The sequence below is a fragment of the Aeromonas intestinalis genome, from assembly GCF_054052485.1.
On sequence record NZ_JBSTYK010000002.1, the window covers coordinates 57672 to 173014 of the forward strand.

The 115343-nt window shown below is 63.4% G+C and carries 97 protein-coding genes, 1 tRNA gene and 1 pseudogene (2 of these 99 cut by a window edge); 48 read left to right on the forward strand and 51 right to left on the reverse strand.

Annotated features, from left to right (window positions below; genetic code table 11):
* From hybA to ACW5W7_RS02650, 10 genes are all read left to right on the forward strand, one after another.
* On the forward strand, positions 1-1024 hold the 3' portion of the coding sequence (gene hybA / locus ACW5W7_RS02605; RefSeq protein WP_456500668.1) for a hydrogenase 2 operon protein HybA. 5 nt of this gene lie to the left of the window's left edge; 1024 of the gene's 1029 nt are visible here — the last part of the coding sequence; its start codon lies off the left edge, out of view; its stop codon occupies positions 1022-1024.
* A complete protein-coding gene (gene hybB, locus ACW5W7_RS02610; protein ID WP_456500669.1) occupies positions 1017-2204 on the forward strand; it encodes a Ni/Fe-hydrogenase cytochrome b subunit in 1188 nt (395 codons plus the stop codon). The genes hybA and hybB overlap by 8 nt, the downstream gene beginning before the upstream one ends.
* Positions 2201-3904 (forward strand): hydrogenase 2 large subunit, encoded by a 1704-nt coding sequence (gene hybC / locus ACW5W7_RS02615; protein WP_456500670.1) that lies wholly within the window; start codon positions 2201-2203, stop codon positions 3902-3904. Before hybB ends, hybC begins: the two co-directional genes overlap by 4 nt.
* Positions 3904-4419, forward strand: a complete 516-nt coding sequence (locus tag ACW5W7_RS02620) for a HyaD/HybD family hydrogenase maturation endopeptidase (protein ID WP_456500671.1) — start codon at positions 3904-3906, stop codon at positions 4417-4419. The genes hybC and ACW5W7_RS02620 overlap by 1 nt, the downstream gene beginning before the upstream one ends.
* Complete coding sequence (hybE, locus tag ACW5W7_RS02625) at positions 4401-4937, forward strand: hydrogenase-2 assembly chaperone (protein WP_456500672.1); 537 nt, start codon at positions 4401-4403, stop codon at positions 4935-4937. The genes ACW5W7_RS02620 and hybE overlap by 19 nt, the downstream gene beginning before the upstream one ends.
* 119 nt (positions 4938-5056) lie before the next feature.
* Positions 5057-6640, forward strand: coding sequence for an ABC transporter substrate-binding protein (locus tag ACW5W7_RS02630; protein WP_456500673.1), 1584 nt, complete (start codon positions 5057-5059; stop codon positions 6638-6640).
* Positions 6625-7635 (forward strand): ABC transporter permease, encoded by a 1011-nt coding sequence (locus ACW5W7_RS02635; RefSeq protein ID WP_456500674.1) that lies wholly within the window; start codon positions 6625-6627, stop codon positions 7633-7635. The genes ACW5W7_RS02630 and ACW5W7_RS02635 overlap by 16 nt, the downstream gene beginning before the upstream one ends.
* The gene (locus ACW5W7_RS02640; RefSeq protein ID WP_456500675.1) at positions 7625-8455 is read left to right on the forward strand and encodes an ABC transporter permease; all 831 of its coding nucleotides are present in this window, start codon (positions 7625-7627) and stop codon (positions 8453-8455) included. Before ACW5W7_RS02635 ends, ACW5W7_RS02640 begins: the two co-directional genes overlap by 11 nt.
* Entirely contained in the window at positions 8449-9240 is a 792-nt protein-coding gene (locus tag ACW5W7_RS02645; protein ID WP_456500676.1) for an ATP-binding cassette domain-containing protein, read from the forward strand. The genes ACW5W7_RS02640 and ACW5W7_RS02645 overlap by 7 nt, the downstream gene beginning before the upstream one ends.
* Positions 9240-9878, forward strand: coding sequence for an ATP-binding cassette domain-containing protein (locus ACW5W7_RS02650; RefSeq protein ID WP_456500677.1), 639 nt, complete (start codon positions 9240-9242; stop codon positions 9876-9878). The genes ACW5W7_RS02645 and ACW5W7_RS02650 overlap by 1 nt, the downstream gene beginning before the upstream one ends.
* A gap of 109 nt (positions 9879-9987) precedes the next feature.
* Here the strand turns inward: ACW5W7_RS02650 and hypB are convergent, their stop codons facing one another.
* The 17 genes from hypB to ACW5W7_RS02735 form a co-directional block, all read right to left on the reverse strand.
* Positions 9988-11127 (reverse strand): hydrogenase nickel incorporation protein HypB, encoded by a 1140-nt coding sequence (gene hypB / locus ACW5W7_RS02655; protein WP_456500678.1) that lies wholly within the window; start codon positions 11125-11127, stop codon positions 9988-9990.
* A 1-nt stretch (position 11128) separates the two neighbouring features.
* Positions 11129-11470 carry a hydrogenase maturation nickel metallochaperone HypA gene (hypA, locus tag ACW5W7_RS02660; RefSeq protein WP_456500679.1) on the reverse strand — a complete coding sequence of 114 codons (342 nt, stop codon included), beginning with the start codon at positions 11468-11470 and terminating at the stop codon, positions 11129-11131.
* Between the two features lie 32 nt (positions 11471-11502).
* A complete protein-coding gene (hypE, locus tag ACW5W7_RS02665) occupies positions 11503-12507 on the reverse strand; it encodes a hydrogenase expression/formation protein HypE (RefSeq protein ID WP_456500680.1) in 1005 nt (334 codons plus the stop codon).
* Positions 12504-13622: a hydrogenase formation protein HypD gene (gene hypD / locus ACW5W7_RS02670; RefSeq protein ID WP_456500681.1), complete on the reverse strand. Its 1119-nt coding sequence runs from the start codon at positions 13620-13622 to the stop codon at positions 12504-12506. The genes hypE and hypD overlap by 4 nt, the downstream gene beginning before the upstream one ends.
* Positions 13616-13867, reverse strand: a complete 252-nt coding sequence (locus ACW5W7_RS02675; protein ID WP_434667448.1) for a HypC/HybG/HupF family hydrogenase formation chaperone — start codon at positions 13865-13867, stop codon at positions 13616-13618. The genes hypD and ACW5W7_RS02675 overlap by 7 nt, the downstream gene beginning before the upstream one ends.
* Positions 13868-14062: 195 nt before the next feature.
* A complete protein-coding gene (gene hypF, locus ACW5W7_RS02680) occupies positions 14063-16441 on the reverse strand; it encodes a carbamoyltransferase HypF (protein ID WP_456500682.1) in 2379 nt (792 codons plus the stop codon).
* Entirely contained in the window at positions 16438-18354 is a 1917-nt protein-coding gene (locus ACW5W7_RS02685; protein ID WP_456500683.1) for a SelB domain-containing protein, read from the reverse strand. The genes hypF and ACW5W7_RS02685 overlap by 4 nt, the downstream gene beginning before the upstream one ends.
* Before the next feature lie 4 nt (positions 18355-18358).
* A complete protein-coding gene (gene selA / locus ACW5W7_RS02690; RefSeq protein ID WP_456500684.1) occupies positions 18359-19828 on the reverse strand; it encodes an L-seryl-tRNA(Sec) selenium transferase in 1470 nt (489 codons plus the stop codon).
* Positions 19829-20026: 198 nt separating this feature from the next.
* Positions 20027-20118, reverse strand: a tRNA-Sec gene (locus tag ACW5W7_RS02695).
* A gap of 201 nt (positions 20119-20319) precedes the next feature.
* Positions 20320-20811, reverse strand: coding sequence for a hydrogenase maturation peptidase HycI (gene hycI / locus ACW5W7_RS02700; protein WP_456500685.1), 492 nt, complete (start codon positions 20809-20811; stop codon positions 20320-20322).
* Positions 20811-21224, reverse strand: coding sequence for a formate hydrogenlyase maturation HycH family protein (locus tag ACW5W7_RS02705; RefSeq protein WP_456500686.1), 414 nt, complete (start codon positions 21222-21224; stop codon positions 20811-20813). The genes hycI and ACW5W7_RS02705 overlap by 1 nt, the downstream gene beginning before the upstream one ends.
* Positions 21217-22032 carry an NADH-quinone oxidoreductase subunit B family protein gene (locus ACW5W7_RS02710; RefSeq protein ID WP_456500687.1) on the reverse strand — a complete coding sequence of 272 codons (816 nt, stop codon included), beginning with the start codon at positions 22030-22032 and terminating at the stop codon, positions 21217-21219. The genes ACW5W7_RS02705 and ACW5W7_RS02710 overlap by 8 nt, the downstream gene beginning before the upstream one ends.
* Positions 22029-22562: a formate hydrogenlyase complex iron-sulfur subunit gene (locus ACW5W7_RS02715; protein WP_456500688.1), complete on the reverse strand. Its 534-nt coding sequence runs from the start codon at positions 22560-22562 to the stop codon at positions 22029-22031. The genes ACW5W7_RS02710 and ACW5W7_RS02715 overlap by 4 nt, the downstream gene beginning before the upstream one ends.
* 9 nt (positions 22563-22571) lie before the next feature.
* On the reverse strand, positions 22572-24290 hold the full coding sequence (locus ACW5W7_RS02720; protein WP_456500689.1) for a hydrogenase large subunit: 1719 nt from the start codon (positions 24288-24290) through the stop codon (positions 22572-22574).
* Positions 24291-24337: 47 nt separating this feature from the next.
* Positions 24338-25291 carry a respiratory chain complex I subunit 1 family protein gene (locus ACW5W7_RS02725; RefSeq protein ID WP_456500690.1) on the reverse strand — a complete coding sequence of 318 codons (954 nt, stop codon included), beginning with the start codon at positions 25289-25291 and terminating at the stop codon, positions 24338-24340.
* A 2-nt stretch (positions 25292-25293) separates the two neighbouring features.
* Entirely contained in the window at positions 25294-27198 is a 1905-nt protein-coding gene (gene hyfB, locus ACW5W7_RS02730; RefSeq protein ID WP_456500691.1) for a hydrogenase 4 subunit B, read from the reverse strand.
* Positions 27198-27848 carry a 4Fe-4S dicluster domain-containing protein gene (locus ACW5W7_RS02735; RefSeq protein WP_456500692.1) on the reverse strand — a complete coding sequence of 217 codons (651 nt, stop codon included), beginning with the start codon at positions 27846-27848 and terminating at the stop codon, positions 27198-27200. The genes hyfB and ACW5W7_RS02735 overlap by 1 nt, the downstream gene beginning before the upstream one ends.
* Positions 27849-28162: 314 nt before the next feature.
* Here ACW5W7_RS02735 and ACW5W7_RS02740 point away from each other — a divergent pair, with 314 nt between their 5' ends.
* From ACW5W7_RS02740 to ACW5W7_RS02810, 15 genes are all read left to right on the forward strand, one after another.
* A complete protein-coding gene (locus ACW5W7_RS02740; RefSeq protein WP_456500693.1) occupies positions 28163-28591 on the forward strand; it encodes a TOBE domain-containing protein in 429 nt (142 codons plus the stop codon).
* 618 nt (positions 28592-29209) lie between these two features.
* Positions 29210-29806 (forward strand): 4Fe-4S dicluster domain-containing protein, encoded by a 597-nt coding sequence (locus tag ACW5W7_RS02745; protein ID WP_349921942.1) that lies wholly within the window; start codon positions 29210-29212, stop codon positions 29804-29806.
* Between the two features lie 126 nt (positions 29807-29932).
* Entirely contained in the window at positions 29933-32077 is a 2145-nt protein-coding gene (gene fdhF, locus ACW5W7_RS02750; protein ID WP_456500694.1) for a formate dehydrogenase subunit alpha, read from the forward strand.
* 82 nt (positions 32078-32159) lie between these two features.
* A complete protein-coding gene (locus tag ACW5W7_RS02755; protein WP_456500695.1) occupies positions 32160-32558 on the forward strand; it encodes a hypothetical protein in 399 nt (132 codons plus the stop codon).
* A 298-nt stretch (positions 32559-32856) separates the two neighbouring features.
* Positions 32857-34977, forward strand: a complete 2121-nt coding sequence (locus tag ACW5W7_RS02760) for a sigma 54-interacting transcriptional regulator (protein ID WP_456500696.1) — start codon at positions 32857-32859, stop codon at positions 34975-34977.
* Between the two features lie 35 nt (positions 34978-35012).
* Positions 35013-35810 carry a formate dehydrogenase accessory sulfurtransferase FdhD gene (gene fdhD, locus ACW5W7_RS02765; protein ID WP_456500697.1) on the forward strand — a complete coding sequence of 266 codons (798 nt, stop codon included), beginning with the start codon at positions 35013-35015 and terminating at the stop codon, positions 35808-35810.
* A 160-nt stretch (positions 35811-35970) separates the two neighbouring features.
* Positions 35971-36570 carry a recombination mediator RecR gene (gene recR, locus ACW5W7_RS02770; protein WP_349921947.1) on the forward strand — a complete coding sequence of 200 codons (600 nt, stop codon included), beginning with the start codon at positions 35971-35973 and terminating at the stop codon, positions 36568-36570.
* Positions 36571-36712: 142 nt separating this feature from the next.
* Complete coding sequence (gene htpG, locus ACW5W7_RS02775; protein WP_456500698.1) at positions 36713-38626, forward strand: molecular chaperone HtpG; 1914 nt, start codon at positions 36713-36715, stop codon at positions 38624-38626.
* A 253-nt stretch (positions 38627-38879) separates the two neighbouring features.
* A complete protein-coding gene (gene adk / locus ACW5W7_RS02780; protein ID WP_434667499.1) occupies positions 38880-39524 on the forward strand; it encodes an adenylate kinase in 645 nt (214 codons plus the stop codon).
* 95 nt (positions 39525-39619) lie between these two features.
* Positions 39620-40594, forward strand: coding sequence for a ferrochelatase (gene hemH / locus ACW5W7_RS02785; protein ID WP_456500699.1), 975 nt, complete (start codon positions 39620-39622; stop codon positions 40592-40594).
* A gap of 37 nt (positions 40595-40631) precedes the next feature.
* Positions 40632-41024 (forward strand): MAPEG family protein, encoded by a 393-nt coding sequence (locus ACW5W7_RS02790; protein ID WP_434667505.1) that lies wholly within the window; start codon positions 40632-40634, stop codon positions 41022-41024.
* A 187-nt stretch (positions 41025-41211) separates the two neighbouring features.
* A complete protein-coding gene (locus ACW5W7_RS02795) occupies positions 41212-42516 on the forward strand; it encodes an inosine/guanosine kinase (protein ID WP_456500700.1) in 1305 nt (434 codons plus the stop codon).
* Between the two features lie 162 nt (positions 42517-42678).
* Positions 42679-44307 carry a methyl-accepting chemotaxis protein gene (locus ACW5W7_RS02800; RefSeq protein WP_456500701.1) on the forward strand — a complete coding sequence of 543 codons (1629 nt, stop codon included), beginning with the start codon at positions 42679-42681 and terminating at the stop codon, positions 44305-44307.
* A 122-nt stretch (positions 44308-44429) separates the two neighbouring features.
* Positions 44430-44792, forward strand: coding sequence for a DUF2750 domain-containing protein (locus ACW5W7_RS02805; protein ID WP_100861710.1), 363 nt, complete (start codon positions 44430-44432; stop codon positions 44790-44792).
* 165 nt (positions 44793-44957) lie between these two features.
* Complete coding sequence (locus ACW5W7_RS02810; protein WP_349921955.1) at positions 44958-45452, forward strand: hypothetical protein; 495 nt, start codon at positions 44958-44960, stop codon at positions 45450-45452.
* Here the strand turns inward: ACW5W7_RS02810 and ACW5W7_RS02815 are convergent.
* The gene (locus tag ACW5W7_RS02815) at positions 45415-47052 is read right to left on the reverse strand and encodes an EAL domain-containing protein (protein ID WP_456500702.1); all 1638 of its coding nucleotides are present in this window, start codon (positions 47050-47052) and stop codon (positions 45415-45417) included. The two genes, ACW5W7_RS02810 and ACW5W7_RS02815, sit on opposite strands and share 38 nt — an antisense overlap.
* Positions 47053-47237: 185 nt before the next feature.
* Between ACW5W7_RS02815 and glgC the strand changes: the two genes are divergently transcribed.
* Entirely contained in the window at positions 47238-48512 is a 1275-nt protein-coding gene (gene glgC / locus ACW5W7_RS02820; RefSeq protein WP_349921958.1) for a glucose-1-phosphate adenylyltransferase, read from the forward strand.
* A gap of 92 nt (positions 48513-48604) precedes the next feature.
* Here glgC and ACW5W7_RS02825 read toward each other — a convergent pair whose 3' ends face one another.
* Together ACW5W7_RS02825 and ACW5W7_RS02830 are read right to left on the reverse strand one after the other, a co-directional pair.
* Positions 48605-50602, reverse strand: coding sequence for a hypothetical protein (locus tag ACW5W7_RS02825; RefSeq protein WP_456500703.1), 1998 nt, complete (start codon positions 50600-50602; stop codon positions 48605-48607).
* Positions 50603-50748: 146 nt separating this feature from the next.
* Entirely contained in the window at positions 50749-51303 is a 555-nt protein-coding gene (locus ACW5W7_RS02830) for a lipoprotein (RefSeq protein WP_349921960.1), read from the reverse strand.
* Positions 51304-51623: 320 nt separating this feature from the next.
* On the opposite strand from ACW5W7_RS02830, the gene ACW5W7_RS02835 reads away from it, so the two are divergent.
* From ACW5W7_RS02835 to ACW5W7_RS02865, 7 genes are read left to right on the forward strand one after another with little or no spacing between them, the layout of a single operon-like run.
* Entirely contained in the window at positions 51624-52787 is a 1164-nt protein-coding gene (locus ACW5W7_RS02835) for an isochorismate synthase (protein ID WP_456500704.1), read from the forward strand.
* Positions 52784-54448, forward strand: coding sequence for a (2,3-dihydroxybenzoyl)adenylate synthase (locus tag ACW5W7_RS02840; RefSeq protein WP_456500705.1), 1665 nt, complete (start codon positions 52784-52786; stop codon positions 54446-54448). Before ACW5W7_RS02835 ends, ACW5W7_RS02840 begins: the two co-directional genes overlap by 4 nt.
* A gap of 22 nt (positions 54449-54470) precedes the next feature.
* Positions 54471-55400: an isochorismatase family protein gene (locus ACW5W7_RS02845; RefSeq protein ID WP_456500706.1), complete on the forward strand. Its 930-nt coding sequence runs from the start codon at positions 54471-54473 to the stop codon at positions 55398-55400.
* Positions 55397-58486, forward strand: coding sequence for an amonabactin biosynthesis non-ribosomal peptide synthetase AmoF (gene amoF / locus ACW5W7_RS02850; RefSeq protein WP_456500707.1), 3090 nt, complete (start codon positions 55397-55399; stop codon positions 58484-58486). Before ACW5W7_RS02845 ends, amoF begins: the two co-directional genes overlap by 4 nt.
* A gap of 14 nt (positions 58487-58500) precedes the next feature.
* Positions 58501-59250 (forward strand): 2,3-dihydro-2,3-dihydroxybenzoate dehydrogenase, encoded by a 750-nt coding sequence (gene dhbA, locus ACW5W7_RS02855; RefSeq protein WP_456500870.1) that lies wholly within the window; start codon positions 58501-58503, stop codon positions 59248-59250.
* A gap of 14 nt (positions 59251-59264) precedes the next feature.
* Positions 59265-65573 (forward strand): amino acid adenylation domain-containing protein, encoded by a 6309-nt coding sequence (locus tag ACW5W7_RS02860; protein ID WP_456500708.1) that lies wholly within the window; start codon positions 59265-59267, stop codon positions 65571-65573.
* Complete coding sequence (locus ACW5W7_RS02865) at positions 65570-67138, forward strand: amino acid adenylation domain-containing protein (RefSeq protein ID WP_456500709.1); 1569 nt, start codon at positions 65570-65572, stop codon at positions 67136-67138. Before ACW5W7_RS02860 ends, ACW5W7_RS02865 begins: the two co-directional genes overlap by 4 nt.
* Positions 67139-67361: 223 nt before the next feature.
* Here ACW5W7_RS02865 and ACW5W7_RS02870 read toward each other — a convergent pair whose 3' ends face one another.
* Positions 67362-68300 carry an iron-siderophore ABC transporter substrate-binding protein gene (locus tag ACW5W7_RS02870; protein WP_349921966.1) on the reverse strand — a complete coding sequence of 313 codons (939 nt, stop codon included), beginning with the start codon at positions 68298-68300 and terminating at the stop codon, positions 67362-67364.
* Positions 68301-68494: 194 nt separating this feature from the next.
* Between ACW5W7_RS02870 and ACW5W7_RS02875 the strand changes: the two genes are divergently transcribed.
* Positions 68495-69232 (forward strand): 4'-phosphopantetheinyl transferase family protein, encoded by a 738-nt coding sequence (locus tag ACW5W7_RS02875; protein WP_456500710.1) that lies wholly within the window; start codon positions 68495-68497, stop codon positions 69230-69232.
* A gap of 77 nt (positions 69233-69309) precedes the next feature.
* On the opposite strand, the gene ACW5W7_RS02880 is transcribed toward ACW5W7_RS02875, so the two are convergent.
* The 5 genes from ACW5W7_RS02880 to ACW5W7_RS02900 form a co-directional block, all read right to left on the reverse strand.
* Positions 69310-70137 (reverse strand): amonabactin ABC transporter ATP-binding protein, encoded by an 828-nt coding sequence (locus ACW5W7_RS02880; RefSeq protein WP_456500711.1) that lies wholly within the window; start codon positions 70135-70137, stop codon positions 69310-69312.
* 43 nt (positions 70138-70180) lie between these two features.
* Positions 70181-71245, reverse strand: a complete 1065-nt coding sequence (locus tag ACW5W7_RS02885; RefSeq protein ID WP_456500712.1) for an amonabactin ABC transporter permease subunit 1 — start codon at positions 71243-71245, stop codon at positions 70181-70183.
* An 11-nt stretch (positions 71246-71256) separates the two neighbouring features.
* Positions 71257-72273, reverse strand: coding sequence for an amonabactin ABC transporter permease subunit 2 (locus ACW5W7_RS02890; protein ID WP_349921970.1), 1017 nt, complete (start codon positions 72271-72273; stop codon positions 71257-71259).
* A 76-nt stretch (positions 72274-72349) separates the two neighbouring features.
* Entirely contained in the window at positions 72350-74323 is a 1974-nt protein-coding gene (locus ACW5W7_RS02895) for a siderophore amonabactin TonB-dependent receptor (RefSeq protein WP_349921971.1), read from the reverse strand.
* A gap of 58 nt (positions 74324-74381) precedes the next feature.
* A complete protein-coding gene (locus ACW5W7_RS02900) occupies positions 74382-75620 on the reverse strand; it encodes an MFS transporter (protein ID WP_456500713.1) in 1239 nt (412 codons plus the stop codon).
* 291 nt (positions 75621-75911) lie between these two features.
* Here ACW5W7_RS02900 and ACW5W7_RS02905 point away from each other — a divergent pair, with 291 nt between their 5' ends.
* Positions 75912-76631 (forward strand): hypothetical protein, encoded by a 720-nt coding sequence (locus tag ACW5W7_RS02905; protein ID WP_456500714.1) that lies wholly within the window; start codon positions 75912-75914, stop codon positions 76629-76631.
* Between the two features lie 56 nt (positions 76632-76687).
* Here ACW5W7_RS02905 and ACW5W7_RS02910 read toward each other — a convergent pair whose 3' ends face one another.
* The 6 genes and pseudogenes from ACW5W7_RS02910 to ACW5W7_RS02935 form a co-directional block, all read right to left on the reverse strand.
* A complete protein-coding gene (locus tag ACW5W7_RS02910) occupies positions 76688-77158 on the reverse strand; it encodes a DUF2919 domain-containing protein (protein ID WP_349922438.1) in 471 nt (156 codons plus the stop codon).
* Positions 77159-77302: 144 nt separating this feature from the next.
* Entirely contained in the window at positions 77303-78250 is a 948-nt protein-coding gene (corA, locus tag ACW5W7_RS02915; protein WP_349921974.1) for a magnesium/cobalt transporter CorA, read from the reverse strand.
* A gap of 389 nt (positions 78251-78639) precedes the next feature.
* Positions 78640-78741: a 4Fe-4S dicluster domain-containing protein gene (locus ACW5W7_RS02920; protein WP_456500715.1), complete on the reverse strand. Its 102-nt coding sequence runs from the start codon at positions 78739-78741 to the stop codon at positions 78640-78642.
* Positions 78742-78747: 6 nt separating this feature from the next.
* Positions 78748-78837: pseudogene (locus ACW5W7_RS02925) on the reverse strand (4Fe-4S dicluster domain-containing protein); the annotation flags it as partial.
* 18 nt (positions 78838-78855) lie between these two features.
* Positions 78856-78951, reverse strand: coding sequence for a 4Fe-4S dicluster domain-containing protein (locus ACW5W7_RS02930; protein ID WP_434667546.1), 96 nt, complete (start codon positions 78949-78951; stop codon positions 78856-78858).
* Positions 78952-78963: 12 nt separating this feature from the next.
* Complete coding sequence (locus ACW5W7_RS02935; RefSeq protein ID WP_456500716.1) at positions 78964-80622, reverse strand: electron transfer flavoprotein-ubiquinone oxidoreductase; 1659 nt, start codon at positions 80620-80622, stop codon at positions 78964-78966.
* A 125-nt stretch (positions 80623-80747) separates the two neighbouring features.
* Between ACW5W7_RS02935 and ACW5W7_RS02940 the strand changes: the two genes are divergently transcribed.
* The 5 genes from ACW5W7_RS02940 to aroG all read left to right on the forward strand — a co-directional run bounded on the left by ACW5W7_RS02940 (position 80748) and on the right by aroG (position 86461).
* Positions 80748-81500, forward strand: coding sequence for an electron transfer flavoprotein subunit beta/FixA family protein (locus ACW5W7_RS02940; protein WP_456500717.1), 753 nt, complete (start codon positions 80748-80750; stop codon positions 81498-81500).
* On the forward strand, positions 81497-82426 hold the full coding sequence (locus ACW5W7_RS02945) for an electron transfer flavoprotein subunit alpha/FixB family protein (RefSeq protein ID WP_349921978.1): 930 nt from the start codon (positions 81497-81499) through the stop codon (positions 82424-82426). The genes ACW5W7_RS02940 and ACW5W7_RS02945 overlap by 4 nt, the downstream gene beginning before the upstream one ends.
* Before the next feature lie 236 nt (positions 82427-82662).
* A complete protein-coding gene (gene serC, locus ACW5W7_RS02950) occupies positions 82663-83751 on the forward strand; it encodes a 3-phosphoserine/phosphohydroxythreonine transaminase (RefSeq protein WP_456500718.1) in 1089 nt (362 codons plus the stop codon).
* A 170-nt stretch (positions 83752-83921) separates the two neighbouring features.
* Positions 83922-85205, forward strand: a complete 1284-nt coding sequence (gene aroA, locus ACW5W7_RS02955; RefSeq protein WP_456500719.1) for a 3-phosphoshikimate 1-carboxyvinyltransferase — start codon at positions 83922-83924, stop codon at positions 85203-85205.
* Positions 85206-85405: 200 nt separating this feature from the next.
* A complete protein-coding gene (gene aroG, locus ACW5W7_RS02960; protein WP_456500720.1) occupies positions 85406-86461 on the forward strand; it encodes a 3-deoxy-7-phosphoheptulonate synthase AroG in 1056 nt (351 codons plus the stop codon).
* A gap of 117 nt (positions 86462-86578) precedes the next feature.
* On the opposite strand, the gene ACW5W7_RS02965 is transcribed toward aroG, so the two are convergent.
* Positions 86579-87301 carry a TerC family protein gene (locus ACW5W7_RS02965; protein WP_434476185.1) on the reverse strand — a complete coding sequence of 241 codons (723 nt, stop codon included), beginning with the start codon at positions 87299-87301 and terminating at the stop codon, positions 86579-86581.
* Positions 87302-87417: 116 nt separating this feature from the next.
* Between ACW5W7_RS02965 and ACW5W7_RS02970 the strand changes: the two genes are divergently transcribed.
* From ACW5W7_RS02970 to ACW5W7_RS02980, 3 genes are all read left to right on the forward strand, one after another.
* Positions 87418-88530: an ATP-NAD kinase family protein gene (locus tag ACW5W7_RS02970; RefSeq protein ID WP_456500721.1), complete on the forward strand. Its 1113-nt coding sequence runs from the start codon at positions 87418-87420 to the stop codon at positions 88528-88530.
* Between the two features lie 108 nt (positions 88531-88638).
* Positions 88639-88917, forward strand: a complete 279-nt coding sequence (locus tag ACW5W7_RS02975) for a YfcL family protein (protein ID WP_349921984.1) — start codon at positions 88639-88641, stop codon at positions 88915-88917.
* A 99-nt stretch (positions 88918-89016) separates the two neighbouring features.
* Positions 89017-90681, forward strand: a complete 1665-nt coding sequence (locus tag ACW5W7_RS02980) for an AMP-binding protein (RefSeq protein WP_456500722.1) — start codon at positions 89017-89019, stop codon at positions 90679-90681.
* Between the two features lie 127 nt (positions 90682-90808).
* Here ACW5W7_RS02980 and cdd read toward each other — a convergent pair whose 3' ends face one another.
* The 3 genes from cdd to ACW5W7_RS02995 all read right to left on the reverse strand — a co-directional run bounded on the left by cdd (position 90809) and on the right by ACW5W7_RS02995 (position 92974).
* Positions 90809-91690 (reverse strand): cytidine deaminase, encoded by an 882-nt coding sequence (gene cdd, locus ACW5W7_RS02985; RefSeq protein ID WP_456500723.1) that lies wholly within the window; start codon positions 91688-91690, stop codon positions 90809-90811.
* 241 nt (positions 91691-91931) lie between these two features.
* Positions 91932-92618 (reverse strand): LrgB family protein, encoded by a 687-nt coding sequence (locus tag ACW5W7_RS02990; RefSeq protein ID WP_456500724.1) that lies wholly within the window; start codon positions 92616-92618, stop codon positions 91932-91934.
* Positions 92615-92974, reverse strand: a complete 360-nt coding sequence (locus ACW5W7_RS02995) for a CidA/LrgA family protein (protein WP_349921988.1) — start codon at positions 92972-92974, stop codon at positions 92615-92617. The genes ACW5W7_RS02990 and ACW5W7_RS02995 overlap by 4 nt, the downstream gene beginning before the upstream one ends.
* A 153-nt stretch (positions 92975-93127) precedes the next feature.
* Here ACW5W7_RS02995 and ACW5W7_RS03000 point away from each other — a divergent pair, with 153 nt between their 5' ends.
* Positions 93128-94843, forward strand: a complete 1716-nt coding sequence (locus ACW5W7_RS03000) for a glycoside hydrolase family 36 protein (protein WP_456500725.1) — start codon at positions 93128-93130, stop codon at positions 94841-94843.
* Positions 94844-94913: 70 nt separating this feature from the next.
* Here the strand turns inward: ACW5W7_RS03000 and ACW5W7_RS03005 are convergent, their stop codons facing one another.
* Together ACW5W7_RS03005 and sbcB are read right to left on the reverse strand one after the other, a co-directional pair.
* Entirely contained in the window at positions 94914-95420 is a 507-nt protein-coding gene (locus ACW5W7_RS03005) for a hypothetical protein (protein ID WP_349921990.1), read from the reverse strand.
* Positions 95421-95569: 149 nt separating this feature from the next.
* A complete protein-coding gene (gene sbcB / locus ACW5W7_RS03010) occupies positions 95570-96997 on the reverse strand; it encodes an exodeoxyribonuclease I (RefSeq protein WP_456500871.1) in 1428 nt (475 codons plus the stop codon).
* Positions 96998-97503: 506 nt separating this feature from the next.
* Here sbcB and mprF point away from each other — a divergent pair.
* The gene (gene mprF, locus ACW5W7_RS03015) at positions 97504-100071 is read left to right on the forward strand and encodes a bifunctional lysylphosphatidylglycerol flippase/synthetase MprF (RefSeq protein ID WP_456500726.1); all 2568 of its coding nucleotides are present in this window, start codon (positions 97504-97506) and stop codon (positions 100069-100071) included.
* Positions 100072-100080: 9 nt separating this feature from the next.
* Entirely contained in the window at positions 100081-100797 is a 717-nt protein-coding gene (locus ACW5W7_RS03020; protein ID WP_456500727.1) for an AcvB/VirJ family lysyl-phosphatidylglycerol hydrolase, read from the forward strand.
* 127 nt (positions 100798-100924) lie between these two features.
* Here ACW5W7_RS03020 and ACW5W7_RS03025 read toward each other — a convergent pair whose 3' ends face one another.
* Genes ACW5W7_RS03025 through ACW5W7_RS03035 form a run of 3 tightly spaced genes read right to left on the reverse strand, consistent with a single transcriptional unit; the run spans position 100925 to position 103724 of the window.
* Complete coding sequence (locus ACW5W7_RS03025; RefSeq protein WP_456500728.1) at positions 100925-101695, reverse strand: ABC transporter substrate-binding protein; 771 nt, start codon at positions 101693-101695, stop codon at positions 100925-100927.
* A 53-nt stretch (positions 101696-101748) separates the two neighbouring features.
* Positions 101749-102564, reverse strand: a complete 816-nt coding sequence (locus ACW5W7_RS03030; RefSeq protein WP_456500729.1) for a carbon-nitrogen hydrolase family protein — start codon at positions 102562-102564, stop codon at positions 101749-101751.
* An 8-nt stretch (positions 102565-102572) separates the two neighbouring features.
* Positions 102573-103724 carry a methionine aminotransferase gene (locus ACW5W7_RS03035; RefSeq protein WP_456500730.1) on the reverse strand — a complete coding sequence of 384 codons (1152 nt, stop codon included), beginning with the start codon at positions 103722-103724 and terminating at the stop codon, positions 102573-102575.
* A 114-nt stretch (positions 103725-103838) separates the two neighbouring features.
* Here ACW5W7_RS03035 and ACW5W7_RS03040 point away from each other — a divergent pair, with 114 nt between their 5' ends.
* Positions 103839-104729 (forward strand): LysR family transcriptional regulator, encoded by an 891-nt coding sequence (locus ACW5W7_RS03040; protein WP_456500731.1) that lies wholly within the window; start codon positions 103839-103841, stop codon positions 104727-104729.
* Positions 104730-105052: 323 nt separating this feature from the next.
* Here ACW5W7_RS03040 and kdgT read toward each other — a convergent pair whose 3' ends face one another.
* From kdgT to ACW5W7_RS03065, 5 genes are all read right to left on the reverse strand, one after another.
* Positions 105053-106057 carry a 2-keto-3-deoxygluconate transporter gene (gene kdgT / locus ACW5W7_RS03045; protein ID WP_456500732.1) on the reverse strand — a complete coding sequence of 335 codons (1005 nt, stop codon included), beginning with the start codon at positions 106055-106057 and terminating at the stop codon, positions 105053-105055.
* A gap of 54 nt (positions 106058-106111) precedes the next feature.
* Positions 106112-106585, reverse strand: a complete 474-nt coding sequence (locus ACW5W7_RS03050; RefSeq protein ID WP_456500733.1) for a YhcH/YjgK/YiaL family protein — start codon at positions 106583-106585, stop codon at positions 106112-106114.
* Positions 106586-106712: 127 nt separating this feature from the next.
* Positions 106713-107636, reverse strand: a complete 924-nt coding sequence (gene kdgK, locus ACW5W7_RS03055) for a 2-dehydro-3-deoxygluconokinase (RefSeq protein WP_456500734.1) — start codon at positions 107634-107636, stop codon at positions 106713-106715.
* 621 nt (positions 107637-108257) lie between these two features.
* On the reverse strand, positions 108258-108383 hold the full coding sequence (gene ykgO, locus ACW5W7_RS03060) for a type B 50S ribosomal protein L36 (protein ID WP_005300174.1): 126 nt from the start codon (positions 108381-108383) through the stop codon (positions 108258-108260).
* Positions 108380-108649 (reverse strand): type B 50S ribosomal protein L31, encoded by a 270-nt coding sequence (locus ACW5W7_RS03065; RefSeq protein WP_434667610.1) that lies wholly within the window; start codon positions 108647-108649, stop codon positions 108380-108382. The genes ykgO and ACW5W7_RS03065 overlap by 4 nt, the downstream gene beginning before the upstream one ends.
* 245 nt (positions 108650-108894) lie before the next feature.
* On the opposite strand from ACW5W7_RS03065, the gene ACW5W7_RS03070 reads away from it, so the two are divergent.
* Positions 108895-109143 carry a DinI family protein gene (locus ACW5W7_RS03070; protein ID WP_349922000.1) on the forward strand — a complete coding sequence of 83 codons (249 nt, stop codon included), beginning with the start codon at positions 108895-108897 and terminating at the stop codon, positions 109141-109143.
* A 212-nt stretch (positions 109144-109355) separates the two neighbouring features.
* On the opposite strand, the gene ACW5W7_RS03075 is transcribed toward ACW5W7_RS03070, so the two are convergent.
* The 5 genes from ACW5W7_RS03075 to dcuC form a co-directional block, all read right to left on the reverse strand.
* A complete protein-coding gene (locus ACW5W7_RS03075; protein WP_456500872.1) occupies positions 109356-110096 on the reverse strand; it encodes a DUF2927 domain-containing protein in 741 nt (246 codons plus the stop codon).
* A gap of 101 nt (positions 110097-110197) precedes the next feature.
* Positions 110198-110701, reverse strand: a complete 504-nt coding sequence (locus ACW5W7_RS03080; protein WP_349922001.1) for a M48 family metallopeptidase — start codon at positions 110699-110701, stop codon at positions 110198-110200.
* A gap of 123 nt (positions 110702-110824) precedes the next feature.
* The gene (locus ACW5W7_RS03085) at positions 110825-112471 is read right to left on the reverse strand and encodes a hypothetical protein (protein ID WP_456500735.1); all 1647 of its coding nucleotides are present in this window, start codon (positions 112469-112471) and stop codon (positions 110825-110827) included.
* Between the two features lie 378 nt (positions 112472-112849).
* Complete coding sequence (locus ACW5W7_RS03090; RefSeq protein WP_456500736.1) at positions 112850-114499, reverse strand: bifunctional metallophosphatase/5'-nucleotidase; 1650 nt, start codon at positions 114497-114499, stop codon at positions 112850-112852.
* A gap of 100 nt (positions 114500-114599) precedes the next feature.
* Positions 114600-115343: the 3' portion of an anaerobic C4-dicarboxylate transporter DcuC gene (gene dcuC / locus ACW5W7_RS03095; RefSeq protein ID WP_456500737.1), read on the reverse strand. 609 nt of this gene lie beyond the right edge of the window; 744 of the gene's 1353 nt are visible here — the last part of the coding sequence; its start codon lies beyond the right edge, outside the window — the gene reads right to left on this strand; it ends in the stop codon at positions 114600-114602.

Sequence of the window (115343 nt, forward strand, 5' to 3'; positions counted from 1 at the left end):
CGTGAACAGACGCAACTTCCTCAAATTTGCCTCCGTGGGAGCCATGGCGGCAGGGGCGGCCATTCCCGGCACGGCCATGGCGGAAGCCAGAAACAAGCCTCCCATCCCCGGGTCGCTCGGCATGCTCTATGACTCCACCCTCTGCGTCGGCTGCCAGGCCTGCGTGGCGGAGTGCCAGCGCCTCAACGGGAATCCCGGCAACCCGGCAGGGGAGCAGACCTGGTCCAACAACGACAAGCTGACCCCCTATACCAACAACATCATCCAGGTGTGGCGAAGCGGCAGTGGCGAACACAAGGATCAGCTGGTGGATGGCTACGCCTACATCAAGAAGCAGTGCATGCACTGCGTGGATCCCAATTGTGTCTCCGTCTGCCCGGTACAGGCCCTGCGCAAGGATCCCAAAACCGGCATCGTTCACTACAACCCGGACGTCTGCACCGGTTGCCGCTACTGCATGGTGGGCTGCCCGTTTGATGTGCCGAAATACGAGTACGACAACCCCTTGGGCGCCATCCAGAAGTGCGAGCTGTGCAACCAGAAGGGGCTTGAGCGGATCGATCAGGGCAAGTTGCCCGGTTGTGTCGAGGTCTGCCCCACCGGCGCCGTCATCTTCGGTACCCGGGAGGATCTGATGGCCGAGGCCAAGCGGCGTCTGCTGGCGACCCCGGGCAGCGAATACGCCTACCCCCGTCAGACCCTCACTGCCAACGACCCTTATCTGCACGCCGTGCCGAGCTATCAGCCCTATGTGTACGGGGAGAAGGAGGGGGGTGGTACCCAGGTGCTGGTGCTGGCCGGGGTGCCTTACACCAAGCTCGACATGCCGGACTTGCCCGAGCTCTCCTCCGGTGCCCGCTCCGAGCATATCCAGCACACCCTCTACAAGGGAATGGTGTTGCCCATGGTGGTGTTGACCGGTCTCTCCGTACTGATCCGGCGCAATGCCAAACAGCATGACAAGGATCATGATGCGCAGCACCAGGATCAGGGAAAATCATCGGGAGGCAAGGATCATGAGTAACCACAAGGCCCATCCGCTGGGGGGCAAGCTGGTCAGCTGGCCCGTGCTGGTGCTGGCCCCCTTCGCCATTTTGTGCTGCATGCTGATCTTGAAGCGGCTCATCTTCGGGCTGGGCTCGGTCACCGACTTGAACGGCGGCTATCCCTGGGGGCTCTGGATCTCCTTTGACCTCTTGATTGGTACCGGTTTCGCCTGTGGCGGCTGGGCTCTTGCCTGGGCCGTCTACGTGTTCAACCGGGGGGAGTATCACCCCCTAGTGCGACCGGCGCTCTTGGCCAGCCTGTTCGGCTATTCGCTGGGCGGCCTCTCCATCACCATCGATGTGGGGCGCTACTGGAACCTGCCTTACTTCTATTTGCCGGGTCACTTCAACACCTCGTCGGTGCTGTTCGAGACGGCGGTCTGCATGACCATCTACATCGGGGTCATGGCGCTGGAGTTTGCCCCCGTGCTGCTGGAGAAATTCGGCTGGAAGGCCTCGCTTATCCGGCTCAACAAGATCATGTTCTTCGTACTGGCGCTCGGCGCCCTGTTGCCCACCATGCACCAGTCCTCCATGGGCTCCCTGATGATAGTGGCGGGGGAGAAGATCCATCCACTCTGGCAGAGCTACGAGCTGCTGCCGGTCTTCTCCTTGCTGACCGCCTTCATCATGGGCTTCTCCATCGTGGTGTTTGAAGGCTCCCTGGTGCAGGCGGGGCTGGCAGGACGCGGCCCCAACGAGAAACCGCTGTTCTACAAGCTGACCCAGGTGATCGACATCTTCCTGATCCTGTTCGTGGCCCTGCGCTTTGCCGAAATCGTCATCAACGACAAATCGGAATACCTCTCGGACTTCAACCGCTACTCCATCATGTTCTGGAGCGAGATCGCGCTGATGATCTTCCCGCTGCTGGTGTTCCACTGGGACAAGAGCCGCCGGGATTCCCGCATGTTGTTCCTGGGGGCCCTCAGCATGCTGCTGGGCGCCGCCCTCTGGCGACTGGACTACTCCCTGCTCGCCTTCAATCCGGGCAATGGCTATCACTACTTCCCCAGTACCGAAGAGGTGCTCATCTCCCTTGGCTTCGTGGCCATCGAGGTCTGTGCCTATCTGCTGCTGATCCGGCTGCTGCCGGTGTTGCCATCGCTTGAACGTGTTCACCAAGATTATCAGGCCCGAGGGAAAGCCAACGTATGAGCCAACGTATCACCATAGACCCCATCACCCGCATCGAGGGGCACCTGCGTATCGACTGTGAGATCGAAGGCGGCGTCGTCACCAAGGCCTGGTCGTCCGGCACCATGTGGCGCGGAATGGAGGATATCCTCAAGGGCAACGACCCGCGCGACGCCTGGATGATAGTGCAGCGCATCTGCGGGGTCTGCACCTCCATCCACGCCATCGCCTCGGTGCGGGCGGTGGAGAATGCCATCGGCGCCGAGGTGCCGGTCAACGCGCAGTACATCCGCAACCTCATCATCGCGGCCCACAACATCCACGATCACATCGTCCACTTCTACCAGCTCTCCGCGCTGGACTGGGTGGACATCACCTCGGCGCTGCAGGCCAGTCCGCAGAAGGCGGCGGATATCCTCAAGGGGGTATCGACCTGGTCCCTCAACAGCGTCGAGGAGCTGACCAAGGTGCAGGACAAGATCCGCGCCCTGGTGGCGAGCGGCCAGCTCGGCATCTTCGCGAACGGCTACTGGGGTCACAAGGAGATGAAGCTGAGCCCGGAGGTGAACCTCATCGCCGTGGCCCACTACCTGCAGGCGCTGGAATGCCAGCGCGATGCGAACCGCATCGTCGCCATCCTGGGGGGCAAGACGCCGCACATCCAGAATCTGGCGGTGGGCGGGGTAGCGAACCCCATCAACCTGGACGCGCCGAGCGTGCTGAACCTCGAGCGCCTGCTCTATGTGAAGAGCTTCATCGACCGGCTCGGCGAGTTCATCGAGCAGGTCTACAAGGTGGATGCCGCCATCATCGCCGCCCACTATCCCGAGTGGCTGGCGCTGGGGCAGGGGGCCAAGCACTACCTGAGCGTGCCGGAGCTCCCCACCGACGCCAAGGGCGGCAGTTTCCTGATGCCGGGGGGCTACATCGAGAACGGCGATCTCGCGAATTATCGCCCCATCGAGAGCCACCAGGACGCCTGGCTGATGGACGGCATCGCCGAGAGCAACAAGCACGCCTGGTACAAGGACGACGAGCCCCTCAAGCCCTGGGAGGGCAAGACCGAGCCGAACTACACCGGCTGGCAGGATGACGGCAAGTACTCCTGGGTCAAGTCCCCCACCTTCTACGGCAAGGTGGTCGAGGTGGGCCCGCTCGCGGATCTGCTGGTGAAGCTGGCGGCCAAGCACCCGGGCACGGTGGCGCATTTCGATCAGCTGGGTGGCCTCTATCAGGCGCTCACCGGTTCGGCCATCAAGACAGAGCAGCTGCACTCCACCCTGGGGCGCATCATCGGCCGGGCAGTGCGCTGCTGTGTGCTCAAAGACACCCTTTCCCATCAGTGGCAGGCGCTCATCGACAACATCGGCAAGGGGGATACCACCGCCTACATCAAGGCAGACATTCCGGCGGACAAGGAGTTTCGCGGGGTGGGCTTCGAGGAGGCGCCCCGGGGCATGCTCTCCCACTGGGTGGTCATCAAGGGCGGCAAGATCGAAAACTATCAGGCGGTGGTGCCGTCGACCTGGAACTCGGGTCCGCGCAACTTCAACGACGAGCCCGGCCCCTACGAACAGTCCCTGGTGGGGACCCCGGTGGCGGATCCCGCCAAGCCGCTGGAAGTGGTGCGCACCATCCACTCCTTCGATCCCTGCATGTCCTGCGCCGTTCACGTGGTGGATACCCGAAGCGGCGACGTGACCCAGGTGAAGGTGCTGTGATGAACACCCTGATCCTGGGGGTCGGCAACCTGCTGCTGAGCGACGAGGCGGTCGGCGTGCGCATCGTCGAGGCGCTGGGGCGGGAGTACCGCTTCGGCCCGGGCGTCGAGCTGCTGGACGGCGGTACCGCCGGCATGGAGCTGCTCGAAGCCATGGCGTGCCGCGACCACATCATAGTGGCGGATGCGGTACTGAGTGCAAATCCGCCCGGCACCGTCATCACCCTGCGTGACGAGGAGATCCCGGCGCTGTTCGGCCGCAAGATCTCCCCTCATCAGCTGGGATTGGCGGACGTGCTCTCGGCCCTGCAGCTGACCGGGGAGTCCCCCAGGCGACTGACCCTGATCGGCATAGAGCCAGAGTCGCTGGAGCCCCGTATCGGCCTCACCCCGGTGGTGGCCGCGGCGATGAGGGAGGCCAAGGAGCGGATCCTGACCTTGCTGGCCGAGCTTGGCTGCCCGGTCACTCCTCTCACCGACATGGAACGGGAGGCCGCATGGCGCAACCCCATTTGAGCGATAAGCAGCAATATGTGCTGTCAGATGGCAATCAGGCAGAGCAAGGGGTCTGCGGGATTGCAGAAAACCCCGCATCCATGCTGGTGGCGCAGTATAAGCGCATCGCCCGGGAAGAGATGCAGGGCTTGCCCTTCTATCACCAGACGATGCCGGTGTTGGCGCGCTGTGCGCTGCATGAGGAGCAGTGGCTCGGGGTGGTGCTCACCCCCTGGATGCTGAGCGTGGTGGTGCTGCCGGGGCCGGATCAGTGCTGGCCGGTGCGCCCGCTGAGCTCGCGCCTCGCCCTGCAACTGCCCTGCGGCAACCTTACCTTCATGGTGGGGGCGTTGCCCGAGACGGGGCAACTGCTCGCCTGCTCCCTGATGTCGCCGCTGGACTCGCACCTCGGTGCCGACGAAGGGGCGGCCCTGGTGGAGAGCGTGCAGAAGATGCTGCTCTCCCTGCCGGTGCAGCAGGGCAGGGCAGGGGCCGTGGATCTGGGCCGCAGGCGACTGCTGGGCGCCCGGCAAGGCTAGTCCGCCAACATCGTCATAGTCGCAATGGGGCCCCGCATGCCCCTTGTTTGGTTTAATCAGGTGGCGTTTCTTGCCCGGGGCAAGAGGCATAAAGAAATAAAATACATAGCAGGATCAACATGATGACTATTCGCCCCCTGGGCACAGCCCTGTGGCTGGCTCTCTTGCTGGGGAGCGGGGTGCAAAGCGCCGCCGCCCAGACCGTGCCCGCTGAGCTCAAGCTCGCCATCGGGGCCGAGCCCACCGAGGGCTTCGATCCCCTGCTCGGCTGGAGCCACGGCAGTTATCTGCTGCTGCACAGCCCCTTGCTCAAACAGAAGGCGGATCTTGGCTGGGACAATGTGCTGACCCAGTCGGTGGAGCCGAGCAAGGATGGCAAGGGCTGGCGCATCCGCTTGAAGCCGGATCTCAAATTTTCAAACGGCGCGCCACTTGCGGCCGAGGATGTCGCCTTCACCTACAACAGTGCAGCCCAGGGAGGCGGCAAGATAGACATGGGCAACTTCGTGAAGGCCGAGGTCGTCTCTCCCACCGAGGTGAGCATCCGCCTTAGCGCCCCCCAGAGCACCTTCGTCAACGTGCTGGGATCCCTCGGCATCGTCTCGAAGCGGGATTACGATCCCAAGGCGTATGCCCGCCACCCCGTCGGGGCGGGCCCTTACCGGCTGGTGAGCTATTTGCCGGGGCAGCAACTGGTGGTGGAGGCCAACCCCTATTACGCCGGTGGTCACAACGACTTCAAGCGGCTGGTGTTCGTCTTCATCGATGAGGAGAGCGCCTACGCGGCGGCCCAGAGCCGTCAGCTCGATCTGGTGCGCATTCCCCCGGCCCTGGCGCCCACCGTGCCCGCGGCCCTCAAGCTCTGGGTGCGCCCGAGCGTGGAGAACCGGGGCATCGTCTTCCCCGTGCAGGCGGCAGGGGGCAAGGACGCCCGGGGCAATCCCGTCGGCAACGACGTCACCTCGGATGTGGCCCTGCGCCGGGCCATCAACTATGCCATCGACCGCAAGCTGCTGGCGGATCAACTGCTCGAAGGGCACGCCATCCCCTCCTACAGCGCGGTGCAGGGGTTGCCCTGGTACAACCCCGCGGTTGCCTTCAAGGATGGGGACCCGGCCCATGCCAATGCCTTGCTGGATGCGGCGGGCTGGAGGATGGGCAACGACGGGGTGCGCCACAAGGGGGATCTGCGCGCCGCCTTCACCCTCTGGTATCCCGGTGGTGACAGCACCCGGCGGGATCTGGCGGAAGCGGTGCGCGCCATGCTCACCCCCATCGGCATCGACGTGAGCCTCAAATCCGGCAGCTGGGAGCAGGTGGAACGGGCCATGCACGCCAACCCGGTGATGATGGGCTGGGGGAGCCTGGATCCCATGGAGCTCTATCACCACTACCAGAGCGGCGCCGCCGGGGTGGAGTTCTACAACCCGGGTTACTACCGCAATGCCGCCGTTGATGCCCACCTCAAGCAGGCCCTGGATGCCCCCACCTGGCAGGCGGCGGTGCCGTTCTGGCAGCAGGTGGAGTGGGATGGCAAGACTGGAGCCGGGGTACAGGGGGATGCCGCCTGGGCCTGGCTTATCAACGTGCAGCACACCTATCTGGCTAACGGCTGCATCGATCTGGGCAAGAGCGCGCCGGAGATCCACGGTAGCTGGTCCCTGCTCAACAATCTGCAGGATTGGCGATGGACCTGCTCCTAGGCCACCCCCGGCGGATGATGATCCTGAGCCTGGGTAAGACCCTGCTGCGGCTGGCATGCTTGCTCACGCTGGTGTCGCTGGCCTGTTTCGTGCTGCTGAGCCACTCACCCATCGACCCCATCAAGGCCTACATCGGCAACGATCTGCTGCATGTGCCTCCCGAGCAGTACGCCCGCATCGCCGCCCGCTGGGGGCTGGATCAGCCCCTGTGGCTGCGCTACTGGCACTGGTTCGGCCAGGTGATCCGGGGGGATCTGGGCTACTCCATGCTCTACAACGCCCCCGTTACCGAGGTGATCGGTGCCCGTTTCGCCGCCTCCTTCGCCCTGCTGGCGGGGGCCTGGCTGCTCTCCGGCACCCTGGGGGTCCTGCTCGGCCTGTGTGCCGGGCGCTATCTCAACCGCTGGCCGGACAGGCTCATCTGCCGCCTGGCCTACCTGCTCGCCTCCCTGCCGACCTTCTGGGTCGGCCTCTTGCTGCTGGCCCTCTATGCGGTGCACTGGCCCTTGCTGCCGGTCTGCTGCGCCTGGACCCCCGGCCTGCCCGCCGACGAGGCGGATTGGCTGCTGCGGGCACGCCATCTGGTGCTGCCCATGACCACGCTCGCCCTGCTCGGGATGGGCAACATCGCCCTGCATACCCGGGAGCGGGTGGCCGAGGTACTGGAGAGCGATTTCATCCGTTACGCCCGTGCCCAGGGGGACGACGGCTGGCCCATGCTGCGTTTTCACGTGCTGCGCCACGCCCTGACCCCGGCGCTGTGCCTGCAATTTGCCTCCCTCGGGGAGCTGATCGGCGGGTCGCTCCTGGCGGAGAAGGTGTTCGCCTATCCGGGGCTCGGTCAGGCGACCGTGGATGCGGGGCTCAAGGGGGACATCCCCCTGCTGATGGGCATAGTGCTGTTCTGCACCCTGCTGGTGTTCATGGGCAACACCCTGGCCCGCTGGCTGCTGGCCCGGATGAACCGGGGCTGGGAGGGGCGTCATGCTGTTTAATCCGTTCCCTTCCTTGTTGCGTCTGCTGTTTGCGCTGCTGATCCTGGGTCTGCTCGCCGGCTATGGCTGGCACCTGGCGGGGCAGGAGGTGCCCATGAACTTGCTGGCCCGCCAGCAGGCACCCTCTGCCGCGCACTGGTTTGGTACCGATCAGATGGGGCGGGATCTCTGGCTGCGCGCCTTCCAGGGCACCCTCACCAGTCTGGAGCTCGGGATCAGCACGGCCCTGTGCAGCGGCCTGCTGGCCATGCTGGCCGCCAGCCTCTGTCTGCTGCACCCGAGGCTCGATGCGGCCGTGCGACTGGCGATCGATGCCATGCTGGCGCTGCCCCACATGCTGCTGCTGATCCTCATCTGCTTCACCCTGGGCGGCGGGCTGCGAGGGGTGATCCTGGCGGTGGCCCTGACCCATTGGCCCAAGCTCGCCCTGATCCTGCGGGCCGAGGCCAGACGCATCGCCTGCAGTGATTACGTGGTGTTGGCCCGTTGTCAGGGGATGGGGCCGCTTCGGCGCTGGTGCACCCACCTGCTGCCCGGGCTCCTGCCCCAGTGGTTCATCGGGACGCTGTTGATGTTCCCCCACGCGGTGCTGCACAGCGCCGCCTTGAGCTTCCTGGGATTTGGCCTCGCGGCCCACGAGGCGTCTCTCGGCCTCCTGCTGGCGGATGCCCTGCGCTACCTGACCAGCGGTGGCTGGTGGTTGGCGCTCTTCCCAGGGCTGATGCTCTTGGTGCTGGTACTGCTGTTCGATCAGGCCACCCGCGCCCTGCAGGCACTGTGGTTCGGGGGCGAGGGAGTAGGAGTGAGCCGGCGATGCTGAGTTTCGAGCGCGTAACCATAGAGGCGGCCCACTACAACTGGCTGGGCCGCCGTCAGTGGCGGCCTTTGCTGCGGGAGATAGACCTCACCCTGGCCCCCGGCGAAATCCTCGCCCTGGTGGGGGGGAGCGGCGAGGGCAAGAGCCTGCTGTTGCAAAGCGCCCTCGGCCTGCTGCCGGACAACCTGCGAAGGAGCGGGCGCATCGCCCTGGATGGTGAGCCCCTGTGCGAGGCCGGGCTAGCCCGCCTGCGCGGCCACACCCTCTGCCATGTGCCCCAGGGAGTGAGTGCCCTCAACCCCTTGCTGACGGTGGAGCGCCAGCTCGGCCGCGCCGCCCGGCTCGCGGGCCAGAGCGGCGCCCGCGAGCGGCTCGGCCAGCAGCTTTCACGCTACCGGCTGCCCGCCGTCGTGCTGGACAACTACCCCCGCGAGCTCTCGGGTGGCATGGCCAAGCGCATCCTGGCCTGCACCGCGGCCCTCGGCGGCGCTCGCTTCATTCTGGCGGACGAGATCACCGCCTGGCTGGACGAGGGGCTGGCCTGTGCGCTGCTTGGCCAGCTCCGTGAGCTCGCCGAGCAGGGCACCGGTATCCTCTGGATCACCCATGATCTGGCGATGGCGGCGCGCTTTGCCGATCGCATCGTCCTGCTCCATCAAGGGCGGGTGAGCGACACCCTGAGTTGCCAGCAGCTCAGGGCCGGGCAGGGCAGCGCGACCTTGCGGGCTCACTGGCAGGCGCTGCCGGAGTTCCATTCCTTGTTCCCGACCCGGCCGGAGGCGTGCTGATGTTCGAGGTAGAGGATCTGGCCATTGAGCAAGGGGGGCGCACCCTCTGGCAGGGGTTGACGTTGAGGATCAAGGCCGGTGAGCGGCTCGGCCTCTCCGCACCGAGCGGCTTTGGCAAGACAACTCTGGGGCGGGTGCTGGCGGGCTGGCAACCCCTGGCAGACCCTGGCCGGGTTCGGCTGGACGGGGAGCCGCTCCCTGCACGGGGGTACAACCCGGTGCAACTGGTGCCCCAGCACCCGGAGCTCTGCTTCAACCCGCGCCGCAGCACCGGCCAGTCCCTCTGGGATGTGTGGCAACAGGACGAAGCCATGCTGGCGCGTTTTCTGGTGAACCCCGAGTGGCTATCCAGAAAGCCGGGTCAGCTCTCCGGCGGCGAACTGGCGCGCATCGCCCTGTTGCGGGCCCTGGATCCCCGCACCCGGCTGCTTGTCGCCGACGAGGTAACCGCCCAGCTCGATCCCCGCATCCAGCGCCAGCTCTGGCAGGAGCTGATCCGGGAGTGCGAGACTCGCGGGCTCGGCATCCTGGTATTCAGCCACCAGCAGGCACTGCTGCAACAGGTGTGTCATCGCGTGATCTACCCCGGCGAGGGACGAGATGAGGCGTTCAACATGCTGTCAGATGATGCTGCCTGAGCATCTTGTACTGTCACGAATAAAAAGAGGGAGGCATCGGCCTCCCTCCTTTTATCCGGTTATCCGCCGCAAGGGCCATGCCATCATCGCAGGCCCGCCCGGCGGGGACTCAGGCGCTGGCCAGCCAGCCTAGCCAGGCGTCCATCCCTTCCCCTGTGGTGGCGCTCAGCTGGATCACCTGGATATAGGGGTTCACCCGTTTGGCGTTCTCGATGCAGCGCGCGAGATCGAAGCTGACATAGGGCAGCAGGTCGGTCTTGTTGATGATCATCAGCTGGGCGGCGGCGAACATGTCCGGGTATTTCAGGGGCTTCTCTTCCCCCTCGGTAACCGAGAGGATGGCGACCTTGTACTTCTCGCCGAGATCGAAGCTGGCGGGGCAGACCAGGTTGCCCACGTTCTCGATAAAGAGGATGCCCCCTTCGCTCACGGGCAGCTGGTGGCAGGCGTCGTGCACCATCCTGGCGTCCAGGTGGCAGCCCTTGCCGGTGTTGATCTGCACGGCGGGTACCCCGGTGGCACGGATGCGATCCGCATCGCTGCTTGTCTGCTGATCCCCCTCGATGACGGCGCAGTGACGTTTGCCAGAAAGCAGGCTCAGGGTCTCGCACAGCAGGGTGGTCTTGCCCGAGCCCGGGCTCGACACCAGGTTCAGTACCAACTGGTTGGCGGCTTCGAAATGTTCCCGGTTGTGGGCGGCAAGGGCATTGTTCTTGGCCAGCACATCCATCTCGATGGCGATCAGCTGGCGCTGACCCATGCCCGGCACCGACAGCCCCGCTTCCCCGCGGCCGTAGTGCAGATCACCCTGCTCATGCTCATGCTCATGCTCATGCTCATGCTCATGCTCATGCTCATGGGAGTGAGCGTGCTCATCTGCGTGGTGGTGGTCGTGATCATGATGCCCGTGGTGATGGTCATGAGCCGACCCGCTGCCGGATGGCCGGGGGGCGGCGAACTCGGCACGGACGCCGTGGTAGTGGTGGTGCACGTCCCCCTGATGGTGATAGTGGTGATGGATGATCAGGGTGCGGGCTTCCTGCTGACCATGTCCCTCGTCATGCGCGCGCCCCGGGTGGCCGTGGTGGTGTTCATGATGATGGTCGTGCCCATGGTGATGGGGGTGGGCATGATGATGGACGTGGGGGTGAGCATGATGATGTTCGTGATCCTGTTCATGCTCGTGATGATGACTGTCTGGCTCCTGGCCGGCAATGCGCGCCTGGCCGCATCCGCATACGCTGCACATATCAACTTACCTCGATGTCGGTGATGCGCAGGCTGTCTCCCTGCGCGACTCGTAATTTGTAGCCGCCGCAATGGGGGCAGGGTTGGCCACGCTCGGTGAGCACGACCGTCTGACTGCAGTCATAGCACCAGCCCTCGGCGGCCTGGTGTTGAAAATGAAGGCGGGCGCCCTCGACGGGGGTGCCCTTGGCGGCGGCCTCGAAACAGAAGGCGATGGTGTCCGGGTCGACGCAGGAGAAGCTGCCGACCTCGAGCCAGAGGGCGGTGACCTTGCTAAAGCCCCGCTGGGTGGCCTGCTCGGCCGCCAGATCGATGGCCGCCATGGCCAGAGACATCTCGTGCATGTTCAGCACTCCTTATGGTGATGGGCCATGGCTCAGCAGATCCGGGGGAGCAGTTCCCCCTGTGGCAGCTCCAGATAGCGGCGACTGCCCCAGGGGTTGTTCAGGATCACCTTGTGCTGGGCGCTCTCCCTGACCTGGCCTATCTGGCTGGCGGAAGGGTTGAATGTTCGCAGCAGCGCCAGGGCCGCATCGGCCTGCGCCGCGGGCAGGGCCAGCACCATGGTGCCCTCGTTGGCGAGATCATGGGGCTCGAAGCCGTAGAGTTCGCACAGGCCGCGCACCGGGTCGCACACCGGGATGGCGGACTCCTCCAGCTCGATGGCAACGCCGGATGCGCTGCTCCATTCGTTGAGCACGGCGGCCAGGCCCCCTCGGGTGGCATCGCGCAGGGCGTGGGGGCGAATATCTGCCGCAAGCAGGGCCTCCACCTGGGGCCAGAGGGTGGTGCAGTCGCTCTGAAGTGAGGAGCCAAGCTGCAGGGCATCGCGGGCCATCAGGATGCAGGCGCCGTGACTGCCGATATCCCGCGACACCAGGATGGCATCCCCGGCCTGGATATTTCGCACCGAGATACCCCGGCTCTGCTCGGGGCAGGGGAAGCTGCCGACCCCGCTGGTGTTGATGAAGATCTTGTCGGCTGCACCTTTTGGCACCACCTTGGTGTCGCCGCAGACGATGCGGGCGCCGCTCTTGGTGAGCTCCAACGCCATGGACTCGACGATGCGAGCGAGATCGGCGTAGGGGAAGCCCTCCTCGATGATGAAGCTGGCGCTCAGGTATTCAGGTTTGGCCCCCATCATGGCGAGATCGTTCACCGTGCCGGCGATGGCCAGCTTGCCGATGTCGCCACCGGCGAAAAAGAGCGGGGAGACGGTGAAGCTGTCGGTGGTGAAGGCGACGGGGCCGCTGACCGGCAGCAGGGCGGCGTCTTCGCCGCGCAGCAGGATCTCGTTGCCGAAATGGCGGAAGAACAGCTGGTTGATCAGCTGGTTCATCTCCACGCCGCCGCCGCCGTGGCTAAGTTGAATTTCTCTCATGCTGATTGGATCCCCATATAGCGGTAGTAGGCGTTGCAGGCCCCCTCCGAGCTCACCATGCAGCTGCCCATGGGCTGGGTCGGGGTGCAGCCCCGGCCAAAGACCTTGCACTGGTGCGGCTTGGCGAGCCCGCGCAGGATGTCGGCGCACTGGCACGCCTTGTGATCGTCGATGGGAGTCTGGTTGAGGGAGAAATGACGCTCCGCATCCCGCGCGGCGAAGGCGTCCCGCAGGCGCAGGGCGGAGGCGTTGATGTCCCCGAGCCCGCGCCAGCGAAAGTGCTCCCGGGTCTCGAAATAGTGTTCGACCAGGCGCTGGGCGGCGCGGTTGCCGTGGGCGGTGACGGCGCGGCTGTATTGCACCTCGAGGGCGCAGCGCCCCTCCACCTTCTGGCGCACCATCATCAAGATCGCCTCCATCACGTCCACCGGCTCGAAGCCGCTCACCACCACGGGTACCTGGTAGCGCTCGACGATCGGCAGATAGATGTCGGCGCCGGTGATGACGCTGACGTGGGAGGGGCCGATGAAGGCGTTGACCTTGGCGACCCCGTCGGCCATGACGGCGTGAATGGCGGGGGGTACCAGCACATGGTTGATATGAAACAGCAGGTTGGTCACCCCGGCTGTCTCGGCGGCTGCCAGCAGCGCCGCCGTCATGGGGGTGGAGGTCTCGAAGCCGATGGCGAAGAACACCACGGTGTTGTCCGGGTTCTCCTTCGCGATCCTCAGGGCATCGAGGGGGTCATAGACGGGGCGGATATCGCTGCCTTTGGCCCGCTGCTGGGCCAAGGAGCCCTTGGAGCCCGGCACTCTTATCATGTCGCCGAGCGTCACCAGGATGACGCCCGGCTGGGCGGCCAGCTCCATGGCCTGATCGATGCGTTCTTTCGGCATCACGCAGACCGGGCAGCCGGGGCCGTGGACGAATTCGATGCACTCGGGCAGCAGCTGGGGCAGGCCGTACTTCATGATGGTGTGGGTGTGGCCGCCGCAGACCTCCATCACCCTCAGGGGTTCGGGCAAATCCTTTGCAAGCTCGGTGATCTGGGCCGCGAGGGCGCGGATCACCTGGGGCTCACGAAAACCCTGGAACAGATCGTTCAGGCTCAGCATGGCAGTATGTCCTGCTTTGGCATCAGGGCCACCATCTGGCGGAAGCTCTCGAGGCTCGCCTGGGCTTCGTCTTCGTCAATCTTGCTCATCACGAAACCGATGTGGAGCAGCACATAGTCCCCGAGCGCCAGCGGCTCCTCGAGCAGCATGCAGCTGACCCGCCGCTGCACCCCCAGGGTGTCGACGGTGACGCAGTTATCTTCGGGGTGCAGTTGCACCACCTGGGAGGGAATGGAAAGGCACATATCAGGACTCCGACACGGCAGCACCCTTCTGTGCTGCAAGATGAGAGGGGGCAAGCCAAGGCAGGCGTTTGTCGCCGGGGACAGGAAAGGGCATGGATTCAGGACTCCGACACGGCAGCACCTTTCTGTGCTGCAAGATGAGAGGTGGCAAGCCAAGGCTGGCGCTTGTCGCCGTGGGCAGGAAAGGGCATGGATTCAGGACTCCGACACGGCGGGCAGGGCGCAGGGCCCTTGCGCAAGATGATGGATGGCAAACCAGAGCTGGCCCGCGGCGATGCCGCCGTCGTTGAGGGGCAGGGTCTGGCTGGTCAAGACTTCGCGCCCGGCTGCGTCGAGGTGGGGGATTAGCCAGTCCATCAGCACGCGATTCTGGAAGACGCCGCCCCCCAGCGCCACCGGATGGGCGGGGAAGCGTGCGGCCAGGGCGGTCACAAGCTCAGCGATGGCGTGGATAAAGCCGGCGGCGAGGTTCGCCACCGGTACTTCATTGCGCTGCCCGAGCAACTCGGCAATGAGCGGCGTCCAGTCGATCTGCAAGGGGCAGCCGGCCTGTTCGGTGATTGCAAAATGCAGGGGCCAGGGTTCGGCATCCGGGGTGAGGCGCAGGGCCGCCGCCTCCAGCAAGAGCCCGGCTTCCCCTTCGTAATCCGGGGTGTCGATGAGCCCCAAGAGGGCGGCCACGGCATCGAACAGCCGGCCCATGGAGCTGGTATGGGGGGCATTGCGGCCCAGGCGCCAGAGCTGGTGCAGATTGCTGATTTGTTCTGCGGGCAGTTGATTGATCGCCGGAATGCCGAGGGCGACTATCTCATCGGGCGACAGGGATTCGAACAGCAGGCCGAGCAGCTGGCGCACCGGCTTGCGGATGGCAGCCTCGCCGCCGATCAGCCGAAATGGCTTGAGGTGGGCGAGGCGCTCAAATCCTCGCACGTCGGCGAGCAGCAGCTCGCCCCCCCAGAGGGTGCCATCGTCACCCAGGCCGGTGCCGTCGAAGGCAAAGCCCAGCACAGGGCCTGTCATATCGTGCTCCGCCATCACCCCTAGCAAATGGGCGTGGTGGTGTTGCACCTCGAGGTGAGTCGCCCCCTCTGCCGCGCAATAGTCTTTGGCCCACCGATGGCTGAGATAACCGGGGTGGCGGTCCGATACCAGGGTACTGGGTTTGAGGTCGTAGAGGGTGCGGAAGGTCTCCAGGGTCTGCTCGAAGTGCTGCTGCATCGGCAGGCTGTGCAGATCCCCGATATAGGGGCTGTAGATCCGTTGGCGACCGAAGGCGAGCGCCAGCTGATTCTTCTGCTGGGCCCCCACCGCCAGCACGGATTGCTGTACCGCCTCCTTCAGGCTGGGGGTGCTGGGGGCGTAACCGCGGGCCAGCCGCAGGGTCTGCTGCCGTCCCCCCGCCCACTGCACCAGGCTGTCGTCGCAGGGGTGCAGGATGGGGCGATCGTGATCCAGGATACCGTCTATCTGGGGACCCATCTCGGCAACCACCGCCTCGCCCGCGATGAGAATGGGGCTGCCGCGACCATTGGCGCTGGTGGCCACCAGTGGGATGGCGCAGGCCTCCAGCAGCAACTGGTGCAGGGGGGTGTAGGGCAGCATGACGCCAAGATAGGGGATGCCGGGGGCGATGCCCTCGGCCAGTGGCAGCGTCCTGGCGGGCTGCTCACTCGATGGTTTCTTGCAAAGCAAGGTGATGGGTCTGGGCTGGGAGCTGAACAGTGCCCACTCTTCTGCGCCGCCATCCACGTGCAACCTGGCCTCGTCGAGAGAGCCCATCATCACCGCCAGCGGCTTGCGCTCGCGGCGTTTGAGTCGGCGCAGCCGTGCCACGGCCTGCTCGTTTCGGGCATCGCACATCAGGTGATAGCCCCCCATCCCCTTGACCGCGACAAGCTGACCGGCCTGCAGGGCCCGGGCGGCCGCTTGCAGGGCATCCTCTCGCTCGGCCAGGGCATCCCCGCTGCCTGCACGCCAGGTGAGCTGCGGGCCACAGGCGGGGCAGCTCACCGGCTGGGCGTGATAGCGCCTGTCCAGTGGATCCTCATAGGCGCGAGCGCAGTGCGGACACATGGCGAAATTCGCCATGGCGGTGTGGGGCCTGTCGTAGGGGAGACGGCGGATGATGGTGTAGCGCGGGCCGCAGTGGGTGCAATTGGTGAAGGGGTAACGATGGTGGCGATCCGCCGGATTGGCGATGTCCCGGGCGCAGGCCTCGCACATCCCCTGATCCGGCGAGATGGCGACGGTGGCGGCGCTTTGCTGCTCGCTGGCCCGGATATGAAAGGCGCCGTCGTAGTCGGGGTCATCGTCAAGGGAAAGCGCCCGCTCACCGAAGTGGTCGATGCGGCTCAGCGGTGGCGCCAGCTCCCGTAGCTCACGGGCAAAGGCGGCCAGCGCCTGGGGGGCACCCTCGGCCCCGATGGTGACACCGTTGGCGTCGTTGAGCACATAGCCGGTGAGGCCGTGACGCAGGGCCAAACCATAGACGAAGGGGCGAAACCCCACCCCCTGCACGATGCCGTCGAGGTGAAACTCGCGGCGCAGGCGGGACGTGTCTGGCTGCTGACTCATGGCTGCGCCTCGCAAGGTCGCGGCGCGTTCGCGGGCAGGCGCAGTACCCGCCGGTCGTTCTCTTCCCGCCTGAGCCAGCCATCCATCTCCATGCGAAGGCAGAACGGGATGGCGTATTTGCGCGACAGCCCGACTCTCTCTTTCAGTGATCCCATGTCGATCAGATCCCCCACCTGCTGGCCTGCCAGCACGGCCTGAACCATCTGTTGATAGAGCGCGGCATCGTAGTAGATGGGGCCTTCCAGCTGTACCAGGTACTTGAGTCTCGCCAGATTGCGCAACTGCTTCGGCAGTGCGCCCTTTTGTTGCAAACCCTGTGGCAGGCGCAGCTTGAGCACGGGGTCTATGGCCACGCCGCCGGGGCCCAGTTTACCGGGCTCATAGCCCTCCTTGCCTTGATCTCGCACCAGTTTGAGCACCAGCAGCGCCTCTTCCCCGAGATCATCTTCCGACTCGCCATCGCCCCGTTGCCACTTGTCGTGGTGCAGGCGAATACGCTGCGCTCCCTTGAGCCGTTGCAGCAGCAAGCCGATCAGGGCCGGGGCTACCTGCAACCGGTTGGCCAGCTCGGCAGCGCTCATGGGTTCGGTATCGAGGGCGTTTTCCACGGCCGTGAGGGCATCTGCAAGCCAGCCCGGGTTGACGACCCACTCCCCCAGAGGCTCGGCATCCGGGGGCAGGGCATCGAACGCGCTGGCGAGGGCATGCCCGCTGAGCGCCAGTTGCAAGCGGGCGGGGCTGTGGCCCGCGAGATCCCGGGGCAGGGCTCGCAGCAGATGGTGCAGCGCCCTGCGCCTGGCCGGATGAACGTCGCCGCACCAGAGTATGCGGGCGCCGTGCAGCAATTCGCTGCTGCCGTGGCGGATGATGGCAAGGGGCTGGCCGAAGAAGCAGGGAAGGGGGCTGGCAAAGCGAAGGCGCGCCAGCTCGGGCTGGTCATCGGCCTCGGCGGCGCGAAGATAGACCAGCTGGGCACGGCCGTGCCAGCTGCCGAGGGCCACTTCCACCTCCCGGTTGCGCCGCTCTCGCACCGGCCGAGCATCCTCCTCGAGTCGCACGATGAGCTGGGTCGCGGCGGCGGGGCCATCCTCGCCACCCAGGCAGTGCCCGCTGGCGCTGGCGAGGCAGTGGCCGCGAGCCACCTCCTTGTGGGGCACTTTTTTAAGCCCCACCGCCACCCGGCAGACGGCGCCAATCTCGTCGACCTGTCGGTGATAGGCCTGCAGGGAGCGCACCTGCACCTCACGGCCAGCGGGGTAAAGGCGCAGCTTGTCCCCCACCCGCAGGCACCCCTGCTGCAGGGTGCCGGTGAGCACGGTGCCGGTGCCGCTGGCGGTGAAGACCCTGTCCACATAGAGGCGGGGGGGCAGCTGCTCGCGGGCGGCCTGCACTGCTGCCACATCCGCCAGCTGGCGCACGATGGCGGTGTGCAGCATGCCTATGTTATGGCCGCTCTTGGCGCTGACGCAGACGATGTCCGGCACCATGCCGCTCTCGTCCATCACCCGCTCCAGCAACTGTTCTTCCAGTTGGGCCAGCTCAACCGGACTCACCAGATCGCACTTGTTGATGCACACCAGCAGGCGCGGCACCCCCATGGCCTTGAGCAGGCGCAGGTGATCGCCGGTCATGGGCATCCAGCCCTCGTCGGCGGCAATCACCAAGAGCACCAGATCCAGGCTCCAGAGCCCCGCCACCATGTTGCGCACATAACGCTCGTGACCGGGCACGTCGATGACCCCTATGGTATTGCCCAACCCGTCGTCGAAGTGGGCGAAGCCGAGATCCTGGGTCATGCCGATGGCCTGCTCGTGGGCGCGGGCGGTGATGATGCCGGTGAGAGCCTGGATCAGCAGGGTCTTGCCATGATCCACGTGGCCGGCGAGGCCGATGACGGCGCGATAGGAGCTCATGGGATCAGCGTGCCTCGTTCGAGATGCTCAGGGGATGGCTGGCCTGGGACGATTCTGTGGTGTTTTCATTGCATTGAACGGCATTTATCAGCGTTTTCAACTGGGAAATCAGCACCTCCATATCCTCTTCCAGCAAGGAGGCCATGTTGAGCAGCACTTGCTGCTGGCGCACGGTGGCGATCACCGGCACCGGCAATGCCCGCAGGGCGTCGAGCAGCTGCTGGGCGGGGCGAGGGTCGAGGCAGGCCAGCGCCGGGGCGGGGTAGAACTCGTCCGGCAAGGTGCCGCCCCCCACCACCAGCTGGGCCTGTACCTGCACGAAGCAACCGGGCAGGGCGCCCATCAGTCGCTCGGCCCGCTCCTGCATGGCGGCAGGATCCGAGAGGGTGCGCTGGGCGACCCCTTCGCCAGTCGGAGACTTGTTGAGCTTGTGGATGAGCAAGCGCTCGAGCAGGGAGTAGACGATGCGGCTCGGGCGGAAGGTGCGCATCATGGGGTGTTTTTCCAGCCGCTTGATGAGGTCGGCTCGGCCGCCGATGATGCCGCACTGGGGTCCCCCCAGCAGCTTGTCGCCGGAGTAGCAGACCAGATCCGCCCCCGCCTTGAGGTACTGGCGCACCGAGGTCTCGTCCGGTGCGAAGGTCTCGGTGGTGAGGCCGGAGCCCTGATCCACCGCCAGCACGATGTGATCCGGCAGGGCGCGGGCCACCTCGCCGATGTCGGGGGATTCGGTGAAGCCGCGAATGGCGAAGTTCGACCTGTGCACCATCAGCACCAGGGCCGTCTGATCCGTGATGGCATCGAGGTAATCTTTCGCCGTGGTGATATTGGTGGTACCCACCTCGACCAGGGTGGCGCCGGAGAGGGCGAGTATGTCCGGGATGCGAAAGCCGCCGCCGATCTGGATCTGCTCGCCCCGCGACACGATCACCTCGCGCCCCTTGGCCATCTCTTGCAGCAGCAGGAAGAGGGAGGCGGCGTTGTTGTTCACCACCAGGGAATCTTCGGCCTGGGTCAGGCTGGCGAGCAGGGGGGCGATCAGCCCCTTGCGCCCACCGCGCTTGCCGGTGGCAAGATCCAGTTCCAGGTTGTTGTAACCGGTGTTGAGTTCACGCACCTCGTCCCACAGCTGGGCATTGAGCGGCGAGCGCCCCAGATTGGTGTGCACCAGGGTGCCGGTGGCGTTGATGATCCGGGTCTGGCGCTGGCGCACCAGGCGCTGGCAGCGGGCGACGATCTGCGCCTCCAGGCTGGCGGGGTTCATGCCAGTCGTGCGAAAGCCCTCGCGCTGGCGCAGGTCGTTCAAGGTATCGCGCACCGCCTGGGTCACCAGGGGACGACTCAAGGATGCGATATAGGGGGCGAGAAAGGCTTGTTGCAGCAACTGCTCCACCTGGGGCAGGCGACAGTTAGCCTGCGGCTGGGAGGGCGTGCATTGATGGTCGGTGGCTGGCGCCTGAGGCTGGTTCGGCATGGAGTTACCCGGATTGTGCTGACGAAGGCACACCGGTTGACCGATAACTTGACCGAAGGAGTCGGTTATTTCCGCGATGACGCTTCTTACCCAAAATCAATAAACATCCAGTCTGGATAATTGAATCAGGTTAAGAGGAGTATTCGTCGGATTATATTAGCAAGCGGTGTGTCGTCTATTCATCCAATATATAAAAAGTGGCGGAAGAGGCAGGAATCGAACCTGCCAAAGCCTTCTCGGCTCACGTCGGTTTTGAAGACCGGGAGGGCCACCAGACCCCATCAACTTCCACTGAGGCCGCCATTTTGTGGCACTTTTTTGTGACTGGCAACGCTTTTTTGGTCATGAAATCCCGTTATTCGGCCATTTTTCCATGTATCTCCACAAGCGTTGTTTTATATCAAACATGGCGCAGTTAGCCCGAAGTTTTTATTGTCGCAACAGGCTGGGGTGAAATGAAGTGAGAATTATTTTTGATAGTGCGCCGGGCTTTATTTCTCGCTATTTTGAATATTCCATTGGGCAAAGCGTTTTATTAATCGCGCCGTATCCTGGGCCGCGTCCAGATGCTGGTGAAGATAATCCATGGCGCCGCTCACCATCTCGGTCATGGGGAAGGAGAACGCGACGATGGCCGGCTGCACCCCGACGAAGATCACCTCGGGTACGAAGGTCTTCAGCTCGTCGATGAGGAAATTGAGCGGCATGTTGTGGGTCGAGAAGATGAACATGTCGGCAATGGTGTCGGGGGGGATCACCTTAAGGGTGCCCGCCTTCTCGCCTATCTCGGCGGCGTCCACCAGTACGATGCGATCCGGTTGCAGCGCCCGCACCCGATGCACCATGTTCTCCGGCGCGATGCCGCCGTCGATGATCTCCCAACCGGGCAGGGGGCTTGCCTGCAACTTTTCCGCCAGATAAGGGCCGGCACCGTCGTCCCCCATCATGGTATTGCCCACGGTCAACACAAGATTGCAGCCCATCAGCGGCTCCTTACCATCAGGTACATATGGGGATCGTTATAGAGGGCGGTGAGCTGGTCCATGAAGGTGTCGGTCCAGCCCAGCTCCTGCTCGTCGAGCAGCCCTTCGGCCTTGCGCAGCCGGTCGAAGGCGCAGGCCAGCATGTGGCAGTGATCGCGATAGACGGTGATCTCGCCAAAGGTGAGAAAGCCCTCCATCTTGCGCCTTGCCTCGCTGCCCGCCGGCAGTTTCCCTACCCAGTCCCGATAGCCCGCCAGAGGGCAGGTGAGATCGGCGCGCAGGCAGTCGACGACCCCAAGGTGGTGGCCGATGGCGAGGCTGTAGTACATCACCTCTTTCGCCTCCTCGGGCACGTCGAACTGTTCGTCCACGAACTTGCGGGAGAGGCGATAGAAGAAGACCTGATCAGCCATGGGCGACCTCTCTCTTGCCCGCACCCCGGTTGAGGCAGGCGCTCGCCAGGTTGTTGACGATCTCGGAGAGGCGTGGGTCGTCGTGCTGTTGCAGATAGCCCTGGATGCGCAGGTCCACGTCTTGCTGGGTCGCGCCTTCGAGCAGCGCCATGAACTCATCGGCGATGATCTGCCCCTGACGGTAGCCCGCCATGCGGCGCGCCTCCCGCTCTATCATCACCCGGATCTCGCTCGGGATGCCGGTGTGGCGCAGTTCGACCCGCTCGCCCGGTTTGACCTCGTGGCTGGTGGCCTTCAGTTTCTGCTCGAGCAGACCCAGCGCCACCGCGAAGCCGTAGATGGTCGCCGCCGGGGTGGGGGGACAGCCGGGGATATAGACATCCACCGGCACTATCTTGTCGGTGCCGCCCCAGACGCAGTAGAGATCGTGGAAGATGCCGCCGTCGCAGCCGCAGGCGCCGTAGGCGATGCAGATCTTGGGATCCGGGGCGGCTTCATAGGCGCGCAGGGCGGGTACCCGCATGGCCCGGGTCACGGCGCCGGTGAACAACAAAATATCGGCGTGGCGCGGGGAGGCGACCACCTTGATGCCGAAACGCTCGGCATCGAACACTGGGGTGATGGTGGCGAAGATCTCGATTTCGCAGGCGTTGCAGCCGCCGCAATCCACCCGGTAGACGTAGGCCGATCGGCGAATGTCTTTGAGCAGTGTTTTCTTGAGGCGCGCGAGCTCGGGATCCTGCGCGAGCGGCACGGCCCGGCTATGGGCATCGCCGACGACCGGTTCTATGCCTTTGATTTGGCTCATTTCATCCACTCCTGTTGGGCATCCGGCCGGATCGGTTGATGCAGCATGCTCTGTTTGCGTTTGCACTCGGGGCAGTGGTGCAACCGCTGTGGGTAGGCCAGCGGCTTGGCCGCTTGCGCGAGGGTATCTTCCACCAGGGCGACGAGTCTGGCGGGGGCGAAGAAGGTGCCGCACAGCTCGCAGGGGGCCAGGGGGAAGCGGGCCTCCTCATAGAGATCGGCCTTGTTGGTTACCGCCAGCTCGAAATTCGGGGAGAGGGTTATGGCGTGGGTCGGGCACACCTCCTCGCAGCGGCCGCAGAAGATGCAGCGCGCCATGGAGAGCTCCCAGCGTCGCTCGCCACTCTCCATGTCGACTTCCATGATGAGGGCGTTGGCCGGGCAGGCCTTGGTGCAGGCGGCGCAGGCGATGCACTGATCCGCTTGGTGTTCGGGCTTGCCGCGAAAGTCCCGGTTCACCTCGAAGGGGGCGAAGGGGTATTTCGCCACCGGGGTGCCCGCCTTGAGGATGGTCTTGAACAGCTTGATCATGGTGACCCCTTATTTGAGCGGAGAGTGCTTGCGGTCGATGCCGTAGCGTTCGATCTCCTTGTAGGAGACCACGGTGGACTTGCCCTTCTTCGGGTCGACCAGGGTGACCCGGTCGGTGCAGGAGTAGCAGGGATCCAGGCTGCCGATGATGAGGGGCGCATCCGCCACCGTGTTGCCCCGCAGCATGTAGCGCAAGGCCGGCCAGTTGGCGTAGGTGGCGGCGCGGCAGCGCCAGCGGAACAGCTTCTGGTTGTCGCCGGTCATGCTCCAGTGCACGTTCTCCCCCCGGGGGGCCTCGGTGAAGCCCAGGGCAAACTTGCCCGGCTGGTAGGTGAAGCCCTCGGTGAGCAGCGGGCCTTCCGGCAGGTGGTTGAGGCCGAACTCAATCATGTCCAGGGAGTCGTAGAGCTCGTGGATGCGCACCAGCACCCGGGATTGCACGTCGCAACCGGCGAGGCTCTGGATCTCCATGGGGAGTTCCCGGTAGGCGGCAAAATCGTGGACCCGGCGCACGTCGCGCTTGAAGCCGCTCGCCCGCACCATGGGGCCGACGCAGCTGAAATCCCGCGCTACTTGCGGGTCCAGCTTGCCCACCCCCACCAGACGGGAGGAGATGTTGGCGGTGTCGAGCTGCATGGCCACCAGGGGTTTGAGCTCATCACGCAGTTCGCGCACCAGCTGGGCACCCTTGATGCGATCTTCCTTGAAGATGTCCCGGCGCACCCCGCCGATGAGGTTGAGGCCATAGGTCTTGCGGGCGCCGGTGAGCAGTTCGGCCAGGGTCATGGATTTTTCCCGCACCCGGAAGAACTGCATGAAGCCGGTATCGAAACCGGTGAAGTGGCTGGAGAGCCCGATGTTGAGGATATGGCTGTGCAGGCGCTCGACCTCCAGCAGCACGGCGCGGATCATCTTGGCCCGCTCCGGCACCGGGATACCCATGGCGTTCTCCACCGAGGTGGTGTAGGCGACGCTGTGGGTGAAGCCGCAGATGCCGCACACCCGATCCGTCAGAAACGCCACCTCGTTGTAGCCCATGCGGGTCTCGGCCAGCTTCTCCATGCCGCGGTGGACATAGAACAGCCGATAGTCGGCGTCGATGATGTCCTCACCATCGACGAACAGCCGAAAGTGACCCGGCTCGTCCGAGGTGATGTGCAGCGGCCCTACCGGCACGATGCGGTTGGCATCGCTGCCGAGCTCGTTGACGAAGGGGTAGGTCTCGGTCTCCGTGGTGGGCATGGGGCGCTGGCGATAGTCCATGGCGTCCTTGCGCAGGGGATGAATGTCGTCGGGCCAGTCATCCGGCAGTACCAGCCGACGCTCGTCCGGCAGGCCGACGGCGCGCAGGCCGTACATGTCGCGGATCTCCCGCTCCCCCCAGACCGCCGCCGGTATGGTGGGGGTGATGGAGGGGTACTCCTGCTCGATGGCGTTGACCAGTACCTTGACGGTGATCCAGCTCTTGGTCTCGGCCTCCATGGAGAAGACGTGATAGACCGCGAAGTGGCCGTTCAGGCTGCGCTCGTCATTGGCAAAGGAGACCGACAGCCAGCCGCCGAGTTTGTGGAACAAGATGCTGGTGAGGGCCACCAGATCCGTGGGTTTGACGGTGAGGGTGGCCTGATCGGCGGTTTGCCACTGCTCGTCGGTGATGGCGTGGGGCAGTTGCTGTCGCAACTGCTGGATATAGTCGCGGCCGATGCGATCTGAGATGGCGATGGTCATGCTGTTGTCTCGTTAAAAGCGGAAAAAGGGAGGAAGGCGGCCATGATTCAGACTCCGACCAGGTAGGCGAGCAGGGCCAGGAGGGCTATCCCTAAGCCATAGCGGGTCAGCCTGTGGGTGCGCACGAACTGGGTGCGGGCCATGGCGTTTTCGATGATGCCGGCGAGGGTGAAGACGATGACCAGCTTGCACAGCAGGATGAGCGCGGCCATCGCCAGGGCGGGCAGGCTGTCGCCGGTCGCCTTGCCAAAGGGGAGGAAGATCGCGAGGAAGAGCTGTACCACCACCAGTTGCTTGAGGCCGATGCCGAGCTTGAACAGGGCGAGCCCGGCTCCCGAGTATTCGGTCAGCGGCCCCTCTTGCAGCTCCTGTTCGGCCTCGGCGCAGTCAAAGGGCAGCTTGCCCATCTCCACGAAGACCGCGAAGGCGCAGGCGGCTCCCGCCAGCAGGGTGGCGATGGGCGCGGCCAGGGGCTGGGTCGCCACATAGGTGCTGATGTTACCGAGATCCGAGCTGCCCACCATCATCACCATGACGAAGCAGGAGAGCACCAGTATGGGTTCGACCAGGATGCCGAGGGTCAGCTCGCGGCGGGCACCCATCCCGGCAAACATGCTGCCGCTGTCGAGCCCGGAGAGGGAGAAGAAGAAGCGGAAGATGGCGAACAGATAGATATCGGTGATGAGATCCCCGGCGATGGGGAAGGGGGACTCCCGGGTCAGGGTCGGCAGTGCCATGGCCACCAGCAGCAACGCCGCGATGAGCAGGGAGGGGGTCAGGTTGAAGATGATGCCAGCGGGCTCCGGGGTCACCTCCTGGCGACGCAGGAGCTTGGCGATATCCCGGTAATCCTGCAGCAGTCCCGGCCCCTGGCGCGAGTGCATCCTGGCCCGCAGCACGCGGTTGAAACCGGTGGCGAGGGGGGCCAGGGCCAACATGGCGAGGGCCTGGGTGAGGGCGAGGGCCACCATGCCCCAGCTCGGCATTTCAAGAACAGCCATGATCAGACTCCTACGGCCATCAGGATAAAGAGCACCAGCACCAGGGCATGCAGCACCAGGCTCGTGCGGGAGGGGGCCTCGCTCACCCCGGTCAGGGCGCTGGCGAGATCCAGGCTCGGCTGCTTGCGATAGAGCGGTGCACAGAGGCGGCGCAGGGTGTGGGTGACGCCCCCCGAGGTGAGGCTCATGCGCTCCTCGTAGGCGTAACCACAGGCCCAGGGTGTACCGGCGTGACGGCGACCCGGCTTGGGTCCCTTGAACAGGGCCAGTACCAGCAGCGGGATGAGGAAGAGGCCGAACAAGGTGATGGCAATGACCGGCGGGGAGAGGATCGCCTGGCTGTTATCGAGCGGGATCAGGGTCGCACCGGTTGCCACCGTGCTGGTCACTGAACTTGCCAGGTGAGCGGTAACGAGGGCCTGGCCGTAGCCGTTGACCAGGGGGGCAATCCAGGGGGCGCCGAGGCCCAGCACCAGACAGACCGCGGCCAGCAGCAGGGTCCCCGCTACCATGGCACCCGGCACTTCCCGGGCCTGGCTCGCTTTTTCGCTGCGCGGTGCGCCGCTAAAGCAGATGCCGTACACCTTGACGAAGCACATCACCGCCATGGCGCCGGTCACCGCCAGCATCACCACGGCGAGGGGGGCGACGATGGAGGTGCCGAGCCTGGTCATGGTGATCAGGGACTGATAGATGAACCATTCGCTGACGAAGCCGTTCAGTGGCGGCAGCGCCGAGATGGCCATGGCGCCGATGAGAAACGCCAGTGCCGTCCAGGGCATCAGCTTGGCCAGCCCCCCCATCTTGTCCATGTCACGGGTGTGCAGGCGGAACATCACAGAGCCGGTGCCCATGAACAGCAGGCTCTTGAAGATGGCGTGATTGAGCAGGTGATAGAGCGCCCCGAGCAGCCCCAGCACCACCAGGGTCGGTTGCTGGCTCGCAAGACCAATCATGCCGATCCCCATCCCCATCAGGATGATGCCGATGTTCTCTACCGTGTGGTAGGCGAGCAGGCGCTTGAGATCGTGCTCGGCGAGCGCAAACAGCACCCCGAGCACCGCCGAGCTGGCGCCGAAGATCAGCACCATGTAGCCCCACCAGAGCTGACTGGCACCGAGAAAATCGATGCCGACCCGCAAGATGCCAAACAGACCGAGCTTCACCATGACCCCGGACATCAGCGCCGAGATATGGGAGGGGGCAACCGGTTCGGCCACCGGCAGCCAGCCGTGCAGGGGCACGAAACCGGCGCGCAGGCCAAAGCCGCAGAAGCTGAGCAGGAACACCAAAGAGGCGAGGGGCCCGGCCAGGTGTTGCTCGCGCAGGACGCTGAACTCCAGGCTGCCGCTACGCTGGCAGAGCAGCCAGAAGGTGGCGAGCACCAGCACCATGCCGATGTGGTTCATCACAAGGTAAAGCCGACTCTGTTTGGCGGCGGCCGGGTTGGTCTTGACCAGCCAGTAGCTGGTCAGCGTCACCAGTTCATAGCAGAGCAAAAAGCCCAGCGCGTTGTCGGCCAGCACCATGCCGGTCATGGCGAGCAGGAAGAGGTTCATCAGCACGCCGATGGTGACATCCCCCTTGCCCTCGTACTCCTTGATATAGGCAAAGGAGTAGAGGGAGACCGCGGTGCCCACCAGGGTGACCGCCAGCAGCATCAGGGCGGCCAGCGTGTCCAGATAAAAAGAGCCGAGGTGTACCGAGCCCAGCAGCCAGAGCTGGCCGTCTATCGTCTCGCCGAAGGCGAGGGCTTGCACGGCGACCACCACACCGGCGAGCGACCCCAGCAGGGCGAAACCGCTATTGAGGCGATTGGCGAGCCCCCCCTGTTTTTGCAGCAGGAAGCCCGCCGCGGCACCCAGCGCAAAGAGCATCAACATGCCCGTGATCCATGAAGGCAACATCAGCGTTCTCCCTGTCGGGTGTCGGCGGCCAGGGCCGCGGTGGCAAAGGCGGAGGCCAGCTCGGGGTGAGCCGCTACCGCCTGCAGGCGACGAGTCTGGGCCTGTTTGGCACTGACGCTGTCGTTGACCAGGCTCAGGGCCTGGGAGGGGCAGGCTTCGATGCAGGCCGGGCCATCCTCGCGAAACGCACAGAGATCGCATTTGACCGCAATGGATCGCACGCCGGGCTCCCAGCTCAGCAAGTCTTCCCCAAAGCAGCTCAGCCCCGCCGAGGTGGCCGGGTTGCTGGAGCGTACCGAGCAGGGAATATAGGTGTCATAGCTGTTGGCCATGGCGAGCGGACGGCTGCCGCCGCTCTGGATGGCGCCAAACGGGCAGGCCACGGCGCAGAGGTTGCAACCGATGCAGAGCGACTCATTGAGTTGCACCGCATCGCCGGTCTGGGCGATGGCCTCGACCGGACAGACCTTGATGCAGGGGGCATCGTCACAGTGACGACATTGAACCGGCATGGTGGCCTGCTCGTGTCGCATGACGGTTAATCGGGGGGCCTGTTGCAAACCCTTGGCCTTGTGGACGGTGGAACAGGCGGCCATACAGGTGCCACAACCGATACAAAGTTTGGGATCAGCGATAACGAAGCGGTTCATAGCCTACCTTGTCGTGTCGCGAACGGAGAAAGTAGGGGGTGGTTGGCAAAATGCGGGCCAGCTTGGGGTTGCAGCGTAAAATGAAAGTAAGATTATGTTTTTTATCGCGATTTTATTGGCTGTCACAGCAGGGTGAGAAGCATGGGCCCGTGTCGAAGTGTGACGTTCGTCACTTGTGACGAGGCGCTCGACAGGGGATAAAAACAGACAGCCGGGCTGCACCGTGGTGATGGTGGCGCTTGGCAGTGCCGGTTGAATATGCCGTCAGAGACGATCATGATGAGTGCCCCAATCCAGCAAAACAGGAGTGTTGTATGGCCGTATCAGCCCGAAACCAGTTACAGGGAAAAGTCTCTGCGGTGAACTCAGGGGCGGTGAACGATGAAGTGGAAATCATCCTTGCGGGGGGCGCCAGTCTGGTGGCCGTGGTGACGGCAAGCAGCCAGAAGGCGCTGGGGCTCAATGTCGGCAAAGAGGTGATCGCCTTGATCAAGGCCCCCTGGGTCATGCTGGCCTCGGAAGAGTGCGGGCTGCGCTTCTCCGCCCGCAACCAATATCCGGGCACCGTCAGCGCGGTGCAGCCGGGGGCGGTCAACAGCACCGTGCAGGTGAAGACGGACGCCGGCTTTGAGCTGACTTCGGTCATCACCAACGACGCCAGCGAAGAGATGACACTCGTTGCCGGCGCTCGGGTATTGGCGCTGGTGAAAGCCTCCGCCGTACTGCTCGCAGTCAAGCAGTAATCATCCTCATCTCAAGCAGGCTAGACCCCGTATAGCCTGCTTTAAGCATGTTTGCCTTCGGGCGAATGACACCTTAATCGTCACAGCGATACGAGACTGAGCCTTTGATGGATAAGCCGAGCCAAAAGCGACGTTCCAAAAAATAGAGGCGTAGCCTGCCTAGCCGTTGTTTCTGCTCAATCGCAGGGTCAATCCAGGCTGTTTTTTTGTTCTATTTTTCTTTACGACTCTGAGTTGGTGGATAGTAAAACTAAACGCTGTGGTCAGCGTCTTGTCCCCTCCTGTGGCTGCCCAGGCTGTTTTTATCCCTCTTGTTGCCATGCCATCAATGCCTCGTCCCTGTGTCGGCGAGCGGTCGGCCCATTCGATGGAGAGGGGAGGCTCTGGGTGTCGAGCTCGTCACTTTTGTCGTGTCGATCACAGTCTTGTTCCCCGCTCGTCAGCATCATGGGGCTAGGCAAGGGGCCAGGCATGATGGTGTTAATCCTTTATTTTCAGTTGGTTGTGGATTTTATCGCGGGATTGGCCTGACTTGGTCTGATTAATGCCTAGTGGGATGACCGGCCGGGTCCTGGGGGATCCAGCCGGCGGTATCGAACCATTTAGGATCCCTCTTTTATGAACAGCTTCGTGATTGCCGATCCCGGTCTCTGCATTGGGTGTCGTACCTGTGAGGTGGCCTGCGCCGTGTCACACCAGTCTGGGTCCTGCAGTGGCACCCTGGAGCGGGAGAGCGGCCTGCACCTGGCCATCGAGGATGGGCACCTGGTTTCCAGGGACAGCTATTTTCAACCCCGCCTGAAAGTCATCGTCGGCAGCAAGGTGACCACCCCGGTGCTCTGTCGCCAGTGCGAGGACAAGCCCTGCGCCAAGGCCTGCCCGAACAACGCCATCGTCACCGAGGATGGTTATGTCAAGGTCTATCAGGCGCGCTGCATCGGCTGCAAATCCTGTGCGGTGGCCTGCCCGTACGGTGCCATGACGGTGGTGGTGCAGGAGGTGGCCCCGGCCGCCGATGCGCTGTTCAAGCGGCCGCAGACCAAGGCCCGTGCCCTCAAGTGCGATCTCTGCAACCACCGGGAGGCGGGCCCGGCCTGTGTCGAGGTGTGCCCCACCCAGGCGCTGCGTCTGGTGACCCCGCAGAGTCTCGATAACCTGAATCGTCAGAAACAGCTGGCCAGTGCCGAAGCCATGCTGGCAGGGCTGGGACGCTGAGACGCGATGGCCGCCGTGGCAGTGGATTTATCTGGCAATCCAGTATTTTGCAATGCTTCCGCGCTGCCAATTGGCCATGTGCCCATTCGTTCGACCATCTTTCGTTAACAAACAAGAGTGTGAGTCATGAAAAAAGTCATTACCGTCTGCCCCTATTGCGGCACCGGTTGCAAGATCAACCTGCTGGTTGACAACGACAAGGTGGTGGGGGCCGAAGGCGCCCACGGCCGTACCAACGAGGGGCAGCTCTGCCTCAAGGGTTACTACGGTTGGGATTTTCTCAACGACACCAACCTGCTGACCCCGCGCCTCAAGAGCCCGATGATCCGCCGCGAGCGCGCTGGCAAGCTTGAAGCCGTCTCCTGGGACGAGGCCATCGAGTTTGCCAGCAGCCGCCTGTCGGCCATCAAGGCAAAATATGGCCCGGACGCCATCATGACCACCGGTTCGGCCCGCGGCCCTGGCAACGAAGCCAACTATGTGATGCAAAAATTTGCGCGTGCTGTCATCGGGACGAACAACGTCGACCACTGCGCGAGGGTGTGACACGCCCCCTCAGTCTCCGGTCTGGAGACAACGGTAGGCAATGGCGCCATGAGCAACGCCATTCCCGAAATTCAAGAGACCCAATGCCTGCTGGTGTTTGGTTACAATGCTGCTGACTCTCATCCCATCGTCGCGCGCCATATCCTGAAGGCAAAAGCCAACGGGGCGAAAGTGATCGTTTGCGATCCGCGCATGGTGGAAACCGCCCGCATCGCCGATCAATGGCTGCCGCTCAAAAACGGCTCCAACATGGCGTTGGTCAATGCCTTTGGCAACGTGCTGATCGCCGAGAACCTCTACGACAAGGAGTTCGTCGCCAACTACACCGAGGGCTTTGAGACCTACAAGGCGCTGGTGGCCAAGTACACCCCGGAATACGTGGAAGGGATCACCGGCCTCAAGGCCGCGGATATCCGCGCCGCCATCCGCACCTATGCGGCGTCCCCTGCCTCCATGATCCTGTGGGGCATGGGGGTGACTCAATACGGTCAGGCGGTGGACGTGGTCAAGGGCCTCGCGGGGCTGGCGCTGCTCACCGGCAACTTCGGCCGGCGCGGTACCGGCTGCGGCCCGGTGCGCGGTCAGAACAACGTGCAGGGCACTTGCGACATGGGGATGCTGCCCCACCAGTTCCCGGGCTATCAGTCCGTGGCCGATCCCGCCATCAGTGCCAAGTTCGCCAAGGCCTGGGGGGTGGAATCCCTGTCCCAGAAACCGGGCTACCGTCTGACGGAGCTGGGTCACAAGGTGGAGGAGGGCAAGTGCAAGGCCTTCTACATCTTCGGGGAAGATCCGGCCCAGACGGAAGCCGATCTGGCCCAGTTCCGCCGTACCCTCGGGGGGATGGAGCTGGTCATCGTGCAGGACATCTTCATGACCCAGACCGCCGAGATGGCGGATGTCATCTTGCCCGCCACCAGTTGGGGCGAGCATGAAGGGGTCTACAGCTCGGCGGATCGCGGCTTCCAGCGCTTCTACAAGGCGGTGACTCCGCCCGACAACGTGAAGCCGGACTGGGCTATCTTCTCCCTGATGGCGACCGCCATGGGTTATCCCATGGAATATCGGGACACCCACCAGATCTGGGACGAGATGCGCTCGCTCTGCCCACTCTACGCCGGGGTCAGCTATGACAAGATGGCGGATCTCAAGAGCGTGCAGTGGCCTTGTCCGACCGAGGATCACCCGGGCACCAGCACCCTGTTCGAGGGCAATGTGTTCACCACCCCGAGCGGCAAGGGTCAGCTGATCGCCTCCGAGTGGCGCCCCCCCCTGGAGCAGCCCGATGAAAACTATCCGCTGGTGCTCTCCACCGTGCGGGAAGTGGGTCACTACTCCTGCCGCTCCATGACCGGCAACTGCTCGGCGCTGCAGACCCTGGCCGATGAGCCCGGCTATGTGCAGATCCACCCAAGCGATGCGCAAAAGCTGGGGGTGAAAGATCAGGCTCTGGTCTGGATCTCGTCCCGGCGCGGCAAGGTGATCACCCGGGCGAACTACAACGAGCGGGTCAACGCCGGGGTGGTCTACATGACCTACCAGTGGTGGATCGGGGCCTGCAACGAGCTCACCATCGAGCACGTGGACCCGGTCTCCTATACCCCGGAATACAAGTACTGCGCGGTTAACATTGAGCGAATTGATAATCAGTCTGAGGCGGAGAATTATGTCCAGACCGAATACAGCGCGCTCAAGGCGAAATTGCGCAGCGCCGCCAAAGGGTAAGTCTCGCTAATTAAAGAGGATCCAGGCTCTGTTTACAGAGCCCTGATCCCTTCACCCTTTTTTCAGTGAACAAGGGGCAGTCATGAAAAATGAATTAAATGTATCGTTCGGTATATGCTATGTATCGGCTTATTTCCTGGTGATGTCATTCGGGGTGGCCTGCTATTTATGGCAAGACGAGATGATATTCCTGCTGGGGTTTGGCTTTTTTGGCTGCTTCATCGCCGCGCGTCTGGCCATGAGCATGGTGCTGGCGGCCCTCAGCGTGCAGGCGGCCTGGCTCATCGCCTTCCTCTCCACCACCCTGGTCAACAGCCTGCTGATGGGGCTCTCGGCGTTGATGCTCTATCTGACCCATCAGGCGGTATCGGCGGAGCTGGCCGACAACATCACCCTGATCCTAGTGGCTTTCCAGCTGTTGTCCGCCCTGTTCATTTTCGGTGGGCTCAAGTTCAATCGCTATCAGGTGCACCTCTCCTGAGGGTGACTTGATCGTCGTCAAATATGTCAGCGGTGGCTGAATATATTATCGGGCACGCAAGAATAATGGCTGGCGAATAATGTGAGGATGTGGCGCCGTTGTCATGGTGCGAATGCTCCGTTATTATGCGCTAAACCAGCTCGATGCTATTTCAATGGATGTTTGTTTTTATAATTAAGTGTTAATTCATTAAGTCTTAATTATAACATCTGACGGATATGGCTAATACATCGCTCTGCGTCGTTGCTCACTGCAATGTGCCCGCTCTTTTCCCATACCCTGCGTATGCGAGGCCTACATGCTGAACATGAATGCCATTCCGCTGACCGAGATCTCCCCCATCTGGGATGACGGCTTCCTTTCCCTCTCCAAGACCCTGCTCTCCGCCGTCACCCTGGACGACTTCATCACCAAGCTCAGCCACATCGACAGCTGCTTTGGCGACGTAAGCCGGGTCAACCTCATTCTGAACCTCGGCGGGGAGGAGGGGCTCTTCTGCTACATGGGGGAGGCGGGGCCGCAGCAGCTGCTCTGCCAGAAGGGGGAGCTGCATTTCTCCCGGGAGCAGGCCATGGTCCTGTCAGCGGAAAGCTTCGTGAATCACTGCGCCGGGCTTGCCAGCACCCCCGTCTATGACGACCTGCAATCCTATTGCCAACTGCCCATCACCACGGCCCGCAGCCACCTGGGGGGCATCGAGTTCATCAGTGCCGAGGAAGACGCCTTCCCCATGGCGGCCCTGGCCAAGCTGACCCAGCTTGCCGCCATCGTCGCCATTGCATTGGAAAGCGTGCAGGACAAGGAACGCACCTTGGAGCAGGCCCACTCCCTGCGCCTTGAACGCGACAGTTGCAAGATCCTGGTGGACATCACCAATGCGGTGCTCCAGCTGGTGCGAATCGCCGAGCTGCCCCGCAGCCTGTTCACCATCTTGCAGCATCATTTTGCCATCGGCAGCCTGTGTCTGGCGGAGTACAACGCCACCTCCGACAGTTTCAAGAGCTATCTGGTGAATCAGCGCGAGAGCGATAAGCCTGGCATCATCAATCACTCCTGTTTCGAGAAACACTGCCTGCAGGGGGCGCTCGGTCACAGCGAGCCTTTCTTTGTGTATCGTGAGCAGGGCCACGGCTGCGATTCGGGTTGCCGCTTCAGCTCCCAGATCCTGCCCCCCGATGCGCACAGCTCCTGCATCCTGCCCCTGCGCTATCGGGGCAACCTGCTGGGGGTCTTGATCCTCTCCCACCCGGCGGCGGATTTTTTCGCCGATCTCGACATCTCCCTGCTGGAGCAGGTGGCGGCCCGCACGGCGATTGCCATGAACAACGTGCAGGCGCAGCAGGAGATCTCCAACACCAACGGTGCCCGGGAGAAGACCTTGCGGGTGGCCGATACCCCGGAGGGGGATTTTGCCAACATCATCTACCAGAGCGCCGTCATGGCGAATGTGCTGGAGAAGGTGAAACTGGTGGCCCAGAGCGACTGCTCCGTGCTCATTCTGGGGGAAACGGGCACCGGCAAGGAGCTGATTGCCCGGGCCATCCATCAGCAGAGCCTGCGCCATGAGCAGGAGATGGTGAAGGTGAACTGTGCCGCCATCCCCACCGGTCTTATCGAGAGCGATTTGTTCGGCCACGAGAAGGGGGCCTTCACCGGCGCCCTCAGTCAGCGCATCGGCCGCTTCGAGCGGGCCCACAAGGGCACCCTGTTCCTGGATGAAGTGGGGGACATGCCGCTCGACTTGCAGCCCAAGCTCTTGCGGGTCTTGCAGGAGCACGAGCTGGAGCGGGTGGGCAACAGCACCCCCATTCCCATCGACGTGCGGCTGGTGGCGGCCACCAACTGCGATCTGCTCTCCATGGTCAAGACCAAGCGCTTTAGGAGCGATCTCTACTACCGACTCAACGTCTTCCCCATCGAGCTTCCCCCCCTGCGCGAGCGCCGCGAGGACATCCCGCTGCTGGTCAACTTCTTCATCAAGAAGATTGCCAAGCGGATGCGCCGCACCATCACGTCCATCCCGGCCGATGCCATGAAGATGCTGGTGTCGCTCCCCTGGTACGGCAATATCCGCGAGCTCGAGAACATCATCGAGCGGGCCGTGGTGATGACCCGTGGCCACGTGCTGAACCTCTCCCCGGACGAGCTGTTGCCCCTCAAGGGCTTTCACAAGATAGAGACCCTGGTCTATGACCAACCGGCCGGCGTGCTCTTCGATGCACCGGCGCGCACCGCACCTCCTTCGGAGGGGGACGGCGAGGACGAGCGTGAACAGATCATCCGGACGCTGAAGGAGTGCAACGGCATCGTCGCCGGGGAGCGGGGCGCCGCTCAGCGCCTCGGCATGAAACGCACCACCCTGCTGTCGAAGATGAAACGGCTCGGTATCTCGGCGAAAGCCCCCCAGACTCTCGATTGAAGGCAGAGCGGATGTTGTCAGAGCAGAACAATGATATGCACCCCTTGAGCCGTCAGCGCGAGGTGGTGCACTACCACCGTGATGGCGTCACCACCGACAGCGCCATGCTGCTGCCTGCCGAGACACCGGTGGCGCTGGTCTACAACGGCATCGCCCACAGCGTGATGATGTGCAGTGCCTCGGATCTGGAGGATTTCGCCATCGGCTTCTCCTTGACGGAGGGGATCATCGACGGCCTGCACGACATTCACGACATGGAGCAGGTCGATGGCTGCCAGGGCATCGAACTGCACATCACCCTGGCCAATCGCTGCGTTCACCGCCTGAAAGAGAAGAAACGTACTCTGGCGGGGCGTACCGGTTGCGGCATCTGTGGCAGCGAGAGCCTGGATCAGGTGGTGCGCACGCTCCCCCCGCTGCCAGACAGCCAGCGCCTCGCTGTCGACCAGATAGACAAGGTGCTGACGGCCCTGCGTCCGCTGCAACGGCTCGGGCAGAGCACGGGGGCCACCCATGCCGCCGTGCACCTGGACCTGGCCGGCAACATCCTCGCCATCCGTGAAGACGTGGGCCGCCACATCGCGCTGGACAAGCTGGTGGGATACCTGTGCCGCCATGGTCGCCGCGATGGGGCCATCCTGGTGACCAGCCGTGCCAGCTTCGAGATGGTACAAAAGTGTGCCAGCGCCGGGGTCGAGATCCTGCTCGCCATCTCGGCTGCCACCGAGCTCGCGGTGAGACAGGCCGAGCAGACCGGACTCACCCTCGCGGGCTTCTGCCGTCCCGGGCGGGCCGAGATCTACTGTGGCCGCCAGCGGATCCTGCTGGAATAACGCCCCTTGATTGGCGCTCCCTTGTGGCGCGGGCATTGGCGCAGGGGGCGGGCTCGGGTATAGTCCTGCGCCAACAAACGAGATCCGGCGGGATGAGTGAGGGCGGCGCGATGGCCGCAGATGAACTCATCCCTTCGGCGCGGCATCAAAGGATATCCCCATGAAATTCAGCCCCCTGCTCGATGAGATGATGAAGGCGCTGCAGGTGCTGCCGGGCGTTGGCCCCAAGTCGGCCCAGCGCATGGCGTTCACCCTGCTCGAGCGCGAGCGCAGCGGCGGCCTGCGTCTGGCCTCCCTGCTCAACCGCGCCCTGACCGAAATCGGTCACTGCAGCCACTGCCGTACCTTCACCGAGAACGAGCGCTGCGAGATCTGCACCAACCCCAAGCGCGAGGAGAGCGGTCTCTTGTGCGTGGTGGAGAGCCCGGCAGACGTGGCCGCCATCGAGCACACCGGCCAGTTTTCCGGTCGCTACTTCGTGCTGATGGGGCACCTCTCGCCGCTTGACGGCATAGGCCCCGAGGAGCTGGGGCTGGAAATCCTGGAGCGCCGCCTGAAGGACGAATCCATTGAGGAGCTGATCCTCGCCACCAACCCGACCATCGAAGGAGATGCCACCGCCTGGTATATCGCCGACATGGCCCGCGCCGCCGGGGTGGCGGTGAGCCGCATCGCCCACGGGGTGCCGGTGGGAGGCGAGCTGGAGCTGGTGGATGGCACTACGCTGTCTCACTCCCTGATGGGACGCCAGCGTCTCTAGCCGCGACGGTACAAGAAATGGGCAGCTGAGCCCGCAACGGGGGGCGAGTGGGCAAGTTTGCACACTTGCCCCTTGATATTTTCAAGGCCACCCCCATCTAGCTTGGGAATCTGTTCAACCCGACGTTTTTGAGGATTGGTCGATGACCCAAAGTGTTCACGCCGAAACCCACGGCTTTCAAACCGAAGTCAAACAACTGCTGAGCCTGATGGCTCACAGCCTCTACTCCAACAAAGAAGTATTCCTGCGCGAGCTGATCTCCAACGCCTCCGATGCGGCGGACAAGCTGCGCTTCAAGGCGCTTTCCGATGCCTCTTTGTTCGAAAACGACGGCCAGCTGCGCGTGCGCCTGGTGGTGGACAAAGAGAACAAGACCCTGACCATCTCGGACAACGGCATCGGCATGACCCGTGACCAGGTGATCGAACACCTGGGCACCATCGCCAAGTCCGGCACCGCCGAGTTCTTCAAACACCTCTCCGGCGATCAGGGCAAGGACTCCCAGCTGATCGGTCAGTTCGGGGTGGGCTTCTACTCCGCCTTCATCGTCGCCGACAAGGTGACCGTGATCTCCCGTGCCGCCGGCACTGACGCCAGCCAGGGCGTGCAGTGGGAATCCGAAGGGGAAGGCTCCTTCACCGTGGCGGACGTGACCAAGGAAACGCGCGGTACCGACGTCATCCTGCACCTGCGTGCCGAGGAAGAGGAGTTCCTGGACGACTGGCGCCTGCGTTCCGTGGTCAGCAAATACTCCGACCACATCAGCGTGCCGGTTGAGATGTACAAGGAGGGGACCCCGGATCGGGAGGAAGACGGTGAAACCATCGTCGGCACCCCGGGCGAGTGGGAGCAGGTCAACCGCGCCACCGCACTCTGGACCCGTAATCCGAAAGACATCAAGGAAGAGGAGTACCAGGAGTTCTACAAGCACGTTGCCCACGACTTTGAGGATCCGCTGCTCTGGGGCCACAACCGGGTGGAAGGGGCACAGGAGTACACCAGCCTGCTCTACATCCCGGCCCGTGCGCCCTTTGATCTCTACAACCGCGAGCAGAAGCACGGTCTCAAGCTCTACGTGCAGCGAGTCTTCATCATGGATGACGCCGAGCAGTTCATGCCGACCTACCTGCGCTTCGTGAAAGGGGTGCTGGACTCCAACGATCTGCCGCTCAACGTCAGCCGTGAAATTTTGCAGGACAACAAGGTCACCGCCTCCCTGCGCAAGGCCTGCTCCAAGCGCGTCTTGACCATGCTGAACAAGCTGGCGAAAGAGGATGGCGAGAAGTACGCCAAGTTCTGGAGCGAGTTCGGCAACGTCTTGAAAGAAGGCCCGGCCGAGGATTACGCGAACCGCGAAGAGATCGCCAAACTCCTGCGCTTTGCCAGCACCGCCGGTGAAGGGGAAGCCCAGACCGTTTCCCTGGAAGAGTACGTCGGCCGCATGAAGGAAGGTCAGCAGAAGATCTACTACATCACTGCCGACAGCTTCGCCGCCGCCAAGAACAGCCCGCACCTCGAGATCTTCCGCAAGAAGGGCGTCGAAGTGCTGCTGATGTGGGAGCGGGTGGACGAGTGGTTGATGAGCCACCTGACCGAGTTCGACGGCAAGCAGCTGGTCTCCGTCACCCGTGGCGAGCTGGATCTGGGCGAGCTGGAAGACGAGGCTGCCAAACAGGCGCAAGAAGAGGCCGAGAAGGCCAACGCCGGTCTGGTGGAGCGGGTCAAACAGAGCCTAGGGGAGAGCATCAAGGAGGTGCGCGTCACCCATCGTCTGACTGATTCCCCCTCTTGCATCGTCACCGACGACAACGGCATGAGCACCCAGATGATCAAGCTGATGCGCGCCGCCGGCCAGCCGGTGCCGGAGCAGAAGTACATCCTGGAACTCAACCCGGAGCACGCGCTGGTGAAGAAGCTCGATACCATCGAGGACGAGAGTCTGTTCGGTGAGTGGGTGAGCCTGCTGCACGAACAGGCCCAGCTGGCCGAGCAGGGTGGCCTCAACGATCCGGCGAGCTTCGTCGCCCGCATCAACCGCCTGCTACTCCAGGCGTGATAGCCAAGAGCCCACTGCATGCAGTGGGCTTTTTTACGCTGGCTTGCTGGCGTCGTTGCGACTGGCCAGACCACTATTTAGCTGCATTTTCAATCATTTTCTGTGTGCAGCCCTTGCGTCTTTCGTCGTAGTGCCAGCACAAACACATGGTGATAATGTGGCCACTCACACGGGGCAAGCTTGTGAAAATGGGCGAAACCGTGTAGTTTTTTGCCTTCTCAAGAATTGAATAACCAATCAATTAGGAGCGTGTATGCGCATTGTTCTGTTGGGAGCACCGGGTGCAGGTAAAGGCACTCAGGCTCAGTTCATCATGGAAAAACACGGTATTCCGCAGATCTCCACCGGCGACATGCTGCGTGCGGCGATCAAGGCGGGCACCGAGCTGGGCCTCAAGGCCAAGGCCGTGATGGACGCAGGTCAGCTCGTCTCCGACGACATCATCATCGGCCTGGTCAAAGAACGTATCGCGCAAGCGGATTGCGCCAACGGCTTCCTGCTGGACGGCTTCCCGCGCACCATCCCCCAGGCGCAAGCCATGAAGGATGCCGGTGTGGTGGTGGACTTCGTGCTGGAGTTCGACGTGCCGGACGAAGAGATCGTCAAGCGCATGAGCGGCCGCCGTGTTCACTCCGGCTCCGGCCGTACCTACCACGTGGTGTTCAACCCGCCGAAGGTTGAAGGCAAGGATGACGTGACCGGCGAGGATCTGGTGATCCGTGCCGACGACGAAGAGACCACAGTGCGCAAGCGTCTGGATGTGTACCATCAGCAGACTGCGCCGCTCATCGGTTTCTACGGTAAAGAAGCCGAAGCGGGCAACACCCGTTACGTCAAGATCGACGGCACCCAGCCGGTGGATCAGGTCAGCCAGCAACTGGCGGCGATCCTGGGCTGATTTTTCCTTCGATCCCCAACGAGTTCGAGACAAGGGTCCATGCAGGGCCCTTTCTTGCATCATAACAAGAACGACAAACACGACAGGAAGCTAACGTGACCACGAAAACCGGGATCTTGCTCGTCAATCTGGGAACCCCAACCGCGCCGACGGCCTCGGCCGTGCGGGCCTTTCTCAGCCAGTTTCTCAGCGATCCGCGGGTGGTCGAGATCCCCCGCTTGTTGTGGTCACCCCTGCTCAACTGCGTCATTCTGCCCCTGCGGGCTCCCCGGGTCGCCAAGCTCTACCAGCAGATCTGGACCAAAGAGGGCTCCCCCCTGATGGCCATCAGCCAGCGTCAGCGGGCGGCGCTCGAGCAGGAGCTCAAGCGGGAAGGGGTGGATGTGCCCGTGGTGCTCGCCATGACCTATGGCAGCCCCTCCCTTGCCGATGGCTGGCAGGCCCTCAAGGCCCGGGGAGTGAACCGGGTGATCCTGTTGCCGCTCTACCCCCAGTATGCCGCCAGCACCACGGCCGCCGTGTTCGATGGCTGGGCGCGGGTGATGCAAGGGGAACGTCACCTGCCGGTGATGCGGCTCATCCGTGATTATCACAACCATCCGGAGTACATTCAGGCCCTCGCCATGAGTGTGCGCCGCCAGTGGGAGCAGCAGGGGCAGGGGGAGCATCTGTTGATGTCCTTCCACGGCATTCCCCAGCGCAGCGAAGACGAGGGTGACCCCTATGGCCACCAGTGTCGCCGCACCGCCAGCCTGCTGGCAGAGGCGCTCGGCCTTGCCCCCGAGCAGTGGAGCGCCAGTTTCCAGTCCCGCTTTGGCAAGCAGGAGTGGCTCAAGCCCTACACGGATGCCACCATCACCGAGCTGGCCAAAGCGGGGGTCAAGCGACTCGATGTGATCTGCCCGGCGTTTTCCGCCGACTGTCTCGAGACCCTGGAGGAGATCCAGGTCGAGAACCGCCACCTCTTCACCGAGGCGGGGGGAGAACAGTTCCACTACATCCCGGCGCTCAACAGCGATCAGGCCCACATTCGCATGATGGTGTCGCTGATCTGCCGCGAGCTGGCATAAGTCTAGGGATTCATCTTCAACCACAAGGATTGTCTTTATGCTGCATATCACGCTGATCTACGCCGGTCTTCTGGGGCTCTTGTTCTTGCTGCTCTCCTTCTGGGTGGTCAAGCGCCGTGCCCAGTTCAAGGTGATGATAGGGGAGGGCGAAGCCCCCGAGATGCTGGCCGCCATCCGTGCCCACGGCAACTTCGCCGAGTACGTGCCCCTCACCCTGCTGCTGATGGCCCTGTGCGAGCTGGCAGGGGTCGGCGCCCTCTGGCTGCATCTGGGGGGCATGCTGTTGCTGGTGGGGCGCGTGCTGCACGCCATCGGTATCCAGATCCCCAAGGCGCCGAACAAACCGCGCCTGTTTGGCACCCTGTTCTTCTGGCTCTCCCTCGGGCTCTTCTCGGTGCTCGCCCTGGTGCAGGGTTTGTCATTTGGTTGAGAACCCAACACGCTGATTTGTTAAAAACCACCCGTCATCGAGGTGGTTTTTTTATGCCGCCACAGTCAAACGTTTTTCTCTGCAGCCCTTGTCTATACTGACCCCATATTTTAAGCGGGCGACTTTTCGATGGGGCGGATTGTGTTAAAATCCCGCCCCTCTTTTCCCCAGAGCACAGAAGATTGCCATGAAATTTCCCGGTCAGCGCAAGTCCAAACACTACTTCCCGGTCGACAGGCGGGATCCTCTGATCCCGCAAAATCCCCAGCTCACCGAATTGGGCAAGGCCTATGTGGTGGGCATCGATCAGACCCTGGTGGACATCGAAGCTCACGTGGATGAAGACTTCCTGAACCGGTACGGCCTGAGCAAAGGCCACTCCATGCTCATCTCCGACGACGTGGCCGAACGGGTCTACGAAGAGCTCAAGACCAACAACATGGTGGTGAGCGAATTCGCCGGCGGCACCATCGGCAACACCATGCACAACTACTCCGTGCTGGCGGATTCCCACTCCATACTGCTCGGGGTCATGAGCCAGGATATCCGCATCGGCAGCTACGCCTACCGCTATCTGTGCAACACCTCCTCTCGCGTCAACCTCGACTACCTGCAACCGGTGGACGGCCCGGTCGGCCGCTGCTTCACCTTCATCACCGAAGGGGGCGAGCGCAGCTTTGGCATCAACGCCGGCAAGATGGATCACCTGGATGTGGCGCACATCCCCGAGGCCATCATCAAGGAGGCCTCCGCCCTGGTGATCACCGCCTATCTGGTGCGTGGCGCCGATGGCACCCCCATGAAGGACGCGGCCATGACCGCCGTGCGCTATGCCCGCGAGGCCGGTGTGCCCGTGGTGTTGACCCTCGGTACCCGTTTCGTCATCGATGAAAACCCCCAGTGGTGGCGCGACTTCATCGCCGAAAACGTGACCGTGCTGGCGATGAACGAGGACGAGGCCGAGGCCCTGACCGGGATCAGCGATCCCCTCGGCGCCGCCGACAAGGCGCTGGACTGGGCCGACATGGTGCTCTGCACCGCCGGTCCCATCGGCCTCTACATGGCGAGCTACACCGACGAAGATTACAAGCGCGAGACCACCCACACCCTGCTGCCCGGGGTCATTCCCGAATTCAACATGTATGAGTTCAGCCGCCCCATGAGCCGTGCCAAATGCCGCCAGCCCGCACGGATCTACTCCCACATCTCCCCCTACATGGGCGGGCCCGAGAAGATCAAGAACACCAACGGTGCCGGTGACGGCGCGCTGTCTGCCGTGTTGCACGACATGGTGGCCAACGCCTATCACCGCATGAACGTGCCGAACTCCGCCAAGCACATGTCCGAATTCCTCACCTACTCCTCCCTGGCCCAGGTGTGCAAGTACGCGAACCGGGTGAGCTACGAAGTGCTGGCCCAGAGCAGCCCGCGTCTTTCCCGTGGCCTGCCCGAGAAGGAAGACAGTCTGGAAGAGGTGTACTGGGAGCGTTGATCCCGCGGGACTGTTTAGACTAAAAGACGAAGGTGCCTGCAGGCGCCTTCGTGCATTTCGGGGCTGGATCATGTTTTTGACAGCGGCGTTGCAGTGGTCGTGGACAGCCAGCGCTGCCGCATCATACCTTGTTAACAATATGTAGCGGTATGAGGTGGGCTTATGTTGAGACAATGGAGTATCGGTCGACGCCTGTCGCTGGTGACCCTGATGGTGCTGGTCCTGCTCGGACTCTTGCTCTTTTCCTGTCTGCAGATCTACCAGCAGGGATTGATGGGGGAGAAGAGCCGCCAGACCCGGGCCCAGGTCGAGACGGCCTACAGCTTGGTGGCGCAGTTCGAGGCGAGAGTGCAGCGTGGCGAGCTCGACGAGGCAGATGCCAAGGCCCAGGCGCTGGCGCTGCTCAAGGGGCTGCGTTACGGCCAGGACGACTACTTCTGGATCAACGACAGCCACCCCACCATGGTGATGCATCCCATGAAGCCGGAGCTGGACGGCAAGGATCTCTCCGGCGTGGAGGACAAGCAGGGGCTCAGGCTGTTCGTGGCCTTCGCCGATCTCGCCAAGGCGCAAGGGGCGGGGGAGCTCGCCTACTACTGGCCCAAACCCGGGGTGGAGGAGCCGGTGCGCAAGATCTCCTACATCAAGCGATTTGCGCCCTGGGACTGGATCATCGGCACCGGCATCTATGTGGACGACGTGGAGGCCCAGTACCAGGAGGTGCTGCGAACCCTGCTCAGCATCGGACTGGTGCTCGCCATCCTGTTGTTTGTGGTGGTGGGGCTCATCGTGCGCAGCATAGTGGTGCCGCTTTCCCAGTCGGTATCGGCCCTTGGCAATATCGCGCGAGGGGAGGGAGACCTGCGATTCCGCCTGCCGGAGCGTGGCCGGGATGAACTGAGTCAGCTGTCGGCCAATTTCAACCAGTTTGCCGGCCAGATGGCGCAACTGGTGGGACGCAGCCAGCAGATTGCCGCCCAGAACCGGGAGCAGGCCCATCAGCTGGAGCAGGTGGTCGATCGCACCGGCGCCATCGTCACCGGACAGGAGCAGGATACCTTGCGGGTGGCCAGCGCCATGGAACAGATGACGGTGAGCAGCCGGGAGGTGGGCCAACATGCGGCCGATGCGGCAGAGGCGGCGGATGCTGCCCTGGATCTTGCCCGCCATGGTCGCGAGGTCGTGGCCCAGACCATCGCCACCATCAGCCAGCTGGCCGATGAGATGGCCGAGACGGTACAGGCGGTGAGCCAGCTGGAGCAGGAGACCCAGCAGATTGGCTCGGTGCTCGACGTCATCCGCGGGGTGGCCGAGCAGACCAACCTCTTGGCGCTCAATGCCGCCATCGAGGCGGCCCGGGCCGGAGAGCAGGGGCGCGGCTTTGCGGTGGTGGCCGATGAAGTGCGCACCCTGGCGACCCGCACCCACAGCTCCACCGACGAGATCCGGCAGATGATCCAGCGCCTGCAGGAGGGGGCGGGCAAGGCCGTGCACGGAATTACCCAGTTGCAGCAGCTCTCCCGCACCACGGCGGACAAGGCCGGGGATGCCGATGGGGCCATCAATGCCATCGATGGATCCGTACACACCATCACTGCCATGAATAGTCAGATAGCCAGCGCGGCGGCGCAGCAGAGTCAGGCGGCGGAGGAGATAAACCAGCGGCTGGTGGCGATCACGACCCTGGCGGCGGACGCCCTGGCCCAGAACCGGTTGACGGAGCAGGCGGCGGGCAAATTGGCCCACTCCTGCGACGAATTGGGGGCCCTTGTCGCGCAATATCGCACCTGATGGGCTTTATCCCCTGCTTTTTGGGGATTTGACTTGAGTCCGGGGGGCTTTTGGGACACCATCAGCCCCATTATCGGCCACGCTGGTCGACTGCCTGCCATTGCCTGCAAGAGAGAGATCCCATGAGCAAATTAACTGACAATCTTGACGCCAATTTCCAGCTGTTTATCGAAGAAGTCCGTGAGTCGGGTCAGGTATGGGGTCTGCGCTACGGGGAAGACTGGGTAGTATGCCGCTCCGCTGAGTTCGAAGATGCGGACGTGATGCCGCTCTGGTCCGCCGAAGGGGATGCCCGTCTGCACTGCGTGGATGAGTGGGCAGACTACGAGCCTGAGGTGATCGAACTGGAAGAGTTTCTCGACATCTGGATCAACGATCTGGATGACGACGATGTGCTGGTCGGTCCGAACTGGAACGCGGATCTGGAAGGCCAGGAACTCGAACCCATCGAGCTTGCCAAGGCGCTGGTGGAACTGGACGCCTGAACCGTACTGCATTGAGGCCCAGGCCTTCGATGTAATAAGGACCGGCAGCCGCGAGGCTGCCGGTTTTTTATGGGAATGGGGGCGGGATCTGTATGAAAGGGCGAATTGGCTTGGATCGGGGGACAGGATGGGCCATCATCAATCCTTTGCCAGTCAGGAGGTGCCATGTTTGTCTTTGACGTGACCACGGGGGCGGGTGCACATGCGGAGATCCGGGTGCAGGCGCTGGACTGGACCCAGAGCGGGCCTGTGACCTTTTGCTGCGACAGCGATGAGCTGGCGCTGGTGCTGCTGGGGGGCTGCCGCTGCGATGCGGTGGGCTATTTCAATCTGCTGGCGGGCTGCAAGCCGCTCTATGTGGAACAGTGGCTCGCCTATCTGCAGGAGACGGGGCAGATAGACAAGCAGAGCTGCCAGCTGGAGAGCCCGGCCCAGGAGGACTATCTGGCCAAGGCCGGACTGGATGACGAGGAACTCAACGTGCTGCTGGGGCAGGTCTACAAGGTGGCCGGTTTCAACCGCCTGCAGATCAACCGCTACCTCAAGAATCGCCATAATCCCACCATGCTGGCGACCCGTTACGATCAGAAGGAGCTGGAGCGTTACCGCCAGCTCAACGACATCATACTGACCTTGTTGAAGTTGAAACGTCCCCAGTAAACAGCCCCTGATAACTGCTATCCGGCCTCAGTTCCTGGGGCCTGGCGATGAGCCCTCCCTGCAGCCCATCCGCATACATGCCTTGCAGCAGCTCTTTCTGCGCCACCTCTTCCACTCCCTCCGCGATCACCAGGCAGTCCATGCGATGGCACATGTCGACGATCATCTGCACAAACTGCTGATTGGTGATGTCACGCTCCAGGGTACCGAGCAGCAGGGGATCCAGCTTCACGTAATCCGGTCTGAGCTCATGAAGCAGGGTGAAGGAGTCCATCCCCTTGCCGAAGTTGCGAATGGCGGAGCGGCTGCCCTGGCGCCGCAGCAGCTCAAACAGTCGCTTGCCGCCGGCCAGGTTGTGTTTGAGCTGATCTTCGTCCAGAGCGAAGACCAGGTTGGCGCTGATGTTCCCATCTTTTTGCAACTGGTGATCGAACCAGATCAGGAAGGCGCTATTTTGCAGCAGGGCGCTGGAGAGGTTGATCCCCCAGCGATGGGCTTGTTGATCGAAGGTGCGATAGTGGCGGATGACGTGGGTGATCAGCATCTGCTCGAGACGCATCAGCATGTCCAGCCGCTGCGCCATGGCAAACAGGGTATCGGTGGGAAACTGTATGCCTTCCCGGCTGCTGAAACGGGCGAAGACCTGCTGGTAGGGCACCATGTCCCGGTTGAGTGCCTGGATCGGCTGGTAGTGAAGAATGATGCGATCAGGTTGCGACAGCAGCTCGTCCAGCACGCTTCTCCAGTGCTGCTGGCCGTGGAGACTGGCGTGATCATGCTGCTGGATGGCCCAGCCGTTGACGGTTTCGGTCTGGGCACGGGCGAGGGCCAGATCGGCGCGGGAGAGGATAGCCTCAATGTTCTGGCTGCGGGATAACAGGGTGATCCCCGCGTAGGCCACGTTCTCCAGCTCCCGCTCCCTATGGTAGTGGTCGAAGGCCCGCTTGAACTCCTGACCCAGCAGATGGGGGGGAATGTTGGCATCGGCGGGGAGCAGCACCGCAAAGTCGGAGCCCGAGATGCGATAGACACGCTGCCCCTGAAAGCGGTTGATCACCAGATGGATGAGGTTGGCGATGTCCTTGATGTAGGCATCCCCGGACTGGAAGCCATATTGGGCATTGAGCCGGCCCAGCTCGGTGGCGCGGATCAGCACCAGGATGGAGGTCTGGGACTCCTCTTGTTGCAACCATTCGGTCAGATCCCGGCGGAAGGCGTGACGGTTGCCAAGCTGGGTCATCTCATCCCGGGTGGCCAGGGAATAGAGCTCGGTGATCTGGCGGCGGGCCTCTTCCTCGGCGTTGTTGAAGCTGGCGAGCAGCTGCTGCAGGGCCAGCCTGGCATGGGGGCTATCCAGTCTGGTGGGGTCCCGCAGTTGCAGTGCCTGCAGCCAGCGCTGCTCCCATCGCTCCCGCTCTGCCTTGTGCAGGCGATGGTTGAGATAGAGCAGCAGGAAGAAGCCAACCACAGTGCATAACATCACCAGCAGTAGGGTGAGCGGCGGGATGGGGGGAGCCAGCAAGACCCCTTGCAGCATCAGCAGCGGCAGGGTGGCCATGGCGCCGACCAGCAGCAGCGTCCTCCCAGACTTGTTCGACATCGGCGGGTCCTTGATGAAGTCGTCGTGGATCAATTCTAACCATGTGGTGAGCATAGTACTGATGGGCTTGTCAGCCCCCATGGAATGGGGGTTGCAATCCCATTAAATGTGATTGAAAACACTTTCATAACGGCTAAAAAAGGTGAATATGGGATGAAAACAGCAGCAACCAGGCCGAGGTATTTATGCAACTAGAACCCGTCAACACAGCCAAAGCACGGCAGTTATTGAATCAGAGTATGGCCTTGGTGCTCGCGGGGGGGCGAGGGAGCCGCCTGAAGCAGCTGACCGACAACCGCGCCAAGCCGGCAGTCCACTTTGGCGGCAAGTTCCGCATCATCGATTTCGTGCTCTCCAACTGCATCAACTCCGGTATTCGCCGGGTGGGTGTGGTCACCCAGTACAAGTCCCACAGCCTGTTGCGCCACCTGCAGTCGGGCTGGTCCTTCCTGCGCTACCAGATGAACGAGTTCATCGATCTTCTGCCCGCCCAGCAACGGGTGGACGAGGTGCACTGGTATCGCGGTACCGCCGATGCCATCTACCAGAACGTCGACATCATCCGTGACTACGGCCCCAAGTACATCGTCGTGCTGGCGGGGGATCACATCTACAAGATGGACTATGCCGCCATGTTGCTCGATCACGTGCGCCTCGGCGCCAAGGTGACCGTGGCCTGCATCGAGGTACCGCGCTGTGAAGCCTCCGCCTTCGGGGTGATGGACATCGACGAGCAGCGCAAGATCCGCGCCTTCGTGGAGAAACCAGCCAACCCACCCGCCATGCCGGGGCGCGATGACCTCTCCCTCGCCTCCATGGGGATTTACATCTTCGAGGCGGAGTATCTCTATCAGCTGCTGGAGGAGGATATCCACAACCAGGAGTCCAAGCATGACTTTGGCATGGATGTGATCCCGCGCATCGTGGGGGAGGGCAAGGCATTCGCCCACCCCTTCAGCATGTCCTGCGTAGGGGCCAAGGAGGGAGTGAAACCCTACTGGCGTGATGTGGGAACCCTGGACTCGTTCTGGGAGGCAAACATGGATCTCGCCTCCGTGGTGCCCGAGCTCGACATCTATGACGAGAACTGGCCCATCTGGACCAGTCAGAACATGGCCCCTCCCGCCAAGTTCGTGCAGGACAGAAACGGCCAGCACGGCATGACCATCAACTCCATGTTCGCCGGCGGCTCCATCGTCAGCGGCTCCTTCGTGCTGAACTCGGTACTCTTCACCAATGTGCGGGTGCACTCCTTCTGTACCCTGGATCAGGCCATCATCTTCCCCGGGGTCGAGATAGGCGCCGGTTGCCGTCTGCGCCGGGTGGTGGTGGACAAGGGCTGCAAGTTGCCGGATGGCCTGGTGGTGGGGGAGAATGCGGATGAGGATAATCGCCGCTTCTACCGCTCGGAGCAGGGCATCGTACTGGTGACCAAGGAGATGTTGGCCAAGCTGGGGTAATCGAGGCCCGATCAGCAAAACGAAGCAAAACAAAAGGGAGCCGCGAGGGCTCCCTTTTTCATGGGTCAGCGGCTGACCTGTTTGCTGATGTGTTATTCGCTCACGACGGCCTTGCCGGCCATCACCATGGCGGTGCCGTGCTTGCCACCGGCGGCGGTCACTTGCGGAACGCCATCTTCGTCGGTGTCATGGCTGGCGCCGTCGATGACGTTCTCACCGGAGTCACCGATCCACTCGGCCATCTGCATGCCGCCGTTGACGGTACCGCGGAACCAGCTCACATAACGTTGCGTGAGATGGGCCAGCTCCAGCTCGGGTGCCTTCTCGGCGCCTTCGTTGCGCAGGTTCAGCATGGCGGAGCGCAGGGCGCCGGAGATGGCGGCCTGGGTCCAGGGGGTGTATTCACCCTGCTTGCCCGCGAGCCAGGTGCCGGCCTTGGCGTTGAAGAAGGCCTTGTCGGTAGCGATGAAGAGATCGCGCGCAGCAGTGCGGTACTTGGCGTCCGAGGTAGCCAGGAAGGCGGCGGTCAGGCCACGGATGGCGGCGAACTGGGTCTCGATGGACTGACCCGCATCAGCCTTGCCACCAAGAGTAAGACCGTCGTGCAGCAGACCGTTCTTGCCCTTGAGCTGGGCGAGCAGGAAGTCAGCCTGCTGGCGGACGATCGCGAGAGCCTGCTGGCCCTGGGCGGTCTTGAGGTTCAACTCGCCGTTGTCACCGGCGGCGTAGCCGACCGGCAGTGCATCCTGGGCGCGCTGGAAGATCTGCAGGGCGACCAGGCTGTAGGCGGCGTCGAAGGTCGTGACGTGCTTGCCCTGTTTGCCGGCCTGCCAGCTGTCCACCAGGGTACCGGCCTTGGGATCGAAGTGCAGGGCATTGAGGTTCTTGAACACCATGCCGGAGAGGTTCAGGGCCAGGGAGAAGGCATCGTCACCGGCGACCAGCTTGGCGGCGTCGGTACCCTTGTTGGCGGCCGGTGCGGCGGCGAAGGGAGCACCGTCAAACACGGCGTGGAAGGCCGGGTTCTGGTTGGTGTTGGCGCTGCGCTGATCGCTGAAGGCGTAGAACTCGGACAGGGGCCAGAGCAGCATCCAGGCATCTCGCAGCTGGGCGGAACCATCCACCACATCCAGTTTGCCGATGGCACCCACCTCGTTCTTGGTGGTCTCGGTCACTTTCACCTGATGGGGGAAGTAGATCACACCCTTGGCCGGATCGTACTGGGGGCTTATCTTGGCGCCGAGCTGCTTGCTGTCAAAGCCAAGCTGACTCTGCAGGATGCTCAGCTTGTCGATGGACTGTTCGGTCAGCATCATGCCGTTGAAGCCGTCGGCCGCGGAGACGCCGAGCTTGTGCTTGCCATCCTGATCCATGGTGGATGAGGCCGCTTCCACTTCTTCATCGCTCTCGGCCACGTGCATGCCGCCGAGGAAGTCCTGGGACCACATCACTTCCTTGAGCAGAATGCCGCCCACGGCTGCCGGGTTCAGCAGGTTGTCGGAGCCGCTCCAGCGCAGGGTGGCGTAGTCACGGAAATAGGCGGGAACCTGGGTCTTGACCGCTTTCTCGACGCCCTTGGCGGTCTTGATGGTGACCTGATCGCCGTTGACCGGGGTGGTGTTGACCGCCTGGGCAAATTCTGGATTGGCGGAGGCGTAGGGCAGGGAGAGGGGATACATGCCTTGCGGCACTTCGTCGGCGGGGAAGCCGACGGCGTCAGCCATGGCCAGCACGCGCTTGCCAAGGTCTGCCAGGGTGCCGCCACGGGCCAGGTTTTGCGGCCCGTTGACCAGGTGAGGACCCATGCCGGACTGATAGTTCAGGGCGTACATGGCCTCTTCGGAATACTCATAGGATTCGATGCCGGCGGCAAAGTCGAAGGGGGTGGGTTCGTCGGCGCGGTTGGCATCCAGCACGTCCAGATCCAGGCCCAGCGCCTCGGCAAGGGGCTCGCCGGAGAGCTCGAATTCAGTGTAAGCCAGCATGCTGGCGGCGGTGTGGAAGGTCTTGTCCTCGATCTTGACGGCGGCCTGTGCGGCGGTGCCGATCAATGCGCAGGCAATCGCCTGCACCAGTACGGTTTTTCTCATGTCCTTTTCACCCATATGTTTGATTTTATTATGACGATTCTCAAATTCTAAATGAGAATTGTGTGCATTATGGGCCAAAGGAAGGGGCTTGAGAAGAAAAAAGCCGCACCTTGGAGGAGGGGAGAAGGCAGGTGCGGCGATGAGTGTTACATCAATTTGAAGGGGATCACCAGGCGTCCCGGCTCCACCTTGAGGGCTTCGACCTTGTCCTTGATCCTGGCTTCGTTCTGGCGGTTGCCATCCAGCCGATAGACGGGGGTTTGGGAGAGGAACAGGGAGAGGGACTGGTTGAACGTGGGCAGCAGGGGAGTGAGGGCGGCACCCACATCGGCCGGCTCTGTCTTGACCGAGATGAGTTCCAGATCCCGCAGATAGATGGCGCCCTGATCCGCCACATAGTCCGGCCGGGCACTCAGGGAGAGGCGCACCTTCATCTGCTGGCTGCCGAGAGGGCTGGCGACTTGCAGATCCCCGGCGGCATCCAGTTCAACCCTGTCGCTGCGGGTACGGCCGATGCGGCTGGTGAGATCGTCCAGGCTGATCCGGCTCGACATGATCCCCGGGATGCCGATCTCTTTCTGGAAGGCGACTCTCTCCTTGAGGTACTGGTTTATCTCGCTCTCGCTGACGCTGTATTGGGTCAGGGAGGAGCAGGCCGCGAGCAGCAGGGCAAAGGGGAGCAATAACAGATGCTTGAGCATGAAAGGTTTCCATCAACGGGACGACAACGGGTGATGGCGCCATCTTAGGGGCAAAGCGGGTCGATCGCCAGTCCGGCACTGGGATCCCGTTTCTGTCGCATCCCCCATATGGGGCTAGCAATCTGCGGTCATCCAAGTAACCCGCGTGAGGCCAACCACGTCAGGCCAGTGCTGGCTTGAACCCGCCAATATCCACAATCAGACTCCAGTTTTAGCACCGAAAAATCCCCTTGACCGGTTTCTTTCGGGACGAGTATTTTACTGCCGCTCAAAAGCAATTGATAACGATTATCATTTTGAATCATCTTTGAGGGTGTAGCGTGAATACTCTAGTAATGGAAGATGGTGCGCCAGCCGAGGCCGGATCCCCGCCCGATTTCTTGTTTACCTCGAGTCAGGGCTGCATTCGCGCCTTTGATCTCGGCCAACCCATCAGCACCCCCGCCTGTGAATGGCCCCTGCTCGAGCGGCAGATAGTGCAAGCTCTGGGGGCAGCCGAGGCCGCCGGTCAGCACAACCCGCTGCTCATCGGTGCCTTCGCCTTCGATCCCGCCGAAGCCTCTTGTCTTTATGTTCCCGGCCGCTACGAGCGGGGAGAGCGACATACCCCGGCAGCCAGCCTGCCCGAGCACAATCAGGTGATCTCGGTGCAGAGCACGCCGGCTGCGGCCGAGTTCAAGGCCTCGGTGAATTCCGCCCTGGATGCCTTTGCCGAGGGGCGCCTCGCCAAGGTCGTGCTGTCGCGCAAACTCTCCCTGCAACTGAGCAGACCGGCGGATCCCCAGCAGGTGCTGGCGCGCCTGATGACCCAGAACCCCAATGCCTTCCACTTCTCCCTGCCGCTTGGTCAGGAGCGCCGCCTGCTTGGTGCTAGCCCTGAATTGCTGCTGCGGGTGAGCGAGGGGGAGGTCTTCACCCATCCTCTGGCAGGCTCTGCCAAGCGTGGCAGCGAACCGGCGCAGGATGAGGCGGTGGCCCGGGCGTTGCTGGCGTCGCGCAAGGATCAGCACGAGCACAAGCTGGTGATCGACGAGATCCGTCGGGTGCTGGCTCCTCACTGCCGGGAGCTGGCCATTCCGGCCGAGCCTTCCCTGATGAGCACGGATACCCTCTGGCATCTGGGTACCCCCATCGCGGGCCAGCTGCACGGGGAGCAGGCGTCTGTGCTCTCTCTGGCCTGCCAGCTCCATCCCACCCCGGCCCTGTGCGGTTATCCGACGGCGCTGGCCCGCCAGTTCATCCGCGAGCAGGAGCCCTTCCGGCGCGCCCTGTTCAGCGGCATCGTCGGCTGGTGTGACAGCCAGGGCAACGGCGAGTGGGCCGTGGTGATCCGCTGCGGTGTGCTCGATGGCCATCATGTGGAGCTGTTTGCCGGTGCCGGCATAGTCGCGGGCTCGGATCCCGCCATGGAGTGGGCCGAGACCGGCACCAAGCTCGGCACCATGCTCAAGGCCCTGGGGCTGGGCACCGAGGTGGCTCTATGACCAGGACTCACCGTTTTCTGCCCTATAGCCGCTGGCCAGCCGAGCTGGCCGAATCTTACCGTGCCAAGGGGTATTGGCAGGGCGAGCCCCTGACTGCCATGCTGACGCGCCAGTGCGAGCTGGCACCGGCCGCCACGGCCGTCATCTGCGGTGAGCGCAGCTTCACCTATGGGGAGCTGGACGCAGGCTCGACACGGCTGGCGGCGCGCCTCGCCCGTCATGGCTTCCTGGTGGGCGACACCGCCCTGGTGCAGTTGCCGAACGTGGCCGAGTTCTATCTGGTGTTTTTCGCCCTGCTCAAAGTCGGCATAGCGCCGGTCAATGCACTCTTTAGCCACAACTGGCTGGAGCTTGCCGCCTATGCCGAGCAGATAAAGCCCCGTCTGTTCATCGGATCCTTGGCTCACCCTCTGTTCGAGACGGGGGCTCGCGAGAGCGAGCTGCTGACACAGATGGGCGCCGAACTGGTGCTGCTGGATGGGGACGCGGGTGAACTGGGGCTGACCCATTGGTTGGCAGCGCAAGATGAGATGGCGTCGGTGACATTTGGCCCGAGCCCGGCGGACGAGGTGGCCTTCTTCCAGCTTTCCGGCGGCAGCACCGGTACCCCCAAGCTCATCCCCCGCACCCACGATGACTACTACTACAGCGTGCGTAGAAGCAACGAGATCTGCGAGCTCGGTCCCCATACCCGCTACCTCTGCGCCCTGCCGGCTCCCCACAACTTCCCCTTGAGTTCCCCCGGTGCCCTGGGGGTGTTCGACGCAGGGGGCGCCGTGGTGCTGGCGCACGATCCCAGCCCCATCAGCTGCTTCCCGTTGATTGCACGCCACGAGATCAACCTCTGCTCCCTGGTGCCGCCGGCTGTCAGCCTGTGGCTGCAGGCTGCCGAGGCCGACCCGTCCGTGCGGACTCAGCTCGCGAGCCTCTCGCTGCTGCAGGTAGGCGGCGCCAAGCTCGGTGAAGCGGTGGCGAGAAAGATAGCGCCCCTGCTCGGCTGCCGCTTGCAGCAGGTATTCGGCATGGCCGAAGGGCTGGTGAACTACACCCGGCTCGATGACCCGGACGAGAAGGTAGTCCACACCCAGGGTTGCCCCATGAGCCCGGACGACGAGGTGCGCGTGCTGGATGAAGAGGGCAATCCGGTTGCCCAGGGGCAGCCCGGTGCCCTGCACACCCGTGGTCCCTATACCTTCCGTGGCTACTACCAGAGCCCGGCCCACAACGCCCGGGTGTTCGATGCCGATGGCTTCTACTGCTCGGGAGACCTGGTGGTACAGGATGCCGATGGCTACCTCACCGTGGTGGGGCGCCAGAAGGATCAGATCAACCGGGGCGGCGAGAAGATAGCGGCGGAGGAAGTTGAAAATCAGCTGCTGCACCACCCGGCCATCACCCAGGTGGCCCTGGTCTCCATGCCGGACAGCACCATGGGGGAGAAGAGCTGCGCCTTCATCGTCGCCACCGAACCCGGCCTCAAGGCGCTGGCCTTGCGCAAGTTCTTGCGCTCGCGCGGGGTGGCGGAATTCAAGCTGCCGGATCGTTTCGAGATCCTCGACGCCCTGCCCATGACGGCGGTGGGCAAGATAGACAAGAAAGGATTGCGCGAGCGCATCGCGCACTCCCTTGCAGGCGACAGCCTGCCGATGACAACAGTTTAAAACTAAAAGGAATCATGACGTTATGGCTATCCCAACCCTGAACAACTACGCCATGCCCAGCCAATGGAAGGACAACAAGGTCAGCTGGACCCTGGATCCCAAACGCGCCGCCCTGCTCATTCACGACATGCAGGAGTACTTCACCGCGTTTTATGGCGAGAACAACCCGCTGATCGCCGCCCTGACGAAACGTCTGGTGGCGGTGCGCCGTCACTGCAAAACCCTCGGCATCCCCGTCTACTACACCGCCCAGCCCAAGGACCAGGCCCCCGAGGACAGGGCCCTGCTCAACGACATGTGGGGCCCGGGCCTGAACAAGCGCCCCGAGCAACAACAGGTGGTTGCCCCCCTGCGCCCGGAGAGCGACGACGTGGTGCTGGTCAAGTGGCGCTACAGCGCCTTCCAGCGCTCCGAATTTGAACAACTGCTGAAAGATCAGGGGCGGGATCAGCTGATCATCGGCGGCATCTACGGTCACATCGGCTGCATGATGACCGCCTGTGACGCCTTCATGCGCGACATCCAGCCTTTCTTCCTGGCGGACGGGGTGGCGGACTTCTCTCTCGCCGATCACCAGATGGCGCTGGACTATGTGGCGACCCGTTGCGGCAAGGTGATCCCCTGCGAAGAGGTGCTGGCCATGGCGGCGCCCAAGACAGCGGTTGCCAAGGCAGGTCAAGCCGAAGGACAGAACCCCTTGTTGACCTATGAGGGGCTCAAGGCCCGGCTGCTGAGCCATATCGACGAGGACGAAGCAGAGTTCGACGCGGACGAGAACCTCATCGACTACGGCCTGGATTCAGTGCGCATCATGGCCCTGCTCACCGAATGGCGCGTCGCCGGGGTGGAGCTTGGTTTCGTGGATCTCGCCAAGAAGCCGACCCTGAACGGTTGGTGGCGGTTAATCGAACAGAAGCTGGCGGAGCAACAGATCCTGGAGGTGGCACAATGAGTCGCTTCCCACTGACCATTCCCCAGCAGGGGCTCTGGTCCGGCCATCTGCTCAACGACGACAAGGGGATGTTCAACACCGCCGAGTGCATCGCCTTCGATGGCAAGGTGGACGGCGCCGTGCTGGCCGCGGCCCTCGCTCAGGCGGTGGGGGAGTGTGAGGCCCTGCAGGGCCACTTCGAGGAGAGTGGGGATGAGGTCTGCTTCATCAGCCATACCCTGGCCCCCGTCTATGGCGAGATAACCCTGGCGCGCGGTGACGAGGCCGAGGCTCGCGCCTGGGCCTGGGCGGATCTGCGCCGTCCGTTCGAGCTGACCCGGGAATCTCCCTGCCGCTTCGCCCTGCTGCGCGGCCTCGATCGGGATTACCTCTACAGCTGCGTGCATCACATCGCCCTCGACGGCTTTGGCACCACCCTCCTGTTCCAGCGCATCGCCGAGCTCTACGGGGAGGGGCTGGAGGGCGCCATGCTGTCGCCGTCTCCGTTTGGCCTCTTGGACGAGGTGCTGGCCGAAGAGGCAGCCCGGGAGGAGAGCGGCAAGAACGCCGTCGCCCGTGCCTTCTGGCAGGAGCAACTGCAAGCGTGGCCCGAGGTAAAATCTTTCAGCGAATCCCGCGCCCCCATCGCCGCCGAATTTATCCGCGAGAGCCGCCCGCTGCCGGCGGCGCTCTGGCAATCCCTGGTGGGCTTTGCCGATGAAAACAAGCTGAGCTGGCCGGATCTGCTACTGGCCGGCCTCTCGGCCCAGCTGGCGCTGGCGAGCGGTCAGCAGAAGACCCTGCTGGGCCTCATGATGATGAACCGTATCGGCTCGGCATCGCTGACCGTCCCCTGCATGCAGATGAACATCACCCCCCTGGCCCTTGAACTCGGTGAGGAAATGAGCCTGCTGGAGGCCGCGGGCGCTGTGGCCAAGGCCAAACGCGGGGTGCGCAAGCATCAGCACTATCGCTACGAACTGCTGCGCCGCGACCTTGGCCTGGTGGGGGGCGACAAGCGCCTGTTTGGCCCCCTGGTCAACATCATGCCGTTCGATCATGCCCGCCGCTTCGGCCCGCTCAATGCCCATATCCTCAACATCAGTGCCGGCCCGGTGGAAGATCTCACCATCGAGGTGCAGGTGGGGGCCGATGGTCAGCCGAGGCTGGATCTGGACGCCAACCCTGGCTGCTATCAGGCCACGGATCTGGCGCGCATCGCCGACACCCTGTTCACCCTGCTGGGGCGCTGGCTCGCCGAGCCGACACAAACCCTCGGCACCCTCAAGGCCGACTGGCTGGCAGAGCAAAGGGCCGAGGCCCTGATCACCGGGCCGGCCCAGGAAGTGATCAAGGTGCGCCCCGTGCTGGATGCTCTCTGCCACTTCGCGGCCCAGACCCCGGACAAGATAGCGCTGGAGCAGGGGGAGGCACGTTTTAGCTACGAGGCGTTGCTGACCCGCGCCGAGCAGATGGCCGCGGCCCTGCAAAATGCCGGCGTGCAGCCAGACGAGCGGGTCGGGGTCATGCTAGCTCGCACTCCCCAGGCCATCTTCGCCCAGCTGGCGGTACTGCTGGCGGGGGCTGTCTATGTGCCGCTCGACCCCGAGCAGCCCCTGGAGCGTCAGGGCCATATCCTGCGCATCGGCGAGGTCAAGACCCTCATCACCCAGGCGGAGTATCGCCACAAGCTGGCCAGCCTGTTCGAAGGCCGCACCCTACTGGCCGGGGATCTGGTGAGCGGAGATCGCCTCTGCCAGCCGGCCGCGGGCCGCGCCGTCGCCTACCTGATGTTCACCTCGGGCTCAACCGGCCTGCCCAAGGGGGTCGCGGTCAGCCACGACGCCCTGGATCACTTCGCCGCTGCCGCCCGCTGCCGTTATCACCTGGGGGAGGGGGCGCGCATGCTGCAATTTGCCCCCTTCAACTTCGACGCCAGCATCGAGGAGGTGTTCGCCACCCTGAGCGCCGGTGCCACCCTGGTGCTGCGCACCGACGCCCTGCTCGAATCCATGCCGGCCTTCGCGGCCGGAGTGGAGGAGATGGGGATCACCCACCTCGACCTCCCCACCGCGTTCTGGAATGAATGGGTGGTGTCGCTGGGCGCTGGCCAGGCCCACATTCCGGCCAACCTGGCCACCGTCATCATCGGCGGCGAGGCGGTCTACCCCGAGCAGCTGGCCCAGTGGCAGCGCCAGGGACGCGCCGATGTGCGCCTGTTCAACACCTATGGTCCCACCGAGACCACCGTCGTGGTCACCACGCAGGAGCTGCAGAACGAGGATCCCGCCCAGGCCCAGCTGCCCATCGGCTTGCCGCTGCCCGGCATGCAGGCGCTGATCCTGGGGGCGGGGGAGCAACCCGCCGGGGAAGGGGAGCTGGTACTGTTCGGCCCGCAACTCGCCAACGGTTACGTCTGTGGCGTGCAGGGTACCTTCGGCACCCTGCGTGTGGGCGCCGAGCTGCTGCCTGTCTATCGCACCGGCGATCGGGTGCGCTGGGTGTCCGGTCGGCTGGTCTATCTCGGCCGCCGTGACAACGAGTTCAAGATAAGCGGCTATCGCATCCAGCCCGGTGAGGTGGAGGCCCAGCTGCTGGCCCTGCCCGGGGTGGATGAGGCCTGCGTGCAGGGCATCAGCCAGGGCAGTGTGCGCCGGCTGGTGGCCTTCGTGGCCGGCCCCGAGCGCGACAGCCGGGTCATCAAGGCGCAGCTCGCCAAGGTGCTGCCCGCCGCCATGATCCCCACCGACTATCGCCACTACGATCAGCTGCCCCGGACCGGCTCCAACAAGCTGGACCGCAAGGGCCTGCTGGCCCAGTACCAGGCGGGGGGCGAAGCCCTGACCCTCGGCAGCGAGACCGAGAACCGGGTCGGCGCCATCTGGCAGCAGATCCTGGGGCTCGCCACCATGGGGCCGGCTGACAACTTCTTCGAGCTGGGGGGCCAGTCCCTGCAGACCATCCAGATAGTGAACCGGCTCGGTGCCGAGTTCGGGGTACAGGTCAAGGTCTCCGATGTGTTCGATCACCCGCGCCTCGACGACTTCTGCCGCTTCCTGGACGGCAAGTTGACCGAGGACGAAGAGAGCGTGGAGATGGTGTGGTGATGGACAAACAGAATATGACCTTCGATTTTCGTGGCAAACGGGTCTGGGTAACCGGGGCCGGGCGCGGCATCGGGCGCGAGGTGGCCGAGCAGTTCGTGGCCGCCGGCGCCAGCGTGATGGGGCTGGATCTGGCCTTTCCCTATGAGGATTACCCCTTCGCCACCCGGGTGCTCGACATACGTAACTCGGGGGCGGTCAATGCCTGCTGCGCTCAGCTGCTGGCAGACGGCGGGCTGGATGTGCTGGTGAACGGGGCCGGGGTGTTGCGCCTCGGCCCCACTGAAGCCTTGAGCGATGCCGATTGGGATGACTGCCTCGCGGTCAACGCCAGCGGCGTCTTCTACCTGCTGCGGGCCCTGGTGCCCCACTTCAAGGGGCTGCGGCGCGGCGTCATCGTCACCATCGGCTCCAACGCCGCCCATGTGCCGCGCATGCAGATGGCGGCCTATTGCGCCTCCAAGGCGGCGGTCACCAGCCTGACCCAGACGGTGGGGCTGGAACTGGCCCCCTTCGGCGTGCGGGTCAACCTGGTGTCGCCGGGCTCGACGGACACCGAGATGCTGCGCGGCATGCTGCCGGATGAAGGGGCCATGGCCCGCACCATTGCGGGGCTGCCGGATCAGTTCAAGCTCGGCATACCACTTCGCAAGATTGCGACGGCGCAAGAGATAGCCCACAGCGTCCTCTTCCTGGCTTCCGATCTGGCCAGCCATATCACTCTGCAGGATCTGGTCGTCGACGGCGGCGCCACCCTGAGCGCCTGAGGACTCAAAGACAGATGAACAATATGATCACGCTGCTCAAGCAGCTGGAGCGCCAAGGGGTCAAGCTGGCCCTGAACGACAAGGGGCAGCTCATCTCCCAGTCGAGCAAGGAGGCGGTGACCCCCGCCATCGGCGCCCAAATCAAGGCCCACAAGGATGAGCTGGTGCGCGCTCTGGCCGCCCGCGCCGCCTTCGAGGCACCCATCGCCGTCAGCGAGGAGGCGAAGAGCACCCTGCAGGGGCCGCTCTCCTCCTCCCAGAGCGGGCTCTGGTTTATCGAGCAATACGAAGAGGCCTCCCACCTCTACAATATGCCGGTCTACTTCCGGGTGCGTGGCGATCTCGATACCGCGGCGCTGGAATTTGCCTTCGATCACCTGTTTGCGCGCCACCCCAGCATGCGCACCCGCTTCGTCAAGGACGCGGCGGGCAGGGGAGCCCAGGAGATCCTGCCCCATGCCCCGTTCAAGCTGCAGATTGAAGATGTGAGCGGTGAGCCGTCTGCCGAGCGCGAGGCCTATGTGGCCCGCCGGGTGCGCGAGGAGATAGGCCGTCCCTTCTCGTTGACCAAAGGGGACTTGAGCCGGGTCAACCTGATCCGGTTAGGGGCTCATGAGCATGTGCTGTTGATCACCCAGCATCACATCATCTCCGACGGCTGGTCGGTCAAGAACATGTTCGCGGACTTGAAGCGCGCCTTTCTTGCCCACCAGAACCGGGAACCTCTGCAGGTGGCCGAGTTGCCGCTCAATTATCTGGACTACGCCCACTGGTTCAACTCCCCGCGCTTTCTCGACTATCACGCCGAGTTCAAGCCGTTCTGGGTGGACCGCCTGGGGGGGAGCCCCGAGGTGCATGGCCTGCCGCTCGACAAACCTCGCCCGGCCCATCAGGGCAGCGGCGGCGAGTTGGTCTTCTCCACCATAGACAACAGTCTCTGGGACAGCTTCAAGCGCCTGTGCCAGCGTCACAGCACCTCCAACTTCATCGGTCTGCACGCCCTGTTCGCCCTCTTGATGGTGCGCCAGAGCGGGGAGAAGGAGGTGGTCATCGGCACGCCGCTCGCCTACCGCGAGCGCCACGAGATTGAGTCTCTGGTGGGCTTCTTCGTCAACACGCTCGTGTTGAGAACCCGGCTGGAGGGGCGACCGAGCTTCGTGGATTACCTGCAGCAGTGCCGGGAAGAGGATTTGGCTGCCTTTGACCATCAACTCTATCGGTTTGAGGCGCTGGCCGAAGCCATAGGCGCGGATCGCACTACCGCCATCAACCCCATCTTCCAGATCATGCTGGTGTATCAGGCCAAGGTGGATTTCAACGATCTCATCCCCGGCTGCGAGCTGGTGGAGGAGACCTCCCCGGTGCTGCCCGCCAAGACCGACATCTCGGTGAAGGTGACCGAGCTGATGGACTCGGTGCGGGTGGACTGGCTGTTCGCCACCGCCCTGTTCGAGCGCGCCACCATAGAGGCTTACGCCGATCGCCTGCTGCACCTGATGCGCGCCGTGGTGGCCGCCCCCGAGACCGACATCTGGCAACTGCCGCTGGAAGCGGGGATGGACGACGCAGCCCTGGGGTTGGAGCTTGCGAGCCTGCCGGTCGATTACCCGAGCCGCGACACCCTGCTCTGCCATATCGAGCGCCGTGCGGCGGTCAGACCCGACGCCCTGGCGGTCAGCGATGATCAGCAGGCACTCAGCTATGGAACGCTGGAGGCCGAGGCCAACCGGTTGGCGCACTGGCTGCTGGCCCAGGGGGTGACCCCTGGCGCCGCCATCGGTCTGCAGGCCAAACGGGAGTCGGCCTTCGTCATTGGCCTGCTGGCCTGCTGGAAGGTGGGGGCGGCCTATGTGCCGCTCGACCCCGCCTATCCCGCCGAGCGGCTGGCTCATATCCTGAGTGACGCCGCCATCGGCCTGGTGCTGGGGGGCGAGCCGGACGCGCGCCTTGCCGCGGCGTTGGCGGGCACGGCGGCCGAGTATCACAACCTGCACGCCCTGGCGCTGGCTGAGATGCCGACCGGCGTCCCCGCCGTTTCCCGCGATGCCGCCATGCTGGCCCAGATCATCTACACCTCGGGCAGCACAGGTCTGCCCAAGGGGGTCATGGTGGAGCAGGGCAGCCTGGTCAACCTGATGGCGGATCACGGCGCGCGCATCGCGCTTGATCACAGTGGCGCCATGTTCAACTGCATGTCTCTCTCGTTCGATGCGGGCAACATGACCACCTTGCTGCCTCTTTACTGCGGCGCCGCCCTGCACTTCGGCGAGCCGGGAGAGGGGGTGATCGCCGCCGCCATGGCCAAGGGCGCCAGCCACATGATCCTGCCGACGGCCCTGCTCGCGAACCTGCTGCCAGCGGCGGACCTCGGGTCGCTGCGGGCCATCGGCTTCGGCGGCGAAGCCTGCCCCAGCTCTTTGGTGGAGCGCTGGGGGAACCGGGTCGCGCTCTACAACATGTATGGCCCGACCGAGTGCACCGTGACCGCGCTCTGCGCGCGCTTGGTGCCGGGCGAGCCCATCACCATAGGCCAGCCCATCGACAACCTGAAGGCGGTGATCCTGGATGAGGCGGGCAACCCCTGCCCGGTGGGGGTGCCCGGCGAGCTCTGCCTGACCGGCCTCGGCCTCGCCCGTGGTTACCTCAATTTGCCAGAACGCACCCAAGACGCCTTTATCGAGCGCACCCTGGTCAGCAGCACAGGGGCTCGGCGCCATCGTCTCTACCGCACCGGGGACAGAGCCCTCAAACGCCGCGACGGCAACATCCAGTATCTGGGCCGCATCGATGAGCAGATCAAGCTCAGGGGCTATCGCATCGAACCCGGCGAGATAGAGACCCAGATTGCCGCCATTGAACCGGCCATCCGCCAGATCAAGGTGGTGGTGCAGGAAGCTCGCCTGTTAGCGTACGCCTGCCTGCAAGCCGGGGCGCCCGAGCCGGATGCCGAGGCCCTGCTGCAGCGGGCCGGCGAGTGTCTGCCCGAATACATGGTGCCGGTGCGCTTGTGCTGGTTGCCCGAGATGCCGCTCACTCCCAACGGCAAGCTGGACTTGCGCCGCCTGCCCGCCATCAGCTGGCAGGAGAGCAAGGGCGAGCCGCAAGGAGAGCTGGAGCAGACCGTGCTCGCCATCTGGCAATCGGTGCTCAAGCAGCCCCTCGGGGTGGAGGATGACTTCTTCCGCTTAGGCGGAGATTCCATCCTCAGCATCCAGCTCACCACCCGCCTGCGAGACGCCGGCCTGCACTGCAGCGTGAAGGACGTGTTCGAGGCCAAGACGGTGCGCCGTCTCTGCCGCCAGCTCGGTCAGCAGCAGGCGGTCAGTCACCAGACGGAGCAAGGGATCCTGGAAGGGGAATTCCCCCTGCATCCGATCCAGCGCTGGTTCTTCGAGCAGGGCTTCGCCAAGTCCGGTCACTGGAACCAGGGAGTGATACTGCGCCTGCCCGCAGGCATAGACGACGAAGCCCTCGCAAGCTGGATGAGCACCCTGCTTGCCCACCACGATGCCCTGCGTTTGGCGGTCACCCCGGCCGGTCAGCGCTATCTGCCCGAACTTCCCCTGCCGCCCCTGCATCGACTGGATGCGGCCGGGCTGGGTGAGTCCGAGTTGCAGGCCAGATTGACCGAGTGGCAGGGGAGCTTTGCCCCCGAGCAGGGCCAGACCCTGGCCTGGGCACGGCTTCGCAATCTCACGAGCGAGGCGGATGCCGAGCCCGTGGAGGGGCTCTTTATCGCCTTCCACCATCTGGTCATCGATGCCGTCTCCTGGCGCATCCTGGCCGAGGATCTGGTGCGCCTCGCCGAGGGGCGTCCGCTGCCTGCCAAGGGCAGCAGTTATCGCCAGTGGGGAGAGGGGCTGGCCGCCTATGCGAGCCGTGAAGCGGCGCAACTGGCGTTCTGGCAGGCGCAAGGGGAGGGCAGCGAGCAAGACTTGCTGGAGGCGCAGCGCGCCCCCGATGGCCGCGCTGCCGCGAGTCTGTTGCGACTGGATGAGCAGATCACCGCCCGTCTCATCGATGAGGCCAACCAGGCCCACCTGACCCAGGTGCCGGATCTGCTGCTGGCGGCACTGACCCGCACCTTAAGCGAGCTGGGTTATGGCACCAAACAGTGCGTGATGCTGGAAGGGCACGGCCGTGAAGTTATCGATCCGCAACTGGATGTGAGCCGCACCCTCGGCTGGTTCACCAGCACCTACCCGCTGGCGCTGGCCAATAACCCGTCCTGGAGCGATCTGGTCTGCGACACCAAGGAGCGGCTGCGGGTCGTGCCGGACAAGGGGGTGGGCTTCAACGCCCTGCGTCTGCACCATCCCGGAGGGGATGAACTGCCGCACTCTGCCATCGTCTTCAACTATCTGGGGGTCTCCCACAGAGGCACCCCGGCCCCCTGGCAGCCGCTGCCGGTGGCACCGGGCCAACCCTCGGCGCCAGAGAATCTGCCGCGCGAGCTCATCAGCCTGCACGGCGGCGTCTACGGCGGCTGCCTCACCCTGCGCCAGGTTGGCGCCCTCAATCAAGGGGCGAGCGATGCCCTGATGGTGGCGCTGGCGGCCAATATCGAGGCCCTGGTGAACGCCTGCTGCGCGCAAGCCAAGCCGCGCCGTACCCCGAGCGATTTCCCGGGGCTGGCGCTGACCCAGGCCGCCCTGGATGAGGTGCTGGATGAGGCTGAGGCTGGCGGCGAGGTGGAGACCCTGCTGCCGATGACCTCCTTGCAGCAGAGTATGCTGCATCACAGGGTCTTGGTGCCCACGGATAGCGCCTATCACCTGCAAACAGAGATAGATTATCTGCAGGAGATGGATGTGGCTGTGTATCGTGCTGCCTGGCAGGCCCAGCTTGCCCGCTGGCCCGTGCTCCGGGCTACCCTGCTGCTGGCGGACGGGGTAGCGCTGCAGCGCATCATGGCCAGGGCCGAGCTGCCCTTCCACTATGAGGAGTTGTCCGGCGACCCGCAGGCCGAGTCGCGGGTTCAGGCCTATCGTCTGCAGGACTTGGCCAGACCCATACCGCTGGATCAGGCCCCTTTGCTGCGCATCGCCTGCTTCAAACTGGCCCCCGATCACCACAAGGTGATCCTGAGCGCCCACCACGCCGTGCTCGATGGCTGGAGCGGCCCCGTGCTGCTGGGGTCGGTGCATCGCAGCTATCAGCAGTCGATGACGCAGGCCCGGAATCAGGACACGGCACCCGAGGTGAGTCCTGATACCGCCTGGCTCGCCTTCGGTCGCCATATCGCCAGCCAGTCCGCCAGCAGCGCCGCCTACTGGCAGAAGCGCGAAGATCTGCTGGCGAGACCCAACGATCTGTCGGCCCTGTTCGGGGTGGCACTCGAACCTGGCCTGAGTGGACGCCTCACCCAGCAGCGCCCCGCGCTGTGCGGCCAGTCCCTGACCCCGGAGATCTCCGGGCGCCTGGAGAGCCGGGCCCGCGAGCTGGGGGTCACCGCTGGCCTCTTGGCCCAGTACGCCTGGCATCGGTTGCTGGCCCGCCACTGCGGCGATCCTGTGACCCTGGTGGGCAACGTGACCCCGGGCCGGGATTTCCCCATCGAGGGGATAACCCAAAGCGTCGGGCTCTATATCAACAGCCTGCCGCTGGCCCTGGATTGGCGCACCGAGCTGACCCTGGCGCAACATATCGCTCAGTTGCAGGGGGACTTGCTGGCCCTGAACCAGCACGGCACTCAGTCTCTTTCCGCCCTGACCCGGGGTGGCCCGCGCCTGTTCCAGAGCCTGTTCGTGTTCGAGAACTACCCCATGCCGGTGCCCCCGGCGACCCCTGAGCCCCATCAACTGGTGCCGCGCTTTGGCGCCGTGGTGGAGAAGGTGGAGCTGCCCCTGTCTCTGGTGGTCAACGCCCGTGGCGGTCAGCTCAACCTGCGCCTCGAGTTCGATGGCGAGCAGATAGCGCAGGATCGTGCCCAGGCGGTGCTGGCCCAATGGATTGCCGAGCTCGAGTGGCTGGCAGGCGTGAGCCTCGCCGAACCCGCCCGACTGGCGGATGCCAAGGCGCCTGGCGCTGTGGCGACTCCGGTGGCGGGCGAGGCCATGTCGACCCCATCCATGCCGATTGAGGCTGAGGCCCGTCGACTGCTGACCCTGTGGCAGCACCATTGCGGTCAGGATGCGAGCTGGCAGCAGGCGTTGAGCGCGCTTGGCATCGACTCGGTGCAACAGCTCGCCCTGCTGGCGGCCCTCAACGAGGCGTTCGGTGCCCGTCACGGAATCTTAAGTCTGCAACGGCTCAAGGAGCAGGGGTCGCCGGCGCATCTGTTCAACCACTGGCTGGTACGCCTGCCCGAGGAGGTGCTATGACGACGGCAACAAGGCTCAACCCACGGCAAGGGGAGCTATCCCCTATTGCCCAGCAGGGCGAACAGGGGCTCGGCGTGCGGCTGGCCCGGGTGCTGGGGGGGACGCCGCTCGCCCCCGCCATCGCCATGAACGGCCACTGGCAGAGCTATGGGGAACTGGAGGCGCGAGTCGGCCAGATAGCCGCCAGCCTGCGCGGCTTAGGCGTAGGGGAGCGGGTTGGTCTCTACCTGGCGCGATCCCCGGATCTGGTGGCCAGCCTGCTCGCCTGTCTGCGCCTCGGGCTCACCTTCGTGCCCCTCGAGCCGGATTTTCCGGTGGAGCGGCTGCAGGGCATCGCCCGTCAGGCGCGGCTCTCGGCGGTGCTCTGTGATGAAGTCGAGGGCTGCCCCGCGTTTGGCTGCCCCCTGCGCCCTCTTAGCGCGAGAAGGGGGGAAGCAAGTGGCGAGGCTCTGGGTAAGGAAGTCCTGAACGAGGAGGTGCTAAGCACAGAGAGCTGTGTCTGGCCTCTGGTGGATGATGCCCTGGCCGCCTACATGATGTTCACCTCCGGCTCCACCGGCGAGCCCAAGGGGGTGGTCATCAGCCGGCGTGCCCTGCTCTGCTTCCTCGACGGGATCCGCGAGCGGCTCGGTCTATCGCCGAGTTGTCACTGGCTCTTTATCACCACCCCGGCCTTCGACATCTCCCTGCTGGAGATGCTGGGGCCGCTCTGGGGGGGCGGCCGCCTGACGGTGGCGGACAACGATCACAACAAGGATCTCCTGGGGATGATGGCCCTGCTGGCGGCGGACACCACCATCAACTGGCTGCAGGCGACCCCCGCCTGCTGGCGCATGCTGCTGAAAGCCGGTTGGCAGGGGAGCGAGCACCTCACCGCCCTGTGCGGTGGCGAGGCGCTGGATGCGGGATTGGCCGAGCAGCTCTGCACCCGCACCCGGCGGCTCTGGAACTGCTACGGCCCGACCGAGGCCACCGTCTGGTCCCTGGTGAGCGAGGTGCGCCTGCCATTGACCGACGGACGCATCACCATAGGTCACAGCCTGCCGGGCTATCGGCACTGGGTGCTGGACGGCGCGGGGCAACCGGTGGCCGATGGGGAGGAGGGGGAGCTCTGCATCGAGAGCCCGGCCCTGTGCGAGGGGTATTGGCGCAAGCCCGCCCTGACGTCGGCGGCCTTCCTGCGCCTTGGCACCCATCGCCTCTATCGCACCGGCGATCGGGTGCGTGCCCTCGGGGGGGACAAGTACCGCTACCTGGGGCGGCGCGACGATCAGGTCAAGTTGCGGGGCTTTCGCATCGAGCTCGGGGAGGTGGAGGCGGGCCTGCGTCGCCAGGCCGGGGTGCAGGAGGCGGCGGTGCGGCTTATCGGCGAGGGGGACGAGGCCATGCTGGTGGGCTATGTGGAGGCGAAAAGCGGGGTCACCCTCAACCGACTTGCCCTGCGCAAGGGGTTGCAGGAGAGCCTGCCCCACTACATGGTGCCGGCCCGCATCATCTTGCTGGATGCCCTGCCCAAGACCGGCAGTGGGAAATTGGATAGAAAGGCGTTGCCACTGCCTGAATGAGTCATGGTGATGGGTTGAGCTGCCAGTATGTGGTTTTGCAGTGCTGATATGCTGCAAAAATAAGCATTGTTGGTGGTTTGTCCCTTTTTGGCGTGTCCGATGTTTGACAGGCCGGATCCCGCCTCAGAGTCCTGGCCTCGTCAGCACGGCTCAACCTGTCAGCCAGACAAAAGCCCGCATGATGCGGGCTTTTTTTATCCGTGTTGATCCGGGCGAGGCGGTATCAGCGGGTGATGGGGGCGGCGTCCGGCTTGCTCATCAACTGCTCCACGTCGCTTATCACCCGAAGGGCCGCCTGGGGGCCGCCGGTGGAGGTCCAGAGGGACCCGTCCACGGCGCCGAAGCGCTTGCCCTTGATGGCGCTGAGCTGCTGGAAGGCGGGGGTCTGCTCGGCCTGTTTCATGGCATCCACCGCATCGCCGCTGGCGCTCAGGGTGCCGATCACCAGCCAGTCACCGTCCAGCAGGTTGAGGGACTCGAGGCTCAGGGCCGGGGAGTGGGGGCTCTTGTCACCGACCTGGTGCGGTGGGCGAGCGAGGCCCATCTCCTGCACCACGCTGCTGGCGAAGGTGCTGCCGTGCATGTAGCTCGGTCCCTTGGGGTTCCAGCGCACTATGCTCACCTGCTCACCCTGATGCTTGGCAAGCTTGCTGCGGGCCTCCTGCAGACGGGCGTCGTACTGGGCCAGGAAGGCCTTGCCTTCGGCCTCCTTGTTCAGCACCAGGGCGGTGCGCTGGAACACCTGCTTCCAGGGCTCACCCCAGTTGCCGGTGACGACGGTGGGGGCGATTTCGTTGAGCAGGGTCAGCAGCTCGGGTTTGGTCTGGGCGGTCAGGATGAGATCCGGCTCCAGATCGATGAGCTTCTCCAGATTGGGGTTGTCCAGATCCCCCACCACGCTTATCTCCTTGCCCGCCTTGTCCAGCAGATAGCGGGGCAGGGTGGCCTGACCGCGCCCATTGACGGTGCCGACCGGCTGCACACCCAGGGTCAGGGCGGCGTCCAGATCGAGCTCACCCAGCACGACGACGCGCGCGGGAGCATCCGGGACGGTTTGGGACTGGCCGTTGGCATCGATGACCTGGCGAGTCCCGGCCTGGGCCTGGAAACCGACCAGGCTCGCCAGCATCAGGGCGGCGGCCAGGGGGGAGGAGATCTTCATGGTTACATCCTTATGGGTGAATGCGGCGGGCGCTCGGGTTGACACTGGGTCGGGGCGATGCGTCCGGTTTAATTGGCCCCAAATGGGCGGGAACATGCTACCACAGTCTTAAGTGAGAAACGTTGTCATTTGTATTTGTGGCGATCCATCGTGGAGCTTTGGTACCATCAGGCTCCCCATTGAGAGAGGTTTCCATGCCCGCGTCCCTCCCCGCCACGGCGCCTGCGACCGGTTTTATCCGCCACATCGATGTGCTGAGCGTGGCGGGGATGGCCGCCTTGCCCATCCATCGGATCAGCTTTGATCCCGCCGCCTTGACGCCTGCTAGCTTCGCGGACCACGAGATGCTGCTGCCCGCAGCCCTTGCGCGCGCCGTGGCCAAGCGGCAGGGGGAGTTTCTGGCGGGCCGCCTGGCGGCCCGTGAGGCCCTCGCGCCCTTCGGATTGAGAGGGAGGGAGGTCAGCATCGGGCCGGACAGGGCACCCTGTTGGCCCGTGGGGATGGAGGGCAGCATCAGCCACAGTCAGTTGCTCGGGGAAGGGGTGGCCCTGTGCGCGGTGCGCCCGGCCGGTGCCGGGCTCGGACTGGATCTGGAGGCCTGGTTGTCAGAGGCGCAAGCCAGCCAGCTTTGGCCCGGCATCGTCGATGAGGGGGAGTGGGCACGACTGGCCGCGGGGGCGGCGAGCGCGGGGTTGACCCTGGCAGAGGGGCTGACCCTGGTGTTCTCGGCCAAGGAGAGCCTGTTCAAGGGGCTCTACCCCAGGGTGGGCCGCTACTTTGACTTCCTCGATGCCAGCTGGTCGGCCATGGGGGCCCAAACCCTGCGTCTGAGTCTGAAGACGGCGCTTGCCCCGGACCTGCCCGCCGGCTGGGACTGCACCCTGCACTGGCAGCGGCTGCCGGGGGGAGTGCTCACCCTGCTGGCGCTTTGATGGGGATTAAAAAGCAGAAATGAGAGATAAAAAAACCGCCGTGATGGCGGTTTTTTTATCTCTGGCAGGGCAGGGCTTTATTCATTCACCTGTCTGGCATCTGGTTCTGTGCGCCGGCGCGGCATGGTTGCTGAGTGCCGACGCGGCACGATGACGGGGGCGCCATCGCCCGGGGCATGCAGTATGTCCACATCGGTGTGGTAGAGGCGATCGATGAGGGGCTTGGTCACCACCTCCCGCGCCGGTCCCATGGCCTGGATGCCGCCGTTGCCAAGGGCGATCAGCTCGTCGCAGTAGCGGGCGGCGGTGGCGAGATCGTGAATGACGATGAGCACCGTCTTGCCCTCCGCGGTGATCTGGTGGATGGCTTCCATCACCTCGGTCTGGTGGCCGATGTCCAGCGCGCTGGTGGGCTCGTCCAGCAAGATGATGTCTGCATCCTGGGCCAACACCATGGCAAGCCAGACCCGCTGGGCCTGGCCGCCGGAGAGGGAGCTGGCGCTCTGATGCCAGATGGACTCCAGCTGCATCCGCTCGCAGGCCCAGCGCACCATGCGCGCATCCTCCTCGCTCCACTGATTGAACCAGCCCTGGTGGGGATGGCGGCCGTATTGCACCAGCTGCTCTACCAGGATGCCGGCGGGCACCAGGGGGCGCTGGGGAAGATAGGCGAGCTCCCGGGCCAGGGCCTTCATGCCGTAACTGCCAAGGGGCTTGCCCTTGAGCAGGATCTCCCCGCGCTGGGGCTGCTCCTGCCCTGCCAGCAACTTGAGCAGGGTGGATTTGCCGCCTCCGTTCGGGCCGACGATGCCCACCAGCTTGCCCTTGGGAATGGTGAAGGAGACGTCCTGGAACACGGCTTTTTGCTGGTAGCCGAAGTGGAGGCCGTTCGTGGAGAGCGTCATCGAAGAGCCCCTTGTCGTTGATTGATCAGGATAAATGGCTGCATCAGTCGGCCTTCTGCCGATCTTTGATGAGCACGAACAGCAGCAGGATGCCGCCGAGAATGCGGGTCATGATGCCGGTGGCCACCTCGTGGGGGCTGGCCAGCACCCGCACCAGGGTGTCGCTCGCGAGCAGCAGCAGGGCGCCGCACAGGGCGGCTATCCACAGCGGCACCACCCTGTCCCGGGAGAGCCAGGAGGCGAGGATGGGGGCTGCCATGGCGATGAACACCACGGGGCCACCGATGGCGGTGCCGAGCGCCGCCACCACGATGGCCTGGGCCAGCACCCCGAGCTGCACCCGGTTGACGTTCACCCCCAGGGTCTGGGCGGTGACGGGACCGAGGCGCAGCACCCCCAAGGCGCGGGAGAGGTACACAATCCAGGGGCAGATCAGCAGGATGATGATGGCCACCGGCAGCACGGTGCCATAGCCCTGGCCGACGAAGTTGCCCATGTTCCACAGATAGAGGCTGGTGAGGTGTACCAGGGACTGGGTGGACATGACGAACTGGCCGATGGCGTTCATCAGCTCGGAGACCCCGATGCCGATCACCACGAACAGATAGCCCTGCTCCCCCGGTTTGTTGCACAGGGCGTAGAGCACGGCGGCGGCGAACAGGGCGCCGAGGGGCGCGGCCCACCAGGGCCAGCTGCCGAGGGTCAGGTAGAGGGAGAAGATGATGATGGCGAGCGATGCCCCCTCGTTGACCCCTATCATGTCCGGGGTGGCGAGACGGTTGCGAATGAGGGTCTGTACCAGGCAGCCGGAGAGGCCCATGGCGGCCCCCGCCACCAGCACGGCGACGATGCGCGGCAACCGGATCTTGAACACGGTCACCTCGCTCAGGCGGCTCCCTTCCCCCATCAGGGTCTGGATCACCCCCAGCATGCTGAGCTTGCCGGAGCCCAGGGTCAGGGCCAGCAGGGATAACAAGATGAGGGCCAGCAAAAGCCCCGTGGTGATCAACCAGGCCCGGCGATCGAGCAGCAGGGTACGGCTGCCAAGACGCAGACAGAAGGTGCCGGCGGGCAGTGCGGTCGTGGACATCGGCGACGGGTCAGACATCAGAGGCATCCTTATTTCACGGCCAGAAGGGAGCGAAAGCCCCCGCTGCGCACCACCATGATGAGCACGGGGGCACCGATCAGCGCCAGAATGACGCCGTTGGGCAGCTCGAACGGCTGCAGCAGCCAGCGCGCCAGCACATCGGCGGCGAGCAGGAACAGCACCCCGAACAGGGCGGAGAAGCGCACCTGGATGGCGAGGCGTACCGGCTCCACCAGGCGAGCGCAATAGGCGGCGAGGAAGCCGACGAAACCGATGGGGCCGGCGATGGCGATGGCGCAGGCGGTGAACAGGGTGGCGGCGAGCAATACCCCGATGCGCACCCGGGTGGTGCGGATCCCGAGTGCCTGGGCCTGGTTGTCCCCCATCTGCATCAGGGTGAGCTGACGGCACAGGGCCAGGGTCAGCAGCAGGGCGGCGAAGGCGAAGGGCATCACCGTCAGCACGGCATCGAGGCTGGAGGCGGCGAGGGACCCTAAGTTCCAGAAACGGAACTGTTCCAGCACCACCTTGTTGGAGAGCAGCAGGAAGTTGGAGAGGCCGCCGAAGGTGGCGGAGAGGGCGACCCCGACCAGGATGAGCTTGAGGGGGTTGGAGCGGCCCACCATGAGGCCAAGGCCGAGCACGACCAGGTTGCCCATGAGGGCGCCGAGGCCGGACCAGAGCAGGTAACCGTAGGCGGACTCGACCCCGAAGTACGTGAGCCCGATGACCAGGGCGAAGACGGCGCCGGCGTTGACCCCGAGCAGGCCGGGCTCGGCCAGGGGGTTGCGGGTGGCGCTTTGCAGCATGGAGGCGGCGAGCGCGAGGCAGACACCGACCACCAGGGCGGCCAGGGTGCGGGGCAGTCGCAAGGTATGCACTATCATGGCGAGTTTTTCATCGGCCACGAGGGCGGGGTCGCCCAGGAGGAAACCGGCGACCTCACGGCCACCATAGACACCGGCCCCGGTGGCCAGTGACAGACAAATCAGCAGAAAGAGGAGCAGTACGCCGAGCCAGAACAGCCGGGTTTGGTATCTGAGCACGCAAAAACTCCTTTCATGTCAGAGCAGTAGAAACGCAAAAAGGGAGCCCCGTTGCCGGAGCTCCCACAGGGGGGGATTACAGCTTGTAATCGATCCCGGCGTAGACGGTACGACCTTCCAGGATGAAGTCGGCGTCGGTGGCCACTTCATCACGCTGGGTGTTGGTGAGGTTGGTGATGCCGAGCTTGAAGTCCAGGGCCGGCGTGACCTTCCAGTTGGTGTTCACGTCCAGGGTCTGGTAGTGCTCGGATTTGAACGCCTGGGCGTTGCGGGCCGGCACCTTGATGATCTGGCTGCCCACGTACTGCCAGGCCAGGTTGGCGCTGACCACGTCGCTCGCCTGCCAATCCAGGCCGATGTTGCCGGTGTGATCCGGGGTCTTGGCCAGATCCTCGCCGGTGCTCTTGTCTTCGGAGTCCAGCAGGGTCCAGTTACCGGTCAGCTGTACGTTGTCCAGCACGTCAACCCAGCCGGTCAGCTCCAGACCCTTGACCCGCGCCTTCTTGACGTTGAGGTAGGTCATGACGCTCGGACGGTAGCCCGGGCCCCACTGATCGCTCTGGATCAGATCCTCGATGTCGTTGTGGAAGCCGGTCACGCCAGCGCCGAAGCGAGCGCTCTCGTAGGCGGTACCCAGCTCATAGCTGACGGCGGTTTCCGGTTTCAGATCCGGGTTGCCGATGACCTGGCAGGCGCCGCGGCAGGCGGTGGTGGAGAAGCCTTCGCTGGATTGCGCCAGGGTCGGGGCCTTGAACGCCTTGCCGGCGCCGCCCTTGATCACCCACTCGTCGGTCAGTGTGTAGAGGGCGTAGGCACGGGGGCTGAACTCGTTGCCATAGGTCTCGTGGTGATCCAGACGGCCGGAGAGGGTCAGCGCCAGATCACCGAAGCTGAACTCGTCCTGCAGGTAGACGGCGCTCTGGGAGGCATCCACGCTGCCGTTGGTGATGTTGCGGCTGTGCTCCAGCTCGGTCTTGCGGAACTCGGCACCCGAGGTGAGCAGGTGATCCCCGAGGTAGCCGCTGACCTGACCGTCGACGGTGTTGTTGGTCTGGGTCACATCGGCGGCGCCACCGTTGAGCTGGGAGTCGTCCATCAGGTCGGTCTGCTCGAAGTAGTAGCGCAGACGGCTGTCGAAGTGCTCCCAGCGGCCGTTGTGGGTCACGCCCAGGCTCAGGCGATCCAGGTTCTGCACGTTGTGGGGGGTGGCCGGTGCGGTCGGGGCGCGCGGCACGTTGTTGAAGTAGCTGTCCATGTCGTTCTGGTTGTAGCCCAGATCGAAGTCGATGTCCTGATTGTCGGACACCAGCCATTTCAGGCCGGTCAGCACGTTGACCACTTCCCGTTTTTCCAGGGCGTCGGCGTCCGGGTTGTTGCTCTGATCGCTCTTCCAGCGATCCCGCTGGTAGCCTTCGACCACGATGTTGCCGAGCAGCTTGTTGTCGATGAGGGCACCGGAAACATAGGCGCTGCCCTGGTTGGCGTCACCGCCATCCCCCTTGGTCGGCATGCTGTGGGTGTAGCTGACGGCGGCTTCGGTCTGCTCCTTGGCCTGGCGCAGGATCACGTTGACCACGCCCCCCAGTGCATCGGCACCGTACAGGGAGGAGACGGGGCCGCGGATCACTTCGATGCGCTCGATGGCCGCCATGGGGATGGAGCTCAGGTCGAAGTCGTTGCCATAGGCGCTGCCCAGGGTTTCGCGGGCGTTGACGCGCTTGCCGTTGATCAGCAGCAGGGTGTAGTCACCGCCCATGCCACGGATCTTGATCTCGTTGCGACCGGTGGGGTTGGTGGCAATGATGTTGACGCCGGGCACATGCTTGAGCGCATCGCCGATGTTGTTCACGTTCATCTTGTCGATGTCTGCGCGGGTCACCACGGAGACGCTCGCCGGGGCGGTGAACTCGGTGTGCTTGGTCTGGGTCGCGGTGACGACCACGGTCTCGTTGGCCTTGACCGTCTCGGCCTGGGCCAGACCCGGCAGGGCCATCAGCCCGAGGGAGAGCAGGATGGGGTTTAATTTAAATACGCCGTGCTGCAACTGCATTGTTAAAGCTCCATGAAAAACAGAGGTTATTTGGGTCGGACTCTTCTGGTCCGACTGCTCACTGACTTCCTTGTCTGGCGATGCCAGACGCGGGGTTATTGTTATTCTTTATCCGCTCCAGCCCCCTGATGAGGAACCAGACGCCGGCGCAGGCCAACAGGCCGCAGGCAATATTGAACCAGGCCAGCTCGGCGAAGCCGTGCAGGGCGCCTTGCTCGTCCGATACCAGGTAACTGGCGGAGAGCAAGCTGCCAAGGCCGGCCGCCACATTGGTGACCGTGCCCTGGAATGACATGAAGGTGGCGCGCTGATGGGGAGCCGGAATGGCCGCCGTGATGGCCAGCGTGGTGCTGGCGCGAGCCGAACTGAGCGCCATGAAGAGGGTGAACAGCAGATAGATGGGCAAGCCCGCCGGCAGGGCGAAGCCGAGCAGGGTGACCAGGGCCAGCAGCAGGCTGGTGAGCAGGATGGCGCCCTGGGCACGCCCTTGATCGATCCAGCCACCGCACAGGCGCATGGTGGCCATGCTGGCGAGGCCGCCACACAAATAAAGGGCGGCGATCTGCTGGCGTGGGAAGCCCAGATTGAACTGGAAATAGTTGGCGAAGTGCGGGATCAGCAGGAAGTGGCCGAACATCTGCAAACAGAGGATGACGAGGGCTCCCTGACAGAGGGGGGAGGCGAGCAACTGTCGCAGTCCCTTGCCATGGGGAGCAGGGCTGACCGGCAGGGAGGGCAGCAGACGGCTGCTCACCAGGGCCAGCAGCAGGCCACAGGCACCAAACAGCAGGAAGGGGCTCTGCCAGCCAAGCCACTGGGCCAGGGTCAGGGCGGCGGGCACGACCAGGATGGCGGCCAGCGAAAACGCCATGCCCACGTAGGCGAGACGGCGTCCGCGCTCCGCCGGGGGGACCAGATCCAGCACGGCGGCCATCAGGATGGCGGCGAGGGGGCCGGCCACGCAGCCCGACAGGATGAACAGCAGCAGCAACTGCTGGCTGTCTTGCACCAGGGCGCAGGCCATCAGCAACAGGAAGCGCAGGGTCAGCAACAGGATCAAGGCGGGTTTGCGATTGAAGCGATCGAGCCAGGGGGCGGCCAGGATCCCCATGAGCGCAGCCCCCAGGGTGGCGCCGCCGCTGAAGTAGCCGGTCTGCTCCGATTGCATGCCGAGGCTGGTGACCAGATCGGGCCCAAGTGGCATCACCATCATCATGCTGCCCATGGAGAGCATGTTGATCAACATGGCCAGATGGATGGTGGCAGGGGTACGGGAGACGACAGGATCTGGCTTCATCAGAGGCTGCTCGAAAAAATGAGTCCGAATTGTATCCGAGCGATCTTGTTGTGACAACAAATGATAACCATTTTTATTTGTATTGATTAGTCCCTCAATGAGTCACTTTTTTGCGCCGTACTCAGGGGTTCAAAAAGCATGCGAATGAAGCCCTTTTGGCCATGACACGCGAACCCGGGTGGCCGCTTGCCACGGACTCGTTGCAATTGGCCGTCCATGATCGATGATGCACTCATGAGGGCGAGAAAAGTGGGGGAGAGGGTGATGAGAGGTGGCTGCTGGATAATCTGTATGTGCTGGCTCTGGGCCCTGCCCCTGCGGGCCGAGGTCAAGGTGGTGCCCGTGTTCGAGGCCGAGGCCATGGTGCAGACGCTCAGAGAGATCTACCCGGAGCTCGGGGTGAGCGCCATGGGCAACCAGCTGGTGCTAAGCGGCACGCCCGCCCAGTTGCAGGAGGCCGAGACCCTGCTGACCAAGCTCAACCAGCCGCCCCAGAGCCTGCTCATCGAATGGCGGGTGGAGGGCGCTTCGAGCAGTCAGCAGCTGGGGGTGGGGATCGGCAATGACAACGCCAGGCGGCAATGGTTGCTGGAGGGAGGGGCAGAACAGTACCAGCGCACTCAGAGTGACAGCTGGCAGGTGCGGGGCCTCTCCGGGCGCCCCGTGTTGCTGCAGATGGGATCCTATCAACCGGTCACCTTCTATCGCTGGCGGGGTGGGCGAGTGGTGGGCATGGTGCCGCTGGTGAACGGCCTCTACGCCACCGCTACCCTGGTGGGGGAGCGGGTGCAGATCGCCCTTAGCAGCGAGCAGGCGAGGCTGGAGCGGGGTGACATCAAGACTGGGCAGAGCGCCACCGAGGTGAGCGGTGCCCCCGGCGAGTGGTTGACGGTAGGAGAGCTTGCCACCACACAGGGGAGCCAGGGGGAGGCAATCGCCAATCCGTCGGGGATAAGCACGGCCAGCGGCGGCGAGCGCCAGACGCTGCAGATCCGGGTCAGCCGTCAATAAGCGGCCCGGCGCATCCCCTCTCGACCTGCTTGATCACGCAGATTGAATGGCGTTGATCAACTCCCGGCGTGAGGCTGATCCACCGCATATTCGCGCAGCTGACGACTCCTGAGCAGGTACCAGAGTGCCCACAGGCTGCCGATGAGCACCAGGGCCGTCGGCCAGCTGAAGGACCACTTCTGCAGATTGAGGCTGTGCAGTTGCAGCGCCAGGCCGCTCAGGGTGGAGCAGAGCAGCAGGCCGCGGCTGTGGCGCCTGAGCCAGGCGCGGATGCTCTGCGTCTGCTGATGGGTACCGCCGTAGGCGAGCAGGGCCAGCATGGCGGGCAGATCGCTCAAGAGGCCGAGATAGAGGCTGAGCCGGTCCGGATAGAACAGGGTCAAGATGGCGCTGCCGCTCTCGCGGGTGACCCCGGCCATCAGAAACAGCCAGACCGAGCGGGTCAGCAGCAGGGCGATGGGCCAGAACCAGAGCGGGGGGCGCAGCTGGCCGTGATCGTCATATCGGTGTTCGGGGTAGAGGGTCATGGGGCCCGGTCTGCTCCGCATCGGGTGAGTGATACCTGAGGATATGGGGCAGGGGCCGGGCCTTTACAAGGCGGGAAGATGGCTGGAATTAATCGGGGAGCCTTGGCTCCCCGATCTGTTTCAAGCTTGCGGCCACCCGGCAGGTCAGAGCCAGCCCTTGCGTTTGAAGAAGAGGCCGGTGCCGAGTGACGACATCACCATCAGCACCAGCGAGAGCGGATAGCCATATTCCCAGGCGAGCTCCGGCATCCGGCCGAAGTTCATGCCGTAGATGCTGGCGATCAGGGTCGGTGGCAGGAAGATCACCGCGGCTACCGAGAAGATCTTGATCACCTTGTTCTGCTCCAGATTGGTTACGCCCATGGAGGCCTCCAGCTGGAAGTTGATCTTGTCGAACAGGAACTGGGTGTGGGGCAGCAGGGACTCCACGTCATGGAGCATCTCGTCGATCCACTTGTTCTGCTCGCCGGTCATGCGCTGGCGCAGGCTGCGTTTGAGGAATCGCAGGGCGCGGCGGGTATCGTGCAGGGAGAGACGGATCTGGCCGTTGGCCTCTTCCTGGGCCATCAGCTCCTTGAGCATGGGATTGATCTGGTCCGGTTCAAAAATCTGGTCTGCGGTGTTTTCCAGTGTCTTGTAACCATCTTCGATGAGATCTGAGAGATATTCCACCTTCAGATTCTGCACTTCCAGCAGAATGTCCAACGCATCTTCCACCTCCAGCCGGTCCTGGCGCATGTAATGGCGCAGCAGACGCACCAGGCCGATGTCATCCTCGCGGATGCTGATCAGCAGGTTCTGGCGCAGGGTGAAGGAGACGTGGACACCCTTGGTGTCGCGGCCGATCCGCTGGGGAAACAGGGAGTGAATGTGCAGGCCGTCGGTATCCCAGTAGAAGCGGGCGGATGCCTCGATGTCATCCAGCTCTTCCTTGTCCGGCACTTCTTCCAGGAACAGGCCCGTCAACCATTCTCGCTCCGCCGTGTCCGGCTTGTAGGCATCCAGCCAGACGGTGTTGTCGGGAACGATGTCGTCCGGCCCGAGCGTGACGATGTCCAGCACCTTGTTGTTGAGGATGTAGGCGGTGATCATCTGTCCCCCTTAAGAAGTCATGGGTTATCAGGGATGGTTGCACAGGTTCATACGGCCTTGGATCGTTCGGAGCGCGATCCATGGGAAAGCATGACGGGGCCGATGGACAACCTGAATGCCGCGAACTATACAGGGGTGCGCCGCGCTTGTCAGGGCCTATTCATCAGGGGTTCAGCCTGTTTGCTCAAAAAAACGGCGAGGTCGGAGCAGCGGATCCCGCCCTGGCGCCATCGTTTTCCGGCCCCCTCGGCCGAGGGCAGAAGAGGATGATAAAAGGTGACGATGTCGCCTTTTATCATCCTGTTGATCCCTCACGGATCCGCCCCATGCCCCTTTATGGCCAAGCCCGGACTGTGACGGGCTGAGCATCCTATGTGTCACTCCCCCCATCACATATTGGGGTAATTGGGCCCCGAGCCGCCTTGCGGCGGTGTCCAGAGGATATGCTGGGACTGAGGATCCTTGATGTCGCAGATCCTGTGTATCGTCAACTCCCATCACATATTGGGGTAGTTGGGCCCCGAGCCACCTTGCGGCGGTGTCCAGAGGATGTGCTGGGGCTGAGCATCCTTGATGTCGCAGCTCCTGTGTATCGTCAACTCCCATCACATATTGGGGTAATTGGGCCCCGAGCCACCTTGTGGCGGTGTCCAGAGGATATGCTGGGACTGAGTATCCTTGATGTCGCAGATCCTGTGCATCGTCAACTCCCATCACATATTAGGGTAGTTGGGCCCCGAGCCACCTTGCGGCGGTGTCCAGAGGATATTCTGGCTGGGATCCTTGATGTCGCAGGTCTTGCAGTGGATGCAGTTGGCTGCGTTGATCTGCAATCTGGGTTGGTTCTGTGTCCCCTGGGGCTCGGCCTCAATGATCTCAAAGACCCCGGCGGGACAATAGCGCTGGGCGGGTTCGGCCCAGGTGGGCAGGTTGACGCTCACCGGTATGCTCGCGTCCTGCAACTTGAGATGGCAGGGCTGATCTTCGTCATGGCTGGTGTTGGCGAGATAGACGGAGGAGAGCTTGTCAAAGCTGAGTCTGCCGTCCGGTTTGGGGTAGGGGATGGCTTGGCAGCGGCTGGCCAGGCGCAGCTGGCGATAGTCCGGCTCCTTGTCCAATAGCGTCACGGGGGAGCCCTTGCCCCAGAGCCGCTGCTCCAGCCAGTTGAAGGCCCCGCCCAACCAGGGGCCCCAGCGGTGCAGGGCGGCACCGAAATTGCGGGCCGTCTTCAGCTCGCTTGCCAGCCAGCTCTGCTGCAGGGCATCGCCGAACTCGGCCAGATCCCGCCCTCCTTCATCCCCCCCACGCAGACGCATGGCGACAATGTCAGCCGCCAGCATGCCGGACTTCATGGCGGTGTGGATGCCCTTGATGCGGGAAAAATCCAGGGTACCGGCATCACAGCCGATGAGCAGGCCGCCGGGAAAGTGCATGCGGGGCAGGGAGTGCCAGCCTCCCTTGGTGATGGCGCGGGCACCGTAGCTGATGCGCTCGCCTCCCGTCAGGGTCTGGGCAATGAGGGGATGGTGCTTGAGGCGCTGGAACTCGTCGAACGGGCTGAGCCAGGGATTCTGGTAGTTGAGATCGACGATGAGACCCACCGCCACCAGGTTGTCCGCCAAGTAATAGAGGTAGAAGCCCCCCTGGCTCTTGTTGCCCCCGTCCTCGGTGAGGGGCCAGCCGCTGCCGTGCAGCACCCGGCCGGGATGGGACTGGTTGGCGGGAACCTGCCACAACTCCTTGAAGCCGATGGCGTAGTGCTGCGGCTGGGCGCCGTTTTCCAGGTTGAATTCCTTGATGAGTTGCTTGCCGAGATGACCGCGCGCCCCCTCCGCGAACAGGGTGTAGCGACCATGAAGCGCCATGCCGGGCACGTGATCCGCCTTGGGATTGCCGTCTCTGTCCAGCCCGAGATCGCCGGTGATCACCCCTCTGACCTTGCCCTCTTCCAGAATGAGCTCGCTGGCGGTGAAGCCGGGGTAGATCTCGACCCCGAGGGCTTCGGCCTGCTTGCCCAGCCAGCGGCAGAGGTTGCCGAGGCTGATGATGTGACAGCCGTCGTTGTGCATGCGCGGTGGCACCGCCCAGTGGGGTAGTGACAGGGCGCGGCTTCCGTTTTGCAGGAGGTGCACCTGATCGTCGCTCACCGCCAACCCGAGGGGAGCCTCCTGCCAGCTGTCAGGCAGCAGCTCCCTGAGCGCGACGGGATCGAACAGGGCGCCGGAGAGCAGATGGGCTCCCACTTCGGCTCCCTTCTCCAGCAGGCAGACCGACAGCGCCGGGCTTTGCTGCTTGAGGGCGATGGCGGCGCTGAGGCCCGCCGGGCCGCCACCGACGATGACGACATCAAATTCCATTGCTTCGCGTTCCATCTTGCCTCTGTGCTCGACTTGGCCTAGGGTAGTGATGGTAGTTTACGTAAACGTAAACCATTTTGTAAGCACTAACGCGCAAGTGGGCGCAATGGACTCACTCAACCGGTACGAGGAAGACCGACATGAAGCTGCTGGTCGCTGTCAAACGGGTCGTTGACTTCAACGCCAAGATCCGGGTCAAGCAGGATGGCTCCGATGTGGAGCTCGCCAATGTGAAGATGGGCATCAACCCCTTCTGTGAAATCGCGGTGGAAGAGGGGGTGAGGCTGCGCGAAACCGGAGTGGCGAGCGAACTGATAGTGGTCACCTTCGGGCCCGAGGCCGCGGCCGAGCAACTGCGCCACGCCCTGGCTCTGGGGGCGGATCGGGCGCTTCACTACGTGACCGACGAGACCCTGAGCCCCCTCACGGTGGCGCAGGCATTGCAAAAATTGTGCGAGCAGGAGCAACCGGATCTGGTGCTGCTTGGCAAGCAATCCATTGATTCTGACAACAATCAGGTGGGCCAGATGCTCGCCGCCCTCAACGACTGGCCCCTGGCCACCTTCGCCTCCGCCCTCAAGCTGGTTGAGGGAGAGCTGCAGGTGACCCGGGAGATTGACGGCGGGCTCGAAACCCTCGGCATGGGCCTGCCCGCCGTGGTGACAGTGGATCTGCGGCTCAACGAACCGCGCTTTGCCTCGCTCCCCAACATCATGAAGGCCAAGCGCAAGCCCCTGGAGAGCCAGCCCCTGGCGGCTCTGGGTCTGGATACCCAAAGCGAGATCCGTGTACTCGGGGTGATGGCCCCCCCGGTGCGCAGTGCAGGAGTGCGGGTCGGCTCGGTGGACGAGCTGCTAAGCAAACTCAAGAACGAAGCCAAGGTGCTGCCATGAGCGTACTCATCATTGCCGAACATCATCAGGGCCAGTTGGCCGACAGCGTCGCCCGCGTAGTGGCGGCGGCCGGGCCACTCGGCGGCGAGGTGCACCTGCTGCTGCTGGGTCAGGGATTGACCGAGGCGGGGGAGCAGGCCGCCCGCTTGCAGGGGGTGGACAGGGTGCTGCTGGCCGAACACCCCATGCTGGCGGAGGGGCTCAATGACGGGGTGGACGCCCTGCTGGCTCCGCTGGCGCGGGATTATCAACACTGCCTGATGGCGGCGAGCAGCCAGGGCAAGGATCTGCTGCCGCGGGTGGCGGCCAGGCTCGGGGTGGAGATGATCTCCGAGGTAACGGCCATCGAGTCCGCCGATACCTTCCTGCGTCCCATCTATGCGGGCAACGCCATCGCCAGGGTGACAAGCTCGGCGGCCATCAAGGTGCTCAGCATCCGGGCGAGCGCCTTTGACGGGGCAGGGCAGGGCACCAGTGTGGCCACCATTTCGTCAGTGCCCGTGCCCGAGATCCGCTGCAGGACCCGCCTTATCGAGCGGCGGGCGGTACGATCCGCACGTCCCGAGCTCGGCGCGGCGCGGGTGGTGGTCTCAGGGGGCAGGGCACTGGGTTCGAAAGCGCAGTTCGCCCTCATCGAGGCGCTGGCAGACAAGCTGGGGGCGGCGGTCGGTGCCTCCCGGGCGGCGGTGGACGCGGGTTTTGTCGCCAACGATCTGCAGGTGGGTCAGACCGGCAAGATAGTGGCGCCCGAGCTCTATATTGCGGTCGGCATCTCGGGGGCCATCCAGCACCTGGCGGGGATGAAGGAGTCCAAGGTGATCGTCGCCATCAACAAGGATGCGGAGGCCCCCATCTTCCAGGTGGCGGATTACGGTCTGGTGGGGGATCTCTTCACTTTGTTGCCGGAGCTCACCGCCAAGCTGTGATGCGCTGACATGATGCTGTCAAAAGGGGCATGACTGCGCGTTTATGCCAGCAGTCGGCCATTTATCTGCATGTTCTCTGCAAGCCCTGACCCGTTCAGGGCTTTTCTGCTGCCAAGGGTAGGCATGCCTGCCCAAAAAGGGTGCGCCAGATCCCAAAAAGCCTTTGCCCCCACCGGGGCCTCTCGTGTAAAACCGTTCGAGTCGTCATTCACACTCAGCCATTCACGGAAAGCGTCATGAGCAAACCGATTTACAACTTCTGCGCCGGCCCCGCCATGTTGCCGGTCGAAGTCATGGAGCGCGCCCAGCGCGAATTTTGTAACTTCCAGGGGCTGGGAGCCTCGGTCATGGAGCTTTCCCATCGCGGCAAGCCCTATATGGCGGTCGCCGAGAAGGCCGAGGCCGATCTGCGCGACCTGCTGGCGGTGCCGGACAACTACAAGGTGCTGTTCATGCACGGCGGTGGCCGTGGCCAGTTCTCCGCCGTGCCCATGAACCTGCTGGGCGGCGCGAATAAAAAAGCCGACTATCTGCTGACCGGGGTCTGGGCCGCGAGTGCGGTGGACGAGGCCCGCAAGTTCGGCGACATCCAGACCGTCGAGGGGGTCGCCAAGAACGCAGAAGGGATCAGTCACCTGCTGCCGACCCCGGCGTTCCGTGCCGATGCGGCCTATGTGCATTACTGCCCGAACGAAACCATCGATGGCATCGAGATGTTCGACATCCCGGCCACAGGATCTGTGCCCCTGGTGGCGGATCTCTCCTCCACCATCCTCTCCCGTCCCCTCGATGTCAGTCGTTTCGGTGTCATCTATGCCGGTGCACAGAAGAACATAGGGCCATCAGGGCTCGCCATCGCCATCGTGCGCGACGATCTGCTGAACCAGGCGCGCGCCGACGTGCCTTCCATCTTCGACTATCAGCTCACCGCCAAGAACGATTCCATGTTCAACACGCCGCCGACCTACGCCTGGTACCTGGCGGGTCTGGTGTTCGAGTGGCTCAAAGAGCAGGGCGGTCTGGCGGCCATGGAGGCGCGCAACAAGGAGAAGGCCGATTTCCTCTACGGCTATCTCGATGACTCCAGCTTCTATGGCAACAAGGTGGATGCGGCCTGCCGCTCCCGCATGAACGTGCCGTTCCAGCTCAAGAACGAGGCGCTGGACAAGCTGTTCCTGGCCGAGTCGGAGGCCGCCGGCCTGCTGGCGCTCAAGGGGCACCGCATCGTCGGTGGCATGCGTGCCAGCCTCTACAACGCCATGCCGCTGGAAGGGGTCAAGGCCCTGGTGAGCTTTATGGACGGTTTTGCCAAGCGCCACGGTTGAGGCGTTTTCCCCATCGTGAGGCGCCGGGGACTCCCCGGCGTCTGTTTTTGCAGAGGATCCTGACCTTTGTGCCCCCAGCCCCGTATTTGTGCCAAGCGCGGTATTGCCGCACAGGGGCGAGGCTGTTAACGTCCGGTCAGGTGATTTATTTGAGGTCGTACAGGAAGTCTATGAATTCGTTGCGTCTGGAACCCATCTCTCGCGTGGCCGGTGTCGTCAATCTGCCTGGCTCCAAAAGTGTCTCTAACCGTGCCCTGTTGCTGGCGGCCCTGGCCCGCGGCACCACCCGGTTGACCAACCTGCTCGACAGCGATGACATCCGTCACATGCTGGCGGCCCTGACCCAGCTCGGGGTCAAGTACAAGCTGTCTGCCGACAAGACCGAATGCACGGTACATGGCCTCGGCCGCAGCTTCGCGGTCAAGGATCCGGTCAACCTCTTCCTCGGCAACGCCGGCACCGCCATGCGCCCGCTCTGCGCCGCCCTGTGCCTGGGTTCCGGTGAATACATGCTGGGGGGGGAGCCTCGCATGGAGGAGCGCCCCATCGGTCACCTGGTGGATGCCCTGCGTGAAGCGGGTGCCCATATCCAGTACCTGAAGAAAGATGGTTATCCGCCCCTGGTGGTGGATGCCAAGGGGCTCTGGGGCGGCGACGTGCACATCGACGGCTCCGTCTCCAGCCAGTTCCTGACGGCCTTCCTGATGGCGGCCCCCATGGCAGCCGGCGATACCCGCATCCACATCAAGGGGGAGCTGGTCTCCAAGCCCTACATCGACATCACCCTGCACATCATGAAGCAGTTCGGGGTGGTCATCGAGCACGACGACTACAAGCTGTTCTACATCAAGGGCAACCAGAGCTATGTCAGCCCGGGTGACTTCCTGGTGGAGGGAGATGCCTCCAGCGCCTCCTACTTCCTCGCGGCGGGCGCCATCAAGGGCAAGGTACGGGTGACCGGCATCGGCAAGCACAGCATCCAGGGCGATATCCACTTCGCCGACGTGCTGGAGAAGATGGGGGCTCGCATCACCTGGGGCGACGACTTCATCGAGGCGGAGCAGGCTCCCCTGCACGGCATCGACATGGACATGAACCAGATCCCCGATGCGGCCATGACCATAGCGACCACGGCGCTGTTTGCCGAGGGGCCCACCTCCATTCGCAATATCTACAACTGGCGGGTGAAGGAGACGGATCGTCTGCACGCCATGGCCACCGAGCTGCGCAAACTGGGTGTGGAAGTGGAGGAGGGGCATGACTTCATCACCGTCACTCCGCCTGCCAGCCTCAAGCATGCGGCCATCGACACCTACAACGATCACCGCATCGCCATGTGCTTCTCCCTGGTGGCCCTGTCCGATACGGCGGTGACCATCAATGATCCGGGTTGTACCTCCAAGACCTTCCCGGATTACTTCGACAAGCTGGCGGGGATCAGCCAGGCCGTCTGATCTCATGCTCGTTGTCATCCAAGAGGCTCGCCACCGTGCGGGCCTCTTGCTTTCCCGCATGCTATTAGCAGCATTGCAACAACTTGCAAGGTCAGCCGCAAAAATACTTTGTTGAGGTATGTAATTTTCTATTTACACCCTTTAGATAGAGGAATAGATTGGGATCACTCAATCGCAGTCATTTAGCAGGAAGTATGGTCATGCAGCATCAAACCGACGACATTAGAATCAAAGAAATCAAAGAGTTATTGCCCCCGGTTGCGGTGCTCGAGAAATTTCCGGCGACCGAGAACGCCTCACAGACCGTGTTTGAATCCCGCCAGGCCATTCATCAGATCCTGGCCGGTGAAGATCAACGCCTGCTGGTGGTGATCGGCCCCTGCTCCATCCATGATCCGGTCGCCGCACTGGAATATGGCAAGCGCCTCAAGGTGTTGCGTGACGAGCTCAAGGGCGAGCTGGAAATCGTGATGCGGGTCTACTTTGAGAAGCCGCGCACCACCGTGGGCTGGAAGGGGCTCATCAACGACCCTTACCTCGACAACAGCTGCCAGATCAACGACGGCCTGCGCATCGGCCGCAAGCTGCTGCTGGATCTCAACGACATGGGGCTGCCCACCGCCTCCGAATTCCTCGACATGATCACCCCGCAGTACATGGCGGATCTGATGAGCTGGGGGGCCATCGGCGCCCGTACCACCGAATCCCAGGTGCACCGTGAGCTGGCCTCCGGCCTCTCCTGCCCGGTGGGCTTCAAGAACGGTACCGACGGCACCATCAAGGTGGCCATCGACGCTATCGGTGCCGCCAGCGCCCCGCACCACTTCCTGTCGGTGACCAAGTTCGGCCACTCCGCCATCGTCTCCACCGCAGGCAACCCGGATTGCCACATCATCCTGCGCGGCGGCCGCGAGCCGAACTACAGCGCCGCTCATGTGAGCGAGGTGGTGAAGGGTCTGGACAAGGCCGGTCTGCCGCAGAAGGTGATGATCGACTTTAGTCACGCCAACAGCAGCAAGCAGTTCAAGAACCAGATGCGGGTAGCCGAGGACGTGGCTGACCAGCTGCGCGGTGGCAGCCAGGCGGTGTTCGGGGTCATGGTGGAGAGCCATCTGGTGGAAGGACGCCAGGATCTGGTGGAGGGCTGCGAGCTTACCTTCGGCCAGAGCATCACGGATGCCTGCATCAGCTGGGATGACACCGAGCTGTTGCTGCGCAACCTGGCCGATGCGGTGGCCACCCGCAACGCAGGCTGAGGGAGATGCGGTCAGGCCGATAGCGCCCGGGCGAGCACACCACTGGCAACAAAAAGCGCGACCCTGGGTCGCGCGTTTTTCATGGGGCCGCTCATGGGACCAGGGTGCTGGGCGTGCTTATTTGCTGCGCGCCATGTGATCCCGCAGGCGGATGTTGATCATCTCCACTACCAGCGAGAAGGCCATGGCGAAGTAGATGTAGCCCTTGGGAATGTGCAGATCCAGCCCTTCTGCCATCAGGGCGACCCCGACCAGGATCAGGAAGGAGAGGGCCAGCATCTTGATGGTGGGGTGGGTATCGACGAAGTCACCGATGGCCTTGGCGGCGAACATCATGACGCCGACCGCGATGATGATGGCCAGCACCATGACGGGCACGTGATCCGCCATGCCGACGGCTGTGATGACCGAGTCAAGGCTGAAGATGATATCCAGGATGGCTATTTGCACCAGGGTGGACATGAAGCCCGCCGCCTTGCTCACCGTGCTCTGTTCGTCGGCGGCCCCTTCCAGGCTGTGGTGGATCTCGTGGGTACTCTTGGCAATGAGGAACAGGCCCCCGATCAGCAAGATGAGATCCCGGCCCGAGATGGCTTCGCCCAGCACGGAGAAGAGCGGTTCGGTGAGGCGCATCACCCAGGCGAGGGAGAGCAGCAGCAGGATGCGGGTCCCCATGGCGAGGCCGAGGCCCAGGATCCGGGCACGTTGGCGCTGGGCTTCCGGCAGGCGGCCCACGAGGATGGAGATGAAGATGATGTTGTCGATACCCAGCACTATCTCGAGCAGGGTCAGGGTGGCGAGCGCGACCCAGGCTGAGGGGTCAGCAATCCATTCCAGCATGATTGAACCTTGGTTGAACAGTGGTTGACGATTGAAACAGCGCATTCTAACAGGCGGACCTGACTTGTCCCAGCGCGCCGAACAGATAAAATGGCGGCGTCCAGAGGGAGAAAAACATGTTTCGTTTAGGGCTTATTATCAACCCGGTCGCCGGCATTGGCGGGGCCGTGGGGCTCAAGGGCAGTGACGGCGTGGTGGCCGAGGCGCTGGCGCGGGGTGCAGTCCCAAAAGCCCAGGAGCGGGCTCGTCAGGCTCTGCTGCCCCTGTGTGGCCTGAGCCAACCTTTCGAACTGTTGACGGTCGGGGGGGAGATGGGGGGCGAGCTGGCCGCGTCGCTGCAACTGCCCCATACCATCGTGCATCAGCCAGCCTCCCCGAGCAGCGCCGCCGACACCCGTATCGCAGCCGCCCTGCTGCGTGATGCCGGGGTGGATCTGCTGCTGTTCGCCGGTGGCGACGGTACCGCCCGGGACATCTGCGCCGCGGTGGGGGAGTCCTGCCATGTGCTCGGCATCCCGGCGGGGTGCAAGATCCACTCCGGGGTCTATGGGGTCACCCCCGCCGCCAGCGGCCGGGTGGTCGCCAGGATGATCGCCGGGGAACTGCTGAGCCTCATCGACGCCGAGGTGGTGGACATCGACGAGGAGGCGTTCAGGGCCGGCAAGGTGCGGGCTCGCCACTATGGCCAGATGCAGGTGCCCGGGGATCTGCGCTACGTGCAGGCCACCAAGCAGGGCGGGCGGGAGTCCGAGGCACTGGTGCTCGCCGATCTCGCCGCCGGTGTGGTGGAGGAGATGGAGCCCGACACCCTCTATCTGATGGGCTCCGGCAGCACGGTGGCTGCCTGCATGGGGGAGCTGGGTCTGGAAAATACCCTGCTCGGTGTGGATCTGGTGGAAAATGGCCGGCTTATCGGGCAGGATCTGTCCGCCACCGAGATCCTGACCCGGATCCGTGGCCGTCGCTGCCGCCTGATCATCACCCTGATCGGTGGCCAGGGACATCTGTTCGGGCGCGGAAATCAGCAACTGAGTCCAGAGGTGATCCGGACCGTCGGACGCGAGCACATCCAGGTGCTCGCTACCAAAGCCAAGCTGGCGGCACTCGATGGCCGTCCGCTGCTGGTGGATACCGATGACCCGGCACTGAACCGGTCGTTAAGTGGTTATCTGCGCATAACCACCGGATACAAGGATCAGGTCATCTACCCGGTGGCCAACCCGGAATAGGACATCAAGGATGCGGCTGGCCTGGCGCCAGAGAGCCGCGATCAACCGGATCGCAGTTCCACTCCCCGAATTATTTTGCCGGCAACCCCGGAAATGAGGCTGCGTTAAATGACGATTCACGATTTTGAACACAAGTTGTTGGGACTGATCGACGCCATGGTCGCCACGGCCAGCGAAGACGAGCTGTTTGCGGGTGGCTACCTGCGCGGTCATATCTCCCTCGCCGTCGCCCGGGCCGAGCTGGAGGGCAAGACTCTGGTGCGGGACGTGAAGAGCTATGTGTTGCGTAGCCTGAACGAAGCCATCCTGCAGGGAGAGCTCTCCGAGCAGGACGAGGAGCTGGTGCAGGATATGTGGAAACGGCTGCAACAACAGGTAGAAGCTTGATCCCATTCGCAGTTCAAACACAAGTTTGAGTTTTCTGCTTCCCTGATTGTTATCAAAAGGTTAATAATGAGTCTTGCCTTTTGTTTCAGGGAATAAACCATGGCTTCCTCCTCACGCATTGCCAACAAACTGCCGCTCGAGATGCTCTATCACTGGGAGCGGCAGACGCCTGATCGGGTCTACCTTCGTCAAACCATTCACCGCGAATACGTCGACTTCACCTGGGGTGAAGTGGCGGATCAGGCGCGGCGCATGGTCACGGCACTGCGTGAGCTGGGCCTCGAGCCCGGCGACAAGGTGGCCCTGCTCTCCAAGAACTGTGCACAGTGGTTCATCGCCGACCTGGCGATGCAGATGGGGCACTATGTCAGCGTGCCCATCTATCCGACCGCCAACGTCGATACCATTGAATACGTGCTGCGCCACAGCGAGGCCAAAGCGATCTTCGTCGGCAAGCTCGATGACTGGAAGAGCCAGGAGGCGGGGGTGCCGGCGGACTTGCTGCGCATTGCCTTCCCCTACGACACCATGCCGGCCCCCCATCAGTGGGACGCACTGCTCAAGGCCCACGAGCCCATTGCTGACAGCCCGATGCAGGCGCCGGATGCCCTGCTGAGCCTGGTCTACACCTCTGGCAGCACCGGCAAGCCCAAGGGGGCCATGCTGAGCGTGGAGCGCTATGCCTGGTCCTGCGAGAAGCTGGTGGAGGCGGTGGCGCTGACCGATGCCGATCGCGGCTTCTCCTACCTGCCGCTCGCCCACATCACCGAGCGGGTCTACATCTACGGTGGCAGCCTGTTCAGCGGGGCCACCATCGCCTTCCCCGAGTCCCTCGACACCTTCATCGACGACGTCAAACGCTGCCGTCCCACCGTCTTCATCTCGGTGCCGCGGCTGTGGGCCATGTTCCGCATCAAGATCCACGAGAAGCTGCCCCAGAAGAAGCTCGAGCTGCTGCTCAAGATCCCTCTGATTTCAGGTCTTATCAAGGGCAAGCTGCAAAAGGGGTTGGGGCTGGATCAGGCGCGGGTGCTGGGCTGCGGTTCGGCGCCGGTGGCGCCGGCGCTGCTCGAGTGGTATCACAGCATCGGTCTCGAGATCACCGAGGCCTGGGGCATGACCGAGAACCACGCTTTCTCCACTCTCAATTTCCCCTTCCGGGCGGACAAGATAGGCACGGTCGGCAAGGCCGGGCCCGGGGTGACCATCAAGATCTCCGACGAGGGGGAGATCCTCTGCCGCTGCGAAGGCATGATGCTGGGTTACTACAAGGATCCCGAGCACAGCCGCGAGGCCATTGATGAGGAGGGCTGGCTGCACACCGGCGACATGGGCAAGCTGGACAAGGAGGGCTACCTCACCATCACCGGGCGCATGAAGGATGTGTTCAAGACCGCCAAGGGCAAGTACGTGGCCCCGGTGCCCATCGAGGGGATGCTGGGGCAGGAACCCATCATCGAGCAGCTCTGCGTCATCGGTTATGGCATGCCGCAGCCGGTCGCCCTGGTGCAGCTCGCCGAGAGCGCCATGCGCGGGGAACGTTCCATCGTCAATGCCCAGCTGGAGGCGGCCCGCAACCGGGTCAACGCCCAGCTGGAGCCCCACGCCAAGATCCGCGGCATCCTGGTGGTGAAGAGCCCCTGGAACATCGAGAACGGGGTGCTGACCCCCACCATGAAGATCCGCCGCCACCTGCTGGAGCAGAAGTACGCCGACATCGGCGAACGCTGGGCCGGGGCCGAGACCATCGTCTGGGAGTCATGACTGGCCGCTGTGGCGGGCTTGCCACGCCCGGCAGGCATTTGGAAAATCACTGACAAGCCGCAGCGTATTTGAAAATTAAATGAAGAAGGGGAGCCATGGGCTCCCCTTCTTGCATTCAACGGGCCTGTCAGACCGCCCGGTACTCCAGCTCGACATGTCCCAGCGCCTTGAGAGTGGACTGGGCGGCATCCCGCTGGCTGATCGGGCTGTTGCCGTTCTCCAGCAGCACGGCACGGCGCACCTGGCCGAGATCCTCACCGTTCAGGACCGCATGGGCGCAGGCCATCTGCATCGGCGGCAGGCTGGGATTGAAGGCGGCATTCTCCGCGTAGCGCCCGCAGAAGATGCGGCCGTCCGCAAATTGCAGCGCCACCGCGGCATAGCCCTGACTGTAGGGGGCATAGCTCTGGCGGGCGGCCGCGAGGGCGGCTTGCCACAGGGGATCGTCGGTTTCAAGCTTGAGTTCGTCGTGGGCCTGCGGGCTCATCAGGGCGTCGGTGATATCGAGATCCGCCGGGCCGAAGGAGTGGGGCAGGAAGGATTGCAGATCGCTCAAGTCGTCCGGCAGGGAGACTTTCAGGGTCTTGGCGGTGCTCAGCTCGTTCATGAACTGGCGGCAGTGACCACAGGGGGTGTAGTTGACGGTGATCTCACTGATCCCGGTCTCGCCGCCGAGCCAGGCATTGGAGATGGCGGACTGCTCCGCATGGACCGAGTGGAACAGCCCCGGGCCCGCGAACTCCATGTTGGCGCCGAAATACCAGCTGCCGCTCAGGCCGCAGGCGATGGCGCCCACGAAGAACTTGGAGATGGGGGCGACCGAGCAGGCGGCGGCCAGCGGCAGCAGGGCCAGACGCAGGGCGCGATCCTCAAGACCGGTGGCGGCTTTCAGGGTGGCGACTTGCTCGGGGCTGAAGCGGGCGGCGAACTGGTCGTCCAGCATGGGGCGCAGCGCCGCTTGCAGCGGGGCGGGCAGGGTGTCGAATGGCTTGGCAAAACGGGGATGCATACTGTGTCCTCAAAGGCCAATTGGGGGGCCATTGTAGGGAGCAAGCGCACTGAAATGTGTGAGCGCGCTCACGCCTTGGTGGGCAAAGGACGATGGATGTTAAAGGAAACGTTTGTCTTTCGCAATCTGTGCGGCGGCTCCCACCCCGGGCGAGGTCATGGCGCTAACCGGGGCGGTGTGACGAGTCAGGGAGCGGGCGATGGGAGGGGCAGGGGACGCTCTCCTCCCATCGTGGAGTGCTTCAGGTGAGCCAGTGGTAGAGGGCAAACAGCAGGGGGGCAACGGCGGCGGTGAGCACCCCGCAGACCACCATGGCGAGCGACGAGAAGGCCCCCTGGGTCACTCCTTTTTCGGCGGAGGTGGCGGTGCCGATGGCGTGGGCACAGGCCCCCATGGCGAGCCCCTGCGCCTCGGGGTCGGTGACCCGCATCAGCTTGAGCAGGGGGTAGCCGATGAGGGCTCCCAGGATCCCGACCACCACCACCACGGCGGCGGCGATGGCGGGAATGCCGCCGAGGGACTGGCTGACGCTCATGGCGAGCGGCGTGGTGATGGACTTGGTGGCCAGGGAGGCCAGCAGCGCCGGATCTGCCCCCATGGCGTGGCCGATGCCTAAGGTGGTGCAGACCGAGATCAGCACGGATGCCAGGGTGCAGACGAGTATGGGCTTGAGTCTGGCCTGGATCTGGCGCGCCTGCTGATAGAGGGGCAGCGCCAGCGCCACCACGGCGGGTTCGAGCAGGGCCGTGATGGGGAAGGTGCCGTGCTGGTACTCCGCCAGCGGCAGGTTGAAGATGAGCAGGATGGCGATGATCACCAGGGTCGGGATCAGCACCGGGTTGATGATGGGCCAGGGCAGACGGCGATAGAGGGCCCGGGTGGCGAAATAGAGCGCCAGTGTCAGGGGAATGGCAAACCAGAACATCATTGCTTGTTCATCCTCTGGTAGAGATGGCCGACGGTGGCGAGGATCAGCACGATGCCGAGCACCACGCAGAGCATGATGAGGCCGAAGGATTGGCGCAGGGGCTCGAGCCAGGCCACGAGGCCAACCGCCACCGGCACGAACAAAACCCCCATGTGGCGCAGCAGCAGACCGGCCCCCTGTTCCACCCAGTGCAGCTTGACGAGTTGCAGGGAGAGCAGCACGAACAGCAGCAGCATGCCGATGATGCTGCCGGGGAAGGCGAAGGGCAGCAGGGCCGCCAGGGCTTTGCCCGCCAGCAGGCAGGCGATGATGACCATGAAATCACGAAGGTAGAGCAGGGCGCGTTGAAGCAGCACGGGGGCCTCATCTTGGCAACTGTGAGCGAGGTCGCAGTTTAACAGAACGCGGGGGGAACAGGACAGGGCCAACTGACCCACAGGGGATACAATGGCGCCAGCGTCGTTTCCATTCACCAGACGTATCGTACCTGCCCATCAGAAGGAGATCCCATGTCGGCCCCCTCGCGCTTGTCCCGGCTGCGCCAGTTATCCGCCCAGCCTGACCCCCATACCCAACTGCTGCAGACCCCCGCCTGGGATGGCCCCCTGTGCCGGGTGCGGCTGGACAACACGGGTGCGGCGCCGGCGGCAATCCAGACGTGGTTGTTGTTTGATGGCGATCTCGGCATTAGCCCTGATGCCGCCATCTACGGGGAGGGATTCCAGATGCTGGCCCAGACCATGGGCACCTGGCGTTCTCCCGAGCCGGTCGGACGCTGCCCGGACGCGAGCGTCTATCGCATCAGTGCGGATCAGGGTTATCACACCATCCACAACCTGCTGCTGGTGGAGCAAGCGGGGGGCTGGCTGCTGCTGGGGTTCACGAGTTGCCAGCGCTTTGGCGGCGAGTTTCGGCTCTATCCCGATGGCCGTTTGCAGATCCTGATGAACGGCGAGGGGCGGGCATTGGCCCCGGGCCAGCATTGGCAAAGCGAAGCCCTGCTCTGCCTGGAGGGGCCGGATCGGGAGGCGCTGCTGGCTGAGCTGGCCAGCCGGATTGGCGCCGAACACCCGGCCCTGGTCGCCGACGTGAAGGCCCGCCCCAGCGGCTGGTGCTCCTGGTATCACTACTACGCGCAGGTGAGCGCGGACGACATCCGCGAGAATCTGGCCGCGCGGGCCGCGCGCTTTTCAGGCCTGCGCTATGTGCAGATCGATGACGGTTATCAGGCGAGGATGGGGGACTGGCTTGAGCCGTCTGCCAAATTCGAGCAGGGGGTGGCGGCGCTTGCCAGCGAGATCCGCGCCGCCGGTTGCGAGCCGGCGCTCTGGGTCGCCCCCTTTATCGCCGAACCCGGCTCCCGGGTATTCCAGCAGCATCCCGAGTGGTTCGTGAAGGGGGAGGACGGTCTGCCGCTCCCCTCGGAGCGGGTCACCTACGGTGGCTGGCGCTGCACTCCCTGGTATGTGCTGGATGGCACCCATCCTGAGGTGCAGGCCCATCTCGAGCAGGTATTTCGCACCCTGCGCCAGCAGTGGGGGATCCACTACTTCAAGCTGGACGCGAACTTCTGGGGCGCCATTCACGGCGGCCAGTTCCACGACGCTAGCGCGACCCGGGTCGAGGCCTATCGCCGTGGCATGGCGGCAGTGCTGCGCGGCGCCGGGGAGGGGGCCTTCCTGCTCGGCTGCAACGCCCCCATCTGGCCGAGTCTGGGGCTGGTGCACGGCATGCGGGTGAGCGATGACGTGGAGCGCCATGGCCCCCGTTTTCGCCAGATAGCGCGGGAGGCCTTCTGCCGCGCCTGGCAAAATGACCGGTTGTGGGCGCTGGATCCGGACTGCGTCTGCCTGCGGGATTTGCCAAGTCAACGTGCCTTTGAGGCGGACTACCAGTTCCACCTCGCCGCCCTGGTGGCGAGCGGCGGCATGGTGCTGGCGGGGGACAGGCTGCGGGATCTCAATGAAGAGCAGGCGGCCTGGCTGCACAAGCTGCTGGCCCTGTGCGAGGCGCGGGCCCCGGCGGCCCGGTTCGATGACATGGGGTTCAGCCGTGGTCGGGTGGCGCTGCCAGGTGGCGGCGAGCTGCTCTGCCTGTTCAACTGGGAAGGCGCTGCGCGGGAGGTCTCAGTGCCGGCGGGAGGGCAGGACTTCTGGGATGAGCGCCCCGCGGGGCAGCGGATTGCGCTGCAAGCAGGGCAAGGCAGAGTGCTGCTGTACCGTTAAAGTCAGTTCAGGTAGATAAAAAGGCTCCCTCGGGAGCCTTTTTTGGTGTCTCTGGTTGCTTGGGTAGGCGCTAGAAGTGCCACTCCATGCCGATGGCATAGTTGGAGGAGCCGTAGCCCGGGATCTCGTTGCTGGAGACCAGGGCCTTCAGGGTCATGCGCTTGCTCAGGGGCATGCCGAGTCCCATGCCGATGGCCACCTCGTCGGTCTGATCCCCCATCATGTCGACCCGCAGGGTGCGATAGAGGGAGAGATCCTCGCTCATCTGGGCGTAGATCTGGGACGACTTGTTGTAGAGCTGGCCGAACACTTCCATCTGGAAGCCGTTTTGCGGCGTGATGGCGATCGGAATACCGGCGAAGCGATAGAGATCCGAGTGGTTGAAGTAGCTGTTGGTGATCTGGGGGGTGAAGTCGGTCTGCCGATAGAGGGTGCTGAAGTTGCTTTCGATGAGCCGGTAAGTCTGCTCGGGCAGGCGCAGCAGATAGTCCGGTACCTCGAAGCGCACGCTGGCCATGGCAGCCGAGGGCAGCAAGGCACAGGCCACAAGGGTGAAAACAGACAGTCCTGAACGCATCAAATCGGCAATCCCCAAGAGTCGATGGCACGGCGTCCTGCCGTTCGTAGATACAAATAATCAAATTATCAGGAGTCTGGGCTCCCCTTGCTCATTATGTCCCGAGCAAGGGGAGCGTACAGGGATTTAACTGTGAAATCACTCACATATCAGAGATCTTCGAGGTAGCGATAGAGGCTCTTGAGGATGGCGAAGTTCCGTTCGTTACCCTGATTCTGTTCTGCCAGGGCCTCCAGACGGGCGACATAATCCGGCAACCGGCTGCTGAAGTAGTCGCTGCAGTGCAGGCGCCAGCGTTTCTGTTCGGCTTCGCTCAAGGTATGGGGCCAGTTGCGGGCACGATAGCGCAGCAGCATCTCGGGCAGGCGCGGATCGCTGAAGGCAAATTCCCGCTCTCCCAGCAGATCCGCCGGGGTGGCGCGCACCAGATCCATGCTGGCCTTGTCGCCGTGGCTGAAGAAGCCGGCGTAGAGCTGGGTGTCGGGATCCTTGTCGTTGCTGGCGGCGAACTCCTGGTTGAACACCTCCACCAGCTTCTCCCGTATTTCGGGGTGGGCCCGCAGCAGATCCAGGCTCTTGCGACACTGCTCCCGATTGACCCCGAGTTCGTCCGCCCGCTCGGCCGTGAGGGTGGCAGCCGGGGCCAGCACCGGGCACTTGTTGATGTGCACCAGCTTCACCGGAATGCCGGCCAGGTCCCCCAGCTCATCCTTCTTGGTGTAGAGCCGCTCGCGGATCTCGTCACTGCTGAGCTCGATGAGGGGGGTGGGGTCGCGGGTGAGATCCACCATGATCACCGCATTCTGATTGGTGGGATGCCAGGCGAGTGGCGACACCCAGCTCACGCACCCCTGCCAGGGGGAGAACATGCCGGAGACGTGCACCAGGGGCTTCATGGTCACCACGTCGATGAGGGCCTTGACCTTGTTCTTGTTGCGCAGATCGAAGAGATACCCGAACAGCTTGGGCTGGGCTTTTTTCACCAGCTTGGCCATCTCGATGGTGGCCAGCACGTCCGAGAGCGCATCGTGGGCATTGGCGTGGGCCACGCCGTTGGCCACGGTCAGTTTTTCGAGGCGAAAGCTCGGCTTGCCCTCTTCATCGAACGCCCACGTGATCCCCTCCGGACGCAAGGCGTAGCAGGCCCGCAGCATGTCGAGGATATCCCAGCGGGAGTTGCCGTTCTGCCAGGCGTAGGCGTAAGGGTCGTAGAAGTTGCGATAGAGGGTGTAGCGGGTCACCTCGTCATCGAAGCGGATGCTGTTGTAACCGAGCACGCAGGTGTTCGGCGTCGCGAACTGTTCGTGGATCTGGCGAATGAAGTCCGCCTCGCACAACCCGTCCTTCATCGCCTTTTGCGGCGTGATGCCGGTGATGAGGCAGGCCTCGGGATCCGGCAGGTAGTCAGCAGGGGGCTTGCAGTAGATGACCAGGGGCTCGCCGATGAGGTTGAAATCCGCGTCGGTGCGAATGCCCGCGAACTGGGACGGCCTGTCCTTCGCGGGGCTGATCCCGAAGGTCTCGTAGTCGTGGAAGTAGAAGGTCGGCCCTTGGCCTGATTGTGCTGCGTTGCTCATGTTGTCCGAAATGCGGGGGCGCCTGGCGCCAGGGTGGATGGTGACGGGCACCACGAATGCCAGCATGGTAAACCATAGCGTCGGCAGAGCGAAGTGCAGCCCTCCCGCCTGATGCTTTAATCGGCAGTCCATACCATAGGCGCGGGCAACGTCAGTTCGTGCAGATCTGTTAGGGGATGCCCCGGCAGCAGCCCATGATCGTCATATCGAGAAAGGGGCACGAGCAGGCTCGGTTGTGGGAAACGTCAGCATTTGCTGCCTGTACATAAGGTTACAGAAGAAGCATGGCGGTCGGGCGGGGCTCTGGTGAATCATGTGTGCATGACGAGAGGGCCGGGTTGGCCCGGTGGCAGGTGGCCGCCCTTGTCCGATGGATGGCCGGGCTTCTGTCAGGCGCAGCGGCGTCGTGTCTGTTCTCATTTGAGTTGGTTTTTTCACCCCACAGCGGGTTTGCCTGTAGGCTCAATGGGGTGTGTTCATTCTCAATATCATGACGGGAAGCGGGAATGCGGCGTTCATTGTTCGTCTGGATAGGCCCCCTGTGCAGCCTGCTGCTGCTCGGTGCGGCCTTGACCGTGTTGTATCACCTGACCGAGTCCTGGCACTGGCACGATATCCGGCTGGCCCTCTGGTCCCAACCCCTGCCGCCGCTGGCCGGGGCCCTGCTGCTGACCCTGCTGAGCTATGGCTGCCTCTGCGGCTATGACCTGCTGGCGGTGCGCATGCTCGGCAAGCCCGTACCCTGGCCGCAGGTCGGGATGACCTCCTTCATCGCCTATACCTTCTCCAACACCCTGGGCTTTGCGCTGCTGACCGGCTCCTCGGTGCGCTACCGTCTCTACTCCTCCCTGGGGCTCGGCACCTTCGAGGTGGCTCGCGTCATCCTGTTCTGCTCCATCACCTTCTTCCTCGGCCTGCTGGCCTGGGGCGGGCTCTCCCTCCTGCTGGGGCAGGCTCAGAGTCTGTTGCCGGGCTGGCCGGATTGGGCGGGCTGGGGGTTGCAACTGGCTGGCGCCCTGGCGCTGCTGGCGGTGCTGGGTTATCTGTTCTGGCCCGGCGCCCGGCTCAGCTGGCGCGGCCATCAGCTGACCCTGCCGAACCTGAAGTACCGGCTGCTGCAACTGCTGGTCGCCCTGCTGGACTGGATGGCCGCCGCCGCCGTGCTCTATGTGTTGCTGCCGTCTGGGAGCGTGCCCTATGGCGTGCTGCTCAGCGCCTTCGTGATCTCCAGCCTGCTCGGGGTGCTGGCCCATGTGCCGGGGGGACTGGGGGTGTTTGAGGCGAGCATGAGCCTGCTGCTTGCCCACTATCTGCCAGCGGACAAACTGCTGGCCGCCCTGCTGCTCTATCGCTGCATCTACTATGTGCTGCCCTTCCTCTGCGCCCTGCTGCTGTTCGCGAGCCAGGAGGCCTTGCAACAGCGGGCCCGCTGGCAGCGGCTGCAGGGGCTCATGAGCGCCATGCGCGAATTTCTGCCGGCCCTCATCAGCCTCGGCACCTTCGCCGCCGGCACACTGCTGCTCTGCTCCGGCATGGTGCCGACCATGCGGGGGCGCATCGAGGCCGTGTTGCAGATTTTCCCTCTGCATCTGCTGGAGATCTCCCACGTGCTCGGCAGCGTCAGCGGCGTGCTCCTTATCCTGCTGGCCCACAGCCTCTATCGGCGTCACGACGGGGCGTTTCGCATCACCCAGTGGCTGCTTGGCCTTGGCATGATGTTCTCCCTGTTCAAGGGGGCCGACTGGGAGTCTGCCCTGCTGCTCGGCGCCTTCCTGCTCGTCATCACCCCCTGTCGGTCGCTGTTCTATCGCAAGGGCTCCCTGCTGCACGCCCAGTTCACCCCCGGCTGGCTGATGTCGGTGGGGGCCGTGCTGCTGGGGGCCTTGTGGCTGCTCTTCTTCTCCTATCGCCAGGTGGAGTATGACCAGAGCCTCTGGCTCAATGTCTCGGCCCACGGGCCGGGCGCGGCTTCCCGTGCCTTGCGCACCATGGGGAGCGTGATCGCCGTGCTGGCGGTGGTGGGGGTGGCCCAGTTGCTGGCGCCCCTGCGGGTCTCTGGCAACAAGCCGGGCAAAGAGGAGCTGGCCCGGGCGCAGGCGCTGGTGCTGCGTCATGGCGGCGGTCACGGCTATCTGGCCCAGCTCGGTGACAAGTCACTGCTGTTTCACGCCAGTGGCGAGGCGTTTCTGATGTACGGGGTGGAGGGCAACAGCTGGATAGTGATGGGGGATCCCATCGGCCATGCCTCGCTGGTCGAGGAACTGCTGTGGCAGTTTAGGGAGCTGTGCGACGAACAGGACGCCAACCCGGTGTTCTATCAGGTGTCGGCCCGCTATCTGCCGCTCTACCTGGATCTCGGCCTCATCCCGTTCAAGCTCGGGGAGGAGGCGATCGTCGATCTCAAGGGGTTCGATCTCGCCGGCAGCCGACTGCGCAACCTGCGCCAGAGCCACGCCAAGGGCAAGCGGGAGGGACTGAGTTTCGAGGTGGTGGACGTGGCCCAGGTGGCCGCCCTGCTGCCCGCCCTCAAGGCCATCTCCGACACCTGGCTGCGCAGCAAGCAGGGCAAGGAGAAGGGGTTCTCGGTGGGGAGCTTCGAGCCTGACTATCTTGCCCTGAGCCCGGCGGCGCTGGTGTGGCACGAGGGCCGCATCGTGGGGTTTGCCAACCTCTGGATCAGTGACAACAAGGAGAGCCTCTCCATCGATCTGATGCGCTACAGCGTGGACACAAGCACGGCCCCCATCATGGACTTCCTGTTTGTGGAGCTGCTGCTGTGGGGCAAGGGGGAGGGTTATGAAAGCTTCAACCTCGGCATGGCCCCCATGTCCGGCTTCAACGATCACCCCCTTGCCAGCTACTGGGCCCGGCTCGGCAATACCCTGTTTACCCGAGGCAGCCGTTTTTACAACTTCCAGGGGCTGCGCCGCTACAAGGAGAAGTTCTCCCCCCAGTGGGAGCCCCGCTATCTGCTCTGCACCAGCCGATTGACGCTGCCCCGCACTTTGACTCACCTGATCTCCCTGATAAGCCGCGGCCCGCTTGGGTTGATGAATAACATGCTGAAGAAATAGGAGTTGGCCATGAGAGCCCTGCTGTTATTGCTGTTGTGTTGTGTCTTTCCCTCTGTCGCCGCACCCCAGGGCCCATCGGTGAAGGGGGATCTCGGTCTGGTGGAGCTGCCGGTGGCCAAAGCATCGTCCGCGCCCATGGTGGTGTTCATGAGCGGGGATGGCGGCTGGGCGGCGCTCGACAAGGGGCTCAGCGCCGAGTTTCAGCGCCATGGCATGCCGGTGGTGGGCTGGAGTTCGCTGACCTACTACTGGAAGAAGAAGACGCCGGAGCAGGCCAGCGCCGATCTGGTGCGGATCCTCTCCGACTACCAGTCCCGCTGGGGGCGCCAGCGCTGGTTGCTGGTGGGGTTCTCTTTCGGGGCCGAAATCGTCCCCTTCGTCATCAACCGGTTGCCACAGCACTATCGCGACAGCCTGGTGGGGGCGGTGATGCTCTCCCCCTCGACGGCCTCGGATTTCGAGATCCACGTCAGCGATATGGTGATACACAACAAGGCGGGCAATTATCCCACCCAGCCTGAGGTGCAGCGGATCACGTCGTTGCCCCTGCTCTGTCTGCAGGGGGCAGAGGATGACTCGCCGGTGCGGCTCTGCCCAAGGCTCAAACAGCCAAACGTCACCACGGTGACGCTGCCAGGTTCCCACCACTTTGACGATGACTATGGGGTGCTGTACCGGAGCATCGCCGATCGGCTGCCCTGGCCGGGGGAGGAACAGGATCACTGAGGATGCCGGGATCGTCTGGCCCGGGCGAATGGATCGCCTTGGTTGGGAATGGAATAAAACAACGCCAGTCAATTGACTGGCGTTGTTTTATTCTGTGGTAAGTCTTTTTATGGCGAGTCAATCTGCCTTACAGCAGATCTTCCAGCTGATACTTCTTGAGCAGTCGATCGAAGGTGCCGTCGGCCTTGACGCTGTCGATGGCGACATCGAACTGGCCCTTGAGCTTGGCGTCGTTCTTGCGCAGCGCCACCGCCACCCCTTCGCCCAGGATCTTGTCCTGGGTGCCGTTGAACTGGGGACCCACGAAGGTGAACTGCTTGCCCATCTCCTTGTCGAGGAAACCGACTTTCAGCTGCACCATGTTGCCGAAGGTGTAATCGGCACGGCCGGATTGCAGATCCAGCATGGGAGACTGGGCGTTGACGTAGCGCTTGATGCTGGCCACTTCCCCGTAGCGGGCGGTGATGAAGTTGTCCTGGGGCGTCCCCTCCTGCACCGCGATCACCTTGCCCTTGAAGTGGGCGGGATCGTCGGCGAAGGTGGCGGCCTTGTCACTGCGCCCCACGAAGCGGTTCTGCATCATGTAGTAGACCTGACTAAAGTCCACCTTCTGGCGCCGCTCGTCGGTGATGTTCATGGAGGACATGATGGCGTCGTATTTACGCACCTGGAGGCCCGGCAGCAGGGCATCCCAGGGCTGGTTGATCACCTCGCACTGGGCCTTCATGGCCGCGCACAGGGCATAGGCGAGATCCACTTCGAAGCCGCCGAGCTTGCCGCTGCTGTCGACCATCTCGAACGGGGGATAGGTGGCATCGGTGGCGATCACCAGGGGCTTGGCGGCGGCTTGTCCGGCGGTGGCCAGGGCCACCAGCATCATGGCTGTGTTGAGTTTCATGGTCATTCCCTTGAAGTTGTGGCGTCATGCCAATGGTCGTCAATGTACCGGCCTCAGGGGCCGACGGGTATCTTGCGATGGTGGAGGGCGGGCAGCTGGCTGCGCACGGTGCGCTGGGCAGCCAGATCCAGGGTGGCGATGGCCATGCCCTGACCTGTCTCGACCCGGGCCAGCACGCGGCCCCAGGGATCGATGATCATGCTGTGACCGTAGGTGCGTCGTCCACCCGGATGATATCCCCCCTGGGCCGAGGCCAGCACGAATGCCAGATTCTCCACCGCCCGGGCCCGCAACAGCAACTCCCAATGGGCCTCCCCCGTGGTATGGGTGAAGGCGGCGGGCAGGGCGATGATGTCGGGGGCCGGTCCAAGGCGAAACAGCTCGGGGAAACGCAGGTCGTAACAGATGCCGAAACGCAGCAGACCCCAGGGCAGGGGATGGCTCACCACCTGCTGGCCCGGGCTCATGGTCGCGGCCTCATCGTATTGCTCGCTGTCGGTGCAAAAGCCGAACAGGTGCAACTTGTCATAGCGAGTGGTCAGTTGCCCTTGAGGGTCGATGAGCAGGCTGCTGTTGTACATCTTGCCGGGCTCTTCGCTGGCAAGGGGCAGGGTGCCCGCCAGGATCCAGATCCCGAGCTCCCGGGCCAGCCCCTGGACCCATGCCAGCAGAGGGCTATCCTCCACGGCTGCGGCCAGGGCGACCCGTGCCCGCTCATCGTCGGGCATCAGATAGAAATATTCGGGCAGCTGGGCAAACTCGGCCCCCTCGGCCGCCGCCTGACGCAGCAGCGCTTCGGCCTGGACCAGGTTGCGGGCGAGACTGTCCCCCGACACCATCTGCAATACGGCAACACGCACGCTATCCATGACGCCTCCTAGACCTTGCACAGACGCTCGGCGCCCGCCAGCAGGGTGTCGTCATCCTTGGAGAAGGAGAGGCGGATGACCCGCTGATCCGTGCCGTCGTGATAGAAGGCGGAGACCGGAATGGTGGCGACCCCGTGATCGCGGATGAGGCGCTGCACGAACAGGCTGTCTGCTTCGTCCGTGATCCGCTCGTAGCTGGCCAGCATGAAAAAGCTGCCGGCGGAGGGCAGGAGAGTAAAGCGAGAATTGCCCAGGGCCGAGACCAGCAGATCGCGCTTGCGCTGATAGAAATCAGCCAGCCCCTGGTAGTGGGCGGGCTGCTGGAGCAAGTGTGCGAAACCGTACTGCATGGGGGTGTCGGCGGCGAACATGGCGAACTGGTGAACCTTGCGGATCTCCTCCATCAGGGGACGGGGGGCGACGCAGTAACCCACCCGCCAGCCGGTGACATGGAAGGTCTTGCCGAAGGAGAAGACGGCGACGGAGCGTTCCGCCAGCTCCGGGTAGCGGATGACGCTCTGGTGCAGGGCCCCATCGAACACCACGTGCTCATACACCTCGTCGGAGAGGATGACGATGTCGGTGCCGCGCACCAGGCGGGCCAGGCGCTCCTGATCTCCCGCCTGCCAGACGGTACCGGTGGGGTTGTGGGGGGTGTTGAGCACTATCATGCGGGTGCGCGGGGTGATGCGGGCGGCGACCTCGTCCCAGGGAATGGCAAAATTCGGCGCCTTGAGGGCGATCACCACAGGGGTGGCCCCTTGCAGCTGGATCATGGGGCGGTAGCTGTCGAACGCGGGCTCGAACATGATGACTTCATCGCCGGGGTGTACCAGGGCGGTGATGGCACAGAACAGGGCTTCGCTGGCACTGGCGGTGATGGTGATCTCCTCGCCGGCATCGTAGGCATGGCCATAGCTGGCGTCAATCTTGGCCGCCAGCCGTTCGCGCAGCTCGGGCAACCCCGTCATGGGGGCATACTGGTTTTCACCGGCCAGCATGGCCTCATGGGTGACCCGGATGAGGTCGGGATCGCAGGGGAAGCTTGGCGCCCCCTGGGAGAGGTTGATGCTGGGGTGACGGGCGGCCAGATCGCCGATGACGCTGAAGATGGTGGTGCCCACCTGGGGCAGTTTGCTGAGAATGCGGGGGGAAGACATCACGCCGTCACCTGATTGTGTGAAAGATGCCTCTTTTTAGCCTCGGGCAGGCTTGTCGGACAAAGGATTATTCGGCATGGTATGCATGAGTTTTTCTCAAGCATGGAGGCCTGAATGTCAACCTACCCCGCCCGTAGCCACTTGCCCCTCTATGGCTTGCAAGTCTTTGAGTGTGCCGCCCGCCATCTGAGCTTCACCCTGGCGGCCGATGAACTGTGCGTGAGTCAGGGGGCGGTGAGCAAGCAGATTGCCCAGCTGGAGGAGCGCCTCGGCCATCCGCTCTTCTTGCGCGGGACGCGCTGCCTGAGTCTGACTCCCGCCGCCGAGTGCCTGTTGCCCTTCGTCAGAGAGGGGCTGGCGCGCATGGGAGAGGGGCTCTGCGCCCTGCAGGCCCTGGCCCATGAGAAGGCCATCAGCATCAAGGTGCCCTCCTGTGCCAGCCGCTGGCTGCTGCGCCGCTTGCAGGCATTCGAGGGGGATGAGGTCGAGGTACGGGGCAGCCACAGCCATGGCATCGATTTCTCCCGTGAGTCCTTCGATCTCGCCATCGTCTATCAATCGAGCCAGGCCAGATATCCCCACAGCCAACCGCTGTTTCGGGAGCGTCTGACCCCCATCTGCTCCCCCGCGTTTGCGCAAAAACATGGCCTGTTTGAGCGCCCCATCGAGGATCTTCCCCTGATGCCGCTGCTCCATGCCAGTACGGACAGGCGGGATTGGCGCAACTGGTTTGCGACCTTCCTCGGCACGCCCTGGCAACCCCAGGGGGGGCAGTTGTTCGACACCCTGGACTTGGCGATGAATGCGGCCCTGCAGGGTTTTGGCCTCTCCCTCGGCGATCCCACCATAGTGGCTGAAGAGCTGGAGAGCGGCACCCTGGTGGCGCCGTTCGATTTGGTGCTCGGCACGGATCACGAATATGCCTTGCTGGTGCGCCCCGATAACCAGCGCGCCGGGGTGACCCGGATCAGTCACTGGTTGCAGGACCGTCACCCGTCATCCTGAATATGATCTTCCCATTATTGGATGGGGATGCGTAATAGGTGTCTGTCCGCGAGCGGGGAGGCGATATTCCCCCGCCGTCATGGATGGAAATAACCTGCAGGCCAACTCAATTCAATGGCTCTTTCTTTTTTTTAAATGACTCGCTAAATCAATGCCAGGTTCGCCGGAATTAAATCAGGTGTGCACTTTCAGATGGGTGAACATCTCAATTTCAAGGATTAAATATATTTAACCAGTGTTTATTCCAGTCATAAAAAGAAAACCCCAGACATGTTTGCCTGGGGTTATGGGTTATGGAGTAAGAGGGGCAAGGTTCCCCTCTATCAAGCCCGGTGCACCTTGGCCATGGCGGCATCAGCGGCAGGAACCTCAGGGATGGCCGGTGGGGCGAAGCGTTTGTTGTACAGTGCCGTCAGGATCGGCACCAAGACGGCGGTCACGATGACACAAGTGGCAACCAGGGCGGTGGCCGAAGGAGCGATGGCGGCAAAATCCGGATTCATCTGGGCGATGATCATCGGGTTGGCGACGGCGGCTCCGGCGGTGGAGGAGGCTGCGACACCGGCGGTGCCATTGCCACCGGCCAGCCACTTGTCGGCGAAGATCAGCGGAATGCCAGTGATTACGATGACTGCCAGACCAAGCAGGATGCCGAGCAGGCCGGTGTCGATGATGACCGCAAAGTTGATGGTGTTACCCAGTGCGAACCCGAAGAAGGGGATCAGGGTGCCGGTTGCCTTGCTGAAGAACTCTTTTAGATCCGGATCCAGGTTGCCAAGGGCGAAGCCGATCAGGAAGGGCAGGATCGCACCGACGAAATGGTGGCCCTGGAAGGAGGCGAGCCCGGCCGCCCCCAGGATGACCATGGTCATCAGGGGACCGGATTCGATGGACATGAGCACGAAGGCGCCAGACTCTTCCTTGGTGCCGTACTGGTTCATCAGGCTGGCGTAGAGGCCGCCATTGGTCATGTCCATGGCCGAGACGAGGGCGAGGGTCGAGAGTCCGGCCAGCATGCCGGCCTGGATGCCATGCTCGGGGATGAGTTTGGCGGCGACCAGGGCGACCACCCAGGCGACGGCTATCTTGGTGATGACCAAAACCCCGGATTTACGCAGCACGGTGCCGGTGGCGCGCAGGTTGATGGAGGCACCGATGCAGAAGAACCAGACCGCCAGAATGGGCACAGTCCCCGTGATGATCCCCTTGGTGAAGCCACCATAGTATTCGGCGACACCAGGGGCGAAGGTGTTGAGGGTGGCCCCCAGCAGCAAAGGCACCAGCATGATCCCTCCCGGGATCTTGTCCAACGTTTGTTTGATCTTCATGGCTACTTCCTTGTCGAAAATGGAAATAATGGAATGGGTGGTGTTGGGGCTGGCTTATTGGTTGGCCAGCCAATCCTTGCAGACTTTGAAGACGACTTTCTTGATCCGGGTCGGCTCTTCCTGCTGACAAGTCGGCCGATGCACTTCCCCCGGGTAGAAGATGGCGAAGTCGCCGGCGGCCAGCACGATGCGGGTTGTGAGCTGGTCATCATCCACGAATAGGAGATCCGGCTTGCACGCCTGATAGGGGTGCGGCTGGGTGATGGTGTTGCTGGTGGCGATGACCTCATGACCCGACAGCAGCATCTGAATATCGATGAACTGCTCATGGAATTCGCTCTTGAGCGTATTTTCGGGGGCCGTCATCGGGCTTGAAACAATATAAAAGACGGTGTTGTCCAGGATGTCATACCTGCCGTCTTCCTTATTACTCAACTGCGCAAAGGAACACTCTTCTTTATTCAACAACGCCTTCAGCGGAGCTGGCAGCAGGGCGTTATCAAGGCAGTTCAAATTACCGATGATCATGAGTCGAATATCCTTTCTGACGGAATTACCTGCATTTGCAGGTAGGTAAACCCCCTCTGACGAGAGAGTGGCATGGCAACCAAGGTCGCTTCTGTTCAAGGGCACGCCATCGGTGCCCTCTCGATATTCAGGGGGCTGTCATGGCGGCCGGGGGAATGATGGCCCCACGATGCTGTATGACGGTGCTGGCCAGCCGATGAGCATGGCGAGCGGCGATGGCGACGGCATTGCCGGCCAGTCTGCTGGCGAGGTAGCCGGCACTGAACGAGTCGCCTGCTGCCGTGGTGTCGATCACCCGCTCCCGGGGGAGCGAGACGGCCAGCACTTCGCACTGATGATCCCCCTGGGCGATGAGACAGGGTTCGGCTCCCCGCTTGATGACGATTTCACCGACACCGAGGGCCTGGGTACGCGCCAGCGTCTGGGAGACCTGGCGATCGCCCCACAGGGCAACCTCATCATCCAGGGTCAGGAAGGCAAGGTCGGTCAGGGCCAGCAGGGCGCTATACGCTTGCTGCGCGGCCTCCGGGCTTTCCCACAGGCGCGGACGGTAATTGTTGTCAAAGGCTATCTTCACCCCTTGGGTCCGGCAGAGGGCGAGTTGAGCCAGCAGCGTGGCCCTATCCTGGGGTGAGAGAATGGCGAGGCTGATCCCGCTCAGGTAGATGTAGTCGACATCCTGCAACTGCTGGCAGACAGAGCGGGCGTCCGGCGTCTGCAACCAATAGCGCGCCGCAGCATCATTGCGCCAGTAGTGAAAGGTGCGCTCGCCCTTATCGTCGGTCTCGATGAGATAAAGCCCTGGCAGCTTGTTGGCCATGCGTTGGACCAGGTCGGTGATGATCCCTTCGCGTTGCCACTGGCTCAGCATGGCGTCGCTGATGGCATCCGTGCCGAGGGCACTGACATAGTGCACCGCCAGGTTGGCATTGGTACGGGCCAGATAGACGGCGGTGTTGAGCGTGTCCCCGCCAAAATGGCGCTGGATGCCCGTCTTGTTTTCGGACAACTCGATCATGCATTCGCCGATGACGGCAATCTTGATAGACATGGGACTCTCCACCGTTCTGATGTCGCCATTCTATAAAATGAAATTAATGCATCAAGCATATTGAAATGCCATTTCATTAAATTGTGATTTAACGCAAAAATTATGGAGAGTGGCGCCCAAAGTCACCATCTAATACCTCTTTTGGGTAACTATGCGTTTACCGGATGACACAATTTTCACACCATAAACGGTGAAATGATCGACATCTCATGGCGGCTGGGTGGTCGTTCTGGTGGGGGTTGGCATGCCTATGCCATCGGGAAATTGCAGAGGTAGGAGGCTTGTGGTGAAAAGTGTGCCGTGGTTTCCCGTCATTGGCATCGAGGGGTTTGATGAGAGGGAGCATTGAAGACTGCCAGGCGATGCAGGGCTGGCCTCGGGCAGGGGTTGGCTAGCGAGGATGACGATAAAACCGCGGTGGAATGGCTTTTTATCTGGATTTTATGTGATTTTTTAGCGTAAAGATTGGTGGTATGGAAGTTGGCGATATTTTATATTGGGTTATTGTCACGAGATGCGGGTCAGCCGGGTCGTTAATAAAGATGAGAGTGAGCCGTTATCGACCGTATGAAGGCAGGTAAACCCGCTGGCCCCATGACCAGCGGTAGATGGGGGCGTCGTTCAGCGTTGGCGCGCCTTGAAGCGGGGGTTGCTCTTGCAGATCACGAACAGCTTGCCGCGGCGGCGCACAATCTGGCAGTCGGGGTGGCGTGATTTGGCGGATTTGAGGGAGGAGAGCACTTTCATGATTTTTCCTTGCTTCTGTTCAGGAACTGGCCGAAACGCTGACCGAAGCGGGCCACTTGTCCTTCCTTGCCAACCTGTTTCTGCTTGCCGGTATAGAAGGGGTGGGAGGCGCTGGAGACATCCAGTGTCACATAGGGGTAGGTATTGCCATCCTCCCACAGCTTGGTGCGATCGGTCTTGAGGGTGGAACCGATCAGGAAGTGGGTATTGGTGGTCAGGTCATGGAACAGGACCTGGCGATACTCGGGGTGAATATGGGGGCGCATGATTGTCCTTGTGATGTTATCTTATAACAAATTAATGGTGCGACAGATGAGAATCAATATCAACTCTTTTTTATCGATCCAGGCTCACCCGTGGACGCAGGCTGGGAGGAACAGTGAGGGGCAAGATCCGATCATCAGGGGTTCGCTCGGGGTTCAGTGCATCGATATGAGTGGCGCGTTCCAAAGGCTTTACTTTTTCAAATTACTGTATAAAAATACAGTTAACCATCATGGAGAAGTACCCTATGCGTCTGGAAATCATCATCGACAAGAAACATCAGATCCCCACCTCGACCATGGAGGCACTGCGCCAGGAGCTGCTCAAGCAGCTGGGCGAGAAATTCCCCGACTTGCATGTGCGGGTGGCCCCGGGTAGTACCATGGCGCTGACGGTCAGCCGGGCCAGCAAGGAAGACAAGGAGTTGGCTGAAGCCATGGTGCAGGAGGTGTGGGAGAACGCCGACAGCTGGATGCCGGAAGAGCAGCACGCCTGAGCCTCTAGCACTCAGGCCGAGGCTGTATGACGGTCAGCTTGTGATGACAAAAAAACGCAGCCCAGGCTGCGTTTTTTTGTTGATGGCACAGTGACAAACAAGCCAAAGGATGTGATTTGCTGATTGCTGATTGCTGATTGCTGATTGCTGATTGCTGATTGCTGATTGCTGATTGCTGATTGCTGATTGCTGACGAGCTGACGCAGGGCAGGCTAGAGCCCGGCCCAGCGTTTCAGGCTATCTATCTGCACCCGCTGGTCGGCCTGGGCGATGTCACCGTTGGCCCGCAGGGTCTTGATGGCGGTTGACAGGGCGGCCTGCACCTCGTCCACTGTCATGCCAGAGCGCAAGGCCGGGTGGTAGGCGAGCTTGAGCAGCACGTAATCGAGCCCGGTCGGGAAGCTGTCGATGCTGCGGTCGTTGAAGATGGAGGGGAAGACCTTGTCCGAGTCGTTGGGCAGTCCCATCACCTGGGTGAGCTCCTCCACCACGCAGTCCAAAAAGCGCCCCTTGTCCCGGCTGTAATCCACCGGAATGATGATGGTGGCGCGGGCTATCTCGAAGCGAGGGTTGGTGGCGAAGTTGGCCAGGCAGATCCCCTCCTTGAGGGCGATCTTGACCGAATCCCCCCGGCCTATGGTGCGGCTGGCCCAGCTCGCCATCTGCTGGTGGCGCGTCATGATGAGGGTGAGATTGGGGTTGGTCTCCACCAGTTGGATGGGCTGGCCGGTGATCCTGGCCAGGTGCTGGCTCTGGACTCTGACTACCTCGGCCTGCAGCGGCTTGTCGCCAAATTCGTTGATGAGTTTGAGGCGGATGGGAGCCTGCCAGCGGGAGAAGCGGATCTGGGTCTCATGGCCATATTCGCGTTTCATGGCGACCTCCATGAAGCTCTGAATGAGATACGCATCGCTCTGCCAGCGGGCGGCCGCCTGCAGGGGCAGGCTTGGCATCCAGGCCAGCCAGGCGCTGACAAGCCAGGGCCCCACCAGATGGCGGCCATATCGCCGGAAACGCTGTCGCCATGGGAACATGTTGCCTCCTTGCAACCTGATCAGCCCTTGCTCCGCTCGATGTCACGCCAGGTGAGCCAGAGCCTGAGATCAAACTCCAGTTGATGATAGTCCGGTTCCATGTGCTGGCAGAGCTGGTAGAAGGCCTTGTTGTGATCCTTCTCTTTGAGGTGGGCCAGCTCGTGCACCACGATCATCTTCAGGAAGGCGGGGTGGGCCTCCTTGAACAGGGCGGCGATGCGAATCTCGTTCTTGGCCTTGAGTTTGTTGCCCTGCACCCGGCTGACATAGGTGTGCAGGCCCAGCGCATCCTTGATCACGTTGATCTTGCCGTCGAAGATCACCTTGGAGAGTGGTGCCGAACTCTTGAGGTAGCGGTTCTTGAGATCCATGGTGTAGGCCAAGAGCGCCTTGTCACTCTGGATGAGGTGCGTGTCGGGGTAGCGCTTGGCCAGCACCTCGCCGAGCTTGTTTGCCGCAATCAGCTGCTGCACCTGGGCCTTGAGGGGCTCGGGATAGCCACCGAGATAGGTCAGTTCCGCCATGGTATCTCACTCGTCACATCAAAAATGAGCGCCATTGTAGTGAGGATGCGCCGCTTTGGATACCGCGGCAATGACAAGGGCCGCCCTGATTGCCCAGGGCGGCCCTTGTCATGATGGGGCAGCTCAGCGTCTGCGATAGAGGCCGGGATCCACCTCTTCATAGCGCTCGGTCAGGTACTGATAGAAGGCGAGGCTGGAGGGGGAGCTCGGTTTTTTCAACTCATCGGCGATCCGCTCCGGCTTGGCGATGATGAACTTGGGGGGCTGGCGTTTGAGATCCGCCAATACCCGCTCGCGCACGTCATAGGGCGGATTGACGTTGGCAAAGAACAGGTAGGCAGAGGCGGGCTGGCGATCGGTCCAGAGGTAATATTGCGGCTGGATGCCATCGACCCAGATCTTGTCACTCGGCGTCGTCTCTGCCTTGATCCTGTCGACCCGTACCTGGGCCGGCGGATTGAACGGCTTGCCCTTGAGGTTGCCCTCCCAGGCGTTGTTGAGCAGCAGCGCCAGCATGGCCAGCGAGGCGAGCCAGGGAGTCGCACTGCGCACATCCCAGGCACGCCACAGGGGCACCAGGATCAGCACAGGCAGGGCCCACAGCAGGCTGTTGCCAAGCACCTCCCGCACCCTCTCCAGGGTCCACTCCTTGGTGCTCCAGCCATAGCCGAGCTGCTGGGCCAGCAGCCAGCTGGCGGTCAGCACCACCAGGGAGATGCAGAGCAAACCCAGGGCGTCGGATTGCTGCTCGCTGCGATCCAGCAGGCAGGCGAGCGGCAACAGGGCGAATTGCAGAAAGAGCACGTCATAGTGATCGAACACATGGCCGGAGACCGAGTTGGCCACCAGGGTGAACAGCACCCCGAGCAGGGTGGCGGACAGGGCGGGCAGGTACCACTCCTGCCGGCGGGTCAGCATCAGCACGATGAAGGCGGGCAGCAACATGATGAGGCCGGTGCGCAGCAGGCCGACGCTGCCCACATCCGGCGAGAAGCCGCTGCTGCCGTAGCTGCCCTCGAAGAAGATCCCGAAGGCGTAGTACTGGAACTCGGTCAGGAGGCCATGGTGCTGGAAGTAGGCCAGCAGCGGCCCACCGACGAGGGCGAGCCCCAGCAGGCTGGAGACGAGCAGGGCGAAGGCGCAGCGCCATTGCTCCCGCAGGCACCAGGTGCAGAACAGCACCAGATACCATGCGCCCCAGAAGGCGCCGTTGTTGGTGCGCATCCAGGCGACGATGGCGAAGGTGATGGCCGCCACCAGGGCGGGTCCCCAGCTGAAACGCTTGTCCAGCAGCAGGGTGATGAAGGCCCACTGGGCGATGAGGGCCAGGTGGAACGTCCAGTCCTCGGTCATGTTGCCGTAGTAGTAGCGGGTGCTGTAGAGCGCCAGCAGCGCCAGCATGCTGCCAAGACGGGCCTGCAGGGAGAGCCCGAGCTGGGTGAAGGCCTGCCAGCTGGCGAGCAGCCCGAACCAGCAGAGCACCCATTCCAGCAGCCAGATCCCGAAGAAGCCGCCCATCCCGTAGCCCAGGGCATCAAGGGCAAAGATCATGGGCCCCTTGATGTCGATCATGTCCCGATAGAGCACGCCCCCCTCGCTCCACATCTTGCCCATCACCGCGAACAGCGAGGCGTCAAAGCCCGGCGCCATGCCGTGAAACAGCGGATTGCGCAGGCAAAACAGCAGGGCTATCAGGGCCGTGAGCAGGATAACCAGTGGCTTGAGCCCCGGGTTGTGGCGCTGCGGAGTAAAACGGATGGCGTGATTCATGGGTGACCTGTTCCAGCAGGGAGACGAAAAGCGGGCCTATCTTGCCGAGGCTAGCAGCGCTATGCAATGGGATGAAGGAATGTGCTTGAAATAATTTATAAAAGTCCCGTTTTCAGTCCCTCGCGGGGGGACGGGAAGTGGGGCCAAGTCCTTGCCGAGGGACCTATTTTTTATGCATTTCCGCAGGAATAAATATCGTCCACGCAAATTAATTAACATGTAATGCTGGTTTTGCGAGGAATATATTCGATATTGCGCTTAATAGTTATAGGTATGTGGATTTTTTGACTGCCATGGCAGCCGGGGTCGCCCCGAGTGACAAGGCCCTTTCCCCGCAACGCAAGGAGAAAGGGCCTCGTTTTGTACGGGGTACCCAGGCTAGCCGCCGTGGTACTCCACCAGCTCCGGCAGGGGGGCCAGCACGGGGCGATGACGGGCCCAGCGGCTGAAGGCATCGGCGAGGGTGATGCCAAGTTCCTGATTGTGCTGGGTCAGGGTACGAGCCAGCGCCGTGTAACCCTCTTTGCCGGAGGCGGTATAGGCGCTGGAGACACCGCGATAGACGGTGTTCGCATCGACGGCTTGCCACTGGCCCGGGCTAGGCTCCCACTCCAGCCGGGTAATGCGACTGCCCTTGGGTTGATCTCCCTGATAGCAGAACCGCACCCCGGCGGTATAGGGGAAGCTGCCGTTGCCATTGCCGACGACGCCGTTGTTGGTGGCATTGTCGATGGCGCTCTCCAGCGCCTCCGCCAGCTCATGGCCGTGGACCCGGTAGAGGGTCAGGGGAATGGCGAAGGGGAGCAGCCGTCCGGCGATATCCGCCTCGCTGAGGGGCCCGGCCTCGAGGGAGCTGCGTACGCCCCCTGCGTTGTGCAGGGCGAAATCCACCTGACCCACCTGCTCGCGGGCGGCGCTCAGCATGGCGCTCGCCACCAGCGGCGCGACCTGGCTACCGGCGGGGTAGCTGGCATCGGGCAGGCGCTGGTGATGAAGGGGCGCATCCAGGCGGGTCACCACCCGCTGGGTCATGGTCTCGAGCTCGGGTCGATAGCGTTTGGCCAGATGCTGCTCTATCTCGGCAGCGGGCTCGCAGAAGCAGAGGCCTGCGGGCGCCTCAGAGGCGAACGGCCAGGGCTGCCAGGGTAGCCATTCCAGCTGGCCACGGCTGCGGCTAACCCGGCCTGCGTCATCGAAGGTCAGCTCGCACACCCCGAGGCAGAGCGCGCTGTGGGCGGCGTGCAGGATGGCGACCCCTTCGATCATCAGGGGGTAGTCGCCTTCACTTGTGAGGCCAAGGGGGGTGAGATCCCCCAGCAGGCTGTGGGTATGCCCCCCGATGATGAGGCTGAGCTCGGGGAAGCGCGCGGCCAGGCGCTTGTCCTGCTCAAGTCCGAGATGGCTCAGCAAGATGATGTGGTGGATGCCTTGCACCCGGATCTCTTCGAGGGCCCGGGTGAGGGTCTCCTCGATGCCGTGAAACTGGGTGTGGGGGTCCGGGTTGGCGATGGTCGCCATCTGCGGCAGCGTGATGCCGAGCAGGGCGAAGGGGACGCCGCCGATGAGGCGTTGGTGCCAGGGGCGGCTGGCGTCATACAGATTGGGCAGGCCGCGCAAACGCAGGGGGAGGCCGTCGGGCTCCTGGCTGCTGTCGAGGTTGGCCGTCAGCACCGGGAAGTCGAGTTGGCGCAGGAACTCCACCAAAGGGCCGTTGCCGAGATCAAATTCGTGATTGCCGATCACCATGGCGTCCGGACGCAACCGGCCGAGCAGATCCGCGTTGGCGCGCCCCTTGAAGCGGTTGAAATAGAGGGAGCCCTGGAAGGTATCGCCGCCGTGGAGGAACAGGCACGCCTGGCCTGCCGCCTCGGCCTGCGCACGCAGGCGGTCGAGCCGGGTCAGGATGCGGCCATAGCCGCCGCACTGGGTGCGCCATTCGAATTCGCCAACCGGGAGAAAGCGCATGGGCGCCCCATCGAAATGGGAGTGGCAGTCACTGAAATGGGCAAGTTGAACCGTAATACTCATCTCGGTCCTCCTTAGAGAAAAAAGAGCACCGAGTCTACTCCAGGGGAGGGGGGAGATACCAGCCCGGCGGGCGCCGGGCTGGTGACAGTAGGGCAGTGACTTAGGCGGGAACCAGGATCTGGGTGGCGAGGATCACCACCAGCAGGCCGACGGCCACCGGCAGCGAGGTACGCTTGACCACTTCGAAGGGGGAGAGATTGCCCATGCCCGCACAGGCGACCACCACGCCGGAGACCGGGGAGATGGTGCGACCGAGGTTGGAGGCCTGCAGCATGGGGATGACCAGATAGGCCGGGTTGACCCCGAGGCTGGTGGCCAGATGCGGGATCAGCTCCACGAAGGCGTAGAAGGGGGCATTGCCCGAGCCGGTGGTGAAGGCGGCCAGGGTGGTGATGACCACCAGTACCAGCATGATGACGATGCCGCCGGTGCCAAAGCTCTGGGCCAGATCCAGCAGGTTTGCGATGAAGCCGAGTCCCATCAGGCCCTGGGCGAAGACCCCGGCGCCGACCAGCAGCATGACCACGCCGGCGAAGGCGTCTGCCATGCTGCGCCAGCAGACCTGCAGACCGTCCAGCAGTTCCTTGCCATCGCGCTTGCGCACCAGCTCCAGCAGGGCGGCCAGCACCAGGCAGATGACGATGATGGTGACGATGTCGAGCTTGGGACCGACTTTGCCGTCAAACAGCAGCACCCCGATGATGGGAGTGAAGGGCAGGATGGCGTAGAAGCTGGGGGCATCGGTGATGAGATCGCTCGGGGCGACCGGGGCATTGTGCTCGCCGGACTTCTGATCCAGATAACGCTGCCAGAAGAAGTGGGTCACCGCCATGGCGGCGATGGC

Coding starts and splice junctions, on each gene's coding strand:
- ACW5W7_RS03030 (WP_456500729.1), bottom strand. CDS start 102,564: ATGGATAGCGTGCGTGTTGCCGTATTGCAGATGGTGTCGGGGGACAGT.
- ACW5W7_RS03090 (WP_456500736.1), bottom strand. CDS start 114,499: ATGAGTATTACGGTTCAACTTGCCCATTTCAGTGACTGCCACTCCCAT.
- ACW5W7_RS02710 (WP_456500687.1), bottom strand. CDS start 22,032: ATGAGCCAAATCAAAGGCATAGAACCGGTCGTCGGCGATGCCCATAGC.
- recR (WP_349921947.1), top strand. CDS start 35,971: ATGAAATTCAGCCCCCTGCTCGATGAGATGATGAAGGCGCTGCAGGTG.
- ACW5W7_RS03005 (WP_349921990.1), bottom strand. CDS start 95,420: ATGCGTTCAGGACTGTCTGTTTTCACCCTTGTGGCCTGTGCCTTGCTG.
- ACW5W7_RS03065 (WP_434667610.1), bottom strand. CDS start 108,649: ATGCGCCCCCATATTCACCCCGAGTATCGCCAGGTCCTGTTCCATGAC.
- ACW5W7_RS02830 (WP_349921960.1), bottom strand. CDS start 51,303: ATGCTCAAGCATCTGTTATTGCTCCCCTTTGCCCTGCTGCTCGCGGCC.
- ACW5W7_RS03040 (WP_456500731.1), top strand. CDS start 103,839: ATGTCAACCTACCCCGCCCGTAGCCACTTGCCCCTCTATGGCTTGCAA.
- ACW5W7_RS02685 (WP_456500683.1), bottom strand. CDS start 18,354: ATGAGCTCCTATCGCGCCGTCATCGGCCTCGCCGGCCACGTGGATCAT.
- ACW5W7_RS02725 (WP_456500690.1), bottom strand. CDS start 25,291: ATGGCTGTTCTTGAAATGCCGAGCTGGGGCATGGTGGCCCTCGCCCTC.
- ACW5W7_RS03050 (WP_456500733.1), bottom strand. CDS start 106,585: ATGATCATCGGTAATTTGAACTGCCTTGATAACGCCCTGCTGCCAGCT.
- ACW5W7_RS02745 (WP_349921942.1), top strand. CDS start 29,210: ATGAACAGCTTCGTGATTGCCGATCCCGGTCTCTGCATTGGGTGTCGT.
- ACW5W7_RS02970 (WP_456500721.1), top strand. CDS start 87,418: ATGTTTCGTTTAGGGCTTATTATCAACCCGGTCGCCGGCATTGGCGGG.
- ACW5W7_RS02975 (WP_349921984.1), top strand. CDS start 88,639: ATGACGATTCACGATTTTGAACACAAGTTGTTGGGACTGATCGACGCC.
- ACW5W7_RS02620 (WP_456500671.1), top strand. CDS start 3,904: ATGAACACCCTGATCCTGGGGGTCGGCAACCTGCTGCTGAGCGACGAG.
- aroA (WP_456500719.1), top strand. CDS start 83,922: ATGAATTCGTTGCGTCTGGAACCCATCTCTCGCGTGGCCGGTGTCGTC.
- ACW5W7_RS02840 (WP_456500705.1), top strand. CDS start 52,784: ATGACCAGGACTCACCGTTTTCTGCCCTATAGCCGCTGGCCAGCCGAG.
- hypB (WP_456500678.1), bottom strand. CDS start 11,127: ATGTGCAGCGTATGCGGATGCGGCCAGGCGCGCATTGCCGGCCAGGAG.
- hypD (WP_456500681.1), bottom strand. CDS start 13,622: ATGCTGAGCCTGAACGATCTGTTCCAGGGTTTTCGTGAGCCCCAGGTG.
- glgC (WP_349921958.1), top strand. CDS start 47,238: ATGCAACTAGAACCCGTCAACACAGCCAAAGCACGGCAGTTATTGAAT.
- selA (WP_456500684.1), bottom strand. CDS start 19,828: ATGCCGAACCAGCCTCAGGCGCCAGCCACCGACCATCAATGCACGCCC.
- sbcB (WP_456500871.1), bottom strand. CDS start 96,997: ATGAGCAACGCAGCACAATCAGGCCAAGGGCCGACCTTCTACTTCCAC.
- ACW5W7_RS02845 (WP_456500706.1), top strand. CDS start 54,471: ATGGCTATCCCAACCCTGAACAACTACGCCATGCCCAGCCAATGGAAG.
- ACW5W7_RS02935 (WP_456500716.1), bottom strand. CDS start 80,622: ATGGAACGCGAAGCAATGGAATTTGATGTCGTCATCGTCGGTGGCGGC.
- ACW5W7_RS02965 (WP_434476185.1), bottom strand. CDS start 87,301: ATGCTGGAATGGATTGCTGACCCCTCAGCCTGGGTCGCGCTCGCCACC.
- ACW5W7_RS02650 (WP_456500677.1), top strand. CDS start 9,240: ATGTTCGAGGTAGAGGATCTGGCCATTGAGCAAGGGGGGCGCACCCTC.
- hybE (WP_456500672.1), top strand. CDS start 4,401: ATGGCGCAACCCCATTTGAGCGATAAGCAGCAATATGTGCTGTCAGAT.
- ACW5W7_RS02895 (WP_349921971.1), bottom strand. CDS start 74,323: ATGCAGTTGCAGCACGGCGTATTTAAATTAAACCCCATCCTGCTCTCC.
- ACW5W7_RS03075 (WP_456500872.1), bottom strand. CDS start 110,096: ATGCCAAGCCTGCCCCTGCAGGCGGCCGCCCGCTGGCAGAGCGATGCG.
- aroG (WP_456500720.1), top strand. CDS start 85,406: ATGCAGCATCAAACCGACGACATTAGAATCAAAGAAATCAAAGAGTTA.
- ACW5W7_RS02980 (WP_456500722.1), top strand. CDS start 89,017: ATGGCTTCCTCCTCACGCATTGCCAACAAACTGCCGCTCGAGATGCTC.
- ACW5W7_RS02805 (WP_100861710.1), top strand. CDS start 44,430: ATGAGCAAATTAACTGACAATCTTGACGCCAATTTCCAGCTGTTTATC.
- ACW5W7_RS02870 (WP_349921966.1), bottom strand. CDS start 68,300: ATGAAGATCTCCTCCCCCCTGGCCGCCGCCCTGATGCTGGCGAGCCTG.
- ACW5W7_RS02825 (WP_456500703.1), bottom strand. CDS start 50,602: ATGAGAAAAACCGTACTGGTGCAGGCGATTGCCTGCGCATTGATCGGC.
- ACW5W7_RS02705 (WP_456500686.1), bottom strand. CDS start 21,224: ATGGCTGATCAGGTCTTCTTCTATCGCCTCTCCCGCAAGTTCGTGGAC.
- ACW5W7_RS02810 (WP_349921955.1), top strand. CDS start 44,958: ATGTTTGTCTTTGACGTGACCACGGGGGCGGGTGCACATGCGGAGATC.
- corA (WP_349921974.1), bottom strand. CDS start 78,250: ATGATCACCGCCTACATCCTCAACAACAAGGTGCTGGACATCGTCACG.
- hycI (WP_456500685.1), bottom strand. CDS start 20,811: ATGGGCTGCAATCTTGTGTTGACCGTGGGCAATACCATGATGGGGGAC.
- ACW5W7_RS02815 (WP_456500702.1), bottom strand. CDS start 47,052: ATGTCGAACAAGTCTGGGAGGACGCTGCTGCTGGTCGGCGCCATGGCC.
- ACW5W7_RS03080 (WP_349922001.1), bottom strand. CDS start 110,701: ATGGCGGAACTGACCTATCTCGGTGGCTATCCCGAGCCCCTCAAGGCC.
- fdhD (WP_456500697.1), top strand. CDS start 35,013: ATGCACCCCTTGAGCCGTCAGCGCGAGGTGGTGCACTACCACCGTGAT.
- ACW5W7_RS02885 (WP_456500712.1), bottom strand. CDS start 71,245: ATGTCTGACCCGTCGCCGATGTCCACGACCGCACTGCCCGCCGGCACC.
- ACW5W7_RS02760 (WP_456500696.1), top strand. CDS start 32,857: ATGCTGAACATGAATGCCATTCCGCTGACCGAGATCTCCCCCATCTGG.
- ACW5W7_RS02735 (WP_456500692.1), bottom strand. CDS start 27,848: ATGAACCGCTTCGTTATCGCTGATCCCAAACTTTGTATCGGTTGTGGC.
- adk (WP_434667499.1), top strand. CDS start 38,880: ATGCGCATTGTTCTGTTGGGAGCACCGGGTGCAGGTAAAGGCACTCAG.
- ACW5W7_RS02635 (WP_456500674.1), top strand. CDS start 6,625: ATGGACCTGCTCCTAGGCCACCCCCGGCGGATGATGATCCTGAGCCTG.
- ACW5W7_RS02930 (WP_434667546.1), bottom strand. CDS start 78,951: ATGCACAGGATCTGCGACATCAAGGATACTCAGTCCCAGCATATCCTC.
- ACW5W7_RS02880 (WP_456500711.1), bottom strand. CDS start 70,137: ATGACGCTCTCCACGAACGGCCTCCACTTCGGCTACCAGCAAAAAGCC.
- kdgK (WP_456500734.1), bottom strand. CDS start 107,636: ATGTCTATCAAGATTGCCGTCATCGGCGAATGCATGATCGAGTTGTCC.
- ACW5W7_RS03085 (WP_456500735.1), bottom strand. CDS start 112,471: ATGAATCACGCCATCCGTTTTACTCCGCAGCGCCACAACCCGGGGCTC.
- hybB (WP_456500669.1), top strand. CDS start 1,017: ATGAGTAACCACAAGGCCCATCCGCTGGGGGGCAAGCTGGTCAGCTGG.
- ACW5W7_RS02990 (WP_456500724.1), bottom strand. CDS start 92,618: ATGATGTTCTGGTTTGCCATTCCCCTGACACTGGCGCTCTATTTCGCC.
- ACW5W7_RS02800 (WP_456500701.1), top strand. CDS start 42,679: ATGTTGAGACAATGGAGTATCGGTCGACGCCTGTCGCTGGTGACCCTG.
- ACW5W7_RS02720 (WP_456500689.1), bottom strand. CDS start 24,290: ATGACCATCGCCATCTCAGATCGCATCGGCCGCGACTATATCCAGCAG.
- ACW5W7_RS03000 (WP_456500725.1), top strand. CDS start 93,128: ATGTCGGCCCCCTCGCGCTTGTCCCGGCTGCGCCAGTTATCCGCCCAG.
- htpG (WP_456500698.1), top strand. CDS start 36,713: ATGACCCAAAGTGTTCACGCCGAAACCCACGGCTTTCAAACCGAAGTC.
- amoF (WP_456500707.1), top strand. CDS start 55,397: ATGAGTCGCTTCCCACTGACCATTCCCCAGCAGGGGCTCTGGTCCGGC.
- hypF (WP_456500682.1), bottom strand. CDS start 16,441: ATGAGTCAGCAGCCAGACACGTCCCGCCTGCGCCGCGAGTTTCACCTC.
- ACW5W7_RS02860 (WP_456500708.1), top strand. CDS start 59,265: ATGAACAATATGATCACGCTGCTCAAGCAGCTGGAGCGCCAAGGGGTC.
- ACW5W7_RS02790 (WP_434667505.1), top strand. CDS start 40,632: ATGCTGCATATCACGCTGATCTACGCCGGTCTTCTGGGGCTCTTGTTC.
- ACW5W7_RS03020 (WP_456500727.1), top strand. CDS start 100,081: ATGAGAGCCCTGCTGTTATTGCTGTTGTGTTGTGTCTTTCCCTCTGTC.
- ykgO (WP_005300174.1), bottom strand. CDS start 108,383: ATGAAAGTGCTCTCCTCCCTCAAATCCGCCAAATCACGCCACCCCGAC.
- ACW5W7_RS02905 (WP_456500714.1), top strand. CDS start 75,912: ATGTGCTGGCTCTGGGCCCTGCCCCTGCGGGCCGAGGTCAAGGTGGTG.
- ACW5W7_RS03070 (WP_349922000.1), top strand. CDS start 108,895: ATGCGTCTGGAAATCATCATCGACAAGAAACATCAGATCCCCACCTCG.
- hyfB (WP_456500691.1), bottom strand. CDS start 27,198: ATGTTGCCTTCATGGATCACGGGCATGTTGATGCTCTTTGCGCTGGGT.
- ACW5W7_RS02740 (WP_456500693.1), top strand. CDS start 28,163: ATGGCCGTATCAGCCCGAAACCAGTTACAGGGAAAAGTCTCTGCGGTG.
- ACW5W7_RS02875 (WP_456500710.1), top strand. CDS start 68,495: ATGCCCGCGTCCCTCCCCGCCACGGCGCCTGCGACCGGTTTTATCCGC.
- kdgT (WP_456500732.1), bottom strand. CDS start 106,057: ATGAAGATCAAACAAACGTTGGACAAGATCCCGGGAGGGATCATGCTG.
- ACW5W7_RS02865 (WP_456500709.1), top strand. CDS start 65,570: ATGACGACGGCAACAAGGCTCAACCCACGGCAAGGGGAGCTATCCCCT.
- ACW5W7_RS03025 (WP_456500728.1), bottom strand. CDS start 101,695: ATGAAACTCAACACAGCCATGATGCTGGTGGCCCTGGCCACCGCCGGA.
- ACW5W7_RS02645 (WP_456500676.1), top strand. CDS start 8,449: ATGCTGAGTTTCGAGCGCGTAACCATAGAGGCGGCCCACTACAACTGG.
- ACW5W7_RS02910 (WP_349922438.1), bottom strand. CDS start 77,158: ATGACCCTCTACCCCGAACACCGATATGACGATCACGGCCAGCTGCGC.
- hypE (WP_456500680.1), bottom strand. CDS start 12,507: ATGAGAGAAATTCAACTTAGCCACGGCGGCGGCGGCGTGGAGATGAAC.
- hypA (WP_456500679.1), bottom strand. CDS start 11,470: ATGCACGAGATGTCTCTGGCCATGGCGGCCATCGATCTGGCGGCCGAG.
- ACW5W7_RS02945 (WP_349921978.1), top strand. CDS start 81,497: ATGAGCGTACTCATCATTGCCGAACATCATCAGGGCCAGTTGGCCGAC.
- ACW5W7_RS02630 (WP_456500673.1), top strand. CDS start 5,057: ATGATGACTATTCGCCCCCTGGGCACAGCCCTGTGGCTGGCTCTCTTG.
- hybC (WP_456500670.1), top strand. CDS start 2,201: ATGAGCCAACGTATCACCATAGACCCCATCACCCGCATCGAGGGGCAC.
- ACW5W7_RS02900 (WP_456500713.1), bottom strand. CDS start 75,620: ATGAAGCCAGATCCTGTCGTCTCCCGTACCCCTGCCACCATCCATCTG.
- serC (WP_456500718.1), top strand. CDS start 82,663: ATGAGCAAACCGATTTACAACTTCTGCGCCGGCCCCGCCATGTTGCCG.
- mprF (WP_456500726.1), top strand. CDS start 97,504: ATGCGGCGTTCATTGTTCGTCTGGATAGGCCCCCTGTGCAGCCTGCTG.
- ACW5W7_RS03035 (WP_456500730.1), bottom strand. CDS start 103,724: ATGTCTTCCCCCCGCATTCTCAGCAAACTGCCCCAGGTGGGCACCACC.
- dhbA (WP_456500870.1), top strand. CDS start 58,501: ATGACCTTCGATTTTCGTGGCAAACGGGTCTGGGTAACCGGGGCCGGG.
- ACW5W7_RS02715 (WP_456500688.1), bottom strand. CDS start 22,562: ATGATCAAGCTGTTCAAGACCATCCTCAAGGCGGGCACCCCGGTGGCG.
- ACW5W7_RS02755 (WP_456500695.1), top strand. CDS start 32,160: ATGAAAAATGAATTAAATGTATCGTTCGGTATATGCTATGTATCGGCT.
- cdd (WP_456500723.1), bottom strand. CDS start 91,690: ATGCATCCCCGTTTTGCCAAGCCATTCGACACCCTGCCCGCCCCGCTG.
- ACW5W7_RS02940 (WP_456500717.1), top strand. CDS start 80,748: ATGAAGCTGCTGGTCGCTGTCAAACGGGTCGTTGACTTCAACGCCAAG.
- ACW5W7_RS02640 (WP_456500675.1), top strand. CDS start 7,625: ATGCTGTTTAATCCGTTCCCTTCCTTGTTGCGTCTGCTGTTTGCGCTG.
- ACW5W7_RS02675 (WP_434667448.1), bottom strand. CDS start 13,867: ATGTGCCTTTCCATTCCCTCCCAGGTGGTGCAACTGCACCCCGAAGAT.
- ACW5W7_RS02795 (WP_456500700.1), top strand. CDS start 41,212: ATGAAATTTCCCGGTCAGCGCAAGTCCAAACACTACTTCCCGGTCGAC.